Below are 115,343 nucleotides of genomic sequence, written 5' to 3'. Positions count from 1 at the left end.
CAGGTGCAGTCACTTCCCAGTTTACTGCTGACGATATCCTCGCCGCAATCCCGGAACTGATTGAGATTGCGGACTTCAAAGGCAGAGTAATCTCAAGCATCCTCTCCGAAAACATGGACTCCTACTCCTGGCAAAACCTCGCAAAAGCCGTTGTAGAAGAGATCGAAGCCGGAGCTGATGGAGTAATTATAACTCACGGGACAGACACAATGATGTACTCGGCCGCAGCCCTTTCCTTCATGATCGAAACGCCCGTACCCATCGTATTTGTTGGTTCCCAGAGGAGCGCGGACCGCCCGAGCAGCGACAACGCCATGAACGCAATCTGTGCAGCCCGGGTTGCCATAAGCGATATTGCCGAAATCGTGGTGGTCATGCACGGCACAACCTCGGACGACTTCTGTGAAATCCATCGCGGAACAAAAGTCAGGAAGCTTCATACCTCCCGCAGGGACGCTTTCAAGTCCGTAAACTCCCTCCCGGTAGGAACAGTAGACTACAGCACAGGAGATATAAAGACATTTATTGACTACACCCGACGCGGAGAAAAGGCCCTGAAATTCAAACCGGGAATGGAACCTAAGTGTGCCCTTGTGAAGTTCACTCCGGGAGCGGATCCGACGGTCCTTGATTACTATATAAGTAACGGCTACAAAGGGCTTGTTATTGAAGGGACAGGCCTGGGACACGTTTCCACAAAATGGATTCCCCTGCTCCAAAAAGCTGCGGATGCAAAAATGCCCGTAATAGTTACTTCCCAGTGCCTTAACGGCAGGATCTGCGACCGCGTCTACGACACAGGCAGGGATATGCTGAAAGCCGGGGCAATCGAAGGAGAAGATACTCTTCCCGAAACTGCCCTTGTCAAGCTTATGTGGGTACTTGGCCAGACCGATGATTTCGAAAAAGCTGCCGGCATGCTAAGAGAAGACCTCAGCGGGGAAATTACCGAGTGCACGCAGAGATAAAAAATCCCAGGGAGAAATCCACAAAAGAAAACAATGAGCCCTGAAAGGGGTTCACCTGTAAGTTTTTTCTTTTCATAGTAGCCTTTTTCAATACTCTCGAGATATTTTCCGGATCTAAGGAAGCGCTTTTTTACCGGGAAGAATATTTTTTGTCAGTCAGTTTCTCCCGGGCCCGGGGGCAGCCTGACAATCGGTATTTATCTGGCTGGGAGGCCGACTGCGAATGCAGGGAAGTTGGGAAAAGGAATGGAGTAAACCCGGCTGCAGGGGGGAGAAAGAAATTGAAAACTCCCTGAACAAAGGGCATATTTCCTAAAGAATTAACTTTAATGCGAAATTTACCCCGCTCAACATATTTAAATAACAAAAAGCTATAATGTACTGTGTTAACAAGTGTCATGTTAGCTGGTAGCAGGAAATTGTTGGTAGGTGTGTAGATGTTAGGAATTGATGATCCACAGATCTGGCTTGCATATGTATTTTGCGTATTAAGCGCACTCGGATGCATGGTTTACGGGGTATTGAATTGGAGAGGCGGGGAAGAAGAACAGGTAGTCAAGAACGGGACTCCGAGGACATCAGTTCAGGACCAGTAAAAGAGAGAGGTCCAGGTCATGCTTTCCCTTTCACGCATTATATCTCGCTTCAACCGACTTTTTCGATAATGCCATAAGAAAGGGAACCAATCGCATTAACAATATCCGGAATGATTTTTATGGCAATAAGTACTTCAACCCTGATCCTGTTTGTTATCATTTATCTTACAGCCACTTTCTACGTTGCCTACCTGGGATACAGGAAGAATTCCCAGACCGAAGGATATATGCTTGCCGGTAGAGGAGTGCACCCTGCAATCATGGCCCTTTCCTACGGAGCTGCGTTTATCAGCACCTCTGCAATAATAGGCTTCGGAGGAGTAGCCGCCTCAATAGGAATGGGGCTTCTGTGGCTTGTTTTTATGAATATCTTTTTCGGGATATTCATCGCCTTTGTTATTTTTGGCCCTCGTACCCGGCGTATGGGGCTGAACCTTGGAGCTATAACTTATCCTGAATTCATAGGAAAACGCTTCCAGTCAAGGTTTATTCAGGCTTTTTCCGGGCTTCTGATCGGTATTTTTATGCCACTTTACGCTGCAAGCGTTATCATAGGAGCCGGGAGATTCCTTGAGACAACTCTGGGAGTTAACTACAATATTGCCCTTATAATCTTCACTATTATAATCGCTTCTTACGTCCTCAAGGGAGGACTGCTTTCAGTAATGTATGTGGATGCTATGCAAGCGGTCCTGATGTTACTGGGAATGGGTTTTCTGCTGGTCTTTACTTATGTCAAGCTTGGAGGAGTCGTTGAAGCCCACCAGGCCCTTACCAGTATGGCAAACCTTGTGCCCCAGGCCCTTATAGACCGGGGACATCAGGGCTGGACTTCAATGCCGGCATCCGGGTCTCCTTTATGGTGGACAATGATTTCCACACTCATATTGGGAGTCGGAATAGGTGTGCTTGCGCAGCCTCAGCTCGCGGTCAGGTTCATGACTGTAAAAGATGACCGCTCCCTGAAAAGAGCAGTCGCTGTCGGCGGCCCGTTTATCTTGATAATGGCAGGAGTCGCGTATGTTGTAGGGGCTCTTTCCAATGTATATTTCTACAGGACCACAGGCATGATTTCCCTTCAGGTCGTCCCGGATGGAAACACTGACCTTATAATGCCTACCTTCCTGAACCATGCAATGCCTGAAATGTTTGTAGCACTCTTCATGCTCAGCCTTCTCGCAGCGGCAATGTCCACCGCAGCTGCCCAGTTCCATACAATGGGTACAGCCATAGGATACGACGTCTACCAGCAGAGCCTCATGAAAGGCAAGTCCTCGGCGACCGTCCATGTCACAAGACTGGGAATTGCCTTCACCATCCTGGCCGCGGTCTTTCTGGCGTACATTCTGCCCGGAAGTATTATTGCAAGAGCTACGGCAATGTTCATGGGCCTCTGTACATCTGCTTTCCTGCCCCTGTTCATCGGAGCCCTATTCTGGAAACGTACGACAAAAGCCGGAGCAACCACAAGCCTTGTAATCGGATCTTTAAGCAGCCTCTTCTGGCTGACTTTTGTCCATGCATCAGAAGCAGTGCCTCTAGGGATCTGCCAGGCAATTTTCGGGAAAGCAACCTTGCTTTCGGGCACCTGGACCGTTGTAGACCCTATCCTGATCGCAACTCCTATCTCTATCCTTACCCTGATCGCGGTAAGCCTTATGACACCGCAATTCTCACCCGACTTCCTGAATAAAGCTTTCAGGCTCAGGTTTGAAGACGAAGAAGAGGAGGTCCCGGAACCTGCATCACACAATACAATCGATTCCACAGGTGTTTAAGCCTGCTCCTTTTGAAAGTCAGGCGCATTTTTGTGCGCCACCTCTTTTCTATTTCACTTTGTTTTGGTTGTCCCTGATTAACTGATTGATCTATTCCGAAGTCCCAAAGTAGATTTTTCAGTACCCCCTCTTCGCCACGCGATACCGGATCCCGCCTGCCAGTTAGAGGAATAACAATTTGGAATCCAGTGCCGCAATTAAGAGATACGATAAAATTAAAGAAATGTCCCCCGGAATGAGAGAATAATTTTCTTGAACCAAAAATTCCTATATGAGGCAGAGTTAAGGTTATAAAATAGACTGAGTAAAGCGAACTTATTCAAAATCAAAATACTCATTTCTTTCAGTTCACTTTTTAGCTTTCAGTTCACTTCTGTTTTTTCTCTTTAGCTGCCGGTTCCTCGGTAACACAGGTGCTACTGCAACTGCCTTCGATCCCTCTTGCACTTGTACAGATCCGGCAGATCCTTGGAACAAAGTCGTCGACTTTTTTGTCGATCAAGTCCTGAGCAAGTTTTTCGATCAATTCTTTCGTCTCACCCTGAAACTCGATCCTGTACCCCCTTTTTCCCGAAATATACTGGGAAACTGCCGACGGGGCAATCCCCAGCAGCTTTGCGGAAGCTGCCTGTGACTGTCCTTTATTTACAAGTTCGATTGCAAGACTGGCCCTTATTGCGGGGACCAGATCCCACACAATCTTCTGACACGGAGTTTCCATAATTATCATCACTTTTTGAGGTTTTGCGATTGCGAACAAATATAACTCACATTTCGACCCCATCTTCCCGATAAGACCTAATTTTTTCTTCATTCAATTTTTATAAACGATTCTCATCTTCACATTATTCCTAAGGATTTGATTTTTATAACGTCCTGCATATAATACATAACATAACAAACAAATTCTTCAAAGCCTAAAATAAAAACAGAGAGTTATCTCGCATGAAAAATACTTCCAACTGTGATAATATTTCCGAACACTTGAATACAAATGAATTTCCACAGACAAATACGACCCCATTCACAGTTTTGGCTCCTAAACATTATTTAAATCAAATTTCTTTTGAAGCCATTATCAATGACAACATCCAATGGGATCGAGATCAATGGAGAGTTCCGCCAGGAACTCTGGCACTGAGTATAGTGCTAACTCCTTTTTTTCGCGCAGATAAACGATATCCTTTATGCTCTGTTGAAGAGATTGTTGAATTCATGGATACTGAGCTTGTTTTTGGAAAAGATTATCCCCACTCATACTTCAATGATGATTGTTTAGGTCTGTTGCTGGATCGAGTTCATGAAGCAGGTTGCCCAGGTCTTTTCAGCATGGTAGTATCACAAGTTTTTGCAAACTTCAAAATTCCATTCGGTCGAATATTCCAAGTGGACACTACATCTCATGTTTACTACGGAGATTCTAAGGTTTGTGAAGAGGAAAATTATGAAGGTTTGAAGGTCACTTACGGTTATAGCAAAGATAAGCGTCCTGATAAAAAACAAATTATGAGCGGAATGATTACAAACGAATTAGGACTTCCTCTTTACACAGAAACACTTGATGGGAACACTGCTGATACTGTTTGGCTCCCAGATGCTATGCGCCATTTCAGGGATTTATTTGGTGAAATGTATAGTGATTCGATCTTCATAGCAGATTCGAAACTGGTGAATAAAAAGAATTTTGGAGTCCTTTTCGATAAAACAAATCCTTTCAGTTTCATCTCCAGGTGCCCAGAGAAATTCTGTTCCAGGATTGCAGAAAAGACTGTATCTGAGGCTTATTCGCTCAATGAATGGGAATACGTAGGACCTTGCTGTAAAGATGAAGAATCTAAAAGAGCAACAAAGTATGAAGTGCAAGGTTTTGATAAAATTGTTCATGGAAATGAATGTCGGTTAGTCGTTTTTAGAAAGCTTGATGGTGATGAAAGGTTAGCCAATGAAAGTAAAAAGGAACGAGAAAAAATTGAGGAAGGAATAAAGAAAGAGTTTAAAAAACCATTCGCTTGCGAAGCAGATGCCAGGAAAGCAATGGATGAATTTGCTAAGAAGTACAAACCCTCATTATTCAATGTCACATTTGAGATCCAAGAAGAAACAATTGAAAAAAGACCGAAAGGAAGACCCTCCAAGAGTCAACAAAAATTGAAAATCACCAGTGAATTTTACGTTAAACTCAAAAGCCTTGAGCAAAACAAGGAAAAAATGGAAAAGCGCCATCAGTCGTTGGAAACTGTAGTACTGATTACAAATGTTCCCTTCGATACAAAAAACAATAAGGAAATCTTTCAGTTATATAAAAACCAACAAGTTGTTGAAACGAACTTTGAAGAATTGAAAAAACCTTCTATGTTTTACAGGATATTTCTGGAAAAACCAGAACGTATTGAAGCATTGCTTATGCTGCTGCATGTTTCCTTATTAGTAAGGGTACTTATGAGGATTACAGCAAGAGAAAATCTGAAAAAGGAAAATGAGCCTTTACGTATTGATTTTGGGAGGTCTATCCTGAAAAACCCTACAGCAGAAAAAATGCTGAGGTTGCTTTCCTTCCATTATATCATGACTATAGATGGAAAGCGTGTGATTATCACAAAAAATGGAAAAGTAGATCACCTGAACAAGTTGGTAAAGGTACTGGGCTTGAATCTCGAGTCTGGGTGAACTTCCTGAATAAGGCTGAATAAAAGGTTATATTTCGGAAAATATGTAGCGGTAGCTATACAGTTTGTGATGTAACACTTGGTTAATGAAATCAAGAGTTTGAACTTTTTCAAAAAAGAACTGATGGGATTAACTAGAAATTATGGTAATTGAACCATAATTCAGGGGAAAATTAAAGGGGGGGTCGAAATGTGAGATATAATGCATGTACATATATATTTATTATCAGTAGGAAAAATAATAATAAGATTTCCTTGCAGAGCAATAATTTTTGGATAACTGCTAAATTATAGAGGTTTCGTTTTTTTCTGCAGGGTGTTTTTCAGGACAAAACTTAAATAGTCACAATTGTTAATACAAATCACAATTGTGAAGGTGAAGACGTGACAATTGAAAACAGAACCGTTTACATGGACAACTCTGCTACGACTCCCGTACGAAAAGAAGTGGTTGAGGAGATGCTCCCCTACCTGACCGATAATTTCGGAAACCCTTCTTCCATCTATGAACTCGGGAAAACCTCAAAACATGCGGTGGAAAAAGCAAGAAAAAGGGTTGCAGATGCTATCGGGGCTGAAGAAAACGAGATATACTTCACTTCAGGAGGCACCGAGTCCGATAACTGGGCAGTAAAGGGGATAGCCTTTGCAAACAGGAGCAGAGGAAAACACATAATCACCTCATCGATCGAACATCATGCCGTCCTGCACGCCTGTGCCTGGCTCGAAGGGCAGGGGTTTGAAGTGACATATCTTCCGGTTGACCGGTATGGGAGAGTCTCCCCGGAAGATCTGAAGAATTCGATCAGGGACGATACGATTCTCATTTCCATAATGCTTGCAAATAATGAGATAGGGACAATTCAGCCCGTCGAAGAACTTGGAAAAATCGCAAGGGAAAACAGGATATATTTCCACACGGACGCTGTGCAGGCAGTCGGGCACATTCCTGTAGATGTCAAAAAAATGAATATCGACCTCTTATCCCTTTCAGGGCATAAGTTCGAAGGGCCAAAGGGCTGCGGAGCGTTCTACATAAGAAGAGGGACAAAAATCGAAGCTCTACTCCACGGAGGAGCTCAGGAAAGAAAACGGAGGGCAGGAACCGAGAACGTCCCTTCCATAGTGGGGCTCGGGAAAGCCATAGAGCTTGCAGTTGACGAAATGGAAGGAACGAATAAATCCCTGCTGGAAATGAGAGAGCGCCTGATTGAAAACCTCCTCCAGATCACGAAGACCCACCTGAACGGACATCCTGCAGAGAGGCTTGCAAACAACGTAAATGTCACTTTCGAATACATTGAAGGGGAGTCTCTCCTGCTGCTCCTGAACGCAAAGGGAATTTTTGCATCCACGGGAAGCGCATGCAACTCCACTTCTCTTGAACCCTCGCATGTGCTCACGGCCTGCGGAGTTCCGCAGGAGATCGTCCACGGTTCCCTGAGATTGAGCCTTGGGAGGATGAATACTCAGGAAGATGTGGACAGGGTGCTTGAGGTTCTCCCCGAGATTGTTCAGAAACTCAGGAACATGTCGCCGCTGACCCCTCAGGAATACAGGGCTCTTTGAATAAAAAAATCAGGACCATTTTAACAAAAAGGAACCCGGATAAGTATAACCGTTTTGGGAATCTGAAAATCAAAAACAGTACGAGAGGAAAATTCATGGATTACAGCGCTAAAGTGATGGATCATTTTTCAAATCCGAGAAACATGGGAAGCATTGAGGACTGCGACGGAGTAGGAGAGGTCGGGAACGCAAAGTGCGGAGATATAATGAAGATCTTTCTCAAAGTCGACGGAGACATGATTGTGGACGTGAAGTTCCAGACCTTCGGGTGCGGGGCTGCAATTGCATCAAGCAGCATGGCAACCGAACTCATCAAAGGAAAAACCCTGAAAGAAGCCTGGGAACTCTCAAATAAAGCAGTCGCAGAGGCTCTTGACGGGCTCCCCCCGATAAAAATGCATTGTTCCATGCTTGCGGAAGAGGCAATCCATGAGGCAATCAACGACTATCTGCAGAAAAAAGGGCTTGAGCCCTGGGACTGAATGAGCCCCGGCTGATCCGAAAAAGAGAGTCACTTTGAAAACGGAATTACTACGGAAAACGGAGTTGTTATGGAAGACCGGTTAATTGCAAAAGAAATAAAAAAGCTCAAAAAAGAAAAAAACGCAATAATACTTGCCCATTTTTACACCCGCACGGAAGTAAGGAAAATCGCTGATTTTGTGGGGGATTCCCTATCTCTCTGCCGAAAAGCGGTGAATTCAAAAGCAGATGTCATAGTTTTTGCAGGCGTTCATTTCATGGCGGAGTCGGCATCAATTATTTCACCCGAAAAGTCAGTCCTTTTGCCGATCCCGGATGCGGGCTGCCCGATGGCGGATATGGTTAGCGTGGAGGCCCTCCGGAAAGAAAAAGAAAAGCACCCTGATGCAGCCGTTGTCTGCTATGTGAACAGTTCAGCCGCCGTTAAAGCGGAATCGGATATCTGCTGCACCTCTTCAAATGCGGTAAATGTTGTAAACTCAATTGAGAACAGGGAGATCATTTTTACCCCGGATAAAAACCTCGGAGCCTTCGTATCCCTGCATACCGACAAAAAAATACATCTCTGGCCCGGGTTTTGCCATGTCCACGAGAACATCGGGGAAGAGGACATAAAAGAATTGAAAAATCTGCATCCCGAAGCGGAGCTTCTTGCACACCCCGAATGCAGGCCTGAAGTCCTGAGTTTTGCGGACCATATCCTCAGTACCTCCGGAATTGTGAAGGAAGCGGGAAAATCAGGTGCCACCGAGTTTATAATCGGGACTGAAAAGGAAATTGTCCGGAACCTTAAACGAAAATACCCGGACAAAAAATTCTATCCCGTATCAAAAAAGGCTGTTTGCTACAATATGAAAAAGGTCAGCCTTGAGTCCGTCCTTAATAGCCTTCGGAATATGGAGTATGAGGTCCAGGTCCCGGAAGATGTGAGGTTGAAAGCAAAAAAGGCACTTGGCCGAATGCTTGCAGTCGGCGGAACTTAACGAAAGAGAGAAAGGTTGAAACGAAAAAATAAAGGCAGGATGGTAAAAGAGAGGAAGGTAAAAGAGAGGAAAAAAATACCTGGGGAAAAAAGGAACTTACTCTCTTATTTTTCAGTCCTGCTATCTTTTTTCCCATTATCAGAAATCTATAAATAGAAAGATCACAATTGTGATTGGAGTTCACAATTGTGAATGTATAGGGGAAGCGAAACGTCAGAATGGCAGAGTGGCTATGCTTCCGGCTGCAACCCGGAATTACGTGAGTTCAATTCTCACTTCTGACTTGAAAAATACGGTCTTGAGGTAAGATAGAATGGATAACAGCAATGAAAAACAAATTGGGGAAAAAGGGTTAAGGAAAAGAACCCTGGAAAATCCCGGCATCTCAACCCTCGCGGTACATGCCGGAGCAAAACCGGACCCCGCCACAGGAGCAAGGTCGGTTCCGATTTATCAGACTGCAGCTTATGTATTCGACGACACTGAACATGCAGCCGATCTTTTCGGGCTCAGGAAAGAAGGCAATATTTATACGCGCCTTATGAACCCCACAACCGATGTCTTTGAGAAAAGAATCGCTGCCCTTGAAGGTGGCATAGGAGCCCTTGCGACCTCTTCAGGAATGGCTGCAATCACAACAGCCCTGCTTACCTTTACAGGTCCCGGGGACGAAATAGTTTCAGGTGATAAGATCTATGGGGGGACTTACGAGCTTTTCAATTACACGTTTCCCAAACTCGGGAGGACCGTAAAATTCGTAGACTCGGGAATCCCCGAAGAGTTCGAAAAGGCAATCACAGATAAAACAAAGGCCCTCTACGTGGAATCAATCGGAAATCCCAAACTCGATGTTCCCGATTTTGAAAAACTTGCAGAAATCGCTCATTCGGCAGGAATACCCCTTGTTGTGGACAATACGGTAGCCCCTGTGATCTTGAGGCCTATCGAGCACGGCGCAGACATCGTGGTGCACTCTGCAACGAAATATATAGGAGGGCATGGGACTTCGATCGGAGGGGTGATCATCGACTCCGGAAATTTTGACTGGGGTCCTGAGAAATTCCCGGAAATCTGCGACCCCGATCCCGGATACCACGAGCTGAAATATAAGGAAGCCTTCGGAAAAGCTGCTTTTATTGTAAAAGCAAGGGTTCAGTTCATGAGGGATGTAGGAGCCTGCCTTTCTCCATTTAACGCATTCCTGTTCACGCTGGGACTTGAGACTCTTCCCCTGAGAATGAAAAAGCACTGTGACAACGCCCTTGCAGTTGCCAGATTCCTGCAGGCCCACCCGAAAGTTTCCTGGGTCTCCTATCCGGGCCTTGAGTCCCACAGGAGCCATGAGCTTGCAAAGAAGTACCTGAAATCCGGCTACGGGGCAATAATCGGGTTCGGGATCAAAGGCGGGACAGAGGTTGCAAAGAAGTTTATTGAAAGCCTTGAGCTCTTCTCCCACCTTGCAAACATAGGGGATGCAAAAAGCCTCGTAATCCATCCCGCCTCGACAACCCATGAACAGCTTTCGGCAGAAGAACAGAAAGCATGCGGAGTGACCGAGGACTTTATCAGGCTTTCCATAGGGATCGAAGACGAAAAAGACCTGATTTTAGACATAGAACAGGCACTTTCAGAGGTATGAGATAGCATGGTGGTTTCTTCCGTAAACTTTTCAGGGAATTCTTCCAAAAATCTGTTTTCGGAAAAAAAAGGCCAGAGCATCGGGCCAGTCCGCTCGATGAACTATGAAATCCCCGGAACCTTTGTGCTCGAGAGCGGAAAAACCCTTTCCGACGCCAGGATAGAGTACGAAATTTACGGAAAGATGAACGCCGATAAAAGCAACGTTATCCTGATCTGCCACGCCCTTACTGGAGACGCCCATGCTGCCGGGTTTCATGAAGGCGAGAAAAAACCGGGCTGGTGGGAGATCGTAATCGGCCCCAATAAGGCGTTTGACACTGAAAAATACTGCATCATCTGCTCAAACATCCTGGGAGGCTGTAAAGGCTCAACAGGCCCTTCTTCAATAGACCCTGAAACCGGAAAACACTACGGCATCTCCTTTCCCGTAATTACGGTCAAAGACATGGTAAAGGTCCAGAAAAAACTGGTCGAGCACCTCGGGGTAAAACAGCTTTTTGCGGTTGCAGGCGGTTCCATGGGAGGAATGCAGGTACTCCAGTGGACGGTCAGTTACCCCGAAATGGTAAAAAAAGCAATTGCAATCGCGACTACAGCCTCCACAACCCCGCAGCAAATCGCATTCGGAGCAATAGGCAGGAAAGCCATAACCGATGACCCTAAATGGAATGGGGGAGACTATTACGGAAAAGAGATACCTTCCCAGGGGCTCGCCCTTGCCCGTATGATAGGACATATTACCTACCTGAGCGACGCCTCCATGCAGAAAAAGTTCGGAAGGCTCCAGCAGGATAAAGAGAAATCAGGTACAAAAGCATGCACAAAAGGCATAACGGGCACGGAAGGCAAAAATTTGTCCGAAATATCCTCTGAAATATCCTCTGAAATATCCTCTGAAATATCCTCTGAGATCGCTCCTGAATTCTCTCACGATTTTACCCCAAACTTCCAGGTTGAGAGCTACCTTAACTACAAGGGAGATAATTTCACAAAGCGTTTTGATGCCAATTCCTATCTGTACATTACAAAAGCTGTGGACTACTTTGACCTTGCAAGAAACGGCTCCCTTATAGAGGGCTTTTCCGGAGTTACTGCAAAATACCTTGTAATTTCCATCTCTTCGGACTGGCTCTACCCTCCTTACCAGTCGCAGGAAATCGTTTCAGCCCTTAATGCAAATGGAATTGATGCCAGGTATGAAGAAATCAGGTCCCAGTACGGACATGACGCCTTCCTGCTTGAAGAGGGACAGCTTAGCTATCTGATAAGGGGTTTCCTCTCCGAAGTCCTTGTCAGCGATGTCATGAACCGTAACTTCTACACGGTCTCGAGAAATGAAACCATCGAACACGCCTCAAAGCTGATGGTAAAAGAGCGCGTAAGCCACCTTCCGGTCATTTCGGAAACCGGAAAAATCGAAGGTATCGTCACCTCCTGGGACATCACAAAAGCAGTAGCCTGCAAAATCAATGAGCTGGACGAAATTATCACCCGGGATGTCAGGTACGTATACGAAGACGAAAGGATCGAGAAGGCGTCCTCAATAATGGAGGATTACTCGATTTCCTCACTCCCGGTCATTGATTCCGAGCACCGCATAATAGGTCTTGTTACAAGCGAAAGCATAAGTGCCCTTATCGGCAGGTTCGGTTAATTTTGAGGCGCCTGATAATAGCTTGATTGTAACAAGAATGAGTGAAATTTCACATAATTAGTACTAAAATTTTTGATATTAATGCTACATATCAAACTCATTTTGGCTTAAAATCAAGGAGATTATTCCCAGGGAATTAGTGGATACTATCAAAATTGTAGATACAATTTAAAATTTTATATGGATTTCTATGTTAGTTATGAATTTTCATTTTTTCAAATGAGATTTCATCTCAGCAAGGTGTTTCATGTAACTTTGCACTGTTTTAGTTCCCGAAATATGTCAAATTTAGGCTCAAAGCAATTCAGTTAAATTATATTTTTCCTGCCGGCGGTCTGCTTAAAACTCGCTCAAACACACCTGCATGGATGATTGAGAAATCGAAAACACGGCAACGTACATTGAGAAAGTAGCAGTTTCTAATCCGCTCATTTTTTCCTTTATCTGTTTAGAATGAAAGTAATGTGACTTGAAATAATGTGACTTGAAAAGTACTTTCGTTTCTTTTCGCCTGTAATTCGGATAATTTCATGTTTGTTTTTAAAAATATCACCATGTTCTTCTGCTTTACTTGAAATTTTTAAGTAGCATCTATCCTGAAACTAATATTGTGTTGAAATTATAAATATGAACTTATTTCCTTCAATGAAATCGATGATGTTCTATGGAATCCATAGAACCTTGTTCCCCCCAAAAATCACATCCCTAAGATCCCATGTTAATCTAAGGAAGTTAATGAACGGAATTTTGTAGGCCAGGTCGTGAGCTCCTTAACAGATTTTGAATCATAACTTTGTAGCTATGATTGAAATCAGATTAAAGTAATTTCCACCTTCAGCTTCCATCATTCCTATATCCCTACGAGCATAGTCGTTATCACACAAAAGCCAATCCTGCCAGGATTCTTTTAAGCAATATAATTCTTTGAATTCTTTAATACTTACCAAATCAGAGTTTTTCCATAAATTATACCACCAATCACATGAGTGTAGAGTTAAAGTCATATCATCAAACCAGTATGGCACCAATTCTACTGGAACTCCATTTGTAAATTCCTGCTTCAAGCCCGGAACTGCAACTGCTATTTGCCCTCCTTTTTTTACGAGTGGAGCAAAATACTTGGTCAAATAATCTTTTTCAACCCCGAAATAGTGATAGGCATCTATACTGATAGCAGCGTCAAAAAACTCATTTGCAAACGGTAGATCATGAGCTTCTGCGTGTATTGGTATTATTTTATCTTCCAATCCCATTGACTTAATTCTCTCATAGTTATCTGTTGCACTTATCCAGAGATCAGTTGCAAAAACCGTAACATCATATTCTTTTGCCAGGAATATTGAGGTCAACCCTCTCCCACATCCAAGATCAAGTATTCTCATGCCTTTTTCAAGCTTCAAAGATTCGGACACTTCCTCAAGAATCTTTATTGCGTTTGGTCCCATCATGTTTTCTTTAACAAAATCAAAATCATATTTGTTACTTTTTGTAAACATCATCTTGATCACTTTTAGTTAATCCATCCCATATTATTTCATGGAGCTTGTTACTTATTATTGGAGTTTGTTACTTGTTATTCTTCTATATATTTCGAGGCAACCTTTGTCACATATCGTTCTTTTATTTGAACTAAGGTACTCAGTCAGTATAGCTTTTAACTTAACAACTTCACTTTCATATGCTAGAACCTTTCATATGGCAGAACAGTAGTCTTAATACCGTTAGGAAAGATAATCGTTTTACTCTACGATAAACCGAAAAGTAGTGAAATAATGGATGAAAAATTACTTGCAAAAATTGGATTGAACAGATATGAGAGTTCAGTTTACCTGACCCTCCTGAAGCAGGATTCTATGGAAGCAAGCAAATTATCCCATTCATCGAAAGTCCCTATAGGAAAGATCTATGAGGTTCTCAAAGCCCTCAAAAATTATGAGCTTGTCGAAATCCAGCCGTCACGACCCCAGAGATACCGGGCGGTCGATCCTAAATACGCATTTAAACTCATGTACAAAAGAAAAGAGGAAGAAACCCTCAATGAGCTCAAAATGCTCAAAGAAATATTCGATGAAATCGAAAGGGAACTCTGCAACGACAATTTACCACAAAATGTTGAAACTGTCTTCTGGCCTGACAGGTTTCGTAATAATGAACTAAATGAAATGGTGGATTCATTTTTTGAGAAAATCGAGCATGAAATATGTGTTGTAATCCATATTAAGTACAGGCCTGGAAGATCAGAGCTATATGATGCCTCAATATCCACTTTTAGCAAAGCTTATTTGAGTTTAGTACAGCGTGGCATAAAAGTTAAAATTTTAGATCCGGGATCACAATTACTGCCATCATTAAAAGAGCTTATTGATTCAATAGAAGATCTGTCATTCAAACGCTATATTAAGGACCTGATGGAAGTAAGAATTTTAGAAACCGAATACAATTTTACAATCACTGATTCTAAGATAACCGTGCTTGATATTGAAGACCAGTTCAATATGAGTAGAAACCTCGGTATGACAAGAATATATGACGAATCATATGCAAAGAGATTCAAGGCAAAATTTGATGAACTCTGGACAAAGGGTGAATTGTTTTCTCTGACTTGAGGGGTACTTTGCAGAGCTTCTTTAGATTAATCGATTCTTTCCCTCTAGGGAGAGTTTTTCTGATTTACATTTCATCCAGTATGCGTTTGATATCCGGTTTTGCTTCTGGAATGCCTTCTTTAACAAATAACCAGACTACCTTCAGATTTACTCCGAAATAAGCGTGAATCAATTTGTTCCGTATACCCGCGAGATCTTTCCAGGGTACTGAGGGGTATTTTTCACGTACTTCAGATAGCTTCAACTTCACTCAGGATGTGTTTACTTATGTTTGGCTTCAACGCATCTTTCATAACCAGGTCTACTTTAACACCCAGGCATCCGAAAGGTAGTTTTCAAGGTTGACAAATTCAAAAATAGTAGGGGTTCTGGAAAGCTCAACGAGTATATCCAAGTCGCTTCCGGGTTTCTGTTCTCCCCTTATATAGGACCCAAAAACTCCCAGGTAGCTAATGTGGTATTTTTCTTTAAGCTCCGGGATCATTTCATGAAGTTTCAGGATATAGATTTCAGTGTCTTTTCGGTTTTCCTGCATTTTTTCAGGCTCTATCCGGTCCCTTTTGATATGTTATAGTATTCTGCGGTTGTAGTATTTATAATTACTAAAGAAGGCAGTTTTCAAGTGTTATATTTTCATGGAATATATCCAACGTCAAATCCTTCCACCCATACAAATTTAAGCAAAAAGCCTTATAATCGGTTTTATGCGGTTCAAAATTATCCTTGAGGAAGACGAAGAAGTCGGAGGGTTTATTGCCAGCTTTCCCGGTTTGCCTGGCTGTTTTTCGCAGGGAGATACTGTAGAGGAAGCTATTGAGAATATTAAAGAAGCAATTCAGGCCTGCCTGGAATCTCTCGCAGAAGACGAACTGCAAGCCTATCTGGAAAAACCCTCCTGCAGGGTTGTTGATGTGGTTGTTTAATCAGGTTCGAGATTGCTAATAAAAGCTTGAAAAAGCGGTGTACCGGTATACAAATGCATTTAAAATTTAAGTGCCAAAATGGCAATTAGGTGGTAACTATTGGGAGACCCAAAGCGGCTTGTGCACGACCAGGCTGAACAAAAAATAGATTACTACGGCAAAAAGATAGCTGGAATGAAACAGAAGTATGGAATGAACTTTTCTGATTTTGAAAAAAGAATCCATTTAAGGGGAGGGAAAGAAGATTTTGAAGAATGGGATGATTTCATTCTCTGGGAAAGCTATGTCACAGCATCGAGGTACTGGGAACAGTTCGTGTAACAATAACCAAAACTGTTTCAGTTCTTTCTTCCAACGAATCAGATAAATTGCTGTTACAACATTTGAATAACTCACAGAATCTATAATAAGATTCAGAAGGCATAAAACTAAACAAAACTGGACAGGTGTCATCACGCTCATCAAATTTACTCAAACAGCCCTTGAAAAGGCAAAATACGAAATAATCGATAACATTGAACCATATTACGGAGAAGTTTCCGAACTTGAGGGCGTATGGGCTACAGGCAAGACCCTTGAAGAGTGCCGGAAAAACCTGGAAGAAGTTATAGATGAATGGATCAATTTCAGGTTAAGAAATGGCCTTATCCGGTTGGAGAGCTAATCATGTACCGTTTTCTCGTTATATTCGAAAAAGCGAATAAATACTATTCAGCATATTCACCTGACCTTCCGGGCTGTGTAGCCACCGGTTCTACCCGAGAGGAAGTAAAGAAAAACATCTATGAAGCCATTGAAATGCACGTGCAGGGACTTCTGGAGGATAATTTACTTATTCCAGAATCAGAATCTTTTGCAGAATATGTGGCTATTGCTGAAAAACCCTCTATAGATTCCGAATTTGTTTAAGTTTTATTTCTCATCAAACTTCTATTTCGTTCCGTTTGAATATATTTTCTTATATCTCCGTCATTACACTGACGATATTTAACGTAAAAATCATCATTATAATGACGATTATTTAAATGGAAGTGGATTTTAGGATTATAATATCGGGACACTGAACAAAAAAGGAGATTTCTTATCTTGTACTTCAATTCGTTTGAAATATATTTTTCCTGCCTGTAGTCTGCCTGAATCTCTTCCTATAGATTTGTTAAGAACACGGAAATCAAACATCTTTTTTCCCGTGCTCGGATAAATACTGTTCAACAGCACGTTTTGAACTGTGCCATGTTTTTCCTATTTTTACAGCATCCAGAAGCCCCTGTCTGGCCCGCAGGCTGAGGTATTCCTGAGAATAAGGGGTTTCCGTGGCAAGTTCTTTCAGAGGCATCAGTTCATCCTTTCCTCCTGATATGGAGAGATAAAGGGTCAGGTTTTCATCTACAGCTTTTGCAATGAAATTGGCAAACGGTCCCAGGTTTCCAGCATCTGCGGCTCTAAGGAATTTGTAATATTTTTCCCTGTCCTCTTTTTTGAGAACGACAGGAGGACAATCCCTTGAGATCAAATACAGGTTTGTGAGAAGCCGAGCTACCCGTTCGTTTCCATCGCTGAATGGGTGAATTTCAACAAACCTGTGATGCAGGAAAGAAGCCGTTTCAATGGGATGAACTTTGCTTTCTGCTACCTTTTCGATAAGTTCGTCCATCAATTTTACTATCTTCGACCAATCGGGCGGAGCCTTTACTGCACCGGCTATCCTCACATTTCTGGTGCGGTATCTGCCTGCATCTTCAAGTATACTTCTGGTTACAATTTCATGGATTTCCTGAATTGCAATGTTGTCTATTGCACGTTTTTTCTTTGCTAACTCTTCCATCCGGTCAAAAGCTTTTGCGTTGTTGGTCGCCTCGAGATGTTCCCGTAGCGATTTTCCGCCAATAGTCAGCCCTTCTTCCAGGACAAGTTTTGTTTCCTGGAGTGTTAGCGTATTCCCTTCTATCGCGTTCGAGTGGTAGGTGTGCACTAACCTCATCTCTTCATGGAGCCTGCTTAAAGCATCTGCCGGAATGGGCCGCATGGAGTTTAGCTGCTTCATTTTTTCATCTATTCGTGCAAGAAGTTCTTCTTGAATCAGGGAAGTATCGGTATTAACCATAATTTAACATATCCGATATGTTCTCTCTGATATATATCGGTATCGGCAAATTTGTAAGCTATCCGATATTACAGTTTCTTTTTTCACTCAATTCATTTAAAATATATTTTTCCTGCCGGCGGTCTGCGAAAATCTTCCCCGAATACGTTTGTTGAGATAATGTTAAGGAAAGTGAATTGAAAAACTTCAGTTTATTACTTTGCTCTCCTTGCTAAAAAGGTAGAACTGTCTCCGAGATGAAATCTAAACTCGCCTTCCAGTATGTCTTTTTGCTTAATCTTTACCCAACCGCTACCAAAAACATGGTCACATTCGTCATTTCCGTCCCAGGTAAATTCAAATCTTTTGCCATCAGCATATTCAACGATCCTTCCGTCAATATAACCATAAACTAAACCAAATTGAAAATGTCCCATGTTGTCTGGCTCTATCGTAATGAAAGCCTGAACGTCCATATTGAAATAGTCTTCATCCCATAATTCCATTTCATAAATGTGCCATGTCCCTGTGAAGTCCATATTTTTGATTATTTTTTATTGCATAAAAACACTGCTTACGATAAAAAACAGGCAGAAATTGGACCGCCGAATACAAGGAGCCTATCCCAAAAGCCATCTTTAATCCCATATTGGGAGGTGCCCATGACTGTTTTCCTGATCGGTAATTCGATTGTTCCTTTCAAAACAAGATTCAAAGAAGTAGTTTTTGAGTTTTGGGATCAGCTCAAGATGAAAATCTTCCCCGGTATCCAATTCAATTGAAATATCTTTTTCCGGCCGGCGGTCTGCTTAATCTGCCCCGAATACGTTTGTTGAGATAATGTTAAGAAAAGCGAAATCGAAAAACCCGTATTTTTACAACTTTATAAAGGGCACTTAGCCGGGCTTCTTTAGATTAAGCGATCCTTTTTCCTGTGGGGGAGTTTTTCGAATTCAAGCACCGTCTTTTCAGGGGAATTATGCATTAAGGAAATCGTCAGAAAATGGATCACTTACACGAGGTAAAAATTCTTCCTTATCCTTTCCAGGTAACTTAAGATCATTTCCCGAACTAATAGCCTCAGCAAGAATTTAAGCCATTTCAATCATCTGGTTCCAAGAACCCATTTCCAGAGAGGAACATAGCTAATACCATTTCCCTCTTTTTCGAGATTCTTCGTAAGCAAGATTAACCTGGAAACTTTCTCCCCAAAATGTTCCTTGAATCCCAGAAGAGCATTGACTTCTCCCTGTCTTATGTGATCCGTATAGGTGCAGTTTATACCTGTGAGCGCTCCATCTATACCTTTTATCACAAAATCCACTTCTCTTTTTTCTTTCCAGTAAAAGAATTCTACTTTTCTCCGCTTCAACTCTACAAATGCTAGGTTCTCTGCCAGCCTTCCTTCATCGGCAGAAAAGGTGAATGCTGCGGAATTTCGAAGTCCGTTGTCGATGCAGTAGATCTTTTTGGGCATTTTGATTGAGATCGAATCTTTAACTGAGTATGAAAAGAAGTTTAACTGATATATCAGATAGGCCTGTTCCAGATAAAGCAGGTATTCTTTCAAGCTGTTGACTGAGAGCCCTGTTGCGTTTGAAATTTTTGAATAGCTCAGGAGGGTAGAAACGTTTGATAAGGAATAATTCGCAAGTTCGATAAGTTTTGCACTTTCCCGGATATTCCGGCCCACCACTATATCCCGAAGGAGGATGCTGTTGAAGTATTCGGTTAGCCGGAGGTGGTTTATATCCATATCCTCTTCAAGGACAACTTCGGGAAAACCTCCTTTGAAGAGATATTTGTTGAAATAGTGCAGAACTTCGTTTCTCTGAATGTCGGGATCTTTTAATTCAAAATCCTTAAAATCCAGATATTCTTTAAATGAAAGAGGAAACACATGCTGCGTGATCATCCTCCCGGTCAAAAGGGTGGAAAGCTGGTCGGAAAGCATGCTGCTGTTCGAACCCGTAAGCACAAACTTGATCTCCTCCCCATAAAGATCATAGAACTTTTTGATCCACTGTTCCCAATCCTTTATATTCTGGATTTCATCAAAGAAGATATACTTTCTTCCTTTTGGCACATGAAGCTCTATGTATTCCCCAAATATTCTGTCGAGCAGTCCTATATTTTTGTCTTCAAAAGGTTCATCGAGGTTGAAGTAAAGGATATTTTCAGGTTCCACTCCTTTTCCTATCAGATGGTCTATTGCCTGATACATCACAGTTGACTTCCCACATCGCCTGACCCCGGTAATGCAGATAACCTCCTTGATATCCAGAAGCTTCAGGATTGTTTCAAGGGTCTCGGGGCGTGATATCCTCTTTTTGGAAGCAGGAACTTTTCTTTCTGTCCACCAGGGGTTCCACATTTTCATGAGCTGCTTCATAAGGGAATATTTGTGTGTAGAGTATTTATATCTTTCATTACAATGACGATATTATGAGCTAAAATCGTCATTATAATGAAGATTATTTAAAGGAAAGTGGATTTTAGGCTTATAATTTAGGGATATCAAACAAGAAAGGGGATTTCTTTTTTTGTTCCTTCAATTCAGTTAAAATATATTTTTTCTGCCGGCGGTATGCTTAAATCTACCCCGAATACGTTTGTAAAGATAATGTTAAGAAAAGTGATATCGAAAAACCCGTGTTTTTGCAACTTTATAAGGGGCATTTTGCCGGGCTTCTTTAGATTAATCGATTTTTTTCCTCTTGTGGGAGTTTTCTGATTAAAGCGACATTTTTCTGGTGAATTAAGATCAAGAAAAAATCATCATGATCAGATAGAGGCATTTTCTTCACCGGTCAGCAACAGTAAACCAAAACTTAATCATCCGATCCACAGAATCTATATAAGATTTAAACAGCATAAAACTAAATATACCACATTCGGAAAGGTGTAATCATGCTTATCCAGTACATCCACGCAGCTCTTGAAAGGGCACAATATGAAATAATCGATAACGAAGAACCCTATTATGGGGAAGTTTCCGAACTTGAGGGTGTATGGGCTACAGGCAAGACCCTGGAAGAATGCCGCAGAAATCTGGAAGAAGTTATTGATGAATGGATTGTCATCAGATTAAGAAACGGACTCCACCTACCCGGATTCTGCAAGTTTTCGAATTACATTTAAATAGCCATGAAGACAGATTGAAATGAAAGTACGTGAGGTCATAAAACTTCTTGAAGCCGATGGCTGGTATCTGGTTGCAACAAAAGGTAGCCACCGGCAATACAAACATCCTGCTAAACCAGGTAGGGTAACAATTGCAGGTCATAGTGGAGATGATCTTGCTCCAGGAACATTGAACAGCATATTAAAACAAGCTCAATTAAAAATAGAGGACTAAATCATGCACCGTTTCCTCGTTGTAATCGAAAAAGCAAATAACAATTATTCAGCATATTCTCCTGACCTTCCGGGCTGTGTAGCTACCGGTTCCACCCGAGAAGAGACAGAGAAAAATATCTATGAAGCCATTGAAATGCATGTACAGGGACTTCTTGAGGACAATTTGCCTATTCCTGAATCAGAATCCTTTGCCGAGTACGTGGCTATTGCTGAAAAACCTTCTACCAGTTCTGAAGTTGTATAATTTTATTTTTACTTCAAGCCCTTTTTAAGTCACTTTAAATATATTTTTCCTACCGGCGGTCTGCTTAAATCTACCCCGAACACGTTTGTTGAGATAAAGTTAAGAAAAGTGAAATTGAAAAACCCGTGATTTTTGCAGCTTTATAAGGGGCACTTAGCCGGGCTTCTTTAGATTAATCGATTCTTTTTTCTCCGTGGGGAAATTTCTGATTCAAGTGACGTTTTTTCATTTGATTATTATCAAGAAAAGCTGTCAAAAACTGGACCGCCGGATACGAAATGAATATCTTCCCCTCATAACCAAATCAATTTAAAATATATTTTTCCTACCGGCGATCTGCTTAAATCTTCCCCGAATACATTTGTTAAGAAAAGAATTGAAAAAATAGTCAAAGACCCTTGGTTTTCACAGATTTGAGTATAAGGTTAATACAGAGCCATATCAAGAATTTCCATTATTGGAAAATTTCTTGTCATATATCTCCTTTCTAATTCCTGCAAAACATGCGTTGAAGTGTTAAATTCATCTAAATATTTGTGATGCTTCTTTAGAAAACAGCATGTTGCTTTTTTGAATTCAAAACACAATTCTAAATTTATTTCTCCCAAGTTCAAGTTATCTCTCACAACCGAATCTAAAATCGGGTTTTCCTCGGGATTATAAAAGTGCATAAGCTTTGTTCCAAAACTATAAGCATTTTTATGAATCTCATTTCCTTTGTATCGTGCTTTATTACAGCCTTTAAACTGCTGCAACACATACTGGTAATCATCAAAGTCATTAATTACCAATAACCGCTTTGAGATCTCCTTTAACCCTTCTTCGGATAATCTGGTTCTATAAATATCGTTAACCAATCCTAAAAAATTGTTATTAACTAGTAGTTTTTTGAATTGGTCTGTAATAAATTTCCCATCTGGAAATCTTTCATATCCCAACTGGCTGTAAAGGGACTGATATATTAAGGGAAAATAATTGCTTCGAATGTTAGCAAGAACCTTTTCCTCAAATTTTTCGTAGTTTGGTAAACGATTTTCAAGATTTTGAAGTATCATTTCTTGATTAATTGTAACCCCTCAGATCAATTTGTTAAGTTTAATTTTTGATTAGATCTCCTTTATTATTTAGAAATAGATTCTCTTTAATTTTTTGATTAATTTTAATAAGTTAGTTGTAATCGAATGAAAACCTTCTCTCAAAGCAATTCAATTAAAATATATTTTTACTGCTGTCGGTCTGCTTAAATCTTCCCCGAAAACGTTTGTGAAGAGAAGGATTAAGAAAAGTGAAATTGAAAACCTGTGATTTTTGCAGATTTAATAATGGGCATTTTTCAGGGCTGATAATTTTCGTTCTCCCATTGAAAGGTGACAAAGGAGACCTTAAATTCAAAAAAGGGCTTTAATTAAGTTCATACCTATGATTGACAAAACTATTACAATGTCGTATATAAAAAATAAACCGATGCTGAGAAGTATAACACCTATCACTGACCAAGTTAAAGCAATGAATTTCTTAATAAGACCATCTGCTTTATTGTAGTTATTTTTGATCCAGTCTTGAAGTGTTATGGACACAACAACTGTTATTGCTGCGAAGTAAACTTCTCCGTTCGTTGGAACTTCTAAAGAAACTGCCACTTCCCGCTACCTCCAAGATACCCAAAATATTTTTGAATCCAAAGTACTACTTTTGGCAGAAATTAATTCTTTTTTATTTCATAAGTCTATCTATCATGACTCAGGTTAGTTTTTTCAGAATATCTATCCTTCCGGTTTTTATTAGGTAACCTTTTATTTTTTCAACCAGCCTTTTGGGCAATTTGGATAATCGATCTATGTCTACCCCCATTATTTTATTCAAGTCTTCTTTCAGTTCAGAATACGATATTTCCTGTAGGGGAATGGTGATTGTATGCTCAAATCCTACTCCACCAATTTTTGGCCCCACAGATACTATGAGCTCTTCTCGTATTCCTGGCTTCAGAGAGATGTTTATTTTCTCGATTTTTTCATCCACTGCAGCAATGTCTAGTCTAATTTTGTTGAATCCTTCTCTTACCGTTTCTTCAGAAACCACTTTTATAGTCGGAATTTCCCCTATAATGTAACTTAAAAGTTGGAATTTTTTGGTAAGATCCGTTTCATTTTTCATTAACTCAATTTTGCGGAGAAGATATTCGTTTTCAGGATGACTTTGCACTTTTCCTTTAAGTGAATAAGAAATATCTTCTATGTATTCTGCCATGCCTGCAGGGTTACTTATTTCCCATTTCTGAACTTTCTGACTGACAGCGCATGCAATTTCTTCTGTATCAGTACCTTGAGATTCCTGGCACGCGGTCTTTGCTTTCTCCTGGATTTCTTCGAGGAGGGATTTTAGTTTTCGATCGAGGATGGGAAGGCCTTTTCTGATTGTAGCTGTCGCAAAAGGTGCTGCTTCTTCGGCATCTCTCATGAGTTCCGCTGCATACTCACAGTATTCTCTATAGAAATTAAGTTCGCCTTTCATGGCATGTAAGTTTATATTTTCTGCATTCTGGACTTCTTTCAATGCATTTGCAAGATTTTGAACAGCCTCAATGAGCAATTTTTTATTTTCCGATCCCTCTATAGCACTCTTTGCATCTTCAAGGTACTCTTCTAACTCTTCAGTAGCTTCTTTTTGTTCCTTGAAAATTATTGTATAGAAGGAACGATAAAAGGGTAGACAAAATTGAGCAGGATTAAATGGAATTGAAACTTTTACAGCTTCTTCAAAATAATTAATGGCACTTTCTAGTTCTTTTTTATATTCTTCTTCAGATTTTGCTTGGGATGCTTTAAATATGAAGATACTTCCTAAAGAACGTGTTGCAGGTACTTTTACATAAATATTATCGCTTTCTTTTAATCGAAGCAGGTCTTTATATGCTTCTTCCTTCTCAGGAATATATTGAAAAACTGATCCAAGCGAGCGTGCAATATCAGGTAGTACATACCAATCATTATTTTCGATTAGTGAATGTATTATTTTGAAAACCCGGCTTCTATTATTCTCATTAAGATGTGGAACAATACGGCATAAAGCGTTCACAGTGTTCGCTCTTACATTACCGTCTTTTTCTTCAATCAGTTTTATTAAGTCCTCAACTGCCTGTTTTTTATCAGGGACATGTGGCACTGCATATTGAAGGGAAAATGTAGCTTTATTTTTCAGACTAATATTTTCATCTGTTGAAAGTTTGATAAGATCATTCCAAGCCTGCTTCTTTTCATGTATATCTTCGATAGCAATACTAATTGTAATGGCTACGGAAGACCTTACACTACTGTCTGAATCATCTGTTAATTTGTGCAGAACATCCCAAGCTTTTTTGTCACAATTTTCAGATCTATTTGAAACAAAGTATACTAACGAACTTGCAGCTTCAGACCTTACTATTGATTCGTTATCCGTGGCTAATCTGATTATATCTTTAAGAGCTTGCTTTTTATTCCTGCCCGAGAGATGGGGATAAGCTATACCTATTGACTTTGCAGTGCCGCTTCTTATGTATATATCATTGCTTTTGCTTAATTCGTGCAAAAATTCCCAGTTTTTCTCTGCTTCAGTAATATGTTCAAAAACGTAACCTATGCTACTGCTGGCATGCTTTCTAATGTTCAAGTCATCGTTTTTTGTCAACTGAGTTATATCATCAAAAGCTTGCAATTTGTCTGGTACATGTTGGAAAACAGAACCCAGAAAATGCACAGCATTATACTCGACATTAATGTTCTTGTTTTCGATAAGGATGATTAAATCCTGCCATGCTTGTTGCTTGTCTGGTAAATATTGAAATGCAGAAGGTATGAAATTAAGAAAAGTAATTTGAACAGCTATGTTACTGTCTCTCAATTTGTGCAGGCTTTTCCATGCTTGTTTTTTGTAATCTTCAGGCAGGTATTCGATCTCCGAAAGCACTGATCCGATTGCTTCTTCTCTGACACTAATGCTTTCTTCTTCTATGAGAGTTAACAAAGGATCCCACACATCTTTCTGCTGATTTTCTGACAGATGTCGGAAGGCTATAATGAGTGAACGGGCGGTAGCACCTCGAACTGTGCTTTCCTCATCACCTGCCAATTTAAAAAGATCTTCAAGTGCTTGTTCTTTATCAGGTATATGGCGGAAAACAGTTCCGATTTCGTGTGCAATGCTAAATCTTACTTCTGATTCTACATCAGTTGATAGTTTGTGGAGGATATCCCAGGCTTCTTTCTTATTGGGTGCATACCGGAAGGCAGAAATCAAAGAATAGGCTGCGTTTTTACGCACTTCTTTCTCTTTATTTTTTGCTAATCTACTAAGATCGTACCATACGTTTTCTTCTTTCGGTGTGTATTGAAAAGCATAATAAAGTGACTTTGCAGCACTTGATCTTAACTCAAATTCTTTATTCTCCAACAAAGCTACTATGTCGGCCCAACATTGTATCTTTTCAGGTACGAAACGAAAAACAGAGTCAATAGCGATCATTGCTTGATTCTGTACACTTTTATTTGAGTCTATAGTTAATCTTATAATGTCATTCCATGCTTCTTTTTTTCTGGGTAAAAAGTTGAAGTTGTTTTTTAACTGCCTGAGAGCATCTAAGCGTTCTTTTGGATCGTTACTAAAAGTGTTCTCATGGATTTTTGCCTGATCCAACAATCAAATGCACCGATTATCAGATATGTTTTAAAATTTAAAGCTGTTTTTCTTCTCAACATTGGAAATCCCACAATCAAAAGAGAAATAAAAACCCGCGATTTTTGCATCTTTATAAGGGGCACTTTGCAGAGCTTCTTTAGATTAATCGATTCTTTTTCCTTTGGCGGGGACTTTCTTATTCACATTTCATCTAATACTATGATTCCTAAGTAGGTTCATAAAGGTTGATGTTTAAATCTGTCCAATGATCATGGATTTTCCCACTAAATAAGGAATTTACTTTGGAATAGAAACACTAATATCATTATCATTTTCACTATTCAACTCTAAAATGTGGATTTCTTTTTTTGCCCATTTTATGACAAATGATTTTTGGTCATCTGTAAATCCTATTTTTTCAATTCTATTCTCCACTTGGTCAGGATCTCCCACCCCTAACCAAGTAGCGAAAATAAATCCCAAAGGATCTGAAAAAGATATTATTTTTTGAATAATTGATAATACTTTTTCTTCTACACGCAATTCAAGCATACAAGCAAATAAACAAAAAACACCAAAAAGTGAATCTGGATCTTGGTTTAATATATTATTTTTCTTTATTTCAGTCACTCTTTCAATTGATTTTATAAACATTTCCATATATAGAATATTTTCGTTTATTTTTATGCAACGAGTTGAAGATAATAAAAAAGTCACTCCTATTTTCTTTAACTCATCCGAATTTATTTGACTACCGCTTACCCATGTTAAAAGTAACCTATCAGCGATTGCAGAATATCTCGTTCTTGGAGTTATAATATACGAATAATCATAAAGTAAAAATTTTAACCCGTGCACATCTATAATATCGTTTAAAGCCAGTTTGTTTTGTAAGTAACATCCAATACTAAGGTGAAGATTTCTTAGAATGAAGTCACTTTTATTACTAAAGCAACACTGAAAAGTTTCACCGGAAAAAAGTTCCCAAAAATTTTCATTTTCTTTGTTCTCATAAAAGGTCTTGTCTAAAACAAATGGAGAATCCTTAGGAATATTTAAGCAAATTTCTAATGATAATATCGATTCATTTTCATTTCCATTAATAAATGTGTCAATGATCAAATCTCTAATTGTTTTGGATATGACGTTTCTGTTTTCAAGCAAAGTATCTCTTATTAGTAAAATTGGTTCAATTGGATCGTAATCTGAATTCATTACGTATTCACCAATTTCATCTATAGGATGATATTCTATGCTACTTAGTTCATAAGTTTCATTTCCTAATTCCTTTTTATGATTTTTGAGTACTTCAATTAATTCCAATCCAGAATTAACAGACATGTTAAAACACTCAGTAACAATTTCTCTTGTAATCTGAGGTCTGGGTATGATAAATTTTAAACATTTTGAGGCAAAATCCATAAGGTTAAATCTTTCTTCATTTTTGACTATTCTTGATTTTTTAATCAGTTCTTTAAATAATGTATCGCCATCTTCAGCACTTTCGTACTTTATTTGAAATACTAGCTGTGCTACTGTATCCCACTCTCGTTTACAAATCTTGGGTAATAGAATCTCGCATATTTCTTCTATAGGATACTTTCTTACTATCCAATATGCTGTGAAATATTCTAAAAAAGTTCGGTGAGTAAATTGATAACTATTTTCTCCGTTTTTCGTTCCAATGTCCGTGAAAACCCAAGCTCGTCCTCTACAAAAATCGATAAAGTCTTCAGCTGCTCTTTCAGCTTCATCTATATCTTCATAAATTGTATCAAAAAGATATTCACTGCATATTTCTATTAATTCTTTTTCTGTAACTCCTTCTTGTGATGATTCTATAGATTCTTTTGTAAATATATAGTGAGCTAGGTATGCTATGAGAGGCTTAATTTTTGCATTTGGTATCAAAGTATTAGATGAAATTCCTCTATGTCCATCCCATTTCTCAAAGAGCATTTCAGAACATTTTTGATATACTTTAGGTCGATTTTCTGGAATATAATTTTCTTCTAGATAAATGCTGCACATTAAGGAAAGCATTAGTGAATTGGAGCGAATATCTGATGCAATTTGACTTTCACGCATAAATGATTCTGACTTGCTGTTTTTTTCTTCATTTGTAAGGTCATCATCTAAAGCAAACCACTTAGTCACATATTCATTAATTTTTTCGACATTGAACGGAGCTAATTCAATCGTTTTAAACATATCATCTCGGAGAGGTGCTTGTTCGTATCCTACCTTACGTGAAGTGACAATAACTGGAACTGATGGATAAAGTGTACAAAAAGACTCGACTTCATCTACTATTTTTTCTCGATATTTTATATCAAGGAGTTCATCGAGTCCGTCGAAAATTAGCAGCATGTGACCATTTAAAAGCAGATATTCAAATGTATATTTTGGAACTGGAATTTGATAATTTGAATTTGCTTCTTCCGCGATGAAGTCTAATATTGAAATTCCTTTTTCGAAATTTTTAACTTGGAAATCTCGAAGAACAACAATAGTAGGTGTTACACAGGTTCCTGAAAATATCCTTTCTGAATACCGAGTTATAAGTTCGTGACTTATTTTTTGTACAAAAGTAGTTTTTCCTGCGCCTGGATCCCCAAGTAAGACTATACGGAATACATGTGACAATAATTGGTTTAAATTGATAATTTCTTTTCCACAGGCAAACCTTAATCTCGTTTCCCCCCTCAAGGGCCTATTTGTCACTTTTGTAGATCCCTCAACAATAAAGTCTGGACATACATAAATGTCATTAATTGGTACCCTCTGCTTACTATTATAACTGGCAGATCTAATTCTTTCGCAGCGTTTCCCTACAATTGAACGATACTTTTCCACAAATTTATGAATTTCATGAATATTTGGTTTAGTTTTCCCTGAAAGGAGTTCTATGTTTTTGTTGACTGTTTGAAGTATACCACAAATTGCTTTAAATCTGTATTTAGATTCAGCTTCATGCGCTGAAAGTTTACCTTCATTTGTCCATTTATTGAGTGTTTCCTCACATCCAGCAATCAGTATCATAAAAATTTGTGACATCAATTTGGAATTTTTTTCTTTGTCAATTCCAAAATATAGTGATAACACTAAATTAAATTCTTCTCTGATCTCTTCAATGCTTTTTGAATTTGACTCATTGAAAACACTCGATGAAAATTGATATGCATATATTTGTAGTACAATTGATTCAACTTCAGGAGATGTAAAAAATTCGCAAATTGATTTAGAATCAATTTCAGGAAGTTCTTCCGCATTTATGAACTCTTCAATTATGATATCAAAATTAGTTTTACTTATTAATGAGCTTACAGAATCTTCATCTTCAAAAGGAAGATCCTCTAGTTTTACTCCAAGGTAGCATATTAAAGAAGTAAGGCCGTTCGCGAACAAACTTAATAAAATATTTTGAGTTATTGAAGGGTCCATACTTGACTTATCCTAATAAAAGTCTCTCAAATTTTCTAACAACAATCTTGGAGATAAATTACAGTATATGTAACTTTCTACTAAGTAACTTTTAGATCTATTCCACATTTTTTTTAACGTTTAACTTCATATTCGTACTATCATCTTTTAATTTAACTATTTGTTCAGATTAATTAGTGCTTTAGGAGTAATAAGGCATTGAAAGGAAAAATAGATATAATCTAATATACATGATGAGTCCATCCCAAAACTCAAATTTGGTTCTCTGAATTTAGAATTTTGAACGATCAATTGAGTTCCTTATAATGGAAAATAGTTCTGAAACTTTTATTGATTTAAAACTAGACTTGTTTTGGGATGAGCTCAATAAAAAAGAGTAGTCCATTCCCCTAAAAGGGAACAGACAAAGCTCAAAATTATTCCTTATTCATTACTTTCCTGTACATCCTCGCCTGGAACCCGTGATACTTCGCAAACCCTTCCGCATCCTTCTGGTCAATGGTCTGGCTGTCAAACGAAACCAGATCCTCAGAATACAGGGCATTTGGCGAGCTGCGGGCAAGGATAGTAAGTGCGCCTTTGTAGAGCTTCACTTTCACTGTACCTGTGACCCTTTCCTGGGACTTGTCGATAAAGGCGTTGAGGTCGGCATAAAGCGGCTCATCCACAAGCCCGTAATAGGCAAGTTCGGACCACTGCTCGTCAACGATCTTCTTGAACTTCAGTTCCCCGCGGGTAAGGACGAGTTTCTCGAGGTCGGCGTGGGCTGCGAGGAGGACGGTTGCAGCCGGGTGCTCGTAGTTCTCACGGGCTTTTAAGCCGAGCACGCGGTCTTCGATCATATCGGTCCGGCCAACGCCGTTCTCGCCTGCAATTTCGTTCATCTTCCTGACAAGGGCGTAGCCGCCGAGCTTTTCGCCGTCAAGGGCTACAGGGACTCCGGCTTCAAAGTCGATGTCAACGATCCTGGGCTCGTTCGGGGCATCTTCTGCGGATTTTGTCCACTCGAAGATCTCTTCCGGCGGGACGAAGGAGGGGTCTTCAAGCTTTCCGCCTTCGATGCTGCGGCTCCAGATGTTTTCGTCAACGCTCCAGGGCTTGGCTTTTGTAACTTCTACCGGGATTCCGTGCTCTTTTGCGTAGTCGATTTCCCACTCGCGGGTCAGGTTCATCTCCCGCATGGGGGCGATTACGTCCATGTCTGTCTGGCGGAAGACGGCTTCGAAGCGGAGCTGGTCGTTTCCTTTTCCCGTACAGCCGTGGGCAAGGGCAACTGCTCCTTCTTTTATGGCAGCTTCGACCACTTTCTTGGCAATCAGCGGGCGGGCTACCGATGTGCCCATGACATAGCCTTCGTAGTCTCCGTTGGCTTTGATCAGGGGAAAGATGTAGTCTTTTACGAACTCTTCCTTTGCATCGATCGTGTAGTGTTTGTTGCTGATCTTCTCGGCTTTTGCATCGGCTTTTTTGATCTCTTCTTCGGGCTGGCCGACGTCTACTGAAATTGTAATTACTTCATCGTACCCGTACTTTTCCTTGAGGATGGGGATGCACACAGAGGTGTCAAGCCCACCGGAATATGCAAGTGCAACTTTCTTTGCCATGCTTTTACTACCCCTTTCTGGTGATTTGTGATAAGGACGATAATGAATCTGTGAGTTTAACCATTTAATTCTTTAAAAAGCAGTTGGTTCATGATTTAGCAGATTAATGGATTACGGATTAATGGATTACGGATTAGTGGATTACAGAATAATGGATTAATGGACTAATAAGTTTAATAAGTTTAATATTTTTGATAGCAGTATGCTTTAGCCGTAAATCCTGAAAATTTGATAGCTAACAGGCTGCCGGGTTCAAAAACTGATTTTATTTTGCCGGAGGATGGAAAACCACCCCGCCGGCTGTGGTTCTGATTAACTCTTCCGTTTTTCCGCTGGCGTAGCGAGTTTTAAGCAGTACTTTACTTACAGGCTTTCTTACAGGCTTTTATCATTTCCTTGCCTTACTTACAGCCCCATCTCTTTGTGGTACTCGTTGATGGATTTGATCGTAAGGTCTTCGCCTTTCTTCATGGTCTCAATCGCGGCTGCTGCTGCACGTGCTGCCTGGATCGTGGTGATGTAGGGGACCTTGAAGTCAACGGCTGCCCGCCTGATCCTGGAACCGTCCTTGCGGGACTGTTTGCTTGTCGGAGTGTTGATAATCAGGTCGACTTCATCCCTGCGCATCATATCGATTACGTTCGGGCTTCCGTCGTGGACTTTCTTTACGGTATCCATGAAGACCCCGTGCTGGGCAAGGTAATTCACGGTCCCGCGGGTACCCATGAGTTCGAGGCCTGCTGCCTGCAGTTTTCTTGCAATGTCCACGAGTTCGGGCTTGTCTGCGTTCCGGATCGAGAGGAAGACTTTTCCTGTGAGGGGGAGGAGGTTATCGGCTGCAAGCTCTGCCTTATAGTAAGCCCTTCCGAAATCGTAGTCAATGCCCATGACTTCTCCCGTGCTTTTCATTTCGGGGCCGAGGACAGGGTCTGCTCCGGGCAGTTTGTCGAAGGGCAGGAGGACTTCTTTGATCGAGACGTGTTTGGGCTTGGGTTCGTCGGTGTACCCCATCTCTTTTAAGCTGTGTCCGGAAATCACTTTGGCTGCAATCTTTGCAAGCGGGAGGCCGATAGCTTTTGAGACGAAGGGGATGGTCCTGCTTGAACGCGGGTTTGCTTCGAGCACAAAGACCTTTCCACCTTTTTCGGCCATCTGGATGTTAATCAGGCCCTTGACCCTCAGGCCGAGTGCGATCTTCCTGGTGTAGTCCCTTACCTGGGCAAGTACGTCTTCCGGGAGCGACTGGGGTGGGATCACACAGGCCGAGTCTCCGGAGTGAACCCCGGCTTCTTCAATGTGTTCCATGATTGCCCCTATAAGGACGTCTTTCCGGTCGCAAACCGCATCAACGTCTATTTCGCAGGCTCCTTCCAGGAAATCGTCAATAAGGATCGGGTGTTCGGGAGAGACTCTGACTGCCTCTTTCATGTAGCGTTCAAGGTCGATTTCGTCGTAGACAATCTCCATGGCTCTTCCGCCGAGAACGTAGGAGGGGCGAACCAGGACCGGGAACCCTATCCTCTGGGCAACCTCGATTGCTTCCTGCTGGGAGGTCGCATACCCTCCTTCCGGCTGGGGAATGCCGAGTTTCTGCATGAGGATGTAGAACTTTTCCCTGTCTTCGGCAAGGTCCATGTCTTCTGGGTCAGTGCCCATGATCATGGTATTGAGGTCTGTCCTGCGCTCTAATTCCTTTTTCAGGGGGAGTGCGAGGTTGACAGAGGTCTGTCCTCCGAACTGCACAAGGACTCCGTCAGGTCTCTCACGTTCGATTACGTTCATTACGTATTCCATTGTGAGGGGTTCGAAAAAGAGCTTATCCGAGGTATCAAAGTCCGTTGAGACAGTCTCGGGGTTATTGTTTATGATATGGGTCTCTATGCCCTCATTCCTGAGCGCGGTTACTGCATGGACGGTACAGTAGTCAAACTCTATACCCTGTCCGATCCTTATCGGGCCAGCTCCGAGAATGAGGATTTTCTTCCTGTCTGTGGAGTTTGTCTCACAGGTATCTTCGTAAGTGGAATAGTAATAGGGGGTTGCTGCCTGGAACTCGGCTGCACAGGTGTCGACCATCTTGAAGGTGGCTAAAATTTCTGCTTCATGCCTGATGTCGCTGATCTGCTCCCTTGTTTTGCCGGTCAGTTCCGCAAGGCGGGTGTCCGGGAAACCCATTTTCTTTACCTCGCGCAGGAGTTCAGGGGTCAGTTCTTCTGTCCTGATGCGTTTTTCCATTTCCGCGATCTTCTTCATTTTTGAGATGAAGAAGGGGTTGATGCTCGTGAGTTCGGCAATTTCCTTTACCGACATTCCCCGCTCAAGCGCGTGGAAGATCACGAAAAGGCGTTCGCTTGTGGGAGTTTTGAGGAGGGTTTTGACCTCGTGCTCGTCCCAGCGTTTATTTCCGAGCTGGGAGTCGATATCAAGAGACTTGAAAGCCTTCAGGAGAGACTCTTCCATTGTCCTGCCGATTGCCATAATTTCTCCGGTACTCTTCATGGCTGTGGTCAGGGTCTTGTCCGCAGTTACGAATTTGTCAAAAGGCCACCTTGGGATCTTCGTAATTACATAGTCCAGAGCAGGCTCAAAAGAAGCAGGGGTATTTTTGGTGACGCTGTTAATTATCTCATCGAGCGCCATTCCGATTGCAATTTTTGCGGTTACGCGGGCAATCGGGTAGCCCGTGGCTTTGGACGCAAGGGCTGAAGACCTTGAAACCCTCGGATTTACCTCGACAATGCGGTAGTCGCCTTCCTTTAAGGCGTACTGGATATTGCACCCTCCTTCGATCTTGAGGGCACGGATGATCTTAATAGAGGCAGACCTGAGCATCTGGTGCTCTGCGTCGGTCAGGGTCTGGGAAGGGGCAACAACTGCCGATTCTCCTGTGTGGACGCCCATGGGGTCGATGTTTTCCATGTTACAGATCACGATACAGGTATCGTTTGCGTCCCTCATAACCTCATACTCGACTTCTGCCCAGCCGAGCACGCTTTCTTCAATAAGGACCTGGCTGATGCGGCTGCGCCTGAGCCCGCGTTCGGTAATCTCAAGGAGCTCTTCTTTTGTGCGGGCAATGCCGCCGCCTGCGCCTCCAAGAGTGTAAGCCGGGCGGACGATCAGAGGCAGCCCGAGTTCTGCAACCACCTCTTCGGCTTCCTTTAAGGTATTGACTGCACGGCTCTGGGGGACCTTTTCCCCAATCCTCAGCATGGTCTCTTTGAAGAGTTCCCTGTCTTCCGTGTTTTTAATAGCTTCTACAGGAGTCCCCAGGATCTGGACCCCGTATTTTTCAAAGACGCCCATTTCCGCAAGTTCGCTCGTGATATTCAGGCCGGTCTGTCCGCCAATCCCTGCAATGATCCCGTCCGGGCGCTCTTTTTCAATGATTTTCTCAACAATTTTGGCATCAAGGGGCTCGATATAGACCGAATCCGCCATTTCGGGGTCGGTCATAATAGTTGCAGGGTTTGAGTTTACGAGCACGACCTGCACGCCTTCTTCTTTTAAGGACCTGCACGCCTGGCTTCCCGAGAAGTCGAACTCTGCCGCCTGTCCGATTGTGATCGGGCCCGAGCCTATAAGCAAAACTTTCTTTATGTCCTCACGTTTTGGCATCAGAGATCCCCTCCGAGGACCTTTACGACCTTGCCGAAGAACGTCTCCTCGGTATCCATGGGTCCTGCCTGGGCTTCGGGGTGGAACTGCACACTGAAAATGTCCAGGTCTTTGTGGGAAACTCCTTCAACGGTTTTGTCGTTTGCGTTCAGGTATTTTACATAAAGGCCGGTCCCTTCAAGGGAATCCGCATCAACGGCATACCCGTGGTTCTGGGAGCTTATGAAAATCTTGTTTTCAATCAGGTCCTTTACAGGCTGGTTTCCTCCCCTGTGCCCGAACTTAAGCTTGTAAGTCCTGGCTCCCATTGCAAGGGAGATAATCTGGTGTCCGAAGCAGATTCCTGCTACCGGAATCGTGCCTGCAAAAGCCTTTACCGCATTGATTGCATCGGTTGCCTTTTCCGGGTCTCCGGGCCCGTTTGAGATAAAAAGTAGATCCGGTTCGTATCCTGCAATTTCTTTCGGTTTTGTGGTTGCAGGGACCAGGGTGAGGTCAATTCCCCTTTTGTGCAGGTTATTTATGATGTTCCTCTTAATACCGAGGTCGACCAAAACCGCATGTTTAGGTTTGCCGCTGCCTTTCCAGGCGCCTTCCGCTCCGGGGATGAAGCGGGGTTCCTTGCATGTTACACGGGCGATAAGTTCCTCATCCGTTATCTGGGGGAAATTCCTTGCCACATCAACGGCCTCTTCCCCATCATCACTACCGGTAATCAGGGCTGCACGCATGGTCCCGCGCTCCCTTGCCCCTATGGTGAGCATACGGGTGTCTACGCCTTCAATCCCTGGCTTTCCTTCGTCCTCTAAAAACTGGTGAATGGAACGGGTGGATTTGTAGTGATAGGGGTTTTTGCAGGCTTCCCGGACAACAAGCCCCTCCGCATGGATGTTGTCGGACTGGAAACGCTCCCCACTGACACCGTAATTCCCTATCAGAGGGTAGGTGAACATTAAAATCTGGCCCTTGTAGGAAGGGTCAGTCAGAGCCTCCTCATATCCCGTGAATTGAGTGGTAAAAACAAGTTCGCCGCAAGCTGTGCCTTCGGCACCGAAACCGGTGCCCCTAATAATTGTTCCGTCTTCTAATCCTAGTACTGCTTTCATCATCTGAACCTGCGAGTAAATGTCATAAGACATGTATAAGTGTTGCGATGACTTTCCCGATTCCCTGATCTCTCCATTTTTTGTCAATCTTTAAATATATATACCTTTCAATTAATTTATTCTTTTGAGACTCCGGCCTTCAAACTACATAAAAATTTCCTGTCCAAAGGTCCCATGTTTAGCAAAAATCTGTTCATTTCAGCCAGTGATAAGCTCATTTAGGCCCGAGCGTCATGAAACCGGTTTAATGTCTTTACAAAATTCTTTACAATTAAACTACTATACTAAGGTTTCCCGGTGGGGAAAATTCGTTTTATATCAAAAAACGTATAATTCAAAGCCAAAATATGTTAAAGTAAAACCAAATTTCATACTTTTAGATCCTGGCTTTATATATGCTTTATGCCATTTTTCGGCTTTTAAATATTTATAATATATTATTTTTCCGCAATAATCTTATATATCATTGGGGGCGAAGTAAGTGACAGGAAAATAATCTGTTTAAGCTGTAAAAAATAGTAAGTTTTCTTAAATCTATATTTTCAGTTGCCTGAAATAAATTGTACAGAAATTGTACGGACACAGATTAATTCGAATAAAATTTGGTTTTAATTTTCCGGGTTTTTTGTGGCAACTACCTGCATTTCGGAATGAATGTCGACAGTTCTTGAAAAACTTCGGTCAAACCGGGGTATCATAATGGACAAAAATGTAAAACTCGAAGTACGAAATATTACCAAAGTTTTTGGGAAGGACCCCCAGAAAGTAATTACCCTTCTAAATGAAGGTTTATCAAAAAGTGAAATTTTTGCAAAAACGAAACATACTGTCGGGCTCAACAACGTTAATTTTGAGGTCTACGACGGAGAGATTTTCGTAATAATGGGACTTTCGGGTTCCGGAAAATCCACCCTCCTGCGCTGCTTAAACCGCCTTATAGAACCAACGGCCGGTGAGATCCTGATCGACGGGCAGGCTATTACCGGCATGAGCCCTGAAGCCCTGCGAACTACCCGCAGGAACAAGCTTGGGATGGTCTTTCAGAGTTTTGCCCTGCTCCCCCACAGGACGGTTCTGGACAACGTGGCTTACGGACTTGAGATCCAGGGAATACCTAAAGAAGAACGCTACTCAAAGGCTCTCGAAGCCATAGAAACCGTAGGGCTCAAAGGCTATGAACACAGCCGGATAACAGAGCTAAGCGGAGGCATGAAGCAGCGGGTAGGGCTTGCAAGGGCGCTTGCCAACGACCCTGACATCCTGCTCATGGACGAAGCTTTCAGTGCCCTTGATCCCCTTATCAGGAGCGATATGCAGGACGAACTGATCGCTCTTGAGGATAGGGTGCAAAAGACTATCATCTTTGTTTCTCACGACCTGGACGAAGCCCTGAAACTCGGGGATAGAATCGCTCTCATGAAAGACGGGGAAGTTGTCCAGATAGGGACTCCCGAAGAGATCCTGACCGAACCTGCCGACTCCTATGTTTCGAGGTTCGTTGCAGGAGTCGACCGGTCAAAAATCCTGACCGCCGAATCGGTAATGAAAAGGCCCGAGCCGCTCGTATCTCTCAATTCCGGGCCAAGAGTTGCCATTCAGTTGATGAAAGACCATGGGATCTCCTCAATCTACGTGGTTGAAGGAAAGAACAGGCGTCTAAAAGGCATACTCATGATAGGGGATGCCCTTGAAGCCCTGAAGACCGGAAAAAGCCTTGAAGCAGCGATGATCCCGGAAGCACCTCGCGTGGCTCCGGACCTGCCCCTTAGCGATATAATCCCTTTGATTGCAGAAAGCCCGTACCCCCTTGCCGTGGTCAATGATTCCGGAAAGCTGATAGGAATTATAGTCCGGGGTACTGTCCTTGGAGCTCTTGCAATGTCCGGAGATAACTCCGGAGAAAACGGGCATCCAGAAGAAAAAGTTTCTGAAGAAAAGGTTCCAGATGAAGGAAATCCGGCAGGGAAGACTCCTGAAGAAAAGCCCCCCGAAAAAACTATCTTCAGTGGCAAAAATGAAGGGGAAGCCGGTCCTCCTTCCGAAGACTCAGACGTTCCCCACAGTATAATTAACAGCAGAATTAGCAGCGAACCCGTGCCTCTGGAAGCAGAAGCAAAGGACGGAGCCCCTTCCGAATCCTCTTCCGAATCCTCTTCAAAGTCTGATGCTATTCCGGGTCCCGAGGTGAAAACATGCTGATTCCCCGTCTCCCGATCGGTGACACGGTTGAATTTGCTGTGGACTGGATCGAAAATAATTTTGGCCCGCTTCTTGATCTCACAAGCGATAAGCTTGACTTCCTGATATCGGGCTTAAAAGATGCCCTGCTTTTCCTGCCTCCCGAACTTTTCATTCTCGGAATTGCCCTGATCGCCTACTTTGCAGGGAAGCGAAACCTCAAGCTTGCAATCGGGACTGCTTTCGGCTTTTTCCTTATTGATAATATGGGGCTCTGGACACTTTCGATGGAGACGCTCTCCCTTGTGCTTTCTTCCGCTTTCTTTGCCTTGCTTATAGGGGTTCCCGTGGGGATCATCTCTGCAAAAAACGACATTCTTGGCCACATTGTAAAACCCTTACTAGACTTCATGCAGACAATGCCGTCTTTTGTGTACCTGATCCCTGCAATTATTTTTTTCAAACTTGGGAATGTTCCGGGTATGATCGCAACTGTTGTTTTTGCAATGCCCCCTGCAATCAGGCTCACAAACCTCGGGATCAGGCAGGTTCCAAAAGAGCTTACCGAGGTTGCAGATGCCTTTGGCTCCACGGGCTGGCAGAAACTTTCCAAGGTTGAACTGCCTGTGGCACTCCCGACCATTATGGCCGGGATCAATCAGTGCATTATGCTCTCCCTTTCCATGGTCGTCATTGCAGCCATGATAGGAGCACGGGGTCTCGGGTACCAGGTCCTTTACGGAATCCAGAGATTGGATATCGGCATGGGCTTTGAAGCAGGACTCGCGATTGTTATAATTGCGATCTTCCTTGACCGGATTACTCAGAACCTTAGTCCCAAATAAATCCCGGAAATCCTGAAAATAATCGGTTCTGAAAACACTCGGTCCCGAAAACACTTTGCTCCTGATTTCGCCCTGAAACAGGTATTCAGGGTACCCAGGAATCAGGACTTTTCACTTTAACAGGGGCACCCTCTATCTCCCAGAAGATGGTGCATCTTTCATTTCAATCCCTGGTTAAAAACCAAAAATAAAAAGAAACTCAAAAAAGGTTGTAGATATTTTGACCAATCTAAAATTAAATCCTGAAGGAAAAAAACTCGGATCGGTTCTGGCAATCGTTCTGATAATAGGGCTTTCCCTTTTTGCAGCAGGCTGTACAGAACAGGAAGATGAAACCGGAGAAGGCGCAGAAACTGCTCCTGCCGAAGAAGAAGCTTCGGAATTCAGCGAACCTGTAACAATAGGCTATGTCTTATGGGACGGCGAGATTGCAAGTACCAATGTGATGCAGCAGGTCCTCGAACAGGCAGGGTATGAAGATGTGGAAATCGTTGCAGTTGATGCAGGTCCCCTCTACCAGGGCCTTGCTGACGGGCAGTTCGATTTCACCACTTCCGCCTGGCTCCCCTACACTCACCAGAGCTACTGGGAAACTTATGGGAACCAGCTCGACTCCGTCCAGACCAACCTCGAAGACTGTAAGATCGGGCTTGTAGTGCCTTCTTACGTAACTATAGACTCCATCGAGGAGCTTAATTCCGAAAAAGATAAGTTTAACGGCCAGATTATCGGGATCGACCCCGGAGCCGGCATCATGCAGGCATCCGAAACCGCAATCTCCGATTACGACCTTGATATGGAGCTTGTCTCAGGCAGCAGTGCCGCAATGACCGCCTCCCTGAAAAAATCAATCGACTCCGAAGAATGGACAGTTGTGACCCTCTGGTCCCCCCACTGGACATTTAACCGCTGGGACCTCAAATACCTGGATGACCCGAAGGGTTCATTTGGCGACGCCGACCATGTTGAAACTCTTGCAAGGCTCGGCCTCGAAGAAGAAAAGCCCAACCTCTACGGCATCCTGACCCGCTTCCAGTGGACCCATGACGATATCCAGACTGTCATGATGGACATCGAAAACGGAACCGCCCCTGAAGAAGCCGCAGGAAACTGGGTTGCAAACAATCCGGAGAAAGTTAACGAATGGATAGGAGAAGAGTCCGAAGAGTAAAAAAGTAAATTTCTCTTCCTTCCATTTCTTTTTTACCTGATTTTTTGTTCGTCCATCTTTACATGGTTGATATTTTTGAAAAAATAACTTGGACTCAAACTCCTGGGTTCTGACCCATACAACCATATTTGCTATATTGTGTCGTTCTTGTCCCGCTCGACGCAGGAGAGCGGTCTTTCCCAACAAGACAAAAAAGAAATAGAAGAATGAAAACAACAGGTTAGCAATTAAAAGCTGCTGAAGGCGTTTGTGAGTTTAAAAGAAGGACAAAAAGCTAAAACGGTATTAATTTCAGTATCATTTCTCATTCATTTCTTCTTTTTCCTTTTGTGCAGGGCCGCCAGGCAAGCTGGCGGAGGCGTTTATATTTAACTGTGAGTTTTATGAGGTCCCCCAGATCAAGATATAAATTCGCCTCAAGATATAAGATCGCCTGTTCATTTTTTGAGTTGGAGAAGAGAAAAGTTCAGTCCTGAAAAGAGTAGAATCAAAAAACAAAAGATCTTAGTTTCAGATATCTGAATAAAAACAAAAGATCTTAGTTTCAGATATCTGAATAATATCAACTGATTAATACAGAACCACCGATTTTTTATTTCGCCGTTCTTTTGCAATGCCGGTTATCGTCGTCGGTATCCCCCTCAACCACCGTTACTGTAGCTTCCTCCACTGGAATCGCTATCATTACCGAAACCACTTTCCAGCACAGTTATCGTAGTAAACCTTGAATCTGTACCATCTGTGTTGTTTACTATCAGGCAAGCTGTATAGTTTCCCGGTGATAAATAAGTGTGAGCTGGATTCTGTTCGTTTGAAACAGCTCCATCTCCAAAGTCCCAGTTCCACCCTGTTGCGTTTTCTGAACTGTCGGTAAACTGCACTGAGAGAGGTGCAAAACCTTCACTGACATTGCTGCTGAAATTAGCTACCGGAAATACTGATTCCGGATCCGGGATAATTGCAAGTCCCCCGGGAGAAACATCGAGATTTACTGTTGCTGAAACAGTATCGTTTGAGGTGTCAATTACAGAGATATTGTTGCTATAATTGTTTTCATAATCGCCCTTGGTTACTACATATACCTTCTTTCCATTAGGTGTGATTGCAATCTCTTCAGGACTGCCTTCTACATTCATTGTAGTTACAACTTTTCTTGTAGACGTATCAATTACAGAGACAAAGCCATTTCCGCCAGCCACATATACCTTTGTTCCTGTTGGATTTACTACAACTTCATGAGGAGAGTTATCTACATCCACCGTAGCTGTAACGGAATTTGTAGCTGTATCAATCACAGAGACAGTTCTGTTATGGCTATTTGCCACGTATACATTTTTTCCATCTGGAGTGACTGCAATTCCACGAGGATGAGTTCCTACAGGTACAGTGGCTGTAACGATATTTGTAGCTGTGTCAATTACAGAAACAGTATCTTCAGGGGCAGTAATGTTGCCACCATTAGTCACATACACCTTTTTTCCATCTGGAGTAACTGCAATCCCTTCCGGCCAGTTTCCAACAGGCACAGTAACTGTAACAGTGTTTGTGTCGGTGTCAATTACAGAAACATTATTGCTGTCTTCGTTCACCACATATACCTTTTTTCCATCAGTACTGACTGCAACTTCAGAAGGATTATATCCTACTTTCACAGTGTCTGTAACGGTGTTTGTTGAAGTATCAATTACAGAGACATTATTGCTTCCAGAGTTCGCTACATATGCCGTTTTTCCATTAGGTACGACTGCAACTCCTTTAGGCCCACTTCCCACTTTCACAGATCCCACTTTCACAGATGTTACAACTGTTCCTGTGGTTGTGTCAATTACAGAGAATGCACCGCTCGTAATATATACAAATGGCCACGTGGATGAAACCCTTTTTCCAACAGTTATGTTAACAAATTTGGAATTAGTATTAAGTCCATTGCTAGCCGTCAAATTAACTGTATAGTTTCCTTGAGTTCTGTACGCATATATAGGATTTTGTTCTGTAGAATCTGCTACACCATCATTATCAAAGTCCCAGTTCCAAAGGATTGCGTTTTTCGAAAGATCTGTAAACTTGACAACAAGGGGTGCAGGCCCATTAGTGACGCTAACTGTAAAGTTAGCAGTTGGAGTAACCGAATTTTGCAGACTGGACATAGATACAAGAGGTAAATAGTCAAATTCGTCTTCATGGACGTTATAAGGATCCTCATAGATTTTATAAGGCAGGTCTCCGATCCCATTCTTATCCAAATCCACGCAGATCTGGGAGAATCCGGTCCCATCTGGTTTTGCCCAGAAGTTGCCTCCAATGTAAGGGCCACCGGCAATGTTACTGCCTGAAGCAAGTGAACTGTTCCAGGTATTTCCCCCTTCGCCAGGTCCAAACTTTACGTTTAGACTATTGTTAAAATAATTATTGTAGATTCTTTTACGGTCAGAATTTCCCTTATTAAAAATCCCACATTCTGTACAGGATGTTATTGTATTGTTGATTATGTCAACAGTACAAGCGTCATCTAAAATAATCCCTACATCACAGTTTAATATTGTATTATTTTCAATTCCTGAACTTGACATCGAAAGCCAAATCCCACAATCGCAGTCAGTAATCCTGTTATTACGAATATCTACTCCCTGATCCCATTCGGAGATGCCAGTGGAACAATTTGAGATCGTATTACCTGATACTGTATTATTTATTCCACAGCAGGAAATATATACACCCTCTTCGCCGTTAGAAATTTTATTTTCGGCTATTAAATTGCCTGATATCTCGGATCCCAGAATAATAGAACCGTTTTCAATGGTATTACCTGTCACATTATTCATATCGCTATAAAGGATGATTTTTAAATTGTCTGGCATGTAGGAGCGCAGATAAACAGAACCGTTTTCAATGGTATTACCTGTTATATTATTCATCTTGCCATAAGCAAAGATTGCATTTTTATGATACATCTTACCGGCTCCCGTTATGTTTAAACCACTGATCGTTGTGTTATTAGCTGCTATCAGAAAGGTACTTTTGCTTTCGTTCAGCGGTTTTACCTGCGCATTGCTATTATTTGATTCTGATCTGATAGTTAGCCCTGTTACATCAACACGAACGTTTTCAGTATAAATTCCAGGCCTCACGATTATCATGTCCCCTGGAACAGAATTATTCACAGCTTCCTGAATTGATTTGAAATCAGCTCCAGAATCATCATCTACTGTAATTTCCCCTGCTGATGCAGTAGCTGAAATAGATATTATAAAAATGAAAAGCAAAATTATTAAAAAAGTTATTCTCTTTATCACTTCTTTCCCCCTTTAATTATAATATAATCGATTATGAATATTAATGTATGCTCCATTAATGACATTTAACATATTTTACTTTCCATAGTTATTTTTGACTAATTATTTTCAGAAATAAAGGTTGAATTGAAACGAGCCACATAGAAATATGAAGGTTTTTCAAAGGAAAACATAACAGTGGGGTTATGATGGTTCTGGCTATAATGAGAAGCGTTGAAATCTGCTAATGTGGCTGCTCAGGTTGTATTGTTTACAGGAGTTTCCACGTTTTGCTTTGATTTAATATCAGGTACGGGAGTAACCTGATCATCGGATGCATCCGTAAATAGGTATAACCACTTAATATGATACAGTAGTACAGTATAATAGTAGTACAGTAGTACAGTATAATAGTAGTACAGCTAATAGCTCCAGCAAAAACAGAACAAAATTAGGGGTTATTTTTATGGAAAAACCGAACTTCAGGACAGAAATCCTCAGAACCCTCGAAGGAAAAACTCCCGCTCAGATACCGGTCGGCACTTTCACAACCGCGCCTGTGCTCGAACTCATGGACCTGAGCGGAGCAGCCAGACCCGAGGCTGACAGCCAGCCTGAAAAAATGGCATTACTTGCTTTTTCCCAGTATGTAAATGCCTCTTTTGAAACCCTCAGGTATCCCTTTGACATGGTGGTGCTCGTGGAAGCTCTTGGCTGTAGAGTTGATCCGGGTACGAAAGCAAAGACTCCTGCTGTGCTGAATGGTCCAATGGAACTTTCGCCTGTAGTCCCCAAACTCCCTGAAGACCTCCTTGAAAGGGGCAGAATCCCCGCTGTCCTGAAAGCCACGGAAATCCTCCGGGAAAAAGCCGGATCGAACTTACCCTTAATTGTGGGAATGGAAGGTCCGGCTGACCTTGCAAGCTCCCTCTGCGGAATCACTCGCTTCCTTAAATGGACAATCAAAAGGCCCCATATCATAACAAGGCTCATCGATCTTTGCACCGACGCATGTATAATGTATGCCAGGGAATGCCTGAAAAGTGGAGCTGACGTTGTTGTTATTGCAGATGCAGTCTCTTCTCCGGACATGATTTCTCCAGACGCTTTCCGGACTTTGATAAAACCCGGCATGGCAAGGATTCCTAAAGCTCTCGGGGGAGGCAAAAGCGTACTCCACATATGCGGGGCTGCAGACCCGATTATTGCGGACATGGCAGAGTGCGGGTTTGACGGGCTCAGTCTTGAGGAAGGCATAAAAGACCTGAAAAGCGCTGTTAATACCGCTCATGAAGCCGGCACAGCTGTAATCGGCAGCGTATCAACCTCCAGGACCCTTTTCAGGGGCGGCCCTGAAGATGTGAAAAAGGAGGCTTTCATCTGTATGGAAAGCGGAGTGGACATCCTTGCTCCGGGTTGCGGGCTTGCACCCGAAACTCCTCTCCGGAATTTGAAAGCCCTGGTGGAAGCAAGGAACGAGTTTTGCGGGAGAAAATGAATTCTCCTTTCTGGCTCAAAGAAGAATTTCTGCCATTTTTTTGCCCGCCTCAAACGTTTTTATCAGAAGTTCTTCATCCCTTGAAACCGCTCCCCTTTCAAAATATCCTGTTACCGGAAACTTTTCCACGATCTCATAGCCCAGGGCTTCAAGGGGCATTCCGAGCGCTCCGAGTGTAAAACCCATTTCTTCGATTTCCAGCTGTTCGCAGACCGAAAAAACAATTGCTTTTCTCCCCTGCCCTGCTAGCCTGCTCGAATAACGCCTGGGGCGGTCGTTCGTGAAATTGTAGTAAGGGTAGAGCCGGTCAATTAAGGCTTTCATCTGGGCAGTTACATTGTAGTTGTAGGTGGGAGAACCGAGGATAAGCCCTTTTGCATCCTCGATCTCGGGATAAAGCAGGCTCATTCCATCATGGAACCTGGTGCAAGTCCCGGTTTTCCGACACCTTTCGCAGCCGATACAGGGCTCGATCGAATAATCCCTTAAAAGGACTTTTCCGGTTTTAGCTCCTGCCGATTCCGCCCCTTTCAAAAAGCTCTCAAGCAGCACGTCAGTATTCCCATTTTTCCGGGGGCTTCCTCCAACTCCAAGAATTTTTAGATCTTTAATCATCTCACCCTGTATTGTATCGGGGATAGAGAATTAAATAGGTTCCGGAAACATGTCCCTGCTTTTTAGTAATAACCCTGAGTGGAAATTCCCCTGATCTTAATATCAGAGCTGAGAAAAAGCGCCCGAGAAAAAGTCCGAAACAATCCAGCAAGTAAAACTTATAGCTGCAGGGCTGTTTCATCCCCACTGGAATGACCCTCGGAGTACTTGAGCACCGGGCTAATTTTTATGTCCAGAGTGTCTTCGGCACTAAAGCATCCATTTCGAATTTTTCTCTTTTCTACAGATGCGGTATGTAACATATTGAGTTAAATTTTTCTTTAAAGTTCCTGGCTGATTGAAATAAATTTCTTAAACTTCGGAAGAGCCTGCGGCATGTAACTGTGAATATTTTGTGCTCTTATGATATCGTTTTTCTCGGATTCATTTTTTTATTTTGAGTTCATATCTTTTTTAACTCTCGTATTTCATATGTTTTTGCGAGCCAGTATCTCAATCCTATAATGTTATATCGATCGAACTAAAGCGTTACTGCTCATGTTATTGTACACTTTTTATTTATTTCAAAAAATCTATCAATAAATTTATATACTGTCATTATGAAATACATTATGAAAATTTAAAATGTGTTCAAAGGTTCAAACGGTTGTACTCCAATACTTGTGATTGACTTTTGAGCCACTTCAATTGTTTCAATTTAATATTATAAATTTAAAAGGAGTTTAAAATTGAGTAACGAACTGATTGTGGGTAATAATACTCAGTACCAGGTCCATATAGAGAACCCACATTTCAGGGAGGTGTCATCTCAAAATATAACTGTCATTCTTCCAGCTTTTAACGAGGAAGTCTCCATCGGCAGCATAGTCCTTCTTACTAAATTCTATTCTGACAACGTAATCGTAGTCGATGACGGAAGCTCTGACCGCACTGCCGAAATTTCCGGGAAAGCAGGAGCTCACGTGATTGTGCATGAGGCCAATAAAGGCAAGGGAGCAGCCCTCAAAACCGGTTTTGAAGCCGCAGCCAACCTGGGTGCTGATATAATAGTGACAATGGACTCGGACGGTCAGCATAATCCCGCTGAAATTCCCAAACTTGTAACCCCTATTATTGACGGCTACGCTGAAATGGTCAATGGGAGTCGTTACCTTTCCCACAAAGACAAAAACACTCCTATCTACCGCCGTGTCGGCCAGACAATACTTGATACGGCTACAAATATGAACTCCGGTCTCAAGATCACCGATTCACAAAGCGGTTTCCGCGCTTTTGCCGCTTCTACTAAAAACGTGTTCCGCTTCGGTACACAGGGCATGGCAATAGAAAGCGAAATGCTTGCCGATGCAGGCAGGTCCGGACTGCGGATCAAGGAAGTCGAAATCGGGGTAAGGTATGATGTGGACTGTTCAACCATAAGCCCGGTCCAACATGGTCTAGGCGTCCTTGTCATGGTCTTGAAAGATATCGAGTTCAACAAGCCTCTTTATTACTTCACGGTCCCGGGACTATCTCTTGGGGTTGGAGGACTCTACATGGGTGCCCATTTTCTGCAAAACTTCACTATGGGAGGAGGCTTATCTTTCGGGCCTACCATGCTTATGGTTCTGTTTATTGTTATAGGGACCTTCATGGCATTGACAGGGATAATGCTGCATTCGGTGTCGGCAATTATGAGGGAAGCTAAGGTGACTTAAACTGGGAGTTACGAGATTTTTCTCCTATTTATCATTCTGCAGTACTTGATATTATTTTCTTCCTTTAATAGAAGGTCTAAAATGATAGCATGACTGGGGTTTTGATTATTTGATATTGTTTGAGGGAAAAGATGTATGGTAAAGAGAAATTTGCAAGTGTTGTTATTCTCTCATATAACAGCAAGGAAGATCTTATGGAGTGTATTCCCTCTCTAATGTCTCAAACATATCCAGGTTTTGAAATAATTGTAGTAGATAACGCATCTAGGGACGGTAGTGAGGAATTCGTGAGAACTAACTATCCTGAGATAAAGGTAGTTCAGACAGGAAAAAACCTCGGGTATGCAGCAGGGAATAATGCCGGATTTGAGGTCGCGGAAGGAGAATATATAGTAGTTATAAATCCAGATACTGTTGTAGACTCCAACTGGCTTTCCAAGCTAATAAACCCTTTTGACAGTGATCCTGAAATTGCGGCCACGACTTCAAAGATTTTGATATATTCCCAAAATGAAATAATAAACACGTGTGCAAATACAAACCACTATACTGGACTTACCTTCTGCAGGGGCTTCAATAAGCCTTCACGTGAGTTTGATAGCTACCAGGAAGTAGGATCGGTCTCAGGATGTTCATTTGCAATAAGGCGCGATATACTAAAAAATCTTAATGGTTTTGACTCGGATTTTTTCCTTTATCAGGAAGATGCGGATCTTTCCTGGAGAATACGTTTTGCGGGAGGTAGGATAATGTATGTTCCTGAGTCCATAATATATCACAAGTATAAACTGTCAATATCCCCCTGGAAAGAATTTTACCTGGAAAGAAATCGTTACTTAATTTTATTGAAAAACTTTAGTTCAAGAACATTGTTATTATTATTGCCTGCACTCATAGTGACTGAAATTGTTACAATGGGTCATGCTGTTTTAAACGGTCCGAGATACATTTACAGTAAATTGCAGGCTTATTTATGGGTTATAAAAAATATTAAAGAAATTTTGACAAAAAGACACGAAACTATTTGTAAAAAAACAACTACTGACAGAGAGTTTTTTGGATTTTTGGATTGGAAAATCCCTTTTGAACAGGTCATTAAATTCCCTATGATTAGTAAAACAGTTGATATCGTTTTCAACTCTTTTTATGCATTTCATATGAAACTGATAAGCAGAATAGTCTAATCCAAAACAAACAAAACAATATGAATTATTAAATACAGTATCAATTCCATTACTTAAAAATACTGGACTGGTGAAAAAATGAAGATCTGCCTTACCTGCTCGCACGGTGGTCATCTTACTGAAATCCTGCGACTTATGGATGCATTCAATGGTAATGATATCTTTTTTATAACCTATAGAGGATTAAGATCCAACAATTTGGAGAAAGTTTATTTACTAGATAATCTTGGAAAAAATCCAATACGACTTCTAACGAGCCTTCCTGTTATTTATAGAATTCTATCTCGTGAGAAGCCTGATTTAATAGTTTCCACAGGGGCTGAGATTTCTATACCTACATTTTATATCGCAAAATTATTCGGAATTAAATTAGTTTTTATTGAAACAATTTGCAGGGTTACTCAGCCTACAATTAGCGGAAAATTGCTATATCCAATTGTTGATCTATTCTTAGTCCAACAGAAAGAACTTTTGAAATACTATGGAAAAAAAGCGAGATATGAGGGTGGAGTGTATTGATATTTGTATCTGTTGGTTTTCACGATCAAGGCTTCGAAAGGCTTATAAAGAAAATGGATGAAATTGCAGGAAAGATTAATGAAAAAGTGATCATGCAAATTGGCCATACTAATTATACGCCAAAAAACGCTGAATTCTTTAGGTTTAAAGATTCTGATGAAGATATTAAGTATCTATGCCACGAAGCTAGGGTAGTGGTAACCCATGGGGGTATGTCTATAATGACCGCACTAGAACAGGGTACTCCTGTAGTTGCAGTCCCACGATTGAAGAAATATGGAGAACACACGAACGATCATCAAATTGACATTATTAATCAGTTGATAAAAGAGAATAAAATCACTGCAGTGTATGATGTAGATCAAATTGAGGATAAATTAAATAACGCTGGTACTATTCTTGATGCCATTAGTATGAATAACGGTCAGATAGTTTCATTTCTCAGAAATTGGATACAAAAGTTAGTAATATAACAACTTAGTTGTGAGTCACTTATATACTTTGAGTTTATATTATATCTTGTGTTAAATATTAATCTTAAAGATAGTGAAGTAAAATTCCTTATAAACTTTATAAAAAAAGGACTTAAAAGTGCAAGATCACTTACCAGAGCACGTATTCTACTACTGGCAAATCAGGGAAAAAGGGACACTGAGATCGCAAAAACATTAGGTGTTGGTAGGAGCGCTGCTTTAAGGATAAGGAAAAGATATCTTGAAGAAGGTCTACAAAGTGCTTTGGTAGATAGGCCAAGATCAGGTCAACCTAAAAAATATAATGAAAGACATGCAGCAGAAATAATAGCTTTCGCATGCACCAAGCCTCCTGAAGGAAGAAAAAAATGGTCGCTTTCACTCCTTTGTGAAAAATTGAGAAAAAAAGAAGGATTTGAAACGATAAACAAAGAAACTATCAGACTTATTTTGAAAAAGAACAAAATTAAACCCTGACTCAAAAAAATGTGGTGCATTGAGACGGTTGATTCTGAATTCAGAAAGAGAATGTACGATGTTCTTGACCTGTACGAAGAAGATTACGACCCGAAAAGACCTATTATCCGTCTCGATGAGAAACCGAAACAACTTCTCGAAGATAAGCGAAATCCCATTCCAATGAAACCTGGAAGTCCAGAGAAGTATGATTATGAGTATGTCAGGAATGGAACAGCAAACATATTTGTGGCTGTAGAATTCAAAGCAGGGAAAAGGACAACTCAAGTTACTCAAAGAAGAACAATGGTAGATTTTGCACAATTCATGAAACGTCTTGTCATCGAAAAATATTCACAAGCTAAAGTATAAGGGTAATTGCAGATAATCTCAATATCCACAAAGAGAAAGCATTCTATGAGGCATTCAGCGAGGATGAAGCAAAAAAGATGCTGAAAAAGATATAGTTACATTATACACCAAAGCATGCAAGTTGGCTAAACGCTGCAGAAATAGAGATTAGTGTGATGGATGAGGAATGTACTGATAGGAGAATAGGTGACATTGGAATGCTTAATAATGAAGTGGCTGCTTGGACCAAGAGAAGAAATGAAAATAAAAGGAAAATAAACTGGAAATTCACAAAGAAAATTGCTGATGAGAAGATGTCAAAATCTTATGTTTCATAATTAAATTGGCAAGGTACTAGATTAATATGTCAAAAAAGCATCTTTTCAATGTCAATAATCATGTATTAAATCTCCTATTAGTTTTTATATTCATATTTTGGTGTGCTTCTATATATACAGTTAGGATTCCCTTTGCTTTAGCGGATCCCTTTCTTTTTATCAAAAATCTATCTGTTTTTTACTGGATTGGATTATTTCTTGTGATTGTTTTTATTTTTATTTTGTTTTCGTGTCCTGATCATAGAAATAATCCTGTACGTATATACGCATTCATACTGTTAGTTGGAATTTATTTGTTTGGTATACATCCTTTTGCATTTCCTAATCCCATTCATATGGATATCTACGGATATGTAAATAATTTAAAACAAATTATTGACTCTGGGGATATAGAGAATGCGGGTTCTTACATTAATTCTTACCCACTTGCCTCCATATTCTATGTGGAGATTATTCATATAGTTGGTACCGATATTACAATGTTTGCAAGATTTTATCCAATTTTAGATATCTTTATAACTCTAAATTTGATTTTTCTTATCTCATATCTTATTATCGATGAATGGTTTTTTTTGCCTCCTCTTATTTATTTATCAAATTCTTGGATTCCGGTTCACTATATGGTTCCTCAGTCTTTCGGTTTGTTTATGAGCATTTTGTCTATATCGCTATTCGTACGCATATTCCATAAAACTGAAAATTCCAAAAATTTCATAGTGTACAGGCTATTATTGATCTTTGTTTTATTTTCGCTTGTGACTTCACATCCAACTTCTGTAATTATATCGTTGTTTGCTTTTTCTGTTATGTTTTTTTATTTTGTGTTGAGTTCAGTTGTTTTTAAAGAGATGTTCTACCAAAACAAAAAACATATGGTTTCTATTTATAATATTGTTATTTTGTTTATGATATTATATTTTTTTCATGTTATATACGTTTCAAAGTTTATACTGCTGGATGCTATTGTAAATACAATAAAAACATCAATTTTTGGTTTTCTAGATAATCAAAATTTGCTATCTGATATTGATTGGACTAGTACAACTCCAATTTTTGAGTATGTAATAGTATCAAAACTTAGAATTCTTAATTTGATTTTTGTTTTTATTCTCGGAATAGTCTCAATAGTTTTTTTGTATATATCTAAATGCAGAAAATTAGTCAGCCACATATTTATAGGTCTATTTTTAGGATATAGTTCAATAATAATTTCAAATATACTTTCTCGACAAACTAAATTTATAGATAGAGGATTTATTTTTTTGCTAATTCCTTTTTGTTTCTTGTTAGTATTGGTTTTTTCGTCAATAAAAACTAAAAAATTATTATATAGGTATAAATTGTTTCTGTTTTCTATTGTTTCCCTTAATTTGATAATTTTTCCCTTACTCTTGGGCGCATCGTTTCCATACCAATATTACTCGGATTCTGAATTGGTCGGAAAACAGTTTATTGAATCTCATAACGAGCTTATAGGAAAAATAAAATTTAATTTTTATGGGTCGCCTTTTGTTTATAATAATTTTTGGTATAACTATATCTCACTCCATCACCAGAGAGGCAATGAGTATAAAAAAAGTTTTGAAAATAGTGGATTGCTTAAAATTTACGATAATTCCTTATGTGGGATATATTATCCAAAAAATTATCCAAATGAAATTACAGGAGACATATTTACATATTGGTCGCTTACTGGTTATCGGGTGTGAGTATTTATGAATATTATTATTATTTGGGGAATGCCTTTAATTGAGGATAACGCTCAGACTATCTGTGCAATAGAAAAAGTGAGAACTTTGAAAAAACTTGGGCACGAGGTATTTCTAATTAGCCCTTCAGTACCTCTTAGCTTATACAAATATAATCAACTTAAACTACCTGTACTATTATTGTGCCAAATACCATTGTTTATAAAACTATTTCTAAAAGTAATTAGGGAGAAGCCAGATATCCTTCATTCAAGTTCTGCACTTATACTCCCTTCATTGATAATTTCTAGGGCATTTAATATTCCTCATGTTGTTGAAGTTCATGGGATTCTTTCAGAAGATTCAAAATTAGTAGGTGTTAATAAGTTTGTCATAAAACTTATGGAAATTTGTGAATTCTCATCTTATAGAATTTCAAAACTAATCTTAACTAATTCGGAAGGTACTAAAGATGATTTAATTCATAATAAAAAAATCTCTCCCCAAAAAATATCAATAATTCCAAATGGTGCAAATATTGAATTATTCAAAAAAATGAATGTATCAAAAAAAGTGTTAGGATTAGATGAGCAAAATAAATATATCATTTTTGTAGGGAATCTTGCACCATGGCAAGGTTTAGCTTGCTTAGTTGATTCAATGCCAACAATAATACAAAACAATTCAGGCGTCAGATTACTTATTGTAGGAGATGGTATTTTAAAAAATGAGTTAATCCAAAGAGTAAATGAGCTGAAACTTGAATCGGTCGTAGATTTTAAAGGTTCTGTTCCATATGAGGATATTCCTAAATACATAAATGCAAGCGATGTCTGTGTAGCGCCATTTATTAAATCCAGAGATAATCTGATGTCTCCTTTAAAACTGTTCGAATATCTGTCATGTGAGGTGCCGGTAGTAACTTCAAACATACGAGGTGCAAGAGAACTAATTGAAAATAATAGTTGTGGATTACTATTTAATCCCGATGATTGTAATGAATTAGCGGAGTCAATTTTAAAGCTTCTCAATGATAAAAAACTGCGTGATGAAATGGGTAAAAGAGGACGTGCGGCTGTTGTAAGTGGTTATAGTTGGGAAAGTATTACAAAAAAAATTGAGTCAGAATATCTACAGCTTATCTAATTTGGTACTGAAGACCATCATAAATTCCTTTGTAAAAATTCTTCAAATTCTTAGTATTTTTTTGTGTGATGAAATTCAGTGAATTTATTATAAAATATGTGGTGAAAAAAAACGCTGATGAGGTTATAATCTGTAAAGGTGTTCCGTTTCTCTTCATAAATATAAATCGGTTACGTGTATATAAATATGTATAGTAGTTTGATTTTTTCGATGTTACTGCCTCTTTGTGCCAGATCTTTGAATTTGGAACATAAACTACCTTAAAATTATTATATTTAGCTTTTATGCATAATTCTACCTCTTCGTAGTACGCAAAATAGTCTGAACATAAAAATCCTAATTTCTCCATGACATCTATTCTTGCTAGTAATGCACAACCAGACACATACCCGACTTCACGAGTTTTATCATATTGTCCATGGTCTGGTACATTACAACCAATCAAAGGTGTCCTCCCTGTAAAATAGTTAATTGTACCTCCTACGGACTGTATTCGATTATGATTATTATGAAAATATACCTTAGGTCCGACGATGCCAACTTCACTATAATTTTCTGCTACTTTGATTAACTCAGTCAAAAATTCAGGATCCACTATCGTATCATTATTAAGAAGCAATACATAATCTACCTTTTTTTCAATGGCTCTCTTCATACCCACATTGTTTCCTTCAGCGAATCCTAAATTTTCTCCATTTTCAATAACTTCTATTTCAGGATATTTTTGTCTGAAAAACTCTGGGGATCCATCAGTAGACCCGTTGTCAATAAGCAATATATCATAATTTGAATAGGTTATGTTCTTTAACGATTCGAGACATTCAATTGTGTCATTTTTTCCATTCCAGTTTAATAATATAATTGTCACTTTGGGATAATTCATATTTGTCTCTATCTCCATTTAATCATTATTAAATAAATTAATTAAAAAAGAGTTACACTTTAACTTTTCCACTATTATTTCTGTTGTTTTTTAGATTCCAATTTTAACTGTGAACTCTTTTTTCCGTTTTGTTCTTTAATGGTTCATTCTTTTGGCATCGGTTAACGAATTTTATGCACAACTCCGAATACCATGTATAGCGATTTTCCAACAGAATCCTCTTAGATGTTGCATAAAATATTTTTGATGTTTTGCTCCTTAACCGAATCCAAATGATGGTTCATTATGTAGTTGGGTTTGCTGAACTGACCATTGACAATCTTAACAGTATCCATTTATTGAATAACTTCAGCATGGTTTCAACAAATTTTTCCCCTGTATTCCAAAAAGCCAGGAAATTCTTACAATCCTGTAATCATCCATATTCTCGATGATTTTCTTCTCACCAAGAAGTTTTGAGTGACCAAATACATTAATCAGATCTGGGATGTCAGCTTCTACCTACTCTTTTTTGGAACACGGAGAATTCTACACCTACCCATTCTCCAAAGGTCGGCGAGTCTTTTCTTAGGTCCATGGCCATATCTTATACTCTGCCTTCCAGAACTCTAACAAGTTTTGCCTGGCTGTAGGGAACCAGCTGGTAATGGAGGTCGCGGATCACTCCACAGGAAGATTTTGATTTATTGTCCTGAACGAAGTTGTATTCTTTACCGGTTAATAATTCCAGTGTCTTTTTGTTATAGCTTTCAAAAAAATAGCCTCGGCCATCGGCAAACACTTTTGATTCGAGAATTAAAAGGTCTTTTATTCTGGTTTTTATCGGGTTCATCTATTTTACCTCATTTAATTTTGTTCAGGCCAATTGGTATGAACCTTCATCAATTCTACTTTTTTTGAATCATCTTCCTTAGTTATTAATACTCTTTGGTCTATCCTGTATTTCTTTGATCTTGCTTTTCTTTTTAATCATTTTTTTAATTATAATCCGGTTTTCCCCAGTCTTTGTAAAATATTTTTATATCCCTCTCACATAAATAACTTTCTCAAATAATTTATTACTTCTGTGGATTTTTGGAATTCTTCTACGTATTAATATTTTGAGCCTGAATTCCGTCTTTTTAAGCGCATATATGCCTTTCCCCAAATATGAGAGGTCAGATGATTGTGATTTAAAAAATATTACCTTGCATCTTATGTGCTTATGTTTAAACGCATGAGTCAACATCAAGCGACATTTATGCGCTTAAAAATGCGGAATTAAGGTTTGAGAAAAACAATAACCGATATATTTAGTTGAGATTATATATATTAGTAAGCATAAAAATGTTTGTGGAAAAAGAGGATCAAAACCAAAGTTCACTAGTGTTTTCTCTCCGAATCAAGATTGTAAATATTATGGAATTTCAGGAAAAGGAAATATCATAAGCAATAACATCTATCAAATCAAGAACGAGAGAACTCGAAAACACATCTTCTGCGAATGCGGCAGAGTTTTCAATGATTGAATCAACACTTCTTTTCCAATTTCCAGAGAGACGAATTCATTATCTAGTTAGCCTTAAAAATGGCCATTGAAGGAATGTCACTGAAAGTCGTTGAGGAAGTAATGGAGGTTTAACCAGCTACAGTCAGTACTTCGCTAATTTTCATTTCCTCATAAACGAGGCTGTTTGATACCTTTATATATGATAAAAATTGCCTTCATATGTTTTTTCATCATATAAGTCTGTATATACCCTTAAATTTGAATTAAAGTCAAAGAATATATTAATACCGTATTAAGACCTCTCACTGACCATGTGACCATCAAGATCAACAATTATCTTACAAGTGAAGACTTTTATCGACTAATAACCCCTAATTTTACAGCAACAAATATTATGTAATGTACAAATAGGCTTTATGCTTCTGTTTTCTTCATACAATTCAAAGTTTTATCGTGTTTTTATTTATTTTACTATTATTCATTTATTATATACTCTTTATGCCGAAGCAATGCGTTTTTTATAAAAAATATGTATAAATTAATCGGATCTGTTAAATTTAGGATAAATGAGAGAGCACCTGTAGATGTGGTAAGTAGGATATCAAGTTGAATTTTACTCTCAAGTTCCTGGCTGATTGAAATAAACTTTAGATACTTCGGAAGAGCCTGCGGCATGTAAGTGTGAATATTTTGTACTCTTATAATATCGTTTTTCTCGGATTCATTTTTTTATTTTGAGTTCATATCTTTTTTAACTCTCGTATTTCATATGTTTTTGCGAGCCAGTATCTCAATCCTATAATGTTGTATCGATCGAACTAAAGCGTTACTGCTCCTGTTATTGTATACTTTTTATTTATTTCAAAAAATCTATCAATAAATTTATATACTATTTTCCTAATATACACTATAAAAAATTAAAATGTGTTTAATATTCAAACAGTCGTACTCCAATATCCTGACTGCTTTTTGAGCCACTATAATTGTTTCAATTTGATATTATAAATTTAAAAGGAGTTTAAAATTGAGTAACGAACTGATTGTGGGCAACAATGCTCAGTACCAGGACCATATAGATAACCCTCATATCAGGGGGTATAATCTCAAAATATAACTGTCATACTTCCGGCTTTCAACGAGGAAGTCTCCATCGGCAATATAGTCCTTCTTACTAAATTCTATTCTGACAACGTAATCTTAGTCGCTAACAGAAGCTCTTGTCGCACTGCCGAAATCTCCAGGAAAGCAGGAGCTCACGTGATTGTGCATGAGGGAAATAAAGGCAAAGGAGCAGCCCCCAAAAACTGGTTTTTAAGCCGTAGCCAACCTCAGCGCTGATATAATCGTGCCAATGGACTCTGAAAATCAGCATAACCTTGGTGAAATTCAAAATGGCGGTGAAAAAATAAATTGGTTTAGATTTAAGTCCACAAAGTTGTAAAAATTTACTCTGAAAATAATATTATCAAATATGAAATGGATCTGGAGTTTCCACGCTAACTAAAGAAGTACAATTGAAAAAATAAGCTTCATGTCTGAAGACTATTTTTTGTTATTGGAAAAAATGGATTTTTATCAATGTGCATTAAAATATAATTTACTAAGTTTGTGTGATTAAAAAGGGGATGGCATTTCAAAGTAAATCTATCTGAAAAATCAGTAAACTTGTCAAATTTATAACTCAATCATACGTTTTCTAATGTGGATATAACTCACAGATATGAATATTGGACTCTTTATATTGGAGATAAAATATGTCTACATACAGAGAAATAAAGGAAGATGTATCACAAAATAATCTTCGAGTAAGATCTGTTTATGATTATGAATCTCAATTTAATTATATTGAACAGGAACTATTAACTAATTCTTTGGATTTTATAGCATTTGTCATTTCTCCATTTCATGCACTCGGAGTTGATTCTTTTTTATATGAACTTTTTAAAGAAAAAAAGCGAAAATTAAATGGACTAATTATTGTAAATTCTCACCACAAAGACGGAATATTAATAAATGAAAATCATTTCTCCTGCTTGACTTTTGTAAATGCATCATTCCGATATGTCCATAAATCAGAAGAGTTATCCCTTTTCCAAAAAAGCAAAACTGCAATTGAAATATTTAAAGGAATTTTTAACGCTAGGATTGGGACAAAAGCTACGAACAGTCTATATATAATTTCTGTGATGAGCATCCCTCCCCAATCCTTTAAATTTTTTAAAAACAAAAAAATAACCTCTAAATATATCCCACAATATATTCTAATTGATGAAGGCATAGGCATGTATTTTGATAAAGATTTTTGGACCCTAGTTCAAAAATATGACATCAAATCTAAAACTAACGTTAGTAAATTTAAAAATTTAGATCTAATCTCAAAAATATTTTCCTTTCTGGTTAAGAACATAACTACAAAATTCTTCAAGCCTGAAAATCGTTATTTATTTACTCGAGAATCCAAATTTTTGAGCCCGAATTGGGGTGTCATATCCTCTTATAGGGAAATAATATCTCTAAGAAAAGACAATGTTTCTGTATCAATGAAAATCGATCCTTCCTCAAAATGGGCGATTATTGCGACTCAGCCTTTTGTGGAATATGATCAAATAAATATTAAAGATTTCATACACTGTTTGAATGAGATAATCGACATTTTAGTGGATAAGAAGATTGATATTTTTCTTAAGCCCCATCCAAGGGAAGACATCCGTAAATATGATGAACTAATAGATGTCAACAAGAATATAATTCTATTAGATAAGTCATTTCCATTAGAAAATTTGTTGCAGTTAAAGCCAAATCTAATTGTTGGATTCACAAGTACGGTATTGCTTACTTCTTATCTTTTTTATAATGTACTTCCTGTTAGTTATATCGATCAATTAATGGAGAGATCTGATGATCCATTACTATCCATCACAGCAAAGGGATTTAAAAATTTTTTTGGAGATCTTGTTTTTTTTGGAAATTTAAATTACATTTTAGAATCTTAAGTTAGATTTTAGAAATAACTTGAATAAAAACAACTCGAATATTTATATAAAATTAATCAGTCGATCAAAATTAAAAATATGTTGATTAATATGACTAAAAATGAAAATATTCTTTTAGTTCAAAGGATGGGGTTAACAGGGATTACCAACTTCCTCTTAAGTTTTAGCGGAATTATTTTATTGCCTGTTCTTACAAAAAATATTTCTATTGAAGAATATGGCTATTGGGTTCAAATTGGAGTCACTGTAGGGATGGTAACAATATTAGCTATGCTTGGGTTGCCATTTACATTAGTTCGGTTTTTAGCTTCATTGCACAAAGTGGATGAAATTCTTGAAGTATTTTACTCAATGTATTTTATAGAACTTCTTATAAGTATACTTGTTAGTTCAATATTTTTTATCTTTTCCGGAAAAATCGCTTTAGTGCTATTCGGTGGAAATAATCTGATTGTACACATCATGGCAATTCTTATATTTATTGAATGTATGAATTCTTTTCTTATAGGATATCTGAGGGCAAGGGAACAAATAAAAAGATATTCAATATTGAATCTTTTTAAAGCAATTTTACAAATAACCTCAATTTCTTTTTTAGTGCTCTCTGGAAAGGGAATTATAGGTGCAGAAGTCGGATTATTATTTAGTTCACTGTCTATATTTTTTGTTTTAAACTATGTAATCGTCTCAGAAATTGGCTTTAAAATTCCAAGGTTCGAAAATATAAAGGATTTTCTTACATTTGGAATTCCCACTATTCCTAGTAATTTGTCCAATTGGGTGGTTAATGCAAGTGATCGTTATGTCATTGGATACTATTTAGGCTCTGCATCTGTGGGTTATTATTCTCCAGGATATTCACTTGGAAATATAATTAATATATTTTCTGCCCCTGTTAATTTTATATTGCCAGCTACACTGTCCAGGCATTATGATAATAACAATATCAACGAAGTTAAGAGTATTTTAAGTAATTCACTTAAGTACTACCTAATTATTGCAATTCCTTCATTTTTTGGTTTATCGTTTCTATCTAAACCGCTACTCACTATTCTGACAACTCCTGAGATTGCATCAAAAGGCTATCTAATTACACCTGTTGTTGCATTAGGTTCTTTATTTTTTGGAATTTACGCAATATATCAAAAAATAATTATCTTAGAGAAAAAAACAATGACCACAGCTAAAATATGGTTTATTGGAGCAATCTTGAACCTACTTTTAAATATTATTATGATTCCTTACTTTGGAATCATAAGCGCTGCATTTACTACGTTAACAGCATTTGCATTAAGCTTAACCTTAATAATGAAGGAAACCTCTGCATTTTTAAAGCCCGAGTTTGATTATAGTTTAATTTTGAAAATATTATTCTCTTCAAGTGTACTGCCATTAATTATTTTGTCAATAAACCCAAAAAATCTTCCAAACATTGCTCTTTCCATTTTTATCTGTGTAATCATTTATTCTTTTATATTATATTTTACAAATTCATTTAAAAGAGATGAACTTATATTTTTAAAATCTATATTCTCTGTTAAATAATTAGGCAGTGTGTCTAATTTCCTGTAAAATTACGAATCTCACGAAGTTACAAGGTAGCAAATTCCATCTCGGAAGAACAAAATCACACACAGTACACAAAAAATTGACTTAGAATTTACAGCAAATCCGCGATACTGATCATAGAAATTTAGTGAGACTACAAAATGAAAGCAAAAATCATCTCCATAATCCCTGCACGTGGTGGAAGTAAAGGGATTCCTCAAAAAAATATACGCCTTTTAGCTGGAAGACCACTTATTGCTTATACAATAGATTGCGCACTGAATTCTAAGTATATCAATAGGGTTGTTGTATCTACAGATGATGAAGGAATAGCAACTATCTCCGAAAAATACGGGGTAGAAGTTGTCAAAAGGCCTGAGTCGTTAGCTCAAGATAACTCTCCTACAATTGATGCAGTTCTTCATGTTCTTGAATTTCTGGAGATTCAAAATGAAAAACACATTATTATTGTTCTACTTCAACCTACTTCTCCGCTAAGAAATTCTCAAGATATTGATAATGCAATTGAATTGTTCTTTAAAAACACATGCGATTCTGTCATCAGTGTTTGTGAAAGTGAACATCCACCATTCTGGACTTATAAAATAGATGATCAATATCTTAAACCAATCCTAGGAGATAACTATTCAAAAATGAGGCGTCAGGATCTTCCAAAAAGTTATATACTTAATGGTGCTATATATATATCTACAGTTGAAATTATTCAAGAGTGTAGAAGTTTTAATTCCCACAAAGTCTCACCATATATAATGCCCTCCATCAGAAGTGTAGATATTGATGATGAATTAGATTTTATTGTAGCTGAATATATATTTAAGATGTCGAAGAATTTATTGTAATTTTATGGATAAAGAATTTTATATTTTTTAAATAATAAAGAGATAGTTTTTATGAAAAATTTTAAAATCTCCAATAAACTCATAGGAGAAGATGAACCCTGCTTTATTATTGCAGAAGCTGGTGTCAATCACAATGGGGACATCTATATTGCAAAGAAATTGATAGATGTTGCTGCTGATGTGGGAGCAGATGCGGTTAAGTTTCAGACATTCAAAGCTGATAAACTAGTACTTCCGGATGCAGATAAAGCAGAATATCAAACAAAGAATACAGGCTCACAGGACACTCAATACCAGATGCTCAAAAAGCTTGAATTGACCGAATCCAATTTTGAAGAACTTAAAGCTTACGCAGAAACTAAGAATATTATCTTTTTGTCCACTCCTTTTGATAATGAGAGTGTAGATTTTCTGGATAGCTTAGGTGTACCTCTTTTCAAAATTGGTTCTGGAGACCTAACCAATCTACCTCTTCTTCAGCATATTGCCAAAAAGAACAAACCTGTAATTTTATCCACTGGCATGTCAACTCTTGGAGAAATTGAAGACGCTCTTCGCATTTTAACAAATAAGGGATTAAGAGATATAATCATTTTACACTGTATAACCAGTTATCCTGCAAAAGCTGATGAAGCAAACCTGAAAGTTATTAGAACCTTAAAATCATGCTTCAAGCTACCAGTTGGGTTGTCAGATCATACTCTAGGTATTAATGTTTCTTTTGCGGCGAGAGTGCTTGGAGCATGTGTAATAGAAAAACACTTTACACTTGATAAAAAATTACCTGGTCCAGATCACGGAGCTTCTCTTGATCCTGAGGAATTAAGAGCTCTAGTAAATGGTATGAGGGAAATTGAAAGTGCACTTGGAGACGGCATAAAAAGGCCCACAAAAGAAGAAGAAAACATCACAAAATTTGTACGTAAAAAGATTGTTGCCTGTACTGATATTCCCAGAGGAACCATCATTGAAGAGGTAATGGTAATGTTAAAAAGAGTAGGTACTGAAGAGGGAATAGAACCTAAATACTTCTACAGCGTATTGGGGAAAAAAACTCTTCAAGATATAAATATCAACTCTCCAATAAAGTGGACTATGATAGAATGAGAAAAATTCTATACATATCAGGAACTCGAGCTGATTATGGCTTGATTCAATCCACTCTTCGAAATATAAATTCTCATCCGGGAATGATATTGGAAATGATTGTTACTGGTATGCACCTGATGGAAGAATTTGGAACAACGATAAATGAAATTAGAAAAGATGGATTAAAATATCATACAATCGAATCAACTTACAAAAAAGATGAGAAAGGATCAATGGTAGAGTTTATTGGAGTGTTTCTTCAAAAATTATCTCTGAAAATTAAGGAAATAAATCCAGATATAATTTTAGTTTTGGGAGATCGGGGAGAGATGCTTGCGGGTGCCATTGCGGGAGTATACTTGGGAATTCCTGTGGCACATATTCATGGTGGGGAAGTTAGTTCTACAGTTGATGACCTTACTCGGCACGCAATTACAAAACTTGCTCATATACATTTTCCAGCAACCAAGTTAAGTGCTAAAAGGATTATTAAGATGGGAGAACCTGAAGAAACTGTATTTGTTGTTGGAGCCCCGGGTCTGGATTCGATACTATCTGAAAAGTTAATGGAACCAGAGAAAATTGCAGATTTGTATGGATTAGACTTATCAAGGCCCACAGTTGTAGTTATCCAGCATCCGGTGTCGATGGAAATTGAGCATGCAAAGGATCAAATCAGGCAAACGTTGGATGCAGTTGTTGATCTAAAGTTTCAAACGGTCGTAGTATATCCAAATGCTGACGCCGGCGGGAGAGAAATGATTGAAGTTATAAAACATTATGAAAACAATCCAAATATCACTGTATACAAAAATATTCCGCGCAAAGAATATTTGAGTTTGCTAAAAGTTGCCAATGTACTGGTAGGAAACTCAAGTAGTGGAATCATAGAAGCGTCCTCTTTTAGGTTACCAGTAGTAAATATTGGAACTAGGCAAAAGGGCAGAGAACGGGGGGAAAATGTAATAGATGCGAATTATGAAAAAAATGATATTAAATCAAAGATACTAAGATGTTTATACGATGAGATCTTTTGGCAAAAAGTTAAGAACTTTAATAATCCTTATGGTGATGGAAAAGCAGGAGATAGAATTACAGAAGTATTGGACAATATAAGTATCAATGAAAAACTATTACAAAAAAGTTTGAGTTATTAATATGAGATTTGAAAACTGGAAGATACCAGAAATCAAAGAAGGGGAATTGACTAAATATAATTGGATGGTTCAGCACAAAGATAACCTGAAACTTGGTTATAAGACCGATATTGGTGCTTTCACTTATATTAATGCCAAAAATGAGGTAGTAGTCGAAGAGTATGTTCAGATAGGTTCTCACTGTTCGATATATTCAACATCCACTATTGATAATAAGAAAGGTAGAGTCTACCTTAAGAAAAATTGTAAAATAGGAAGCCACTCTGTAATTATGCCTGGGGTAACAGTAGGTGAAAACTCAATAATAGGAGCATTCAGTTTTGTAAATAGTGATATCCCAGATAATGTTGTAGCTTTTGGTGTTCCTGCCAGAATTGTTAAGGAAACGAATCTTGATAACTATGAATTCTAACGAAAAATGCTAATGAGTTTAATGGGGTCGAATCTTTTGTCATGGAAAATCCCTCTTTTTAAAATATATTGGGATGAATCTGATGTCGAAAATATAAGTAACTGCATAAAAAGTGGAATGTACTGGGCTGAAGGGCCAGTTATTCAAGAATTTGAAGCTTTAATTGCAGATTACATCGGGACAAAACACTGTGTTACATTTAATTCAGGAACCTCTGCCCAGCATGCAGCTCTTCTCGCTTATGGAATTAAGGAGGGTGATGAGGTAATTGTGCCCTCATTTACTTTTATCTCTACAGCAAATTCTGCTTTATTTGTAGGTACAAAGCCTGTTTTTGCGGATATTGAAGAAGAAACGTTTGGACTTGATCCCGATTCTGTTCTGGAAAACATATCCAGTAAAACGCGGGCAATTATGCCTGTTCATTATGGGGGATGTCCTTGTAAGATTCAGGAACTCCGTGAAGTTGCTGACGATTATGGCTTGATTTTAATTGAGGATGCTGCTGAAGCTTTTGGAGCGGAAATTAATGGGAAAAAAATTGGAAGCTTTGGGGAGGCTTCAATGCTCAGTTTTTGTCAGAATAAAGTTATAACTACTGGCGAAGGGGGAGCACTTGTAACTAATTCAGAGGAAATATATCAAAAGTTGAAACTGCTCCGATCTCACGGAAGAGCGGATAATACTCAGTATTTCTCATCTACTCAGACTTCGGATTATATAGCTCTAGGGTATAACTTCAGAATGTCCAGTCTAACCGCTGCTCTTGGAATTTCTCAAATTCAAAAAACTGCCGAGATTATTAAATTGAGAAGGGAGAGAGCCTCCTATTTTATATCTCGCTTGAAAAAAGAAGTTGAGAACAATGTACATTTTTCAGAAATTCCTAAGTCATATTTTAACGTTTACCAGCTTTTTACTATTCTTGCAGATAAAAGAGATGAATTAAAGGACTATTTGGCAGGCAGAGGAATTATGACAAAGATTTATTTTTCTCCAGTTCATCTCACTTACTTTTATAAAAATATTTTAGGATACGAATGCAAACTTCCAGTTACAGAAAATCTAGCTAGGAGTGCTCTAACATTACCTATGCATCCCTGTTTGACATTTGACGAAATAGACTATATATCTAACGAGATAAAGAATTTTTATGGAGATTAATCCTATGTATAATACGAGTTTTTTTAGGGACAAATCTATTCTTGTTACTGGAGGGGTAGGATCTATTGGAAGTGTACTTGTAAAGAAACTCCTTGAGCTAGACCCACGAGTCATAAGAATTTTTGATAATAACGAAACAGGTCTTTATGATCTTTATAATGAATTGCAGTCTAAAAAAATAAGACCGTTAATAGGAGACATAAAGGATAAAGAGAGAGTAAGTAGAGCTCTTGAAGGAATAGATATCGTGTTCCATGCTGCTGCTCTCAAGCATGTCCCTCTCTGCGAATACAATCCTTTCGATGCAATTAAAACAAACATCCTTGGCACCCAAAATATTATGGATGCTGCACTTGACCATGCTATTGATAAAGTAATTTTAATTAGCACAGATAAAGCTGCCAACCCAACAAATGTTATGGGCGCTACTAAACTGCTCGCTGAAAGGCTTACTGTCTCCATGAACTACTATAGGGGGAAACGAAATACAGCTTTTTCTTGTGTTCGTTTTGGTAATGTGCTTAACACCCGTGGCTCGGTTATCCCACTGTTTAAATGTCAGATTGCAAAAGGTGGACCTATTACTTTGACGGATGCAGGTATGACTCGGTTTATGATGACGATCCCAAAAGCTGTAGACCTTGTATTCAAGGCTACTGAACTTAGTAGAGGTGGAGAGATTTTCATACTCAAAATGCCTGCATTAACTGTTAAAGATTTAGCAGAAGTTATAGTTGAAGAATTTGCCCCTCAGTATGAATATAGGTTAGAAGATATTGAAATAAAAATTGTAGGTAAGAGACCTGGTGAAAAAATATATGAAGAACTAATGACAAGTTATGAAGCAGAGTATGCTTACGAAAATGCAGATATGTTTATAGTATTACCCGAAAACTTTAAAGAAATATTCTCTTTATCTTCCACACTTCCAGAAGGTTTCAGGAAGACTGATAGAAAGGCATACTCTTCTAATGATTTATATTTTGGATTTCTTAATAAAGTGGAGATAAGGGAGTTATTATCAGAAATGTAAATTGTCTGTCTCTGAAATTTTTATCACTAGTGTCGCGTCAATCCTCAATTATCGGATAAAGACGTGACAATTTTATCCTTGCATCATCTGTTGTAAATTGCCAATTAACCTTTGAATTTTTGTTGTTTCTGTAATTTTGCCATGCCAAAACTTCTTTTCTAATAACCTAACATAGGTTCATATGACCCTTTAATCACTCTTGTTATTGATTTTCAAGATCAGTTATATTCTTTTTTTCTTTTTCATATGACTTAATTATCTCTACATATTCCTTGACTACATATATCGGGAGCCCTGTAAAGAATGCCATATCCCATTCATTGTATCCAGCCGTATAGAGCTTTTCTATACGTGTTCCATCTTTGATATATCGATCTACCGACTCTGGAGTATGATCTATCAAACGCGCATTTTCTGTAGTAGGAATCTTTTTCTTGTAATTATGGAATGCTAATCTCTTATGAGTTAAGGATTTTCCCATGTCCATTTCAGTACCAGCTCTTGGAATGACTTTCTTTGTCTTTTTTTCATAACTTGTAACGTGATTGGAAATCATGGCACCTGACACCCTTAACAATATAGCGATATCCGTTTCTGTAAGCACGCCTCCCTGTTCCTTTGTTTCAGTGCATAACCTAACTATTAGTTTCTCTATCAATTCGTTTTTCTTTACCTTCGTTATTCTGTCCTCAATATCTTCGGGACATATCAAGGTTAATGTAACAGGGATGAGTTGCATATCACTCAACTTTTTACTCTTTGAATACTTCTGTCCTGCCTTTAACACAAGCCACCTCATTTGACCTGGACGAACAAATTCTCCCCGTAGATAGTATTGGTCATTCAACTCTACAATTTTTTTAGCGAACAGTTTGACTACATCAGGACCTCCTATGTATCCAAATTCTGTCGTTATAAGGTTGAACAGGCTTGTTTCATAGGTCTTTGCCGCAGAAGGACCATATGCTTTTCTATAATAGTCCTCTTTCACATTCTCATCCCCGCATTTTTTTTGGAAACTCACTGGTGAATCATAAACCAGTTACGTTATCTATTAGCTCTTCGACTCTTTGTTTATGGTCCCCATCCTTGTATTTTTATGAAAAGTTCCTGGTACTCTTTTACCAACCGTTCTGAAATTCCAACGATTAATCGGATATTGTCTATTGATTCCTCTCTCTGTGTAAGAATAGAGACACGAGAAAAGTCTTTGATATAACGTTCTATGCTTTGTAAAGAATGTCTTGTTGATCTCTGGATCTCAGTTGACGTATATCCTTTCACGTATAACTCTACAATTTTTGATTTATGTGATGAAGGACCAATGTCTTTGACGATACCTCTTAAGGGGACATAAAGTTCTCTTTCTCGGAAGTGTTTTATGTCTCTTTTTATTGTGCTGTAACTGCTTTTGAGAAGTTTTACAAGATCTTTGATCGTTAAAAGAGCATTCTGATCTCTGGCTTCCTGGGTGATCCTTAACAATATATGCTGTCTGTATGCAGATAAACCAAATTTCTCGTAGACATCCATATCTTCAGGAGCATCTAATGTCAGGATAACCTCTACGTGCTTTGAATCAAGAATAGATTTGCCAGGGCCTTCTTCATCAGAGATAGCAAGATAAAGAATTTGACCATTACAAACTCCAGAATCATCATTCTGAAAGAAATCTTTACTCAGATCAATTATTGCGTCTGCAATTATAGGGGCAAAACTGAATCCGTTTATTAAACGAAGACGAAACATTTGTTCCTTCGTCATCCCACTCTTTAGAACATATATATCGTTCATATGGACCACCAATCTTACATTTAGGTCGTGGGTCATATGAACCAATAGGACTTTGACAGTTCCCACTAACTTTAATGAAAATTTTCTTCTTTTTCCGATTTATATCAGAAAATAACATTTGACAGTTAAAAAATTCGTTAAATTTTCTAAGAATTTCGCTGTTATGAATCCTGTGATTATTTTGGTAAACTATGAAAAAACTTGACGTAATTTGAGGTTTGTGGCTATATGAAAATATAAATCCTGACCGGCGATTGATCTTTTCACTCCAGAGCTGTGGGACTTTCACAAATATAATTTAAAATGAACCTATATCATGCTATTCTCTTTTTTATATAATTGCTTGAATACGAATGGAGGGATGCTCAGATATATAGTTTCTGACCACGTTCTTTAACGATCAACGCTCAGGGAAAAATTGCAGACTCAAAATGAGTATGAAAAGCAGATTGTTTGAGAATTTACACAGAAAACTTATAAGAAATTAGATAAGAGGAATTTATGGAGTTCAAAAGTATTTCCCGTACCATACGAACTCCATAAAATACACCCTAAAAGGCAGTGATTATGTTAGCTTTGTCTGTATTTAAGCTTGCCTGATTCTGCCTCCTAAGGGAAAAACAACTTAGGAGTTAGACGAATGGTGACGGCACAGGCTGAAACTAAATGGTATAAGCAATTACTGGAGTCAAACAAGATCACCGTTAATGATTTTGACACAGAGTTGACAGAGTACGAAAAAGTAGGAGATCAAATTCATTTCAGTGGTACTTTCAAATTTGATGTTGAAAAAGAGATAGACAAACAAATTAAAAAACTGAAGTCCAGTGGAACAGTTTCAGGGATTATTTATCCAGACTCTTCAATTCACACAGAGTGCACTGGAGATAATTTTAAACTTGTGACTGACACTTCTAAAATTGGTGAAGATGAGGAGAATTATTTATATCAAACCGAGCAGATACTGACAGTAAATGGAAAAACAAATTCTCAAACAGAAACATTTGAAGTATCTAAAGCACAAGTCGATGCCTATGAGGCACAGTCAGTAAACTTCATAGAATCTAATGATTCAGTAATGTCTATGAAATCGACAAAGGTAAAGGTCGATTTACTAAGAACTGCTCCACTTGGATGTTATCTTGTTTTTAATGATGTTGAGTAAGCTGACCTTTTAGCAGCCGGAACGGTACTATCATTGATATTGGCATCCTTCGGAATGGCACAGGGTGCTCTTCTGACTGCCGTCGCTATTGCTATTGGAGAAGCAATACCAGAGTTTTTGGATGTAGAACCAGAAGACATATATCTCGATTTCTATACAAATCCTACATGGATCGAAGTAGATTATTACTATTATTATACGTAAATTATTAGTACATAATTTACTTTTTTATTTTTTTTAATTGTTGAAAGATCACCAAAAGAATCAAGAATTTTAAGGGATTACAATGAAAAAAAAGTTAGCTAATATAGTGTGGCATGTGTTAATATTAGTAGGCTTAGTTATGGCGTTATATAATGTGTACCTTTCATGGTTTGAAGATAACTATAGTTCAAATTTATCATATCTTACATTGATACTTGTAATATTATCAGTAGCTGTTAAAGAATATTCGAAAAAACAATAATTAAAAGAGAATGTCTCAAATTAATCCTTAAAATCCATTATCTAGTTTGACAAACGCAGAAGAACCTCTAACTGCGCAGCAAATTGAGGATGCTCTACAGCTTGACCGGAAAAGAATCACCGATGCATCTCGGGCACCTGAGGAAATGTTCCTTTGCCTCGTTCTGGGCTGTTTCAAAGGTATCTTCCCACTCTTTTCGCCATTCGGGAGACATTCCTTCCTTGCGGTCATTGAGGATGTCCAAGTCCCTTTCAATCGCATTTCCAACGCCGTTACTGGCCTACAAGGTCAGAGCCTACCTAAAGAGCTTTTCCTACCATACCGAACAAACCTATTTTCTTATAAGTCCTGGATTCGATGAATCTCGTTTTGTAGTCGTCCTCGCAGATATCACAGTAGAACGTAAACTGGAAACCTGATTCCGAACTGTTGTCTTCATAGTTTCTTGTAAAAGGCAGGAATTGTGACTTCTTGAAACCCATTTTTATCACTTTAACGGTTTACCGCATTTGATACAATTCTTGGCTGCAGGGGACTACTTGGTCCTTCATTTCGGATTGGGGCAGACAATGAAAATCGGAGCACTGCAGTTGCTGCACTTATCCTCGAGAAATGTCTCTTTTCCGCAGATTTCACAGACGACCCACAGTAAAATGCCGCAGTGGCTGCAAACTTTTTGCCTCGTCCTCAAGAAGGTATCTGCATACAGGGCATCTTATAGGTACAAGAGGGTTCTACTGGCTGAAAAAAGAAAAGAATGGCTGAAAAAGCTGCCGGAAGAATTACTGCATAATCCTTCTCGCTTCAATATAGTACCTTTTCTCGTTTTCCTTTCCAAGGGAAAAGGACTTTCTCGGGAGAATTCCCTTCTTTTTTATGAGAGCAAAGAATTCGCTTCTCTTTAAGGCCGGGAGGAAAAAGCCAACACTTGCAGGCTCTTTACCGAGTTTCTCAACCACCTCAGGGTCGTGTTCATATTCAACCGGATAAGCGTCAATAACCTCGTCAAGAGTCTCGACCTCCAGGTCATGCTTCGGGTCATCAAAGACAAGGACACCCCGCCTGTCTTTTGTTATAAAGCCAATTGAGTGGCTAATATCTGAAAGCCAGGTAGTTGGGTCCCCGGCTGAAGATTCTATAATCCTTGCATTGAACCTTTTAAGCAGTTCCTCAGGGTCAACTCCTCTTACTATTCGGTGAATCGGTTCAAAGGTAAGTCCGGGGTCATGGAGGTTTACAAGCTCGACAAGGGCGTATCTGGCCGGGTGGTTGTCCGGGACTGTTCCTTTAATCTTCTCCCAGAAACTCTTTGCTGCGGCAAGGCTGTGGTTTCCGTCTCCGACCAGGAGGGTCCCAAGCGCCTGAATTTTTTCAGAAATTTCCTCAATTGTCTTTTCGTCGCTTATCTTAAAGCCTCTGATATGACCGCCGTCTTCCATCAGGTCAAAATCATAAACCTTATTTTCTTCATAAACAGGATCAGCTGTGTTTCTGGGCAAAACGGAAAAGTCCGGGTCATCATATAAAACAAGGACATGAGTAAGTTCAAGTTCGGCATTTTCTCTTATTTTCACTCGTGCAGGAAGCCTTTCTTTGATTGTTTTTTCAGTCGGCCTGATAAAGGATTCGGATCCGTCATACTCGTACCCTTCCAGGTCGACCGCAACGACCAGACCTGTCCTTTCACTCCCTGCGACCTCACGCTTTACAAGAATAAAGCAGGGACCGTGATCAACAAGAAAAGTCCTGTAATTGCGCATCGCTTCATGAATCTTATTCACTCTATTTTCATCTAAAGGAAGATAGATTTCAGGATAAATTAAATTAAGAGTGGAGGGGGTATCTCCAACAAATTCTTCTACTCTTTTCCAGTACTCCATATCCTGAGTATGCTGGTCACAGGCAATTACTGCCCATTCTTTCCAGTTAGCCTCCTGGAGAATAATGTGAGGAACGTGTAATATCATGGATAATAAAAAAATAGAGAGGAGATATAAAGATTTCTAAACTCTTTATCCGAAAACTTCTCCGGGCATATGCTGGAAACAGAGGATCCTGACTCGGACCCCGGGCACAGCTAGTGTTTTTGTTGTTATCTCCCGTAACAGGAGGGTTCAGGCGGGTTCAGGCGGCTTGCGGGGCTGTGAAGAATAAAGGGTTTTCTCCACGCAAATTCCCCCGGAAAAAACAACAGCTTCCCATAACTCCCAAAATCAGAATAAGAATGGGGCTAAAAATCACACTGCTTTATTTTACGACTTCATACCCTGCGCTCTTCCACGCAACCATGCTTCCAAGGACATTGTATACTTTGTTATAACCGTGCTTTTTCAAAATTGAAGCTGCTATATTGGAACGCCTGGCACTGCCGCAGTAGACAACTATCGGACACTCTTTTGGAATTTTGTCCAGGTTATCTTCCACATGTCCGACATATATGTGCCTGGCCCCTTCGATGTGTCCGGCTTCCCACTCCTCGTTGCTCCTGACATCCAGGATCACAATTTCCTCGTCTTTTTCGATTCTGGCCTTCAGGTCGTGGACGGATATGAGATTAAAACTGTCAATTTGCAGGGCTTCCATATACCAGGCTGCAATTCCGCCGTTCAGAAAACCTCTTATATTGTCATACCCCAGCCTGACCAGGTATCTGACAGCAGTTTCCAGCTGCTCTTTTTCTTCGAGTACCAGAAGGATGGGCTTGTCGGAGGGGAGCATCCAGCCTGCAAAGGAAGGCAGACCTCCCAGCCAGATGCTGTACGAACCCTTTATATGGGCTCCACCAAACGAGTGGGGCATGCGTGTATCTACAACCACGGCTCCTTTCTCTATCTCTGTTTTGAATTCTTCAGGAGAAAGCAGTTTCGGAACCGGCAGTCCTTGCAGTAGGGGAGGACCCTGCAGATTGTACTTCTCCATTTTCTTAAAGTAAGGCGGAAATTCGAGGCTCTCCTCAAGCTTGAACTTTACAAACTCTTCTTTTTCAGTCTTCTGTAGAACGGGGTTCTGGATTCTTTCCAGGCCCAGGGTACTGTATTCCCTATCAGAGATCATGCCTCCGCAAAGTGAACCCGCTCCATGTGCCGGGCAGAGTATTACTCCGTCTCCGAGCGGAAGTATTTTGTTAAAAATGCTATCATAAAGGTTTGCTGCCAGCCTGGGAGCTTCTTCCGGACCGTAAAGATCGGTTCTTCCCACATCCCCCACGAACAGGGCATCGCCTGTGAAAACCATTATCGGTTCTTTGCCGGCATCAGGGTCCGTGAGAGCATAGGACATGCTTTCGTCGGTGTGTCCCGGAGTATGCATAGCAGTCAGTTTCAATGCCCCAAAACCGAATTCCTGCCCATCCTTTTTTATAATGTTTCCGTATTTGAAATCCACTCCGGAACCGTGATAAATTCCTGCACCCGTGAGCTTTTCCAGTTCAAGAGAACCAATTACATAGTCTTCGTTCCGGTGGGTTTCAAAGATGTATTTTATTGTCATTCCCTTGCTTCTGGCAAGATCGAAATAGACCTGACAGTCTCTCCGAGGATCGATAACAATGGCTTCATCTCCCGAGCCGATGAGATAAGAAAGGTGAGCCAATCCCTCAGACTTAATCCGCTCAAATATCATGTTTAACCCCCTGACAAAATTCTACATTTTAATACTGCTGTATCCGGACCTTTTCCGGGATCTTTTCATGCATGATGTACCAGATTTTTGTTTCCTCTGTTTTATTGTATAACTGCATGTTTCATATGGCTTTCTCAGAAAAGGGAGTCGAAAAAAGAAAGCCCAAAAATCGGAAAAATTCCCGAAACGAAGAGGAAGGTTCTTTGGATATACCGGTCTATATGATCTGGGAGGGGTTATTAATTCAAAAATATCGGGTTCTACAAGCTGATGTGTATAGTTTTCTCCAGGAATGGTGTGCAGGATAATTTGTGGGATAATTTGAAAGCGACCATAAGCCGGGTTGTGCAGGCAAGAAGGGGTTTTTGTAAATGGATACCGAAAGGCTTGCTTTCCTTTGCTCTCCGGACAGGCAGAATTTTCGCAAAAATTCTTGACATCTGCTTTTTTCCGAAGCTTATGGACCTCTTCTGGCAGACAATAAAACCCGGCACAAGAATGTTAACTCCACTTGAGGAACAGGAAGCTCGAACCGTATTTGGAGACAGCATCGATTACCGGCAGGTGCGTATCGACGAACATTCGCTAATTGCCTGGATCGGGGCTAAGATAAAAAATAGTCCTGGTATGGGGGTTGCCACTTTTCATACAATCAATTTCAATAAAAAGATTAAAACTGCTGCAGGCAATTCGGACATGAAGTGGCTTATTCATGAGTTGGCCCACGTTTCGCAGATGGAACACATCGGTTCGAAATATCTGATTGAAGCATTTTATGCCCAGGCAACAGAAGGATACGGATACGCTCAGGAGGAAAAGCCGCATTTCTGTGACTATAACCGCGAACAACAGGCTTCGATTGCTGCAGATTATTATAGCGCACTTATTTCGGGCAGTTCAACAGCCCCTTATGATATGTATATTGGAGAACTCCAGGCAGGAGAGTTTTAAACGCTTTTTTTCTTTTCTCGCTCGACTCAGGATATTTATCTGTCTTTGTTTTTTCTTTCATGATTCTTCTTTTGGGAAGGACATACATGCTGGCGTCAAATTTTTTCACGTAAGAAACTGGCGATTATTGTATTCAGGGATGTCAGTGAAGAGAAAGCATCGGTTCACTTTGAGATACCCTGTTATTCACTTCGAAGTGACTTTCGGGAAGCATTTCTCTTCTTTTCTAAAAGCACCCATAACTTTTCACATTCGACATCTGTTAACCCTATCTGTTTGACCAGATATTCTTCGGTTTTTTCATTTTTCACCGTATCTTTTAGCAGATTACTTACGGTATCCCTGTGGTGCCCGGTTATCCTTTCAATACTTCGTATCCCATTTTTTTCAAGGAAAAGCCGGTATATCAGAGCGATTTTATCACCGGGCAGATGTTTGCGGTAAACAGCTGTACCGATCGTATCCATGAAAAATTTTCCGCAATGCTTGCAATAGTATCTCTGGTGGCCGGTCCTGTATTTACCACGTTTTATTATGGCTTTTCCCTCCTCCTTGAGATAATATTCACATTCCGGGTTTGGACAGACAACTTCATCTGTTTTTCTGGTCATAAATTTTCCTCCCTGAGTCCCGACTTTTCCAACTGATTCATTGTATATTTTCCATATATACAAATCTGGACACAAGATTCAGTGGATTCCGTGAACTATTTTAATTTAATTGATAAGTTATGGATCTCTTGATATATCTATTTTACTTATTGCAACGTCTCCCTGAAATAGATTTCTGAGAAATTGGACCCTTTTACAATTGAAAAAAAGTAAAAAATTATGAAAAATATTTCTAATGAAATCTCCTCTATTTGGTTCCGTTGATCTCTTTATATAATTTTATTTATGGAATATAAACGGGGAACTGGAATGGTATCAAAATGAATAAACTTATCTTTTATCCTTTTATCCCATGCGGGAGTACCTATAATATGTCCTGAATTTCTGTTCCGTTCGATCTTGAAATCCGAAACAGGATTGGAAGTCATTCAAAGGTGTCAATTAAATGCGGATCCAATTGATGCGGTCTTTCTTCCGGCAAATAGATCCTCATATATATGTGTATAGAAAAAGCTTAAAAAACATAGGCTTGAAAAGAGCAGAGATAGTAGCAGGTTAAATTGAAATATACATAGAGTTTTAATGTAAGGCAGGGACAGGAACTTTAGTGTAGTGTACAACAGGCGTGTTCTGGATATTAATATGCAATTAAATTTATTAATATTCAGTATTTCATTCAGTATGTGAGTTAAAGCAAAGAACTGGACTCAGTTTTCAGTAAGGGAGATACATAATGTTTACTGTTGAAACAAGCGGACTCAAAGGGATTACGAGCTTTACCACGTATGATAGTGGTGAACTGCATGAGTGTAAGCTTAATGAGTATAATTTGATCCGCACAAAATACGGTGACCTTGTCCCGCAGTACGGTGACCCTGGGGTCAGGAAAAAACAGCTAAAAGCTCTGTCTTTCTACAAAAGCGGGAAAATCAAGAACATTTCTCTGGAGCAACAAACTGAAATAAACACATCGATAGGCACATTCCCTGCAGAACTGGTCACTTTTTTTGAAGACGGCTCGCTCAATAGTCTGTTCCCCTTAAACGGGCAGATCAGCGGTTTCTGGTCGGAAGAAGAAGAGGGTGCCCTGGCACAGAAATATGATTTTACCTTTCCATTCGGAAGTTTCAGTGCAAAGATAATCGGGCTTCGTTTTTACCCTGACGGAAAAGTAAGAAGCCTTATCCTCTGGCCTAACGAAAGAATCATAATAGACACCCCGGCAGGAAAAATTCCCATCCGAGTAGGGTTCAAGCTTTACGAAGACGGCAGCATAGAATCCGCAGAACCGGCAAAACCGGTCCCTGTAGAAACTCCAATCGGTACGATCAATGCATATGATGCAAATGCACTTGGCATCGAGGCGGATAAAAATTCCCTTGGCTTTGACCGAAACGGCAGGTTAACCACCCTTTCCACTTTCGATATTTTCTCAGTCAAAACAGGCAGCGGGGAAAAGAGAGTCACCTTCCCGAAACTGAAACCGGGCCTGACGGATGACTATGAAAAAGTGCCGATAAAACTGCGCTTTGTCGAGGATTCCGTAACCATTGATAACGGCAAGCAAGCAAACGAATACAGGATCTCTGATACTACGTTCAAAATCACAGGTGGCGACTATACGGAACAAACAAGCTGCGGCGATTGTGCACAATGTAAGATTTGTTTTTAACCTTGTTTTTCCATTTTTTTTGATTGGGGTAGTTCAAAAAACTATTCAATTCATTTCCACTTTTTCTTTAGTATCTGATTTTAATCTGTTTTTGGGATGAGCTCACAATTATATTTTTTTCTTTTCGAGTAGTCTGCTCATACAGGGTCCGATGTCGGCTTTGAAATTTTTGATCCAAAGGGATGTTTTGATACAATACAATTTTTTGTAGAATTAATTTTAAGTAACTATAATACTACTATAATTTGAACTGGAAGAGATAGAGAAATAATCTCAGTTCAACTGCTTAAGTCTTATCACAACCGAAAATGGGGGTATAAAATGGAACACGAACTAGAAGAAGTTGAGAGAGATTTCATAGAATTTAGAAAAGAAATGGGTGAGTACTAGAGGTTGAGTAACCATTAGTGATGCGAATAAGAACTGCCTGGAAGTATTAGTTTCTGTTTTCGGGGGACATGGGAAGGAAACATAATTCTTTTGGGCTTTTCTCCAATCTTTTTTATTGTGTTCTTGTATAAAGTTCGATCTAATTGAAAAGGTAAGAAAAATCGTGCTGCAGATTATCGGGGACTTTTAAAAAGGCTTTGTTTTAAAAGGGCTTTATTTCTTGTTGCTTCTTCATCTTCACTTTTTATCTTCACCTTTTATCTTCACTTTTTATCTTCACTTTTTATCTTCACTTTTTATCCTTTCTCTCTTTGGTATGAAAGTCCATGCGTACTTTCATCTTTTTGTGCCTGTTATTCGAAGAATTTCATGTGCGTTTTTTGACTTTTTAAAGTTCTGGCAGAAAAATGTTTAGTTTGAATGCCAAAGTTAGGGAAATTCGGGATCAATAAATAGATTCTAATGTCAAGTTTTGTGAACATATTTCGGGAATCATAGATATTGTATCCTGAAATGATTTCACAGATTCAAAAATATTTGAAATTTAGATACATAATCCAGCAACTGCAGGCAATTTGCAAAGGGGAACTATTAAAAATATTTTACTAATAAATGAAAGAAAAAAATATGGGAAATTTGAGAAAATTTTTCTCTATTCCCCTTTGTTTTTTCATTTTTCTCCTCGTCAGATCATTGCAAACATATCCACAACATCATCAAAGTCTATCCTCCCATTCCCGTTGAAGTCGAAGTACTCCACTGGCATGTTTTCCTCTATCCAGTCCATGTTATGGAAGTACGCCACTATGTCTACGAAACTGAACTCCCCGTTTCCGGTGAGGTCTTCATAGAGCCCGTCTCCATCAAGGTCCTTAGGGGCATATTCCTGATCTGGCAGGGGAGACAGAAGGGTTACTTCAATTGTCCCTGCCAGGAGAGCTGGCTCGATAGAGTCTCCGGAATCGTCCTCCAGACGTTTAACCCCTATCGAAAGGTTCGCAGATCCTTTTTCATTTCCAGAAACAGTGAGAGTAGCAAGCACAACATCTGTTGCCCCTTCCTTAACGGAATCTTCTCCGTCAACGGTCTTCAGATAGATAGAAGTCCCTGGTAGGGAAGAGTTCTCAGTAATCAGTGCCCAGGTCGGGTACTTTATATCAACTATCTCGGCAACAGCCGGGTCGTCAATAGCAACGGTCAGGTTGTAGCCTGAAAGACCTGTAGGGAAATTACTGGCAACGATACTTATTTCAGTAGATTCGTTTTCTGAAACTGAGGAACTTTCAGGATCGAAATAGAGAGTAACGGTTGATCCGGAAGCTTCGGAAACTTCGATGTAATCTGTTTTTAATTCAAAGTCTGCCCCGGCAGCATTTTCCACAGTCAGATTTACGGTGTAACTTCCGGCAGAAGCATACGTATGCACTGGATTCTGTTCCGTAGAGTTGCTGTCATCCCCAAAGTCCCAGAGCCACGAAGTGGGAGAACCTGTGGAATGGTCGGTGAAATTCACAGTGAGAGGTGAATTACCATTCGTTACGTCAGCAGTAAAAGCAGCAACGGGTTCAGGTTCAGGTGTTGAGGTCTCCAATACAGTGATGTAATCGGTTTTAAGCTCCTCATCGCTTCCGCCTGCATTGGTTACAGTCAGCTTTATGCTGTAGTTCCCTTCTGCAGTGTAGGCGTGTACCGGATTCTGCTCCGTTGAGGTGCTGCCGTCCCCGAAGTCCCAGGACCAGGAAGTCGGAGAGTTCGTCGACTCGTCGGTGAAGTTAACTGTAAGCGGAGCTTCGCCGAAAGTGGGGGATGCCGAGAAACCGGCCGATGGGGCAATTGAACCTGCAGGATACTCCACTGCAAGAGTCGCGAGTGTAGTCTTGAACGAAGATCCAAGCGGGCTGTACTGGAAAGAACTGTCCGATCCAGCAGTAATCGCATCCGTCACCGACCACGTGTGGTTCTCATAATAATTTATCGGGCTAATGGGATTTGCCGAATCCAGCGATACCGAATTGAAAGTGTAAGATCCATCAGTGCTTGACAATGCCACGTTGCTCAGGGTTGCGTTCGTGAATCCGTCGGTAAGAGATGAAGTGGCAAAAGTTGTCGATGAGCTGCCTGAATCGATCCAGTCTCCACCATGGTTGACCCAGTACTTCACCTCATCTGAATCACCGTCGTTGTATGCGACAACAAGGGTGAGGGCCTTCAGGCGGCCGTCGAAATTCGTTCCAGTTTTCTCGATCTTCACGTGGACCGACGGGTTTGCGGATGTTATCTGATCTGTAACGTCATATTCGATCTCGTAATCGGAGTAAACTCTGCTTGTATGGTTGTTGAGCCAGTATACCGTACCGTCGGCCGAATAGTACTCCACGTCCATGTTCTCTACGCCGAGCGTGGTCTCATATGACCCGTCACCGTCGCCGTCAAGAGTGGTCGTTGCAAGGAGAGGCCAGTTGGCCGAACCCGACCCTGAGTAGATGTTGACGTAAACACGGGCCCACTGGACGTCAATATAGGCAGGAATTTCGAACGACTGACTGACATCCCTCTCTGTAACCCCACTTGTCGGCTGGCTTGCGAACGGAACAGGCTGGAAACTGCCTACATAGAGGTTCCCGCTTACTGTACCGCTCTGTTCGGTTGTCAGTGGAAGAGATGAACCGATGATCGCCTCAACAGATATGTAGTCCTCTTTGACGAACCGGTCGCTACCTCCAGATCCTGTCACGGTTAAGTTGACGTCATAGGTTCCGGCACTCAGATAGGTATGTACAGGGTTCTGGTCGGTAGAGGTATCGCCGTCCCCGAAGTCCCAGTGCCAGGCAGTGGGAGACCCTGTAGACTGGCCAGTGAACTGGACGGTGAGCGGGAAAGTGCCAGCTGTCTTATCAGTCGTAAATGATACCGATGTACCGGCGACATCGATGTATCCTGTCTTTGTCTCGGTATCATTGCCAAGGCTGTTTGAAACTGTCAGGGTCACTGTGTAACTGCCTTCACTGTCGTATATATGTGACGGGTTCCGGTCTGTCGAAGTCTCACCGTCGCCGAAGTCCCACGACCATGCCGACGGGGTCCCCGTCGAGGTGTCGCTGAATTGTACGATCAGCGGGGCAATACCGGAGGTCTTATCTACTGTAAAGTCCGCTTCGGACGTGGTTACCTCGGTGATTTCCATAATCACTACGGCGAGGTTCATATAACCACCATCTTGAACTAATCCAAGCTCGTTGGTGCCGTCATGCAGAGCATTAGTAACATCGTAGTACTTGAATCCGGGGTCCTTACTGCTGTCGCTGCCTGAGAGAGGAACACTCTGGTTGTTAAAGAGGATTGTAGCCTGGGTATTGTCCCCCCCTGAAGGCAGTACGGTGGTGATCTTCGCCGCACCGACGTTTCCGGTCGTCACATTATCGAAAATGGCATAACCGGTATACATATCGGGATATGTTCCCATTGCATTGTAGTAGAGTGTGTCGCAGCCTTCGTCAAGCCAGATCCGCCTGCAGGGTTCTTCCGCATCCTCATATACAACAATAAGTACCGCACCATATAGCCCGCCAAGAGCCGTTTCAGCATTAATTATTGCAGTGTTGCCGGATGTGCTGAAGTAAGGAGTTACATCATATATGCCCTGTCCGTTGAAGTATAGATCCTCGACATCTCCATCATAATATAATGCATCCACATCAACCTCATTTCCATTGAAATAGACTGTGAACCCCGGTTCGCCATTCCATGTATACGACTGATAGAGACGTGCTGCCTTTACAGTCGCTCCTTCAGGTATTGGAAGATCGCTGCTTGTCCAGGTGACGGTTGTGGAGTACCAGCCGCCACCGGTCTGATAATTGGAATCGCCCAGCGAATAAATAACCGAAATATTTCCTTCAGTGAAATTGCCGGTCTCAATGTCGTTTCCTGTGTAATACCGGCCACCAAAGTAATACGTGCTGCCCCTGACAACGGTTGCCGATGTGTTGTACTCGTTGTTTGTCTCATCGCTCTCATCAATCACATTCCCTGTGTCGACAGAGATCAGAACGGGAACCGTATCACCATACTTCCGGTGTACTTGATCGGTGACACTGATGGTGGTGGTGTTTCCTCCTGAAAGTCCTTTCACGTCGATAGTCGTGGTGTTGCCATCCACCGTGAAATTGACCTTAAACGAACCTGCATCACTTGCACCTTTGTTCTTGATCGTGGCTGTGAGTGTGTTATGGATGTAGGGGTAAAAGGTCAGACCGGTAGAAGATATTGTAAGGTCCGCTGAACTGGTCACTGTGATAAGATCGGTCTTCACCAATGACGTGGAGCCACCCCACCCTGTGACAGTATGATTTACCGTGTAAGTGCCTCCGGAGGTATATGTATAACTCGCATTTTTGTCCGTGCTGTCAATAGTACCATCATTGTTAAAGTCCCAGGCATACGATGTGATGGAGCCGTTTGATGTGTCATTGAATCGGACAGTCAGAGGAGCACATCCCGATTCGGGGGTTGCCGTAAACCCGACCACCGGGGCTGCTACTGCTGCAACGGTGATATAATCCGGCCTGACCTCTTCATCCGATCCGGCTGCATTCGTCACGTTTAACTTCACCGTATAATTACCGGCCGCACTATAGGTGTATGTGGGATTCTGTTCAGTGTTGTCTATAGTTCCATCGTTGTTAAAGTCCCACGCCCGTGAGGTAATTATCCCCGTAGACTGGTCAGTGAACTGCACACTTAAGGGAATAGCTCCTGATGTTGGGGTTGCAGTAAAATTAGATACCGGTGGTGCTGATGGCATGATCACTGTTATGCAATCATTTTTAACTGTCGTGCCAGAACCTGCTACATTTGTTGCCGTGAGGCTAACCGAATAGTTGCCTGGCTTTGAGTAGGTATGTGACGGATTCTGCTCGGTAGAATTTGTTCCATCGCCAAAATCCCACAACCAGGATGCTGGAATGTACAGTGAAGTGTCCGTAAATTGAACAGTTAGGGGGACGTATCCTTCGGTTCCATTGGTCACAAAAAAAGTAAAATTGGCAGCAGGAGCAACATCCTTGAAAGCATATAATTTATCATCGCGGCTTCCGATGTAAAGAGTTCCGTCTGCTCCAATTGCTGGCGAAGCACAAATACTGGATCCGGTGGAGTAAGCCCATTTAAGGGTTCCATCAGGGTTTAAGGCATATAAAGAATCGTCATAGTTTCCAGCGTAGATGGTTCCGTCAGATCCAATAGCCGGTGAGCCCTGGAAGCCGGTTCCGATGGAACCTCCAGCATGATTGTATCTCCATTTGAGTGTTCCGTCAGGGTTCAGGGCATATAAATAATCATCGTCGCTCCCGACATAGATAGTCCCATCTGTGCCAATCGCTGCTGAACCGTAAATGTAATCTCCTGTAGCGTAGTTCCATTTAAGGGTTCCGTTGGGGTTTATGGCGTAGAACTTATAATCTTTGCTTCCAACATATATAGTCCCGTCAGACCCTATAGATGGTGAAGCGCAAATAGAAGACTTTGCGGCGTAGGTCCATTTAAGTGTCCCATCAGGGTTCAAGGCATATAAGTTCTGATCATATCCTCCCACATAAACGGTCCCATCAGGCCCTATAGCAGGAGAGCCACCATAATTATATATCCAGTTTCCGGTGGTATAACTCCATTTAAGAGTTCCATCAGGATTCAAGGCATATAAGTTATTGTCGCGGCTTCCGATATAGATAGTCCCATCTGTGCCAATCGCTGCTGAGCCATATATCCTGCCTCCGGTGGTGTAGCTCCATTTGAGTGTTCCGTCGGGGTTTATGGCGTAGAACTTTTTGTCATAGCTTCCCACGTAGATGGTCCCGTCAGCCCCCATGGTTACCGAGCCATATATCCTGCCTCCGGTGGTGTAGCTCCATTTGAGTGTTCCGTCGGGGTTCAAGGCATATAAGTTATTGTCGCGGCTTCCGACATAGATAGTTCCATCTGCGGCAATTGCCGGTGCGCTATAGTATATATCGTTTCCAGTAGTGTATGTCCATACGACATTGCCTGTTTCCGGTCCTTTGTATGGAGATTGCCCGGTATTATTAAGATCCCGCTGGTATTTAGGCCAAGCTGTGTCTGCAAGTCCGTAGATCTCTGTTTCTTTTACAGTGACATAGTCCGCCTTTACTTCGGAGTCGTTACCGGCAGCATTCGTGACATTGAGGTTGACCGAGTAGGTGCCAGCATCGTTATATGTATGCACAGGGTCCTGCTCGGAGCTGTCTACCAAGCTGTCGTTGTCGAAGTCCCACGCCCACGATGTCGGGATGTTGGTGGACATGTCAGTGAATTGTACGGTCAGGGGTGTAGTGCCACTGGTGGTGTTAGCAGTGAAGTTTGCTATTGGTTCAACTGCGGCCACATATGCGGACGCTAGTGTAGTCATGCACAGAAGTGCAGCGATACAGAGAATCAGAAGTATTCTTTTCATCTTTTAATTCACTCCACATTTTTGAAATTATTATCCCAAATTCCTGTGATTATGGTCATGTTCGGGTTATTGAATCACAATTATTTTGTAGCTCTTCTAATCTGAGGGGGAAATCTCCCAATAATAAAAAATAAAAAAATTTACTGTGTATACTAAACAATTTGAACTTGTATTATGAGGGTGTTTTTCAGATCAGCCCAAATTATTGAATTTAAATTACTCTGCAAAATTTAGTCATCACTTCTGAAGTCAAGAACGAAACTTTTCAAGTATTGTTGCCTTCTTCCAGTCTCCTAACATTTAATTCAATATTGTGGAGTTGATCCGAATTTGGATTCTGAATCTTCTGGAGAGGATTAGTTTTCAGAATTTGGTTTATTTAGTATGAAAAAAGGTTACTATATATATAAATTAATCTAAAAAATAATAATAGTAGTTATTTATATATATACCATGTAACAAAAATAAATTAATTTGTAACACCATACTTGCCGAGAATGTATTGTACCCATGTCCTTACTTTCGATAAAAATTCGGAATCGGTACTTAAATATAGGTGTATATTATGAGAACCTATAGTTCTGCATGAACTGCCCAAGATGTAAGAGTTCCACTCATAAAAAGAACGGTATAGTTGGTGGACGTCAACGACACAAATGCCATGATTGTGGATATAACTATTCAGTGGAGATAAAATCAACTGCTAGTTCTCCTTTAGTTAAGAGACAGGCTTTGCAACTCTATCTTGAAGAATTGGGATTTCGCTCAATAGGGAGATTTTTAGGAGTAAGTCATGTTTCTGTCCAAAAATGGATAAAGAAATTTGGTCAGGAGATAGAGGAACTGAAAAGCGAAAATAAGATCTCTATTGTTGAAATGGATGAGATGCACACTTACATAGGTAACAAAAAAAATATTGCTGGATCTGGATTGCTGTTGATAGAGTTGGGAAAAAGTTCATCAACTGCTCTTTTGGTAGCAGGGGAACGAAAACTGGACAACTACTCTGGGAAAAATTAAAGAAGAAAGAGATTGGAGAAGTGATGACTGATCACTGGAAAGCATATGCAGAGTTTATTCCTGAAACTATCCATACTCAATCCAAAGCTAAACGTATACAGTTGAAGGATATAATGGCATATTGAGGCACTTTCTGGAAAGGTTGAGACGAAAGACAAAATGTTATACGAAGAGTCTTGAAATGCTAAAGTATTCTGTCCTTCTATTGATGAAATACAGAAATAAAGAGTTAGCTATATTTAATTAACAATACCCTGATTAATTATCTGTTTTTTGTATTTCAATAAACCAACTAAAAAAACTATTATTTGCTTCATGGTTACGCAATTGAGCTTAGAAAAAACATAACACAAAAATATAACATATTTTCAAAACCAAATTATAAAAAGAGTATCTTTTTGGATTGGAAATTTGTAAAAAGAGATGATGTGTAACTCTCATAAACAGCTTATAAGAATCTTTTTATTCGGGGTTTATTCAGGAAGTTTTTAATAATTCGATCATGCATGCATTATATCTATAAAAAAATTTAAAAACCTAACTTGTTATTCATCGGCCTTATAAAAAGAGATTGTACACAACCTCTACAAAAAATACAAACGTTTAGACATATTTATTAAGTTTCTTTATAAATAAGAGAAATTTTTTAGGGCAACTTTTGAAAATTACTGGTTGTGCATTACTTTTACACAAGTGCGTTGCGTTTTTTTGAGTTACCTATATCCCCGCACTAAACTATGAGGATATAGGTAACTGTATTTTTTGTACGCTTAAGTTTTCAAATCTCTTTAATAGATAACATGCAAAACCTAAATTGCTGATAATTCATCATTTCCAAAACCCCATGAAGACAGGATTACCACAGTTTGTGCTTCCATGGATGACCTGCCTTTTGAAGCAGGAGAATTCGACATCATCTGGGCAGAAGGCTCTATCTTTGTCATTGGTTTTGAAAAAGGACTTAGAGCCTATCCGAAAAGTCCTGCTGCTCTGAAAGTTATCCATGCGCATGCGAAATGTAGCATTGCTAGATAATTCTCAATCTTCTTTTCCCATCTAATCAGCAGCCTTCTGAATCTATTCAGCCAAGAATGTGTCCTTTCCACGACCCACCTTCTTGCCCTGTAACCTGGTATATCTCTTCTGATGTTTTCTTCTCCACGTTTCCTGATATGAGCAGTATATCCGTAATCATCTACCAATTGTCTGATATCAGGAAAATCATATCCTTTATCCATGCAGATATTCTGAGTTACTTTATGCGAAGGTCTTTCAATAATAATGGCATCAAACGTTCCTTTCACAAGCATTTTATCGTGACGATTAGCTCCATCCACGACAACAGAAAGCGGTATGCCTTTACCGTCTGTTAACAGACTTCTTTTTGTACCTTTTTTGCCACGATCAGTAGGATTTGCTCCTGTTCCAGCTCCACCCAATGGTGCTTTTGTCATAGCTCCATCAATAGCTTGCCACTCCCACTCTAGCCCTTCTTCCTTATCATAATCCATCAGACCTGATTGCCACATTTTATCAAATAAGCCTGATCTTTGCCATTCCTGAAATCGATCATGTACAGTGCTTGGAGCTCCATAACATCTTGGCAACGCTTTCCATTGGCAACCTGTACGAAGGAGGTAGAAAATGCCATTCATTATTTTCCTATCATTTTCTCGAGGTCTTCCAAGCTTCTTTTTAGGTTTGGGCAATGGGAGTAAAGGTTTTATTTTAGTCCAAAATTCATCAGATATCTCGTAGGCGTGTCCCGTTTTTCGTTTTGTCACTGCAAAACATTACCCTGGATCGGAATTCATATCTTTTTCGAATAGGCTCTTAATTGACCTTTCAAAATACGAGATCCAGAGGAAACAATTTAGAGTTTAGGAGTTATCTCATTTACTACTGGAAGAGGATGATTTGTGGGAATCGATTATAATGAACTGGCAAAGAAGTATGATTTATCAAGAAAAGAGAATATGGGCACAATAACTCGATTTTTAGAAAATCAGCCCTTTTCTGAAGAAACAAACATACTTGATTTTGGGTGCGGAACTGGCAACTTTACCTGTGCTTTAAAAAGGATGACAGATGCCAGTGTGTACGGGGTTGAACCGGCTGATGAAATGAGGCAAAAAGCTATCGGAAAAAATACAGGCGTCAGTTTCGAAAAAGGAAACCATGAAAAAATACCTTTTATTGATAGCTTTTTTGATTTTGCATATATGACTGATGTGATACACCATGTTCCGGATATTAATGCAATGTTTAAAGAGTTATATAGAGTGCTTAAACAGGATAGTTCTCTCTGTATTGTTACCGAATCCCATAAACAAATAGAGTCGAGATTCTGGGTGAAATATTTTCCAGCAACTGTCGAAGTAGAAAAAGAAAGATACCCGGATATTCCTGAAATTATAGAAAGTGCCACTATCAATGGTTTTGTATTTTCAAAGATAGAGATTACAGACGCAAATCACAGGCATGCAATCGCTCAGAATTTTTTAATGTTAGTAGAAAACAAAGGATACTCCATGTTTCATTTGATCAGTAACGAAGACTATGAACGTGGTCTTGCTGATTTGAGAAATGATTATGATAAACAGGTTGAAATTGAGTATAGACACGGAGAGACATTTTTGTGGCTGAAAAAGCCAGTTAAGGACTGAAGGTTTCAGACATGAAAGATTTCCCGGATTTTATGAAAAGCAAAAGCAATCATATCAGCAGTAAGGAGCAGAACACCGAAGACATTGACGGCTATTTTTACGAAGGCGCAGACGGCAGCCAGATGGCGTTCTGGACCTGTTATTCGGACAGGGTTTCCAAAAAACATGCTCATGAGTTCGACGAGTGGATGGTCTGCGTTAGCGGGCAATATACAGCGTATTTGAATGAGAAGGAGTTCGTTCTTAATCCGGGGGACGAATTATTCATCCCGAAGGGGACGGAACAGTGGGGAAGGTGTATTGCAGGGATGAGGACTATTCATGCGTTTGGGGAAAAGAGAATTCGTAGGGATAAAGTTAGACCAATCTAGATGCGGATTGATACACATTAGGAACTATTCCAAGCCAAGAAGCAAGCTTATTGCCTGAAGAAAAGCCCTTAAAATCTCCAATTTCAGCAATTAAGGTGGCTGCACCAAGTTCCCCTACACCAAGAACTGACACTAAAATTTCCATTTCACGCTCATGATTTCTGTAAGCGTAATTGAAAATTTGGCATTGGTACTTAAGTATAGGTATATATTATGAAAACCTATATTTCTGCATGAACTGCCCAAGATGCAAAAATTCCAATCACACAAAAAACGGTATAGTTTGTGGACGTCAACGCTACAAATGCCACGATTGTGGATATAACTATTCAGTCGAGTTAAAATCAACTGCTAGTTCTCCTTTAGTTAAGAGACAGGCTTTGCAACTTTATCTTGAGGGATTAGGATTTCGCTCAATAGGACGATTTTTAGGGGTAAGTCATGTTTCTGTCCAAAAATAGATAAAGAAATTTGGTCAGGAGATAGAGGAGCTAAAAAGCGAAAATGAGATATCTATTGTTGAACTGGATGAGATGCACACTTACATCGGTAACAAAAAAAATATTGCTGGATCTGGATTGCTGTTGATAGAGTTGGGAAAAAGTTCATCAACTGCTCTTTTGGTAGCAGAGGAACGAAAACTGGACAACTACTCTGGGAAAAATTAAAGAAGGAAGAGATTGGAGAAGTGATGACTGATCACTGGAGGGCATATGCAGAGTTTATTCCTGAAACCATTCATACTCAATCCAAAGCAGAAACGTATACAGTTGAAGGATATAACGGCATATTAAGGCACTTTCTGGCAAGGTTGAGACGAAAGACAAAGTGTTATACGAAGAGTCTTGAAATGCTAAAGTACTCTGTTCTTCTATTGATGAAACACAGAAATAAAGAGTTACATATATTTAATTAACAATACCAAAATTGTGACTATAGTTGTGGGGGTTTCATAAAGGACATTAATGCTTCAGGAGTATTAGAAAGTTACATTGAAGCTGATTTAAAAGCCTTTTCTTCATCAAAAAAGAAATCCTGATGTTTTTTAATCGCCTAAAATATGGTTGAGACTTAACTGGCAATAAGTTACCAATCTACAGCGACTTCGAGCTATTAAACTGCATTATTTATTCCTGAGCCTCCACCCTCCATATAGGCAGGCTAAGCCTCCCAATAATCCGAAGCCTGGAGTGGAATTATTATTGCTCGATTCATTTCCATCTGAGCTATTATTATCAGAATCGGAATCATTATTTTTTGAATTATTGAGTTCGACAGCGTTTATTTCTTCAGATGATATGTTTGCTGTATTTCCAACTTCTATATCTTCAGTTACGGTAGAGTTTGTTGTTATACTCTGATCAGTCACATCAGAATCCATAAAGTGTCCAATGGCAACTTTAGCAGGATAGATTCCTACTTTCACTGTATCTGTAACTCTACTTGTAGCGGTGCCAATTACAGAAACAGTATGGCTTGCACAGTTCACAACATATACCTTTGTTCCATCTGGAGTGACTATAATTCCACAAGGTGCCTTTCCTACAGGCACAGTGGCTGTAACCTTGTTTGTGGATGTATCAATTATATTAACAGCACCTGTAAGCGAATTGCTGAGATACTGTATAGATACGTATACCTTTTTCCCATCCGGGCTTACTGCAACTCCACAAGGAATGTCTCCTATGCTCACTGTATCTGTAACTTCGTTTGTACTTATGTCAATTACAGAAATTGTAGCTGTAGAGTCACGATAAATATTGGAGTTCATCACATATGCCTTTGTTCCGTCCGGACTGACTGCAACACCAAGTGAATTGTTTCCTGTAGGTATCGTGGCTACAACAGTATTTGTGGTCGCATCAATTACAGAGACTGTGCCTGTAAAGTTAGTTGAGTCACCACCGGAATTCGTCACATAGACCTTTTTCCCATCCGGACTGACTGCAACTCCAGAAGGAAAGTTTCCTACAGGCACAGTGGCTGTAACCTTGTCCGTTTCTGTGTCAATAATAGAAACAGTGTTGTTGCTGAAACTCGTCACATAGACCTTTTTCCCATCCGGACTGACTGCAATTTTTTGAGGATAGGTTCCTACTTTCACTGTGGCTATAACTTTATTTTTGGTGGTGTTAATTACAGATACAGTGTCATCATATGAGTTAACCACATATGCCTTTGTTCCATCCGGATTGACTGCAATTCCAGCAGGATGGTATCCTACATCTACTGTGGCTGTGACTTTGTTTGTGGCTGTATCAATTACAGAGATATTATTGCTGTCGGAGTTAGTAACGTATGCAAATGGAGCTGCACCTGCTACTCCCATCAGTATTAAAATCGCAAGTGCGGTTATTCCTGAAACTTTCATGATATTACGCTGCTTGTATACCTTATTGGATGTAGCCACAGATGAGAGCAAACTCGAAAAAATGGCAATATGTATTGTAAATATAATTTTATTTTTCATTTTTATCCCTCGAGTGGTGTTTATCTTTCATGTTAGATCGCGATTAGACAATTGGATTTTGAGAGAAACTAAGAAACAACTTTTTTAACAAAAAGGCTTTTTTTTATATATTCAGTATGTAGAAAATTATCGTATTGGACTTAAAATTCTCTCTGTAAGACAATAAATACAGTAATTACCCTGTAAATAGTACTCCATCTGTTTCTAAAAAATGAGGAGTTAAACTCCTCATATATATGTGACCAATTTCAGTTTTCTATAGTTTTCCTACTCAGAAAATCACATATATGCGCATACCTTCTGGACTACTTGATACAGCTTCCCAATACTCTAGTTTACTGCTATCTGGATCATTGATGTATAGACAGTCTTCCCCACTATTATCAGTATAACTCCAATATCCAGCACAAGCTCGGCAATGATTTGAAGTGAGACTAGCGAATGGTCTCCCATAGTCAATTTCACTTATCGCTTTAGTAAAAGACTTAGTAGTAGTTTTGTATGATCTTGTTGCCCCTAATCCACCTTCACTCCTAGATAACTGATACCAAGATAATGCTGCAGTAGGACCAATTCCAGTAGTGTCACCATTTGTCCCACCCATTTTTTGATATATGTAATCTTGGGTAAAAGAATATAAATGCCATGCAGCAATCATTTTAGCAGTTGCCGGAACACAGTAAAATTGTTTTTCTTGAGTATATAAGGGAACATCAAGTAATACTTTTATCAAGGTATCTGTTCTTGTGAGCATTACTGTTGAGTTCTGTGGTAATGATATCACTTTTGAACTGGCGTTTAGTTTGTGACCTAGTTTTTTATATTTTCTTCAGTAATTGGCGCACTGATATCAATTCCTATATTATTTACTTCCTGTTCTAATTTTTCAGTAAATTGTTCACTTTTTTGCCAGTCATTTAAATTCTCGTCCATTTTCTCCTTCGATACCTGTTCATACATCGACCAAACTCCAAGCTCGGTTTCAGTTGCAGGTTTATCTTGTACCTCTTCAAGGGTGTATGCATCTACAAATATCCGATGTTCAACTCCTGTAGTCTTAACTCAAAATATAACTATTATACAAAAAATGGAAGTTTTTCAAAATATTAATGTGAGAAAATTCATATTAAAATTCCACTGCGTATGCAAGAAGTAGGAAATAATTACAAATAGAATATAATAATACGAGCGTTACACTTCAAGGAAACTCACATAAAATTCAACAAATGAGAAGTGCAAAAAATGAAAGTAATAGAAGGCAGTTTCATGCTATAAATTAGTACAATAAGAATATATTCACATTGTTTGGTCGGCAGTGTACCAAAAGTTCTGTAAAATATTATTGACTCTGTATCCTTTTTCTTTCACTACAAAAAAACAGGATGCAGAGTCAATGGTAGATTTATTCTCATTCATAAAAGATTATCTTGCCAATCGTGGATGAAAAGACAAAAACTGTTATCCTGGAAGATTACGGACATCATGACGATGTATATTGATATTATTTTTCTAAGATGATATCAAGGACATATGCAGCTGTAGGCCATATCTTCCGGGAAGGCCTTTGCTGCAGGATGGAAGCTATCTGATGTTGCTGGACATCCCCGAAAGTCCAAGCTCCATTCACAATCACTTCTGAATTTCTTTAGCACCTATGATGGTTATCCATAGCACCCAGATAAGCTCACCCATTGTGAAAGCCTCAACGTAGGCTGGCACAAATCCTATAAGGAAAAATGTGATTGTTCCTCCTAAATATCCTAAAGATCCTATATATAAAAAATATCCCACCCATTTTGGGAACATTCTTGATCTGATAACTAGCGTACCAATGGGTATAAGCCACAGTCCCCAGAACACCTCTGCTAAGTGTGATGCTTCAGGAATGAGTATTCCCATCAATGCAAGGGGTACTCCTAAGAGACCGAATATGACAATCATCGATGCCTGTACCTTATCGGTCTTCTCGAAAAATTCATACAACAATAATGCAACCGCTATCTGGAACAGTTGTACAATAATCTGACCTAATTGACCAAGCTTGAAAAACATAGATTCGCTAGTGAGTGTCGGTGCGTATAGCAATGAGAATATGCTTATAACAGTTCATATTGGATAAAGAATCCTAAGCTTGGTTATGGTCTTCATAATAATATTTTCGCTGACTGAATATATGTGACTTTCCACGGATCTCTACTCAAAAGTAATATTTTTCATAATTTTCCCCCACCAACCCTTTAAAGCAAAGAGAAGTGATGCAAAATATTGTTCAGATTCATGCAGGCAGAATGTTCATAGAGCAAAAAAGACGAGTGGATAAGTAAGCAATTTTAGATATTTTAAAAAGTTAAGCACATCCACTTTTTAGTATATCTTAAAACAGTGATCCGAAAACAAGGCTTTTTAGAGCTTTTTAGACACTGGATAATTGCCCTCAACTTTTTAAATTAAAATATCTTAACAAAAAGCTTAATAACCTTCAGAATGCTGGAGGAACTGATTCCTCTGAATAAGGACTACCACCACCACAAAACCTGGGGGGATTACAACGGTGAATCTCATTTGAGATTGTTTCTTGTCGGCCCGAGCCTTACAGTTCCTTTTATTGAAAAAGAATTGACACTTGGAACCTGGCAACAGATCGTATACATAAACTTTGACAGGATTGAAAAGGTAAGAAGAATTGTGTTTCAGATTATCGGGGATTTGTAAAAAGGCTTTGTTTTAAAAGGGCTTTATTTCTTGCTTGCTTCTTCATCTTCACCTTTTATCTTCACTTTTTATCTTCACCTTTTATCTTCACTTTTTATCTTCACCTTTTATCTTCACCTTTTATCCTTTCTCTCTTTTTTGACTTGTTAAAGTTTTGGCAGAAAAATCTTTGGTTTGAATACCAAAGTTAGTGAAATTAGAGGTAAACAAGTAGTTTTATAACATCTACTGCAGAATTTCAATCAAGTACGTTAAAGTTTCGATTCGCTTTAAATAATGCCATTTACATATTCGTGGTGAGGGATTATTATTACTAGGGAAATATATGGGGTATGTGAATGGTAGAATATCCAGAAACACAAGTCTCAAAAGCTGACATAAAAGCTGATATGTCTCTATCTGAGAAGCTGCAGCTGGTAGCGAACGTTTTCGCCAGCAAAGAGGTCACCGACGCCGTTATGGAGAAGATAAAGGGACTTCATCCCCAGACGATGGACGCCAGCAACGTCCTGATCCTAACCGGAGACGATAAGGACAAAGCCAATATCAACATCATCGGAATCTTTTCGACTTCAGGAGGGGATGTAGCCGCGCTGGCTGAGCGTATTGCAGCAGGCCTGACAGCAATCGCTGAAAAGCCGGTGAAGCCGCTAACCGAGAAGCGACAACTGGTAGCAGGAATCTTCGCCAGCAAGGCATCTGCAGACGCTGCTATGGAGAAGATTAAAAGTCTTGGTCCCCAGCTTCAGAAGGTAAACGCCAGCAACATCCTGGTTCTCGCTAAGGATGACAAGGGCAAAGTCGACATCAACATCATTGATATCGGTTCGACTTCTGGAATGAATATCGCCGCGCTGGCTGAACGTATCGCAGAGGACATAATCACCGTTGCTAGCAAGCCGGTAGGCAGTCCGGCTGAGCTGAACGTACAGGTGACTCATCTGGGTCATGCTCTAAATCCCGGCTCAGTGGCTATTGGTCTGTTCGTAGACCCACAATATGCCGAGAAGATCAAAGCCGGCATCGAAAAGGCAGGAGCCCAGTTCCTCACAGCCGAGGATCTGAAACGCATCGGGGCAGGTCTGGGTGTGGTTGAGGGTACGAACGACCTGGCGGCCAAGGCAGCCGCTGCGCCACAGACAGAGCTACAGGCTGCTCCCGTAATCTTCGACTGGCAGGAGGAATACGCGTACTCGCTGGGCCTGCAGGCGTTCATATACGGTTTCCCTTATGTTTACAATGCTCTCACACGCTATAAGTGGACAAACCTTCCGCAGGATCCAAAGCGTGTTCCTTACGCTCCCGTTAACCATTTCTGGCATGCCACTGAGCTCATAGATGCCACATACCGCGACGGTGGCTGCCCGAACAACGACACACTGTACTCAATTGCCTGGGTAGATCTCAGCAAAGAGCCAGTTATTCTCTCCGTGCCCGAGATCCCGGCGGATCGCTACTGGACATTTGAACTAAACACCTTCACCTCAGACAACTTTGCCTACGTAGGCAAGAGGATTGGTTCCAGGGCAGGCAACTATGCTCTTATTGGTCCTGATTGGCATGGTGATCTCCCCAGGGATGTAACTGCCGTAACGCCATCTTCCCCGACACCGTGGATATTAATCCTTGGCCGCACTCTGGCGGATAGCGTCGATGACCTGCCATCTGTGCATGCTCTTCAGGCGCAGTACAGGCTGACTCCCCTGAGTTTCTGGGGCAAACCCGAGGTAAAACTTCCCGAAAGTCGTAACGTCTACAAACCTGCCGTTGCTCTTGCCGGGTCCAATGACCCATTAGGGCCATGGAAGACGCTTAACGCCATGCTGGCTGAGAACTCGCCTGCAACACACCATGAAGTACTGCTCAAGCAGTTCGAAACAATTGGCATCGGGCCTGGCCTGGATATAGAGCAGCAGCCAGAAGTGGTGAAAAGGGCGCTGCAGCGTGTGCTGGGAGTTGGCATGTCGCTGCTCAGGCAGCAGTTCATGAGTGGAGTCTGGGCAAAGTTTGTCAACGGCTGGCGTTACCCTCCATCCAATATGGGCCGCTTTGGGGATGAGTTCCTGCTCCGCGCTGCGGACCAATCTCTGGCCGGAATTGTTGCCAACGACCCTGTAGAGGCGGTCTACCTTGTCAATCTCACAGACAACTCAGGTGAACCGCTGACGAGCGCTCACAGGTATGAGGTAACATTCCCTAAAGGCCACGAGCCTCCAGTAGATGCATTTTGGTCGATGACCGTCTATGGCACCGATAATAATTTAATACCAAACCAGATTAATCGCTACTCTATTGGCAACCGTAACCCCGGAGTCAAGAAAAATGAGGATGGGGGGACGACTTTCTATTTCCAGAGCGAATCGCCTGGTCCAGATAAAGAGTCAAACTGGCTGCCGACTGGCAATGGAGCGTGGTTCACCATTATGCGCATGTACATCCCGCACCCCGAGGTGGTAAATGCGGAATGGAAATGTCCACCGATTGTAAGGGTAGACTGAAACGAATAAAAACAAATGTGATCAGCATTTGATTTGCTTACGCTCCCTGAAGCGGAGGCTTTTCATCTGCTGGCTTATCAGGCTTACACTTGTAGCTGAATTATATATTTCTACTGCAATACGTTTGGACTTATCGGATTCATAAGGATAATTATTGCAATATTTATATAATATCCCCCCATCTTTTTTCTGATTAGTATTATTTTGGCAAAAAATAAAACTAGAAATTGGGGGTAAAATAAAATGAGATTAACTATAAAAGAAGAGGGTGAGTCGGGCTGCGATCTCATTATGAAGGATGGTGAGTCAGCCGAGCTTATGCACTTCGATAATCTACGTAACTTGCATTATTGTGAAATATTTCTTATGTGTGGCGATGCAGGGTCGGGCGTTTACAACACGACCGACCTGAACAATGAGAAGAATCCTAAAGACACATGTCCTGATTCTATTATGGTTAACTTCTCAACCGAGGCGGTAAAGAAACAGTATGATGTTCCGGGTGTGTCCTTAAACCCTCCCCGTTACTTTTTGTTGGACTCAGTAGATATACCAACAGGAACGAAGGTGCGCGACTTTAGCGGCTTGAAGGCACGGTGGATGGCTAACTTGCAAGCGGGCGCCATATCTGGAGGGCAGCCTTACATCCCGGCGACGATTGAGCGCAAATCAACATGGTTCTTTGAGAAAAACAAGCCTGTCTTCATTCTGGATGATCCCGAAGGTACTTCCTGGGTCATGAAATCCTACACTGACTTCGTGGACAAGAACCTGAAGTATGAGAACCTCGAGACGCTAGGTGAGAGGCTCAAGCTGCCGTCGGGATGGAGTTACAGGGCCAGGGTTCTGGATGAGGACCTTATACTTCGACCTTTTAAAGGAATTGCACGAATTGTTCAGGACGAATTACAAAACACGTATGATGCTCTCGATGAAGGGACTTGCAACTACCAGCCTTAATCGGGATTTTACCCTCCTGTGCCAGTGAGATTCAGGCCTTAGAGTTCTGCATCTACCAACTCACAAGGCTTTAAATATTATTTTTTTTAACTTATTTTTTATTGAATATATTTTATAGTATATATACTATATTATTTTTAGTATAATTTTCAAAAAAATGATTCAATCACATAAGTCCTACAGTAGAAAAAACGAGAAAACTCTATCTCCATATATAAATGAATAGTGGTGAATATATGAACAAAGGGGTTCTCGTATTATTATTTTGTCTCTGTATAGTGGATATGCCGATAGTCGGTTGTACTACCACATCCAATGCAACTGGTAATGAGACGCTCTATTCGAATCAGATAGAAGGTAGTGGACCACTACCCGGGAATTATACAATTGCATTCCAGGAAGCACAGTGCGCAGCTAAAGAAAATAATTCTCCATGGTATCCGACACTCCTTAGCTATGAACACCATGACACTAATCGTTCAAAATGTTATGGTTGTGCGCAATTCACCGGGTCGCTTAAGGGTCCTAATATCGTGTATGCATATCAATCTCCTGATCTCTATTATTCGGGGTCCATGATCGCTACCCGTGGAATGAATGAGATGTATGTATACGGAGGAGCATCTGGTGCTAATCCAATGCCTTCGGGTGCATACGTCTCCCGTGTCGAACCGGGTTCACTCAAAGAGCTCTGGCGTACAACGCTCATCAACATAAATACTACCGGCGAATGGAGCGGAGCCGGTTCTATCGAATCATTTGATGGGGACCTCCTGGTCATAACAAATACAGAACTGTATAAAATCGATGGCACTACGGGAGCGGTCAAGGGAGTTATGTCCTTACCAACCGGAGCAAGCGCCCCAAGAGATAGTTACTTTAACGGGTTGAGCGGCTGGTCTGACGGTACCCTGGTCATGAAGAATTTAGCCCGGCCACCTGGTTGCGATATACAAGGTTTTTTTGCCCTCGTAGATTGTCCAAACCTGAATGAGACACCTCCTTCGGTTGCGGTAGTAGTCGATCCCAAGACAATGACAGTTCTTGACACGGTGCAGCTTGAACAGATGATTGGAGGCCGCATTACCACTTCTCACTACAACGGCAAAGACTATGCCTACCTGGCAGGTCAGACCAAACTGTACCGTTACGAGTGGAATGGCAAGAATCTTACTCTGGACACAAGCTGGGGACCTGTTGAATATCCTCTGCCAGGTCAGACAGCCGCATCAGCTGCTGGCATCATGGGTGACTGGGTTATTCTTATGACCAATGGAGGAGGGCCCACAAATGTCTCACTGAGCGTTGTAGCCATCAATCAGGCCAATGCGAGCATAGTGAAAAGGATAGACCCTATGCCATTGCAGCCTGGACAGACAAGCTACATCCCCTCGATGCCTTCATTTGATATGGCCAATAGTCAGATATATGCAATGGATCCAGGTGCAGGAAAAGTTGTTGGTATCGATCTCGATCAGAAAACCGGTAACATGTCGCTTGCCTGGAGTGCCGACCAAAAGACATTAAGCTGGATGATACTCATAGGTCCGCCTGACAAGCGTGTCCTTGTAGGGACGAACATTACATCGGATGAAACGAATCCGGTTAAATGGGATATCGGACCGGTGGGCGCTAACTATAAAGAACAGGTTCAGTGGCGAGATGCTGCAACAGGCAAGTTACTGGCAGCCTCTGATTTCTATGGCCCTATGGTACCGGGTATGGAGGTATGGCCAGGGTATGGAGGACTTATATATGAATTGCGAACCGACGGTCATCTCATGGCATTCCAGGTCTTACCGAATAACACAACTTCGGGGTCAACATGAAATGATGTCGAATTCACTATATTTTTTGTATCAAAAACGAAACATCTGAAGAAATGTGATACAAAAAATTCTACTGCAAAATAGCTACCTTTATTGATAAAAGGTAGCTATTTTCTTGATTTTGGCTTGAAATTGAGTTTAATAAATCGCATATTTAACCTGGTATATTAATACAATACACGATAGAAATTGGGGGTTGAAATGAAATGAGATCAATTGGGAATCTGGTTAGAGGTAATGCTACTCCAAAGATCTGGAGATTCCTCTTCGTCGTTGGCTTGATAATCGCAGTTTCGCTATTTGCGGGCTGCGCATCCACCCCGGAAGAGGATGAGACGAATGCCACCACTTCTCAGGCAGTAGGCGAGCCGAGCTCTAGTGCCGTACAGAGTAAATCGGTCTCTTCTTCCCAGGAAAGCTGTCCGGACTGCAAATGTCCTGATGTCCTGGATGATAAAAATAACACTGAACAAGTTCACTTCGATGATTTGCGTGATTATCACTATGCTGAAATACTTTTGAGTTGCCCCGATGTCGGGACTGGCATCTTCAACACGATCGGCCTGAATATCAGGGAGAATCCCAGGGACTCGCTCCCTGCAGACCTCTTTACAAACTTCTCAGAGGCAGATGTGGAGGAGCAGTATAACTCACCGATGGTGTACATGAACGGGCCCCGTAACTGGACGATGGACGCAATGGATGTATTAATAGCAACCAGGGTGCGTAATTTAGACGGTTTGGAAACACGGTGGGGAGCTGACATTGTAGTTCCGAAAGGCGCCAACCTTAGTGAGGCTGAAAACGTTTACATGGCGATGCCTGTTCAGTGCAATAGAACATGGCATTTTGATAAAGACAAACCCGTCTTCATTCTGGATGATCCCAACGGTACAACCTATGTCATGCAGTCCTACTGCCAGATCATAGACAAGAACCTGACGTATGAAGATCTCCAGACACTCGACACGAGGCTCGAGTTGCCTCCAGGGTGGAGCTATAGAGTTGAGGTTCTGCCTGAGGATCTTGAAATGAATGGTATCGGTACTAACGGTACTGATTGGCAGGTCACTCAAGACAGCCTGCAAAACACATATAGCGCGTGTTTGGAAAGAAACGATGAGAAGACTTGTAATTACCAGCCATAATCGGGGTTTAGTCCTGCTACCAGTGAGACGATCGACTGCATAATAGCGGTGTGCTTTTGACGCGGGGGGTGGCAATAGTACCTGAATTGCTGCCCCGGTCAAACTGGGTGCCAGCTGGCAGTGGAGAGGGGGTTCTCAGTTCTCGTATGTATATCCCACACCCCAAAGTGATCAATGCGGAAAGGGAATTGCCGCCGATTCTAAAGGTAGGCTGAAATGGGCAAAACCGATATGATTTATGAAAAAATAAAGCTAGAAATTAGGGGGTAAAATAGATGAGATTGACTGTAAAAGAAGAGAATGAGTCCGGCTGTGACCTTGTTATAAAAGACGGTGAGGAGGCTGAGATCATGCACTTTGACAATCTGCGTGGTCTGCGCTATTGTGAGGTATTTCTGATGTGCGGCGACGCCGGGTCGGGCTTCTACAACACAATGGGCCTGAACAACGAGGAGGATCCCAGAGACACCTGTCCTGATTCAATTATGGCTAACTTCTCAACCGAGGCGGTGAAGGAGCTGTATAATGTTCCGGGAGTGGCTTTAAATCCTCCCCGCTACTTTGTGCTTGATGCGGGGGACATACCTGTAGCACCGACAGTGCGCGACTTCGACGGCTTGAAGGCACGGTGGATGGGTACCGTGCAGGAAGGTGCCGCTTTTGGCAAGGAGCCTTACATGCCGACGAAGGTTGATCGTAAATCGGAGATATTCTTTGAGAAAGGCAAGCCCGTCTTTATTCTGGATGACCCCGACGGTACACCCTGGGTCATGAAATCCTACACTGATTTCGTGGACAAAAACCTGACATATGAGGACCTCAATACACTCGACACTAAGCTCAAGCTGCCGTCGGGATGGAGTTATCGAGTCAAGGTTCTGGATGAGGACCTTATACTTAGACCCTTTAAAGGCACTGCAAGAATCACTCAAGACGACCTGCAAAATGTGTATGATGCGATCGATGAGGGGACTGCAAACTACAAGCCATAACAGGGATTGAAGCATTCCAGCATCAGTTCTCATGATGAAATATAAGGGCACGATACAAAGGGCACGATACAGCCAGAATATATTATAAATTGCCTGGTAAATCATATGATCTCAGAACTCCGTTTTTCTCAGAATGTGGGAATAATATGACCAATATTCGGCTTCTAATAAATATTTGAGTTGAATTTATTTTTATAATAATAATCATATAATACCATATGGTGGGTGACAACTTAATTGGGAAAGGCAACTGATATCTGAATCCGGGAGATGGACTCCTCAGTAGAAGTTCAAACCGGAGAGGAGTTTATATACTAGAGATCGTGGGAGTTCTTAAGGTTCTTCTGGACAGAAATAAGGCAACACTTGATGTTAGAAAGAATTCTACAGCAAATAGAACCAAAACATGGGGGATAAAATAAATGCAAGCAAGTTCTGCTGCTGAAGTTCAGAGTTCGATGCAGGAAGCTGTACAGGCTTTCCGGGAGATAAGATATCCTGTAACAAAGAATCAACTGATCGAGAAAGCTAAAAGTATGAATGCACGCAGCGAAGTAATCCAGGCTATTGAGGGCATTCCAGATAGGGAATACAACAACGCTGCTGATGTCCTTAAGCAATTCGAAGGCATTCAAAGGGCTGTAGAAGCCCTCAAGGAGCTGAAATATCCTTCGACGAAGAGTCAACTTATCGAACATGCTAAAAAGCACAATGCCCGTAGCGAAGTTATTAGAGCTCTTGATAAGTTTCCAGATAGGGAATACAATAATACTGCCGATGTTCTCATGGAATTCAGAGGCAAATTCCAGAGCCAATAACTGCATTTCAGAGTAATCATCCAGAAACGCAAAGCAAGAAAAAGAAGTGACATCAGCTCAAAACTCAAGGTTTTGAGGGCCAAATTTTTCCTCAAAAAAGTTGGCATCCACTGGTTATGTATTATAATTAAGGAGAGGAGAGAAAAGGAAGGCTTAAATCAAGCCTTCTTTTTTGATTTTCCGACAAATAACTTTTACAGATCAGACTTGTTTTAAAAAACTTGTTTCTTTAATCCCTGTTTCATCTTTCATCCTTCATCTTTATCCTTCACTTCGTTATACTTCCAGGCTGCGTATAATACTGGAAGAAATTGCAATTCCCATGCAGGTGTCCAGTGTTACCGAGTACATTATCCCTATTACCTTTCCAGCCTGCAGGATCGGAGGAACACTGTCTCCCGGCTCCGGCATATTATAGCACTGGAAGCCCAGAAAAAGCAATGAAGCTCCGGCATTAACCACCCTGCATTTAATAGCATGGATATCATTAACAAGTACAGTCTGCTCCAGTTCAGCTGCACTTCCAAGCTCGGTGATTTTAAAAGTACAGACGGGAGGAAGCTCTATCAGGGCTAAATCAAAGGCTTTCAGAATGCTCGTCGCAGTGAGTTTCCTTCCGTCAACTGTTAAATGGTCTCCTTCCCCACGCCGAAATACATGAGAAACCGTAACCATGTAACCTAAATTTGACAAATTTCGAGAACTAAAACAGTGCAAAGTTACAAAAAACGCCTTTCTGAGATGCACTCTCATTTGAAGAAATGAAAATTCATAACTAACATAGAAATCTGTATAAAATATTAAATTGTATCTACAATTTCGATAGTATCCACTAATTCTCAGAGAATAATCTCCTTGATTTTAAGCCAAATGAGTTTGATATATAATATCAATATAAAAAATGTTATTATAAATTCTACCAAATTTCACCCATTCTTGCTACAATCAGGCTATTGATCTTGTCAAAATTAGCGAAAATATACTTTTTGACCCCATTTTTCAAGAAATTGACTGTAAGTGTCAAATTCGACAGGCTTTTTTTGATGAATTTTGTGGATCTATGTTTTACTTCCTCAAACTCATATCTCATCAACGATATGAATACCTCAGCTCATCTCCTTCTATAAGCTCAATATTGTCTTTGGCATTAGCTCCTTTATCAAAAACAATAAGAGAACCTTTTTTAAGTTTACTCTTCACCTGGTTATATGTATCAGGAAAGTGTTGTAAGTCAAGAACATTTCCTTTGTTCACTGTGATACCAATAGCTTTGTCTTGATTCGTCCAGTTACTTGCTTCCTTGATACTGAAATTCTCAGTGAGCTTATAGCTCAACAATCCGAGCAATAAACTATTGATGTCATGACCTTTACTTTTATACTTACCAAAAATGGCGGAAAAATTGAGCTTTTCAAAAAAGTATTGAACAGCCAGTGTTGCTCCAATAGGAAGACATATATCCTTGTTAGGAATTGTAGGGAAGGCTCTCTGTTTTGTGATGTTCATTTGACCGAATTACACAAAAGAGAGCACTTATTTTTAGGTCACTGTCAAAGTCAGGATATACTGCTAATCATCTTGCATACCCCTGCTTCCTGGGTATATTTCTTTGGTTTTCCATTCCCGGGCTGCAAGGGTATGAAATTGGTCACCAGGTAGGAAAAAAGCAAGCTTTAACCGGTTGCAGTTAAGGGTTATGAGTTATACTTAGAAATATACCATAGTCTGAAAATGATGCTTTTCCTTACCCCGGAAACCATTTATTAAATTGTGGTGAATATAGGTGCTTCCACCAGCGTGTCTGGCGTCCCTTCCCAAGAACGGCCATGAAATTCTTCGAATAAGGGGGGAAAAGTAATGAAGGTACTATTGAAATTAATATTAAAAGTACTGTCACGACAGGAAGAAAGAAAACTGGACTGATGAAAAAAATAAGAGAACAGTTTTGCAGACAGAGGAATTTGGTTTATTGCATTTGAAAATCTCTTATTTGTTTGACTCATGGTTCTTTCAATAATTTTTCACCAGCTTTTTCTTTATTATTACGGAAAGACCGCTCGCAAGCGAGCGGGACATGAACGGCTACAGATAGGAATAACGTAGTACATGCGAGAGTTTAAAAGTCATAATCCCAAGATACCGTCCTTAATTTTCCTGCTTGAAAACATTAACAACATAACAAAAAAATTAAACTTCAGTAAAAAACGCCAATGTAACTAAAGTTGGAATAAAAAATAGACATAAAAGTTAAAATAAGGAAGTAGAATCAATAAGGAAGTAGAATCAATAAGGAAGTAGAATCAATAAGGAAGTAGAATCAATAAGGAAGTAGAATCAATAAGAAAGTAAAATCAGAATTTGAAATAAGAAAGTTAGAATTGATTATTGGAAACATTCTCATTTCTTATTCATTTCAGATAGAAAACTTTTCTTTTTCGCTGCCGGAAGGTTTCTGCTCCTGCCTGACCTGAGTAATCAGCCTTTCAAGCTGGTCCCTAGAGATGCTTTTGTGCTTTTCTTCGGTGCAGACCTTGACTTTTTCGATCAGGGCGCAGAGTTCTTCCCGTTCAAGGCAGAGACCAATGCTGTTGATGATTCCTTTCAGGGCTTTTGTCCCGGTGTGCTTTCCTACAACGAGGTTGCGCTTTCCACCGACCATCTCGGGGAGGAAGAGTTCATAAGTGCGCGGTTCTTCCAGAATTGCAGCTACGTGGATCCCGGATTCGTGGGTGAAGGTGTTCTGGCCCACAACGGCTTTGTTTACCGAAGGAGTGATGTTTGAGTATTCCGAAATCATTTTGGAGAGCGCAGTCAGCTTTTTTGTATCATAACGCTCGATTCCGTACTGTACCCTTAGGGCAACCAGCACTTCTTCAAGGGAAGCATTTCCTGCCCTTTCTCCAATTCCGTTAACTGTCGTATGGAGCTGCTTTGCCCCGGCTTCGGCGGCTGCAAGGGTGTTGGCTGTAGCCATCCCGAGGTCGTCATGGCAGTGGATACAGATGGAAGTGTTTACGGACTTGAAGATCTCGCTCACGAGGTAATGGGTTGTGGTCGGGTTCAGGATACCGATTGTATCTGCCAGGCTTACGTACTGTACTTTATACTCGCTCTCAACTTCCTTGAAAGCCTGCTTGAGGCGGTCAATCGGAGTGCGGCTTGCATCCTCGGCTGCAAAACGTACATTTAAACCGTGGTCGGTTGCATATTCAATAGCTTCCTTAGCGCAGCCCAGCATGTCCTCAAGAGTCCTGTGGTATTTGTATTTGAGGTGCATATCGGACATTGCAATGAAAATACTGACGATATCAACGTCACAATCAAGGGCAGCATCAACATCTCCCTTTACTGCTCTTGAGAGACAGCAGATTCTGGAATCATAGCCCTGGTTTGCTATTTCCTTTACGATTTCTTTTTCGCATGCGGAAACTACCGGAAAGCCGGCTTCTATAACCTCAACACCCATGGAATCAAGTTCGCTGGCTACTGCCAGCTTCTGTTCTTTCGTGAACACAACACCGGGGGTCTGTTCCCCATCGCGCAGGGTCACATCACAGATTTCGATATCGAGGGGGCGATAATCGATGAAATCCATAAGTGTGTTTCTGGAGTACTGCTCGCTCTCTGACATGGTTACTGTTTCCCGTGATTTCTCTTGTTCTGAGAATTTTTGATTATTTTTAATGATATTTGTATTAATTGCCCCGAAAAGAATTCAAAGGCTGGATAAGAAAGTATGATGCTAAAACGCCATTAAAAGCCAAAAAAACTTATATTTAGCAAGATTAGCATTAGCTTTACCTACATATGTATAAATGTTTTCCTTGGAGGAAGCGAGTTTCCGGGAGCAATATTCTGATTTTCCGGGGAAAATGATGGCTTTCAGTGCTTTAGCCCGGGAAGGAAAGTATCAAAAAATAAATTTTTCTAAATATTAGGATTAAAATATCAGGATTAAAATTTGATTTCTAAGGAAAAGAGACCCAAAAAAAAACCATATTCAAGTAGGAAAATTAAAGTTAATAAAAATATTAAACCATAAAGAAAGTTCTTTCAGGAAAGTTTCCGCTGAACTCTCTCATAAAAGCAGGTATCGGAAATCCTTACAAAACGGGCAGGGTATTTTGATTTTTTCAGTTTGACAACATCTTCAGGCCTGATCCTGTAAGACTTTTGCCCGTCAATTGCAATTACAGCTTCTTTTTTATGATCTGACAATTTCACTGTGATTTCACTATCCGAAGGGATGACCCAGGGCCTTGACGAAAGCTTGAAAGGAGCGACAGGAACCACCACGATTGCATTCACCCTCGGGTTTATGATAGGCCCACCTGCACTCATCGCATAGGCAGTCGAACCTGTGGGTGTTGCAAAAACCACACCATCGGCACGCATTTCATCCAGAGGACAGTCATTGACGTAAACTTCAAACTGGATAATCTTCGCAGGTTTTGCAGACATTACAGCGATCTCGTTTGTGGCTGTCTCAAGCATCTCCCCGTTAAGGAAGACGTCTACCCTCATCCTTTCAAGATATGAAAACCCATAGATAACCTCCTCTACGGTCTCAATTGCATCCTCAGGTTCCACATCTACAAGGAAACCGAGAGTGCCCATGTTAATTCCCAGTACAGGAAGAGGATCTTTCATTTTGGCAATATTCCGGAGGACTGTCCCGTCACCTCCCACACTTATGATGAGTTCGACTCCCTCGTCCCTCATCCTTTCGACAGGAGTGCCTTCAATGTCCAGCACATCAGCTGTGGCAGTGGAGACATAGATCTGCACCTTCGACTGGAAGTTTGCGATAATATCCCTTACCATCTGAAGTACTTCAGGCCTATCGCAGCGTGATGCGATCCCTATTTTCCGAATTGCCAAATTATCCCCCTGAAAGTAAGCTTAAAAGTTTTTTCTGTACATGCCCGTTAGACGCGACCATTTCCACCCTGGCGGTAACATTATCAGGAAGTCTTAAAGTCTTCCCGTATCCATCCGTAACAAGCCCACCGGCTTCTTCAAGAATAAGCTGGCCTGCTGCCACATCGGTTACCCGCAGGGCTTTTCGGACATCCACAAAGGCATCAAGCCTGCCTGAAGCTACATAACACAGTTCAAGCGCCACGCTTCCGAACAATCTCACACGGCGGATATTGCTGTATATCCTTCGGGTTCTTTCCACGTTCTGCCTGTAGCCATATATGCTGACACAGAGGTCCTTCAGTTCCGAATTCGCAGAGGTCTCAATTCTATTCCCATTCAGATATGAACCATTTCCGGCTTCTGCATAATATTCTTCCCTGAAGGCAAGGTTTCTCACATACCCAAACCTGAGGTCTGAGAGGTCGTGAGAAGCAAAAGCTATTGACACGCTGTAGAAAGGAATTCCGGCAGAAGCATTATAAGTCCCGTCGAGAGGGTCAAGCACAACAGAGAACTCAGGAGACTTTCCGATAATAAGTTCGCCAAGTTCTTCGCTGAGTATCCTCATCGGCCTGCCGTCAGCTTTCAGCACCTCAACGATGGCGTCTTCTGCTGCAAGGTCTATACCTGTAGTCGGCGTTCCGTCAGCTCCCATACATACAAAGCTGCTCGCCGAATCAGTACCCACAAGGTCACAGGTTGCATCGTATGCAGCCCTGTAAGCCTCCCGGCACAATTTTAAAAAATTTAAATTCGAAGTCATTAAGGATCGGATCCTTCTTTTCTCAGATTACACAGACAAGTTATCGGGTGCCTGGATCTGAGGATTCTAAAAAGCAGGGCCCGGGGGAGCCCTTAAGCAAAGTCAACCCCGAGTCCTGGAAATTAAGAGCCTGGAAAGGCTCAGAGCCCAATGGCCTTGTTTGTTTTCAGGATTGATTTTGCGCCGTCACTTTCAAGCTCCATCATTGCGCGGATGGCATCCACGTTTTCAGGAACCACAATGGATTCCTGGTGGATAGCCTGGAAGAAGTAAAGCTCTCCTTCGTGCATAGTGATGGAATCCGTCCAGACGCAGTTCTCCCACATATCGTTTCTTGGGCGCTTTATGTCCCTGGCAACTTCCATGATTTCGGCCGTGGAGGTAATGCCCTGTCCGACAAAACGGATTCTGGACTGGGACCCGAGCACTTCCACGATATCCTCGACATTGCATTCATTTTTTAGCTCCATGTTTACGGTGTGCACGTGCATGAGAGTCGTCGGGATTTTCATTGCGGCGGAGGTAATATTGATGTGAGGAATAACGGTCTTCACATCAGGCCCGTGGTGGGAAGGCAGTTTGATCGGGTTCGGCACGATTGCATTGATCGGGCCCTTCTTTATGTCATTGGGATCTGTTGCCCTCCGGGCAAGAGTTACCCTGACCTTCTTTGTCCCGAAAGCTTTGTCTATTGGATAAATGACCCTGCAGAGCCCCGTGGTATTGCAGGAAACCACCCTTACGAAGTCAAGACCAAAAGCCCCTTCGTAGTTTGCGATGGCGTTAAAAGAGTAACCGGCAAGTTCATGATCCTCTCCGCCCTGCCAGATAGCTTTTACTCCGGCTTTTTCATACAGGGTTTTATTGGATTTCCCAATCCCCCCAGGAGTGCAGTCCACAACCAGGTCAGCCTTCTCTATCATTTCTTCAACGGACCCGGCAGCAGGCATTCCTGCCTTTTCAAAAGCTTCCAGGTTGGCAGCAGGGGCATAGATGTCATACCCTAGCTGGTGAGCTACTGCAGCCTCATAGTTTGGTTTTGTCTTGGAAATACCTATGATTTCCATGTCGTCCTGAGCCTGTACGGCATCTGCAACTCTTTTTCCAATTGTTCCGTAACCGTTTACTGCAATCTTTGCTTTAGCCATTTATTATCCTGTCCTGTTTATCCTCTTCTACCCAAAGAGTTTGGTCTGAATTAAAGTAACAATGAATTATACAAATCTAAAGTATAGACATAAAATTAAAGTGTTTCATGGATTTATAATGTACGTCTGAAATTAAGAGATGCGGAAAATCGCCAGATATCCGAGCTGAAATACGGATTAAAGTGATAAATATCTTGATTACTTCAAATTGACCCCTGAAGATTATATCTGATCATTAGATCTGAAATAACATTGATATAATAGATCAGAATGAAATAAATGTTTTTCTCGAAAAGTCATTAAAAACAAAGAAACAAGAAGAGAGATTCAGTACATTAGGAGTTTTTAGATGTTTTTTCGAAATATCGGAGTACTGACCACCCGTATAGTCATAACAGAAAGCTTTCAACAGAAACATTACTCTTTCTCTGCAGTACTTATCTTTATAGTAAATTCTGTTCCTTTTTCCCTTTTCACTTCCATCTCACCTTCCAGCTGTTCCACAAGTATGTTTACAAGCTGAAGACCAAGAGAGTCGGAATTTTCCATATCAATGTTGTCCGAAATGCCAGTTCCGTTATCAGAGATGGTAAGGATAAACCCGGTTTCTCTACGGGCTTGAGTTATGTTTTCCGCACAGAGTCCCACTACGTGCTCGGAATTGTTTTCCCTGCAAAGTTTGATGTATATTTCTCCACTGTCCCTGCCTGAAAATGCGTGTTTCAAGGAATTTGAAACAAGTTCGTTGACGATCAAACCTAAGGGGACTGCAACATCCATATCAAACAAGATATTCTTTTCAAGTTCCTTTTTCAGGGTTATCCTGGTGTTTCCAAGCCTGTAAGTCTGGAAAAGGGTATCAACGAGTTTTTCAAGGTAAGGTGAAAAGTCCAGGGTATCGGTTTCCCCATTTTCATGCAGTTCTTCATGGATGAGAGCAATGGATATCACTCTGTCCTGACTTTCCTTGAAAGCTTCGACAACTTCCGGAGTCTTACACACCTGATGTTTAGAGAAATTTTCAGCCTGAAGGTCCAGGAGGGAAGAGATTACCTGCAGGTTGTTCTTTATTCTGTGGTGAATTTCCTTTTTACGGGCAGCATCCACCTTTGCAAGAGTTTCCTCTGCCCTTTTCCTTTCAGTAATATCATAAATTACGCCCTGGTGTATTTCGGGCTTTCCAGCCCTGCCAGGGATTTTCTGGCAGGTTTCATGAACCCATTTTGTTTCCCCTCTCTTGTCCCTTATCCTGTACTCCATTTCTACTGTAAAGACCCCGGGAATCTTCCTGAGTTTATTCTCTTCCTCAATGACCAGAGGCAGGTATTTGGGGTCTATGACATCCTTCCACTGGACTCGAGACATGAACTCTTCTTCAGTATAACCTGTAATTGCTTCCAGGGCTCCGTGCAGAAAATTAGGAACAAAGTTTTCATCTGCCTGAAAAGCAATACCTTTAAAATTTTCGATAAATGACCGGTACCTTTCTTCACTTTTTTGTATTCTTTCATGAGCAAGCTTTCTCTCGGTTACATCCTTTATTATACCAAGAAGTTTGTAAGGTCTACCACTTTCATCCAGCAGGCAAACTCCTCTATCTTCGGCATAGAAGTAAGTTCCATCTTTTTTCCTGAACCTGAACTCCTGCCTGTACTTTCCCCCCTCTTTCTGGATTTTTGTGACATTTTCGTTTACCTGGTCCAGCTCCTCGGGATGAAGGTATCCCATCCAGACCTGAGGGGGAATACTCTGAAAATCCTTAGCAAAATATCCAGTGACTTCTTCAACAGCCCCATCCAGGTTTCCAGTATTGCTTTCGAAATCGAACTCGTATATGATCAGTTCGGTCTGTTCCGTGATAAAGCGGTATTTTTTCCCCTTCTCCCGAAGGGTTCTCTGGACTTCATCGCGATCAGTAATGTCCTGCAATACTGTTATAAGCCCCCGGACCTCCCCTATTTCGTTGCTGAAAGTTGATTTGTTTACCAGAAAAACCCTTCTTACACCGTCTGCGCAGATTCCTTTATATTCACGAGTATGTTTTCCACCTTTTTTGAGGAGTTCAATATCGTCCCTTTCCCATTCCTTTACGCACTCGAGCAGAGATTCCCCTTCCAGAAAAGCCCTTTCAGGAAACTTTTCAACAACCTTTAGGGCTCCTTCAAGAAGCGTAGATCCGACAATCTCTTTTTCCGGAAGCCCTGCGATCTGCCTGGCAAAAATTTCATTCACTCCAAGATAAACCCCATTCTTGTCCTTGTAACAAACAGGATTTACCATTGCATCAAGTATGGTTTTTACAAAGAAATCGTTTTCATGTAACACAGATGTCGCTCCCGGATTTTCGAAAACTTCAGGACCTGGGGCCTGAAATGCACCTGAAGTTCCTTTGACGTTATCACATTTTGATTTTTTCAGAACCTTGTTGGACTCGCTCAATCTAATCTGCTCCTAAGTTTCTGAAATCTAGTTTTTCTGAAACTATCTATTGGGAAGTGGCTGTAACGAATAAATTTCAAGTATTCCCCTTATCATCTGTGATGCTTGATAAAAGCTGTTACAAATTAAAAATTAGGCCACGGAGGACAAACCTATATAAGTAATGTTAAGTAAGAAAATAAAAGAAAGGAAGAGTGATCAGAGTTGAGGTGACCACGAGACCCTCATCCTTGACGACCCGCCTCTTGACCAGCAACTGTCTTCTTTCTTTTCATAGTTATCCTTGATATATTGCATCAGCAGTTCATCCCATTCATCGTTACCCTTGAGATGCAACGAGTCCTTAAGCTCATCCATTGCCTGTTCGGTGGTCATCACCTGCCTGTATGGTGGTCTCTCGTTATCCAGGTTGACCACATCCGGATAGATTCCGTGTTTATATAGAACGGCGAAGACAAGGTCGACCTTCGGAGACGGAGTGTAGTTCTCCCGGTAAATGGAACGCCAAGCTTCTTCTGGGTCGTACTTTATTTTCAGACCTCATTGTCAAGAAATTATCAATTGTGTTGCCAAGATCGATAGGACTTGTATCATATTGTATAAATTCTTGTCATACCCTGGCTTTTAATTTCAGGCTCTCAACATGCAGACCTCCATATCGCCATTTACTTCTATCCGAATCCTCTGCCAGAATTTTAACAAAAAAACTTGCCTGTTTTAAAAACCTCATGTAATCCTCTTTTAACACAGCTCCGTATACAGCCTGCATGCGATGTGCTCTAAACCTGTGTCTATGGACATACAACAGATTTATCGTAACATCTTATAAAGAAAAATATCAAAATAACTCTCCAAAAAAGGTCAAAAAACAGTAAAATTCGGGAAAAATAAAGTAAAAAAATCAATTTGACAGAATAAGGGCTTCCCCACGTGAGAAATTGATTTCCTTGATCGAACCTTCAACCGTCATTTTATCCCCAAGGATTCCGGTGAGCTGGATCGAATGTCCCTCAACCTGAATCTTTGCTACAGAATCCATTATCTGCTCTCGGTCTTCTCCACGAAGCATAATTATGTTGAGTTCACACATCTTGCATCTCTCCTATATTGTTTATAATATCTATGAATTTTCAATTTGTTTATAAATCAATAAGTACCCAATTGGATTTAAACCAATAAATATCCGGCTGATAAAATAAATAAATACCCAGCTGGTCCGAATTTCGGAAAGGTTTAATATTTCTAAAAAATTTTTTTCCAAAAAATCCTATATGACCTTAAAGTATTTTTCCTTAACTATATTTAACTTGTAGCCCTGCTCAATAAAAAGTTATCGGAAAATATCCGGAAGCCAGAAAATCCTGAAAATTATAATACGAAACCCAGGGGAAAAACGGATACATGGAACAGGTTTCCACAGGCACGAACTCAGGGGTAGTTCATCAGTTTTGCAACCGAAAATCCCTGTTCAACCCCCATATCCTCAGCCACACATTCGCATTTTGTGAGGAGAAGATAAGCGATCGGCCCGAAGTTGTGCTCGGAGAGGGTCTCATAATTGGCCATGCCCTTGCTGATGATAAGGGTTGCGTCTTTCATTACTTCAAGCAGTTCGACCGGGGCCTCTTCGACAAGGATCCCTACGGCGTTTGAACCTGTAGTCATCACCCTGTCGACCTTTTTATCGATTTCAAACTCTCTTACTTCTTCCATGGTAACGTCCGTAAGGATGGGGCCTCCGCGGACCACCAGAGTGATATTTCCACCGAGTTTTTTAATCACGTCGAAAACAATCGTATCAAAAAAGATCTCGCCACAGTTGTCGGCGAGGTAGACAACGTCCTTAAGGAGCCCAAGCATTTTAGGGGTATCGTCAACATCAAGCCCGTGGTCGAAAAGTTTTAAAAAAGCCGCTTCAAATTTATCTTCGCTGGCATCAAAGCCCATAATTCCGAAATCAAAGTAATTGGCAATAACAGACGCAAGCACCGCCCGCCTGAAGAGTTCCCCATCATCAGGAAAGTTTTCATAAATTTTTTCTCTTGCTACGGGCAAAACCTTTAATGCAACCTGGTTGATGAGATTTTTTGTGACTTTATAAGGATCACTGTCCTCAAGGACTTCATAGCACTTCCTGTGAATTTTAGTAGCTACGGATGATGACACCGCCTCAGGGTTATAGTACTTGTTCATTACGCAAAGGCATTCCTGAAGTGTCTTGCTGATAAGATCTTCATCATCCGTTGAAAGCTTTGATTGGAAATGTACTCTTGAAAGTAAACAGTAGGTGCATCGTGGGTTCATCTTCATGGGAACTCTACCTGACTCTGGATTAAGGGATAGGAGTTTTCAGAATGTTACTGATATGTGCTGCAAGTTTTATACATTTACTCCTTCAGATATAATAAACCTTTAAAAAATAAACCTTTAAAAAATAAACCTTTAAAAAATAAACCTTTAAAAAGGTAATCTGAAACTTGATTGAAAATTAAATACAAAAATTCACTGAAGTTCCTTATAATCTAGACTCCCAATACGCAAGTAATTCAGGAATCTCAAGCCAGGGAGCTCAAACTGGGTATTACAAAATTAAGAAGAAAGCGAACTTGTCAGCAGAATTTTCTAAAAAGCACACCCTTCGAGAAAAACTCTTTAAGGCAAATTCTTTATAGAGGATAGATGTAAAATAATTTATAATGATGCGTAGAATCCGAAACTTCAAACCATTTTCAATTCTGGCTTTACTTACGACTCTGCTGATTTTTTCTGCAGCATTTCCGGTTCCTGCCTCCGCACTTACCGAAGTTGAGGTAACCCCTATCAACACCCCCGACGGGGCAGTCGTGCTGATCGTTGACGGCTTGAGCGCCCCTTTTATCTATCCCGAGCTTACGCCGTATGCACTTGACGGGACATCCCTTGAAAAAGCCAGGCTTGAGAATATTCCGGAGATAAGCGAGAAAAGTGCACGGATTCTCAAGCTAAGTGTTCCGCAGACTTTTACCGAAGGGGGGCATTCGGTCCTTGTTACCGGAAACCCGGATGCGGATAGCGAGTTCATCAGCTTCAAAGATGCAAACATTTTCGATATTTTACGCGAGAATGGCTATCTATGTATCGCAGTAATGGAAAAAGGAGATTCCTGGTCGATCTGCGCCGAACAGGATGCGGTTCTAAGGGATGAAAATAACTCTATAAAAAACATAAAAATCGTGCTTGAGCAGAATGAACATTCCGGAGATTGTACGGTTCCTTCCGGGCTTTTGCAGCTGATGGAAGAGGAAGCTGATAAGGCCCCGGGATATGTCACATCAAAAGAGACGAGGGAACGATATAACGGGTATAACAGGTGGGGCATTGAAACCGCCTGCTCTGTTGTGGAATACATGGAAAAAAACAGGCCCGAGCAAAAATACCTGTTAACCGTAAATGTAGGGGCAGTTGATATGAGCGGGCACTACCGGGGCAACTACGGATATATCGACTGCATCGAAAGCCTTGATTCCGAACTTTTGCCCCTCTATACCCTCTGTGAGAAAAACAACCTTGCTTTTGTCCTGACTGCTGACCACGGGATGGCTTTTTCGGCAGATGGTTCCAAAGGCGGACACCAATCAGAAAAATACTCAGGTTCGGATGAAGCGCAACTGATCCCGCTCATCATATATACGCAGGACGTTGAGAGCGGGGTCATTAGAGGAGAATTCGGACAGAAGGACTTTGCACCGACCCTGCTCGGGATTCTTGATATCCCGGACAGGCCCCGGTTTGCCAAAGGAGAACAGATCCTGCTTACAGGACACGTAAACCTTAAAGTCCTGCTTCCGGAAAAAGGAACCGTAGAACTCAGAAAAGACGGAAAGACTCACGGAACCGCAGGAAATGATGACAGGTTTATTTTTCTCGGGCTTGAGCCGGAGAAATCCTATACGATAAGGGTTGAGCTTGATTCCGGGAAGAGCCTGGATGTAGAGGAAAAGGAGATTTTTCTTGAAACAGACTCAGTTATTGATTTTGGCGAAGAAGGGACCGGGAAAGAGAAAAGCGAATACCCTTCGGTGGAATCAAAAGAAGAAATTAGTTCTGCAGGGGTTTTAGGAGAAGAAAATTCGTTTTTTGGCAGGAAATCAAGTTACCTTATAGGATATATCCTTATAGGAGCAATAAACCTTGCAGGGTTTTTTATCATCATGAAAATTTTGAAAAAAGGCTGAAGGGCCGCTGAAAACTTTTAAAATGTCTCCTGGTTCTTAAAAAGTCTCGAGCTCTCAATACAGTTTTACTAGATATGATATATTTAATGGAATGATATATTTAATAGAATGATATATTTAATATAGTTTAGAGATAAATATCAAATATCCCTCAATTGAGCAAAAATTGTTGAGCGAATATCATAGTGTGAATATCATAGAGCCAAACCGAAACTGCCTGAAACGGACTGGTTTGAGAATGATAAAAGTCCCTTTTGATAAAAATCCTTTTGATAAAAGTCCCTTTCTTCCTCAAGTAGGCATAGAGAAGAACGTCCTGGCCCGGGTTGTATATTAATCCTGTGCTGTACAGTACACCGGCTGCTTACTTTACAGTACACCGGCTGCTTACTTACATTTATGATTCAGGAAGAAAGACCTGCAGAACCGCAGAAAAGGCAGAAAGCCCGAAAAATTAATTTCCTCCAAAGGAAGTGACCAAAAATGGAACAAGAAGAAAGGTTTGAAAAGGCTGTTCAGGTTACGGGTGTCGGGCTTTTAGTTAACCTCGGGCTAACTCTTTTTAAGTTATTTGCAGGAATTCTCGGGAACAGTGCGGCAATGGTAGCAGACGCTGTCCATTCCCTATCGGATTTTCTGACTGACATTGTGGTAATCTTTGGCTTCAAGGTCGCAAAAAAACCGGTGGATAAAAGCCACAACTACGGGCACGGAAAAATTGAAACTCTCAGTGCAAGCCTTGTAGGGCTCATGCTTTTTGTGGTTGCAGGAGAGATTTTACTTTACGGGCTCCGGAGGACTCTGCTGTTTGCCCAGGGAGGGGCCCTTGAGCAGCCCGCCCTTATTGCTCTTTATGCAGCTCTGCTGTCCGTGCTCTCAAAAGAGTTCATGTACCATTATACAATCCTGCAGGCCCGTAAAATCAACAGTATGGCTCTAACTGCAAACGCCTGGCACCACCGTTCGGATGCTTTATCTTCGCTCTGCACCCTGGCAGGGATCGGGGCTGCAATCTTTCTAGGAGGAAAATGGGTTGTGCTCGACCCCCTTATGGCGGTCTTTCTGAGCTTCATCATCCTGAATGTCGCCCTGAAGATATTCCGCAGCAGCATAAACGAACTCATAGAAGCCTCCCTTGACGAAGAAACCGAAGGTCAGATCAGGGAGATCATCCGGAATACCGAAGGAGTAAAAG

General features: G+C 40.5%; 93 protein-coding genes and 6 pseudogenes (2 of these 99 only partly in view). 55 read left to right on the top strand and 44 right to left on the bottom strand.

Translation table 11 applies throughout. The features are described from left to right. The 3 genes from gatD to MSSIT_RS12470 form a co-directional block, all read left to right on the top strand. Positions 1–968: the 3' portion of a Glu-tRNA(Gln) amidotransferase subunit GatD gene (gene gatD / locus MSSIT_RS12475; RefSeq protein ID WP_048172763.1), read on the top strand. The gene continues 307 nt to the left of window position 1, outside the view; only the last 968 of its 1,275 coding nucleotides appear in the window; the start codon falls outside the window, past its left edge; the stop codon is at positions 966–968. 437 nt (positions 969–1,405) lie between these two features. Next, positions 1,406–1,564, top strand: coding sequence for a symporter small accessory protein (locus MSSIT_RS24150; protein ID WP_187151745.1), 159 nt, complete (start codon positions 1,406–1,408; stop codon positions 1,562–1,564). Positions 1,565–1,683: 119 nt separating this feature from the next. Further along, the gene (locus tag MSSIT_RS12470; protein WP_048172762.1) at positions 1,684–3,342 is read left to right on the top strand and encodes a sodium:solute symporter family protein; all 1,659 of its coding nucleotides are present in this window, start codon (positions 1,684–1,686) and stop codon (positions 3,340–3,342) included. A gap of 367 nt (positions 3,343–3,709) precedes the next feature. On the opposite strand, the gene MSSIT_RS12465 is transcribed toward MSSIT_RS12470, so the two are convergent. Further along, positions 3,710–4,156: a transcriptional regulator gene (locus MSSIT_RS12465; protein WP_231589799.1), complete on the bottom strand. Its 447-nt coding sequence runs from the start codon at positions 4,154–4,156 to the stop codon at positions 3,710–3,712. A gap of 131 nt (positions 4,157–4,287) precedes the next feature. Between MSSIT_RS12465 and MSSIT_RS12460 the strand changes: the two genes are divergently transcribed. The 6 genes from MSSIT_RS12460 (at position 4,288) to metX (ending at position 12,338) form a co-directional block, all read left to right on the top strand. Then, on the top strand, positions 4,288–6,009 hold the full coding sequence (locus MSSIT_RS12460; RefSeq protein ID WP_048172761.1) for an IS1634 family transposase: 1,722 nt from the start codon (positions 4,288–4,290) through the stop codon (positions 6,007–6,009). 389 nt (positions 6,010–6,398) lie between these two features. Next, on the top strand, positions 6,399–7,577 hold the full coding sequence (gene nifS / locus MSSIT_RS12455) for a cysteine desulfurase NifS (RefSeq protein WP_082089142.1): 1,179 nt from the start codon (positions 6,399–6,401) through the stop codon (positions 7,575–7,577). 95 nt (positions 7,578–7,672) lie between these two features. Next, a complete protein-coding gene (gene nifU / locus MSSIT_RS12450; RefSeq protein WP_048174763.1) occupies positions 7,673–8,059 on the top strand; it encodes a Fe-S cluster assembly scaffold protein NifU in 387 nt (128 codons plus the stop codon). Between the two features lie 69 nt (positions 8,060–8,128). Beyond that, positions 8,129–9,043: a quinolinate synthase NadA gene (gene nadA / locus MSSIT_RS12445; RefSeq protein ID WP_048172758.1), complete on the top strand. Its 915-nt coding sequence runs from the start codon at positions 8,129–8,131 to the stop codon at positions 9,041–9,043. 313 nt (positions 9,044–9,356) lie between these two features. Continuing rightward, positions 9,357–10,682, top strand: coding sequence for an O-acetylhomoserine aminocarboxypropyltransferase/cysteine synthase family protein (locus tag MSSIT_RS12440; protein WP_197080269.1), 1,326 nt, complete (start codon positions 9,357–9,359; stop codon positions 10,680–10,682). Positions 10,683–10,688: 6 nt separating this feature from the next. Then, on the top strand, positions 10,689–12,338 hold the full coding sequence (metX, locus tag MSSIT_RS12435) for a homoserine O-acetyltransferase MetX (RefSeq protein ID WP_048172757.1): 1,650 nt from the start codon (positions 10,689–10,691) through the stop codon (positions 12,336–12,338). Positions 12,339–13,123: 785 nt separating this feature from the next. Here the strand turns inward: metX and MSSIT_RS12430 are convergent. Beyond that, positions 13,124–13,837 (bottom strand): SAM-dependent methyltransferase, encoded by a 714-nt coding sequence (locus MSSIT_RS12430; RefSeq protein ID WP_187151747.1) that lies wholly within the window; start codon positions 13,835–13,837, stop codon positions 13,124–13,126. Between the two features lie 273 nt (positions 13,838–14,110). On the opposite strand from MSSIT_RS12430, the gene MSSIT_RS12425 reads away from it, so the two are divergent. Continuing rightward, the gene (locus MSSIT_RS12425; protein ID WP_048172755.1) at positions 14,111–14,944 is read left to right on the top strand and encodes a TrmB family transcriptional regulator; all 834 of its coding nucleotides are present in this window, start codon (positions 14,111–14,113) and stop codon (positions 14,942–14,944) included. 64 nt (positions 14,945–15,008) lie between these two features. Here MSSIT_RS12425 and MSSIT_RS12420 read toward each other — a convergent pair whose 3' ends face one another. Together MSSIT_RS12420 and MSSIT_RS12415 are read right to left on the bottom strand one after the other, a co-directional pair. Then, positions 15,009–15,194 carry a HepT-like ribonuclease domain-containing protein gene (locus MSSIT_RS12420; RefSeq protein WP_231589798.1) on the bottom strand — a complete coding sequence of 62 codons (186 nt, stop codon included), beginning with the start codon at positions 15,192–15,194 and terminating at the stop codon, positions 15,009–15,011. 51 nt (positions 15,195–15,245) lie between these two features. Further along, the gene (locus MSSIT_RS12415; RefSeq protein ID WP_331456169.1) at positions 15,246–15,479 is read right to left on the bottom strand and encodes a nucleotidyltransferase family protein; all 234 of its coding nucleotides are present in this window, start codon (positions 15,477–15,479) and stop codon (positions 15,246–15,248) included. 169 nt (positions 15,480–15,648) lie between these two features. Here MSSIT_RS12415 and MSSIT_RS12410 point away from each other — a divergent pair, with 169 nt between their 5' ends. From MSSIT_RS12410 to MSSIT_RS12400, 4 genes are all read left to right on the top strand, one after another. Next, entirely contained in the window at positions 15,649–15,867 is a 219-nt protein-coding gene (locus MSSIT_RS12410; RefSeq protein WP_048172751.1) for a type II toxin-antitoxin system HicB family antitoxin, read from the top strand. Positions 15,868–15,987: 120 nt separating this feature from the next. Continuing rightward, the gene (locus MSSIT_RS12405; protein WP_231589797.1) at positions 15,988–16,188 is read left to right on the top strand and encodes a hypothetical protein; all 201 of its coding nucleotides are present in this window, start codon (positions 15,988–15,990) and stop codon (positions 16,186–16,188) included. 82 nt (positions 16,189–16,270) lie between these two features. Beyond that, positions 16,271–16,531 carry a type II toxin-antitoxin system HicB family antitoxin gene (locus tag MSSIT_RS25570; protein WP_331456193.1) on the top strand — a complete coding sequence of 87 codons (261 nt, stop codon included), beginning with the start codon at positions 16,271–16,273 and terminating at the stop codon, positions 16,529–16,531. After that, on the top strand, positions 16,483–16,776 hold the full coding sequence (locus MSSIT_RS12400; protein ID WP_231589796.1) for a type II toxin-antitoxin system HicB family antitoxin: 294 nt from the start codon (positions 16,483–16,485) through the stop codon (positions 16,774–16,776). The genes MSSIT_RS25570 and MSSIT_RS12400 overlap by 49 nt, the downstream gene beginning before the upstream one ends. A gap of 262 nt (positions 16,777–17,038) precedes the next feature. On the opposite strand, the gene MSSIT_RS12395 is transcribed toward MSSIT_RS12400, so the two are convergent. The 3 genes from MSSIT_RS12395 to MSSIT_RS12380 form a co-directional block, all read right to left on the bottom strand. Further along, entirely contained in the window at positions 17,039–17,971 is a 933-nt protein-coding gene (locus MSSIT_RS12395; protein ID WP_052721643.1) for a Fic family protein, read from the bottom strand. Positions 17,972–18,165: 194 nt separating this feature from the next. Then, positions 18,166–18,489 (bottom strand): hypothetical protein, encoded by a 324-nt coding sequence (locus MSSIT_RS12390; RefSeq protein ID WP_048172746.1) that lies wholly within the window; start codon positions 18,487–18,489, stop codon positions 18,166–18,168. Positions 18,490–19,055: 566 nt separating this feature from the next. Beyond that, entirely contained in the window at positions 19,056–20,342 is a 1,287-nt protein-coding gene (locus MSSIT_RS12380) for an ATP-binding protein (RefSeq protein ID WP_048172743.1), read from the bottom strand. A 518-nt stretch (positions 20,343–20,860) separates the two neighbouring features. Between MSSIT_RS12380 and MSSIT_RS12375 the strand changes: the two genes are divergently transcribed. The 3 genes from MSSIT_RS12375 to MSSIT_RS12365 are packed head-to-tail and all read left to right on the top strand — an operon-like array spanning position 20,861 to position 21,554. Beyond that, complete coding sequence (locus MSSIT_RS12375; RefSeq protein WP_048172741.1) at positions 20,861–21,091, top strand: type II toxin-antitoxin system HicB family antitoxin; 231 nt, start codon at positions 20,861–20,863, stop codon at positions 21,089–21,091. A 22-nt stretch (positions 21,092–21,113) separates the two neighbouring features. Continuing rightward, the gene (locus tag MSSIT_RS12370) at positions 21,114–21,308 is read left to right on the top strand and encodes a type II toxin-antitoxin system HicA family toxin (RefSeq protein WP_048172740.1); all 195 of its coding nucleotides are present in this window, start codon (positions 21,114–21,116) and stop codon (positions 21,306–21,308) included. 3 nt (positions 21,309–21,311) lie between these two features. Further along, positions 21,312–21,554 carry a type II toxin-antitoxin system HicB family antitoxin gene (locus MSSIT_RS12365; RefSeq protein WP_048172738.1) on the top strand — a complete coding sequence of 81 codons (243 nt, stop codon included), beginning with the start codon at positions 21,312–21,314 and terminating at the stop codon, positions 21,552–21,554. 425 nt (positions 21,555–21,979) lie between these two features. Here the strand turns inward: MSSIT_RS12365 and MSSIT_RS12360 are convergent, their stop codons facing one another. The 7 genes from MSSIT_RS12360 to carA all read right to left on the bottom strand — a co-directional run bounded on the left by MSSIT_RS12360 (position 21,980) and on the right by carA (position 35,979). Beyond that, positions 21,980–22,609, bottom strand: coding sequence for a hypothetical protein (locus MSSIT_RS12360; protein WP_048172736.1), 630 nt, complete (start codon positions 22,607–22,609; stop codon positions 21,980–21,982). 333 nt (positions 22,610–22,942) lie between these two features. Further along, a complete protein-coding gene (locus tag MSSIT_RS12355) occupies positions 22,943–23,194 on the bottom strand; it encodes a hypothetical protein (protein WP_048172735.1) in 252 nt (83 codons plus the stop codon). A 100-nt stretch (positions 23,195–23,294) separates the two neighbouring features. After that, positions 23,295–26,225, bottom strand: coding sequence for a HEAT repeat domain-containing protein (locus MSSIT_RS12350; RefSeq protein ID WP_156158856.1), 2,931 nt, complete (start codon positions 26,223–26,225; stop codon positions 23,295–23,297). Between the two features lie 279 nt (positions 26,226–26,504). Continuing rightward, the gene (locus MSSIT_RS12345; RefSeq protein ID WP_048172733.1) at positions 26,505–29,651 is read right to left on the bottom strand and encodes an NACHT domain-containing protein; all 3,147 of its coding nucleotides are present in this window, start codon (positions 29,649–29,651) and stop codon (positions 26,505–26,507) included. A gap of 416 nt (positions 29,652–30,067) precedes the next feature. Further along, a complete protein-coding gene (locus MSSIT_RS12340) occupies positions 30,068–31,255 on the bottom strand; it encodes an argininosuccinate synthase (protein WP_048172731.1) in 1,188 nt (395 codons plus the stop codon). A 405-nt stretch (positions 31,256–31,660) separates the two neighbouring features. Continuing rightward, positions 31,661–34,873 carry a carbamoyl-phosphate synthase large subunit gene (gene carB, locus MSSIT_RS12335; protein WP_048172730.1) on the bottom strand — a complete coding sequence of 1,071 codons (3,213 nt, stop codon included), beginning with the start codon at positions 34,871–34,873 and terminating at the stop codon, positions 31,661–31,663. After that, positions 34,873–35,979, bottom strand: a complete 1,107-nt coding sequence (carA, locus tag MSSIT_RS12330; protein ID WP_048174757.1) for a glutamine-hydrolyzing carbamoyl-phosphate synthase small subunit — start codon at positions 35,977–35,979, stop codon at positions 34,873–34,875. The genes carB and carA overlap by 1 nt, the downstream gene beginning before the upstream one ends. Before the next feature lie 699 nt (positions 35,980–36,678). On the opposite strand from carA, the gene MSSIT_RS12325 reads away from it, so the two are divergent. The 3 genes from MSSIT_RS12325 to MSSIT_RS12315 all read left to right on the top strand — a co-directional run bounded on the left by MSSIT_RS12325 (position 36,679) and on the right by MSSIT_RS12315 (position 40,173). Next, entirely contained in the window at positions 36,679–38,178 is a 1,500-nt protein-coding gene (locus MSSIT_RS12325; RefSeq protein WP_048172728.1) for a quaternary amine ABC transporter ATP-binding protein, read from the top strand. Continuing rightward, the gene (locus MSSIT_RS12320; RefSeq protein ID WP_048172727.1) at positions 38,172–39,002 is read left to right on the top strand and encodes an ABC transporter permease; all 831 of its coding nucleotides are present in this window, start codon (positions 38,172–38,174) and stop codon (positions 39,000–39,002) included. The genes MSSIT_RS12325 and MSSIT_RS12320 overlap by 7 nt, the downstream gene beginning before the upstream one ends. A 220-nt stretch (positions 39,003–39,222) precedes the next feature. Continuing rightward, positions 39,223–40,173, top strand: a complete 951-nt coding sequence (locus tag MSSIT_RS12315) for a glycine betaine ABC transporter substrate-binding protein (protein ID WP_048172724.1) — start codon at positions 39,223–39,225, stop codon at positions 40,171–40,173. Positions 40,174–40,814: 641 nt separating this feature from the next. On the opposite strand, the gene MSSIT_RS12310 is transcribed toward MSSIT_RS12315, so the two are convergent. Next, the gene (locus tag MSSIT_RS12310; protein WP_048172723.1) at positions 40,815–43,466 is read right to left on the bottom strand and encodes a NosD domain-containing protein; all 2,652 of its coding nucleotides are present in this window, start codon (positions 43,464–43,466) and stop codon (positions 40,815–40,817) included. Positions 43,467–43,911: 445 nt separating this feature from the next. Between MSSIT_RS12310 and mtaA the strand changes: the two genes are divergently transcribed. After that, on the top strand, positions 43,912–44,943 hold the full coding sequence (gene mtaA, locus MSSIT_RS12305; protein WP_048172721.1) for a methylcobamide:CoM methyltransferase MtaA: 1,032 nt from the start codon (positions 43,912–43,914) through the stop codon (positions 44,941–44,943). Between the two features lie 15 nt (positions 44,944–44,958). Here mtaA and MSSIT_RS12300 read toward each other — a convergent pair whose 3' ends face one another. Together MSSIT_RS12300 and MSSIT_RS23325 are read right to left on the bottom strand one after the other, a co-directional pair. Next, entirely contained in the window at positions 44,959–45,558 is a 600-nt protein-coding gene (locus tag MSSIT_RS12300; protein WP_048172720.1) for a flavodoxin family protein, read from the bottom strand. Positions 45,559–45,716: 158 nt separating this feature from the next. Beyond that, entirely contained in the window at positions 45,717–45,860 is a 144-nt protein-coding gene (locus tag MSSIT_RS23325; RefSeq protein WP_156158855.1) for a hypothetical protein, read from the bottom strand. A 426-nt stretch (positions 45,861–46,286) separates the two neighbouring features. On the opposite strand from MSSIT_RS23325, the gene MSSIT_RS12290 reads away from it, so the two are divergent. From MSSIT_RS12290 to MSSIT_RS21330, 7 genes and pseudogenes are all read left to right on the top strand, one after another. Continuing rightward, positions 46,287–47,255, top strand: coding sequence for a glycosyltransferase family 2 protein (locus tag MSSIT_RS12290; RefSeq protein ID WP_048172717.1), 969 nt, complete (start codon positions 46,287–46,289; stop codon positions 47,253–47,255). A 131-nt stretch (positions 47,256–47,386) separates the two neighbouring features. Then, on the top strand, positions 47,387–48,439 hold the full coding sequence (locus tag MSSIT_RS12285) for a glycosyltransferase family 2 protein (protein ID WP_048172715.1): 1,053 nt from the start codon (positions 47,387–47,389) through the stop codon (positions 48,437–48,439). 78 nt (positions 48,440–48,517) lie between these two features. Beyond that, positions 48,518–48,958 (top strand): PssD/Cps14F family polysaccharide biosynthesis glycosyltransferase, encoded by a 441-nt coding sequence (pssD, locus tag MSSIT_RS12280; protein WP_048172713.1) that lies wholly within the window; start codon positions 48,518–48,520, stop codon positions 48,956–48,958. Then, complete coding sequence (locus tag MSSIT_RS12275) at positions 48,955–49,431, top strand: glycosyltransferase (RefSeq protein ID WP_048172712.1); 477 nt, start codon at positions 48,955–48,957, stop codon at positions 49,429–49,431. The genes pssD and MSSIT_RS12275 overlap by 4 nt, the downstream gene beginning before the upstream one ends. Positions 49,432–49,479: 48 nt before the next feature. Next, positions 49,480–50,576: pseudogene (locus MSSIT_RS22205) on the top strand (IS630 family transposase). Positions 50,577–50,911: 335 nt separating this feature from the next. Beyond that, the gene (locus MSSIT_RS12260) at positions 50,912–52,285 is read left to right on the top strand and encodes a hypothetical protein (protein ID WP_156157357.1); all 1,374 of its coding nucleotides are present in this window, start codon (positions 50,912–50,914) and stop codon (positions 52,283–52,285) included. A gap of 6 nt (positions 52,286–52,291) precedes the next feature. Then, on the top strand, positions 52,292–53,410 hold the full coding sequence (locus MSSIT_RS21330; RefSeq protein ID WP_052721641.1) for a glycosyltransferase family 4 protein: 1,119 nt from the start codon (positions 52,292–52,294) through the stop codon (positions 53,408–53,410). Here the strand turns inward: MSSIT_RS21330 and MSSIT_RS12250 are convergent. The 3 genes from MSSIT_RS12250 to MSSIT_RS12245 all read right to left on the bottom strand — a co-directional run bounded on the left by MSSIT_RS12250 (position 53,403) and on the right by MSSIT_RS12245 (position 55,125). After that, complete coding sequence (locus tag MSSIT_RS12250) at positions 53,403–54,311, bottom strand: glycosyltransferase family 2 protein (protein WP_082088987.1); 909 nt, start codon at positions 54,309–54,311, stop codon at positions 53,403–53,405. The genes MSSIT_RS21330 and MSSIT_RS12250 overlap by 8 nt on opposite strands. 330 nt (positions 54,312–54,641) lie before the next feature. After that, on the bottom strand, positions 54,642–54,770 hold the full coding sequence (locus MSSIT_RS24870) for a sugar nucleotide-binding protein (RefSeq protein ID WP_331456192.1): 129 nt from the start codon (positions 54,768–54,770) through the stop codon (positions 54,642–54,644). A gap of 109 nt (positions 54,771–54,879) precedes the next feature. Beyond that, positions 54,880–55,125 carry a dTDP-4-dehydrorhamnose 3,5-epimerase family protein gene (locus MSSIT_RS12245; RefSeq protein ID WP_048174755.1) on the bottom strand — a complete coding sequence of 82 codons (246 nt, stop codon included), beginning with the start codon at positions 55,123–55,125 and terminating at the stop codon, positions 54,880–54,882. A 1,767-nt stretch (positions 55,126–56,892) separates the two neighbouring features. Here MSSIT_RS12245 and MSSIT_RS25565 point away from each other — a divergent pair. The 9 genes from MSSIT_RS25565 to MSSIT_RS12200 all read left to right on the top strand — a co-directional run bounded on the left by MSSIT_RS25565 (position 56,893) and on the right by MSSIT_RS12200 (position 66,038). Then, positions 56,893–57,120 (top strand): glycosyltransferase, encoded by a 228-nt coding sequence (locus MSSIT_RS25565; protein ID WP_331456191.1) that lies wholly within the window; start codon positions 56,893–56,895, stop codon positions 57,118–57,120. A 416-nt stretch (positions 57,121–57,536) separates the two neighbouring features. After that, positions 57,537–58,775 carry a polysialyltransferase family glycosyltransferase gene (locus MSSIT_RS12235; RefSeq protein WP_048172702.1) on the top strand — a complete coding sequence of 413 codons (1,239 nt, stop codon included), beginning with the start codon at positions 57,537–57,539 and terminating at the stop codon, positions 58,773–58,775. A 90-nt stretch (positions 58,776–58,865) separates the two neighbouring features. After that, a complete protein-coding gene (locus tag MSSIT_RS12230) occupies positions 58,866–60,320 on the top strand; it encodes a flippase (RefSeq protein WP_048172700.1) in 1,455 nt (484 codons plus the stop codon). Positions 60,321–60,484: 164 nt separating this feature from the next. After that, positions 60,485–61,183, top strand: coding sequence for an acylneuraminate cytidylyltransferase family protein (locus MSSIT_RS12225; protein ID WP_048172698.1), 699 nt, complete (start codon positions 60,485–60,487; stop codon positions 61,181–61,183). 51 nt (positions 61,184–61,234) lie between these two features. Next, positions 61,235–62,290: an N-acetylneuraminate synthase gene (neuB, locus tag MSSIT_RS12220; protein ID WP_048172697.1), complete on the top strand. Its 1,056-nt coding sequence runs from the start codon at positions 61,235–61,237 to the stop codon at positions 62,288–62,290. Then, complete coding sequence (gene neuC / locus MSSIT_RS12215) at positions 62,272–63,429, top strand: UDP-N-acetylglucosamine 2-epimerase (RefSeq protein WP_231589795.1); 1,158 nt, start codon at positions 62,272–62,274, stop codon at positions 63,427–63,429. Before neuB ends, neuC begins: the two co-directional genes overlap by 19 nt. A 1-nt stretch (position 63,430) precedes the next feature. Continuing rightward, positions 63,431–63,841, top strand: coding sequence for an acyltransferase (locus MSSIT_RS12210; protein ID WP_048172694.1), 411 nt, complete (start codon positions 63,431–63,433; stop codon positions 63,839–63,841). 36 nt (positions 63,842–63,877) lie between these two features. Further along, positions 63,878–65,005, top strand: coding sequence for a DegT/DnrJ/EryC1/StrS family aminotransferase (locus tag MSSIT_RS12205; protein WP_048174754.1), 1,128 nt, complete (start codon positions 63,878–63,880; stop codon positions 65,003–65,005). Positions 65,006–65,009: 4 nt separating this feature from the next. Next, complete coding sequence (locus MSSIT_RS12200; protein ID WP_052721639.1) at positions 65,010–66,038, top strand: UDP-N-acetylglucosamine 4,6-dehydratase family protein; 1,029 nt, start codon at positions 65,010–65,012, stop codon at positions 66,036–66,038. A 37-nt stretch (positions 66,039–66,075) separates the two neighbouring features. Here the strand turns inward: MSSIT_RS12200 and MSSIT_RS23315 are convergent. From MSSIT_RS23315 to MSSIT_RS12190, 3 genes and pseudogenes are all read right to left on the bottom strand, one after another. Continuing rightward, positions 66,076–66,204 (bottom strand): annotated as a pseudogene (locus MSSIT_RS23315) (IS630 family transposase); the annotation flags it as partial. Positions 66,205–66,240: 36 nt separating this feature from the next. Further along, positions 66,241–67,029, bottom strand: coding sequence for a DUF1670 domain-containing protein (locus MSSIT_RS12195; protein WP_048172513.1), 789 nt, complete (start codon positions 67,027–67,029; stop codon positions 66,241–66,243). 83 nt (positions 67,030–67,112) lie between these two features. Further along, positions 67,113–67,832 carry a DUF1670 domain-containing protein gene (locus MSSIT_RS12190; protein ID WP_231589794.1) on the bottom strand — a complete coding sequence of 240 codons (720 nt, stop codon included), beginning with the start codon at positions 67,830–67,832 and terminating at the stop codon, positions 67,113–67,115. 640 nt (positions 67,833–68,472) lie between these two features. On the opposite strand from MSSIT_RS12190, the gene MSSIT_RS12185 reads away from it, so the two are divergent. From MSSIT_RS12185 to MSSIT_RS23310, 3 genes are all read left to right on the top strand, one after another. Then, positions 68,473–68,997: a hypothetical protein gene (locus MSSIT_RS12185; protein WP_048172690.1), complete on the top strand. Its 525-nt coding sequence runs from the start codon at positions 68,473–68,475 to the stop codon at positions 68,995–68,997. Between the two features lie 54 nt (positions 68,998–69,051). Next, positions 69,052–69,201 carry a hypothetical protein gene (locus tag MSSIT_RS24145; RefSeq protein ID WP_197080268.1) on the top strand — a complete coding sequence of 50 codons (150 nt, stop codon included), beginning with the start codon at positions 69,052–69,054 and terminating at the stop codon, positions 69,199–69,201. A 351-nt stretch (positions 69,202–69,552) separates the two neighbouring features. After that, complete coding sequence (locus MSSIT_RS23310; RefSeq protein WP_231589793.1) at positions 69,553–69,882, top strand: hypothetical protein; 330 nt, start codon at positions 69,553–69,555, stop codon at positions 69,880–69,882. Between the two features lie 363 nt (positions 69,883–70,245). On the opposite strand, the gene MSSIT_RS12175 is transcribed toward MSSIT_RS23310, so the two are convergent. Continuing rightward, positions 70,246–71,430, bottom strand: coding sequence for a DUF1015 domain-containing protein (locus MSSIT_RS12175; protein WP_048172688.1), 1,185 nt, complete (start codon positions 71,428–71,430; stop codon positions 70,246–70,248). A 280-nt stretch (positions 71,431–71,710) separates the two neighbouring features. After that, the gene (locus MSSIT_RS12170; protein WP_048172685.1) at positions 71,711–73,084 is read right to left on the bottom strand and encodes an MBL fold metallo-hydrolase; all 1,374 of its coding nucleotides are present in this window, start codon (positions 73,082–73,084) and stop codon (positions 71,711–71,713) included. 321 nt (positions 73,085–73,405) lie between these two features. Between MSSIT_RS12170 and MSSIT_RS12160 the strand changes: the two genes are divergently transcribed. Next, positions 73,406–74,035, top strand: coding sequence for a hypothetical protein (locus MSSIT_RS12160; RefSeq protein WP_231589792.1), 630 nt, complete (start codon positions 73,406–73,408; stop codon positions 74,033–74,035). A 182-nt stretch (positions 74,036–74,217) separates the two neighbouring features. On the opposite strand, the gene MSSIT_RS12155 is transcribed toward MSSIT_RS12160, so the two are convergent. Further along, the gene (locus MSSIT_RS12155) at positions 74,218–74,646 is read right to left on the bottom strand and encodes an IS1/IS1595 family N-terminal zinc-binding domain-containing protein (RefSeq protein ID WP_048174752.1); all 429 of its coding nucleotides are present in this window, start codon (positions 74,644–74,646) and stop codon (positions 74,218–74,220) included. Positions 74,647–75,379: 733 nt separating this feature from the next. On the opposite strand from MSSIT_RS12155, the gene MSSIT_RS12150 reads away from it, so the two are divergent. Then, complete coding sequence (locus tag MSSIT_RS12150) at positions 75,380–76,318, top strand: hypothetical protein (RefSeq protein WP_048172682.1); 939 nt, start codon at positions 75,380–75,382, stop codon at positions 76,316–76,318. 1,075 nt (positions 76,319–77,393) lie between these two features. Here MSSIT_RS12150 and MSSIT_RS25345 read toward each other — a convergent pair. Further along, on the bottom strand, positions 77,394–83,177 hold the full coding sequence (locus MSSIT_RS25345) for a PKD domain-containing protein (protein ID WP_052721638.1): 5,784 nt from the start codon (positions 83,175–83,177) through the stop codon (positions 77,394–77,396). Positions 83,178–83,762: 585 nt separating this feature from the next. Here MSSIT_RS25345 and MSSIT_RS22160 point away from each other — a divergent pair. Further along, positions 83,763–84,444: pseudogene (locus MSSIT_RS22160) on the top strand (IS1 family transposase). A gap of 721 nt (positions 84,445–85,165) precedes the next feature. On the opposite strand, the gene MSSIT_RS12135 reads toward MSSIT_RS22160, so the two are convergent. Then, a complete protein-coding gene (locus MSSIT_RS12135) occupies positions 85,166–85,981 on the bottom strand; it encodes an IS5 family transposase (protein ID WP_048172680.1) in 816 nt (271 codons plus the stop codon). Positions 85,982–86,116: 135 nt separating this feature from the next. Here MSSIT_RS12135 and MSSIT_RS22150 point away from each other — a divergent pair, with 135 nt between their 5' ends. Together MSSIT_RS22150 and MSSIT_RS12125 are read left to right on the top strand one after the other, a co-directional pair. Next, a complete protein-coding gene (locus MSSIT_RS22150; RefSeq protein WP_197080267.1) occupies positions 86,117–86,863 on the top strand; it encodes a class I SAM-dependent methyltransferase in 747 nt (248 codons plus the stop codon). Positions 86,864–86,874: 11 nt separating this feature from the next. Beyond that, a complete protein-coding gene (locus MSSIT_RS12125; protein ID WP_048172678.1) occupies positions 86,875–87,234 on the top strand; it encodes a cupin domain-containing protein in 360 nt (119 codons plus the stop codon). Here MSSIT_RS12125 and MSSIT_RS22145 read toward each other — a convergent pair. After that, a pseudogene (locus MSSIT_RS22145) lies at positions 87,230–87,418 on the bottom strand (transposase); the annotation flags it as partial. The gene MSSIT_RS12125 and the pseudogene MSSIT_RS22145 overlap by 5 nt on opposite strands. Before the next feature lie 49 nt (positions 87,419–87,467). Here MSSIT_RS22145 and MSSIT_RS22140 point away from each other — a divergent pair. Further along, a pseudogene (locus MSSIT_RS22140) lies at positions 87,468–88,150 on the top strand (IS1 family transposase). 207 nt (positions 88,151–88,357) lie between these two features. On the opposite strand, the gene MSSIT_RS12115 reads toward MSSIT_RS22140, so the two are convergent. The 4 genes from MSSIT_RS12115 to MSSIT_RS12105 form a co-directional block, all read right to left on the bottom strand. Then, a complete protein-coding gene (locus MSSIT_RS12115; RefSeq protein ID WP_048172674.1) occupies positions 88,358–89,704 on the bottom strand; it encodes a YVTN family beta-propeller repeat protein in 1,347 nt (448 codons plus the stop codon). 271 nt (positions 89,705–89,975) lie between these two features. After that, the gene (locus MSSIT_RS24855; protein ID WP_231589791.1) at positions 89,976–90,458 is read right to left on the bottom strand and encodes a C39 family peptidase; all 483 of its coding nucleotides are present in this window, start codon (positions 90,456–90,458) and stop codon (positions 89,976–89,978) included. A 56-nt stretch (positions 90,459–90,514) separates the two neighbouring features. Beyond that, positions 90,515–90,664: a hypothetical protein gene (locus MSSIT_RS24850; protein WP_231589790.1), complete on the bottom strand. Its 150-nt coding sequence runs from the start codon at positions 90,662–90,664 to the stop codon at positions 90,515–90,517. A gap of 669 nt (positions 90,665–91,333) precedes the next feature. Then, complete coding sequence (locus MSSIT_RS12105; protein ID WP_048172673.1) at positions 91,334–91,756, bottom strand: DUF4386 domain-containing protein; 423 nt, start codon at positions 91,754–91,756, stop codon at positions 91,334–91,336. Positions 91,757–92,188: 432 nt separating this feature from the next. Between MSSIT_RS12105 and MSSIT_RS12100 the strand changes: the two genes are divergently transcribed. The 7 genes from MSSIT_RS12100 (at position 92,189) to MSSIT_RS12070 (ending at position 100,661) form a co-directional block, all read left to right on the top strand. Next, positions 92,189–92,416 carry a YjbQ family protein gene (locus MSSIT_RS12100; RefSeq protein ID WP_231589789.1) on the top strand — a complete coding sequence of 76 codons (228 nt, stop codon included), beginning with the start codon at positions 92,189–92,191 and terminating at the stop codon, positions 92,414–92,416. Positions 92,417–92,754: 338 nt separating this feature from the next. Then, positions 92,755–94,914, top strand: coding sequence for a DUF1254 domain-containing protein (locus tag MSSIT_RS12095; protein WP_052721637.1), 2,160 nt, complete (start codon positions 92,755–92,757; stop codon positions 94,912–94,914). A 600-nt stretch (positions 94,915–95,514) separates the two neighbouring features. After that, positions 95,515–95,874 carry a hypothetical protein gene (locus MSSIT_RS23300; RefSeq protein ID WP_156157414.1) on the top strand — a complete coding sequence of 120 codons (360 nt, stop codon included), beginning with the start codon at positions 95,515–95,517 and terminating at the stop codon, positions 95,872–95,874. A 236-nt stretch (positions 95,875–96,110) separates the two neighbouring features. Further along, positions 96,111–97,703 carry a hypothetical protein gene (locus MSSIT_RS12085; RefSeq protein ID WP_048172671.1) on the top strand — a complete coding sequence of 531 codons (1,593 nt, stop codon included), beginning with the start codon at positions 96,111–96,113 and terminating at the stop codon, positions 97,701–97,703. 206 nt (positions 97,704–97,909) lie between these two features. Further along, positions 97,910–98,851 carry a hypothetical protein gene (locus MSSIT_RS21315; RefSeq protein ID WP_052721635.1) on the top strand — a complete coding sequence of 314 codons (942 nt, stop codon included), beginning with the start codon at positions 97,910–97,912 and terminating at the stop codon, positions 98,849–98,851. 275 nt (positions 98,852–99,126) lie between these two features. After that, positions 99,127–99,843 (top strand): hypothetical protein, encoded by a 717-nt coding sequence (locus tag MSSIT_RS12075; RefSeq protein ID WP_048172669.1) that lies wholly within the window; start codon positions 99,127–99,129, stop codon positions 99,841–99,843. 422 nt (positions 99,844–100,265) lie between these two features. After that, positions 100,266–100,661, top strand: coding sequence for a DUF2795 domain-containing protein (locus MSSIT_RS12070; protein ID WP_048172667.1), 396 nt, complete (start codon positions 100,266–100,268; stop codon positions 100,659–100,661). A 276-nt stretch (positions 100,662–100,937) separates the two neighbouring features. On the opposite strand, the gene MSSIT_RS12065 is transcribed toward MSSIT_RS12070, so the two are convergent. The 11 genes and pseudogenes from MSSIT_RS12065 to MSSIT_RS12025 form a co-directional block, all read right to left on the bottom strand. Beyond that, positions 100,938–101,354 (bottom strand): serine protease, encoded by a 417-nt coding sequence (locus MSSIT_RS12065; RefSeq protein WP_231589788.1) that lies wholly within the window; start codon positions 101,352–101,354, stop codon positions 100,938–100,940. A 408-nt stretch (positions 101,355–101,762) separates the two neighbouring features. Beyond that, positions 101,763–102,167 (bottom strand): annotated as a pseudogene (locus tag MSSIT_RS22135) (IS1634 family transposase); the annotation flags it as partial. A 907-nt stretch (positions 102,168–103,074) separates the two neighbouring features. Next, entirely contained in the window at positions 103,075–104,292 is a 1,218-nt protein-coding gene (locus MSSIT_RS12055; RefSeq protein WP_048172666.1) for a homocitrate synthase family protein, read from the bottom strand. A gap of 422 nt (positions 104,293–104,714) precedes the next feature. Beyond that, positions 104,715–105,542: an NAD(+)/NADH kinase gene (locus tag MSSIT_RS12050; protein WP_048172664.1), complete on the bottom strand. Its 828-nt coding sequence runs from the start codon at positions 105,540–105,542 to the stop codon at positions 104,715–104,717. Between the two features lies 1 nt (position 105,543). Then, positions 105,544–106,347: a bifunctional fructose-bisphosphatase/inositol-phosphate phosphatase gene (locus tag MSSIT_RS12045; RefSeq protein WP_048172662.1), complete on the bottom strand. Its 804-nt coding sequence runs from the start codon at positions 106,345–106,347 to the stop codon at positions 105,544–105,546. 140 nt (positions 106,348–106,487) lie between these two features. Continuing rightward, positions 106,488–107,495, bottom strand: coding sequence for a type II glyceraldehyde-3-phosphate dehydrogenase (locus MSSIT_RS12040; protein ID WP_048172659.1), 1,008 nt, complete (start codon positions 107,493–107,495; stop codon positions 106,488–106,490). Between the two features lie 417 nt (positions 107,496–107,912). Then, the gene (locus tag MSSIT_RS21310; protein WP_052721634.1) at positions 107,913–109,934 is read right to left on the bottom strand and encodes a PAS domain S-box protein; all 2,022 of its coding nucleotides are present in this window, start codon (positions 109,932–109,934) and stop codon (positions 107,913–107,915) included. A gap of 198 nt (positions 109,935–110,132) precedes the next feature. Beyond that, the gene (locus MSSIT_RS23295; protein WP_156158852.1) at positions 110,133–110,309 is read right to left on the bottom strand and encodes a hypothetical protein; all 177 of its coding nucleotides are present in this window, start codon (positions 110,307–110,309) and stop codon (positions 110,133–110,135) included. A 235-nt stretch (positions 110,310–110,544) separates the two neighbouring features. Next, positions 110,545–110,682 carry a hypothetical protein gene (locus MSSIT_RS24845; protein WP_156158851.1) on the bottom strand — a complete coding sequence of 46 codons (138 nt, stop codon included), beginning with the start codon at positions 110,680–110,682 and terminating at the stop codon, positions 110,545–110,547. Between the two features lie 153 nt (positions 110,683–110,835). Beyond that, positions 110,836–111,024 carry a CooT family nickel-binding protein gene (locus tag MSSIT_RS12030; RefSeq protein WP_048172658.1) on the bottom strand — a complete coding sequence of 63 codons (189 nt, stop codon included), beginning with the start codon at positions 111,022–111,024 and terminating at the stop codon, positions 110,836–110,838. Positions 111,025–111,362: 338 nt separating this feature from the next. Further along, entirely contained in the window at positions 111,363–112,244 is an 882-nt protein-coding gene (locus tag MSSIT_RS12025; RefSeq protein WP_048172656.1) for a damage-control phosphatase ARMT1 family protein, read from the bottom strand. Between the two features lie 386 nt (positions 112,245–112,630). On the opposite strand from MSSIT_RS12025, the gene MSSIT_RS12020 reads away from it, so the two are divergent. Together MSSIT_RS12020 and MSSIT_RS12015 are read left to right on the top strand one after the other, a co-directional pair. Next, positions 112,631–114,148 (top strand): sulfatase-like hydrolase/transferase, encoded by a 1,518-nt coding sequence (locus MSSIT_RS12020; protein ID WP_048172654.1) that lies wholly within the window; start codon positions 112,631–112,633, stop codon positions 114,146–114,148. 483 nt (positions 114,149–114,631) lie between these two features. Then, positions 114,632–115,343 carry the 5' portion of a cation diffusion facilitator family transporter gene (locus MSSIT_RS12015; RefSeq protein ID WP_148705490.1) on the top strand. It continues 299 nt past the right edge of the window, so only the first 712 of its 1,011 coding nucleotides appear in the window; it begins with the start codon at positions 114,632–114,634; its stop codon lies beyond the right edge, outside the window.

Source organism: Methanosarcina siciliae T4/M (assembly GCF_000970085.1).
Classification (GTDB): Archaea; Halobacteriota; Methanosarcinia; order Methanosarcinales; family Methanosarcinaceae; genus Methanosarcina; species Methanosarcina siciliae.
This window is presented reverse-complemented; position numbering and strand designations above follow the sequence as displayed.

Excerpts from the sequence above, each read along its gene's own strand:
- MSSIT_RS24150 (WP_187151745.1), top strand. The coding sequence starts at position 1,406 with ATGTTAGGAATTGATGATCCACAGATCTGGCTTGCATATGTATTTTGC.
- MSSIT_RS12470 (WP_048172762.1), top strand. The coding sequence starts at position 1,684 with ATGGCAATAAGTACTTCAACCCTGATCCTGTTTGTTATCATTTATCTT.
- MSSIT_RS12465 (WP_231589799.1), bottom strand. The coding sequence starts at position 4,156 with ATGAAGAAAAAATTAGGTCTTATCGGGAAGATGGGGTCGAAATGTGAG.
- MSSIT_RS12460 (WP_048172761.1), top strand. The coding sequence starts at position 4,288 with ATGAAAAATACTTCCAACTGTGATAATATTTCCGAACACTTGAATACA.
- nifU (WP_048174763.1), top strand. The coding sequence starts at position 7,673 with ATGGATTACAGCGCTAAAGTGATGGATCATTTTTCAAATCCGAGAAAC.
- nadA (WP_048172758.1), top strand. The coding sequence starts at position 8,129 with ATGGAAGACCGGTTAATTGCAAAAGAAATAAAAAAGCTCAAAAAAGAA.
- MSSIT_RS12440 (WP_197080269.1), top strand. The coding sequence starts at position 9,357 with ATGGATAACAGCAATGAAAAACAAATTGGGGAAAAAGGGTTAAGGAAA.
- metX (WP_048172757.1), top strand. The coding sequence starts at position 10,689 with ATGGTGGTTTCTTCCGTAAACTTTTCAGGGAATTCTTCCAAAAATCTG.
- MSSIT_RS12430 (WP_187151747.1), bottom strand. The coding sequence starts at position 13,837 with ATGATGTTTACAAAAAGTAACAAATATGATTTTGATTTTGTTAAAGAA.
- MSSIT_RS12425 (WP_048172755.1), top strand. The coding sequence starts at position 14,111 with ATGGATGAAAAATTACTTGCAAAAATTGGATTGAACAGATATGAGAGT.
- MSSIT_RS12415 (WP_331456169.1), bottom strand. The coding sequence starts at position 15,479 with ATGCAGGAAAACCGAAAAGACACTGAAATCTATATCCTGAAACTTCAT.
- MSSIT_RS12410 (WP_048172751.1), top strand. The coding sequence starts at position 15,649 with ATGCGGTTCAAAATTATCCTTGAGGAAGACGAAGAAGTCGGAGGGTTT.
- MSSIT_RS12400 (WP_231589796.1), top strand. The coding sequence starts at position 16,483 with ATGGATCAATTTCAGGTTAAGAAATGGCCTTATCCGGTTGGAGAGCTA.
- MSSIT_RS12395 (WP_052721643.1), bottom strand. The coding sequence starts at position 17,971 with ATGGTTAATACCGATACTTCCCTGATTCAAGAAGAACTTCTTGCACGA.
- MSSIT_RS12390 (WP_048172746.1), bottom strand. The coding sequence starts at position 18,489 with ATGGACTTCACAGGGACATGGCACATTTATGAAATGGAATTATGGGAT.
- MSSIT_RS12380 (WP_048172743.1), bottom strand. The coding sequence starts at position 20,342 with ATGAAGCAGCTCATGAAAATGTGGAACCCCTGGTGGACAGAAAGAAAA.
- MSSIT_RS12375 (WP_048172741.1), top strand. The coding sequence starts at position 20,861 with ATGCTTATCCAGTACATCCACGCAGCTCTTGAAAGGGCACAATATGAA.
- MSSIT_RS12370 (WP_048172740.1), top strand. The coding sequence starts at position 21,114 with ATGAAAGTACGTGAGGTCATAAAACTTCTTGAAGCCGATGGCTGGTAT.
- MSSIT_RS12365 (WP_048172738.1), top strand. The coding sequence starts at position 21,312 with ATGCACCGTTTCCTCGTTGTAATCGAAAAAGCAAATAACAATTATTCA.
- MSSIT_RS12360 (WP_048172736.1), bottom strand. The coding sequence starts at position 22,609 with ATGATACTTCAAAATCTTGAAAATCGTTTACCAAACTACGAAAAATTT.
- MSSIT_RS12345 (WP_048172733.1), bottom strand. The coding sequence starts at position 29,651 with ATGGACCCTTCAATAACTCAAAATATTTTATTAAGTTTGTTCGCGAAC.
- MSSIT_RS12340 (WP_048172731.1), bottom strand. The coding sequence starts at position 31,255 with ATGGCAAAGAAAGTTGCACTTGCATATTCCGGTGGGCTTGACACCTCT.
- carB (WP_048172730.1), bottom strand. The coding sequence starts at position 34,873 with ATGCCAAAACGTGAGGACATAAAGAAAGTTTTGCTTATAGGCTCGGGC.
- carA (WP_048174757.1), bottom strand. The coding sequence starts at position 35,979 with ATGAAAGCAGTACTAGGATTAGAAGACGGAACAATTATTAGGGGCACC.
- MSSIT_RS12325 (WP_048172728.1), top strand. The coding sequence starts at position 36,679 with ATGGACAAAAATGTAAAACTCGAAGTACGAAATATTACCAAAGTTTTT.
- MSSIT_RS12320 (WP_048172727.1), top strand. The coding sequence starts at position 38,172 with ATGCTGATTCCCCGTCTCCCGATCGGTGACACGGTTGAATTTGCTGTG.
- mtaA (WP_048172721.1), top strand. The coding sequence starts at position 43,912 with ATGGAAAAACCGAACTTCAGGACAGAAATCCTCAGAACCCTCGAAGGA.
- MSSIT_RS12300 (WP_048172720.1), bottom strand. The coding sequence starts at position 45,558 with ATGATTAAAGATCTAAAAATTCTTGGAGTTGGAGGAAGCCCCCGGAAA.
- MSSIT_RS23325 (WP_156158855.1), bottom strand. The coding sequence starts at position 45,860 with ATGTTACATACCGCATCTGTAGAAAAGAGAAAAATTCGAAATGGATGC.
- MSSIT_RS12285 (WP_048172715.1), top strand. The coding sequence starts at position 47,387 with ATGTATGGTAAAGAGAAATTTGCAAGTGTTGTTATTCTCTCATATAAC.
- pssD (WP_048172713.1), top strand. The coding sequence starts at position 48,518 with ATGAAGATCTGCCTTACCTGCTCGCACGGTGGTCATCTTACTGAAATC.
- MSSIT_RS12260 (WP_156157357.1), top strand. The coding sequence starts at position 50,912 with ATGGATATCTACGGATATGTAAATAATTTAAAACAAATTATTGACTCT.
- MSSIT_RS21330 (WP_052721641.1), top strand. The coding sequence starts at position 52,292 with ATGAATATTATTATTATTTGGGGAATGCCTTTAATTGAGGATAACGCT.
- MSSIT_RS12250 (WP_082088987.1), bottom strand. The coding sequence starts at position 54,311 with ATGGAGATAGAGACAAATATGAATTATCCCAAAGTGACAATTATATTA.
- MSSIT_RS12245 (WP_048174755.1), bottom strand. The coding sequence starts at position 55,125 with ATGAACCCGATAAAAACCAGAATAAAAGACCTTTTAATTCTCGAATCA.
- MSSIT_RS12235 (WP_048172702.1), top strand. The coding sequence starts at position 57,537 with ATGTCTACATACAGAGAAATAAAGGAAGATGTATCACAAAATAATCTT.
- MSSIT_RS12230 (WP_048172700.1), top strand. The coding sequence starts at position 58,866 with ATGACTAAAAATGAAAATATTCTTTTAGTTCAAAGGATGGGGTTAACA.
- MSSIT_RS12225 (WP_048172698.1), top strand. The coding sequence starts at position 60,485 with ATGAAAGCAAAAATCATCTCCATAATCCCTGCACGTGGTGGAAGTAAA.
- neuB (WP_048172697.1), top strand. The coding sequence starts at position 61,235 with ATGAAAAATTTTAAAATCTCCAATAAACTCATAGGAGAAGATGAACCC.
- MSSIT_RS12210 (WP_048172694.1), top strand. The coding sequence starts at position 63,431 with ATGAGATTTGAAAACTGGAAGATACCAGAAATCAAAGAAGGGGAATTG.
- MSSIT_RS12200 (WP_052721639.1), top strand. The coding sequence starts at position 65,010 with ATGTATAATACGAGTTTTTTTAGGGACAAATCTATTCTTGTTACTGGA.
- MSSIT_RS12190 (WP_231589794.1), bottom strand. The coding sequence starts at position 67,832 with ATGAACGATATATATGTTCTAAAGAGTGGGATGACGAAGGAACAAATG.
- MSSIT_RS12185 (WP_048172690.1), top strand. The coding sequence starts at position 68,473 with ATGGTGACGGCACAGGCTGAAACTAAATGGTATAAGCAATTACTGGAG.
- MSSIT_RS24145 (WP_197080268.1), top strand. The coding sequence starts at position 69,052 with ATGGCACAGGGTGCTCTTCTGACTGCCGTCGCTATTGCTATTGGAGAA.
- MSSIT_RS23310 (WP_231589793.1), top strand. The coding sequence starts at position 69,553 with ATGCTCTACAGCTTGACCGGAAAAGAATCACCGATGCATCTCGGGCAC.
- MSSIT_RS12175 (WP_048172688.1), bottom strand. The coding sequence starts at position 71,430 with ATGATATTACACGTTCCTCACATTATTCTCCAGGAGGCTAACTGGAAA.
- MSSIT_RS12170 (WP_048172685.1), bottom strand. The coding sequence starts at position 73,084 with ATGATATTTGAGCGGATTAAGTCTGAGGGATTGGCTCACCTTTCTTAT.
- MSSIT_RS12155 (WP_048174752.1), bottom strand. The coding sequence starts at position 74,646 with ATGACCAGAAAAACAGATGAAGTTGTCTGTCCAAACCCGGAATGTGAA.
- MSSIT_RS12150 (WP_048172682.1), top strand. The coding sequence starts at position 75,380 with ATGTTTACTGTTGAAACAAGCGGACTCAAAGGGATTACGAGCTTTACC.
- MSSIT_RS25345 (WP_052721638.1), bottom strand. The coding sequence starts at position 83,177 with ATGAAAAGAATACTTCTGATTCTCTGTATCGCTGCACTTCTGTGCATG.
- MSSIT_RS12125 (WP_048172678.1), top strand. The coding sequence starts at position 86,875 with ATGAAAGATTTCCCGGATTTTATGAAAAGCAAAAGCAATCATATCAGC.
- MSSIT_RS12115 (WP_048172674.1), bottom strand. The coding sequence starts at position 89,704 with ATGAAAAATAAAATTATATTTACAATACATATTGCCATTTTTTCGAGT.
- MSSIT_RS24855 (WP_231589791.1), bottom strand. The coding sequence starts at position 90,458 with ATGCTCACAAGAACAGATACCTTGATAAAAGTATTACTTGATGTTCCC.
- MSSIT_RS24850 (WP_231589790.1), bottom strand. The coding sequence starts at position 90,664 with ATGTATGAACAGGTATCGAAGGAGAAAATGGACGAGAATTTAAATGAC.
- MSSIT_RS12105 (WP_048172673.1), bottom strand. The coding sequence starts at position 91,756 with ATGTTTTTCAAGCTTGGTCAATTAGGTCAGATTATTGTACAACTGTTC.
- MSSIT_RS12100 (WP_231589789.1), top strand. The coding sequence starts at position 92,189 with ATGCTGGAGGAACTGATTCCTCTGAATAAGGACTACCACCACCACAAA.
- MSSIT_RS12095 (WP_052721637.1), top strand. The coding sequence starts at position 92,755 with ATGGTAGAATATCCAGAAACACAAGTCTCAAAAGCTGACATAAAAGCT.
- MSSIT_RS23300 (WP_156157414.1), top strand. The coding sequence starts at position 95,515 with ATGGCTAACTTGCAAGCGGGCGCCATATCTGGAGGGCAGCCTTACATC.
- MSSIT_RS12085 (WP_048172671.1), top strand. The coding sequence starts at position 96,111 with ATGAACAAAGGGGTTCTCGTATTATTATTTTGTCTCTGTATAGTGGAT.
- MSSIT_RS21315 (WP_052721635.1), top strand. The coding sequence starts at position 97,910 with ATGAGATCAATTGGGAATCTGGTTAGAGGTAATGCTACTCCAAAGATC.
- MSSIT_RS12075 (WP_048172669.1), top strand. The coding sequence starts at position 99,127 with ATGAGATTGACTGTAAAAGAAGAGAATGAGTCCGGCTGTGACCTTGTT.
- MSSIT_RS12070 (WP_048172667.1), top strand. The coding sequence starts at position 100,266 with ATGCAAGCAAGTTCTGCTGCTGAAGTTCAGAGTTCGATGCAGGAAGCT.
- MSSIT_RS12055 (WP_048172666.1), bottom strand. The coding sequence starts at position 104,292 with ATGTCAGAGAGCGAGCAGTACTCCAGAAACACACTTATGGATTTCATC.
- MSSIT_RS12045 (WP_048172662.1), bottom strand. The coding sequence starts at position 106,347 with ATGACTTCGAATTTAAATTTTTTAAAATTGTGCCGGGAGGCTTACAGG.
- MSSIT_RS12040 (WP_048172659.1), bottom strand. The coding sequence starts at position 107,495 with ATGGCTAAAGCAAAGATTGCAGTAAACGGTTACGGAACAATTGGAAAA.
- MSSIT_RS23295 (WP_156158852.1), bottom strand. The coding sequence starts at position 110,309 with ATGACCACCGAACAGGCAATGGATGAGCTTAAGGACTCGTTGCATCTC.
- MSSIT_RS12030 (WP_048172658.1), bottom strand. The coding sequence starts at position 111,024 with ATGTGTGAACTCAACATAATTATGCTTCGTGGAGAAGACCGAGAGCAG.
- MSSIT_RS12025 (WP_048172656.1), bottom strand. The coding sequence starts at position 112,244 with ATGAAGATGAACCCACGATGCACCTACTGTTTACTTTCAAGAGTACAT.
- MSSIT_RS12020 (WP_048172654.1), top strand. The coding sequence starts at position 112,631 with ATGATGCGTAGAATCCGAAACTTCAAACCATTTTCAATTCTGGCTTTA.